At 67.4% G+C, this 115,343-nt stretch carries 98 protein-coding genes, 1 pseudogene and 2 riboswitches (2 of these 101 cut by a window edge); of the genes and pseudogenes, 44 read left to right on the plus strand and 55 right to left on the minus strand.

Annotation, left to right across the window (positions count from 1 at the left end; translation table 11 throughout):
- The 4 genes from BSE24067_RS05375 to BSE24067_RS05390 all read left to right on the plus strand — a co-directional run.
- On the plus strand, positions 1-447 hold the 3' portion of the coding sequence (locus BSE24067_RS05375) for a 2-keto-4-pentenoate hydratase (RefSeq protein ID WP_151067189.1). 315 nt of this gene lie to the left of the window's left edge; 447 of the gene's 762 nt are visible here — the last part of the coding sequence; its start codon lies beyond the left edge, outside the window; it ends in the stop codon at positions 445-447.
- 144 nt (positions 448-591) lie between these two features.
- A complete protein-coding gene (locus tag BSE24067_RS05380) occupies positions 592-2,007 on the plus strand; it encodes a 3-deoxy-D-arabino-heptulosonate 7-phosphate synthase (protein ID WP_151067190.1) in 1,416 nt (471 codons plus the stop codon).
- 353 nt (positions 2,008-2,360) lie between these two features.
- On the plus strand, positions 2,361-4,532 hold the full coding sequence (locus BSE24067_RS05385) for a PA5441 family protein (protein ID WP_151067191.1): 2,172 nt from the start codon (positions 2,361-2,363) through the stop codon (positions 4,530-4,532).
- Between the two features lie 7 nt (positions 4,533-4,539).
- The gene (locus BSE24067_RS05390; RefSeq protein ID WP_151067192.1) at positions 4,540-5,247 is read left to right on the plus strand and encodes a DUF3142 domain-containing protein; all 708 of its coding nucleotides are present in this window, start codon (positions 4,540-4,542) and stop codon (positions 5,245-5,247) included.
- Between the two features lie 100 nt (positions 5,248-5,347).
- Here the strand turns inward: BSE24067_RS05390 and BSE24067_RS05395 are convergent, their stop codons facing one another.
- Together BSE24067_RS05395 and BSE24067_RS05400 are read right to left on the minus strand one after the other, a co-directional pair.
- Positions 5,348-6,184, minus strand: coding sequence for an alpha/beta fold hydrolase (locus BSE24067_RS05395; protein WP_151067193.1), 837 nt, complete (start codon positions 6,182-6,184; stop codon positions 5,348-5,350).
- Positions 6,185-6,415: 231 nt separating this feature from the next.
- The gene (locus BSE24067_RS05400; protein WP_151067194.1) at positions 6,416-7,249 is read right to left on the minus strand and encodes an oxidoreductase; all 834 of its coding nucleotides are present in this window, start codon (positions 7,247-7,249) and stop codon (positions 6,416-6,418) included.
- Between the two features lie 94 nt (positions 7,250-7,343).
- Between BSE24067_RS05400 and BSE24067_RS05405 the strand changes: the two genes are divergently transcribed.
- Complete coding sequence (locus BSE24067_RS05405; protein WP_151067195.1) at positions 7,344-8,315, plus strand: AraC family transcriptional regulator; 972 nt, start codon at positions 7,344-7,346, stop codon at positions 8,313-8,315.
- A gap of 27 nt (positions 8,316-8,342) precedes the next feature.
- On the opposite strand, the gene BSE24067_RS05410 is transcribed toward BSE24067_RS05405, so the two are convergent.
- Positions 8,343-9,506 (minus strand): aldose epimerase family protein, encoded by a 1,164-nt coding sequence (locus BSE24067_RS05410; RefSeq protein ID WP_151067196.1) that lies wholly within the window; start codon positions 9,504-9,506, stop codon positions 8,343-8,345.
- Positions 9,507-9,680: 174 nt separating this feature from the next.
- Positions 9,681-10,973 carry an MFS transporter gene (locus BSE24067_RS05415; protein WP_151067197.1) on the minus strand — a complete coding sequence of 431 codons (1,293 nt, stop codon included), beginning with the start codon at positions 10,971-10,973 and terminating at the stop codon, positions 9,681-9,683.
- A 490-nt stretch (positions 10,974-11,463) separates the two neighbouring features.
- Here BSE24067_RS05415 and BSE24067_RS05420 point away from each other — a divergent pair, with 490 nt between their 5' ends.
- Positions 11,464-12,369 carry a ketopantoate reductase family protein gene (locus BSE24067_RS05420; protein ID WP_151067198.1) on the plus strand — a complete coding sequence of 302 codons (906 nt, stop codon included), beginning with the start codon at positions 11,464-11,466 and terminating at the stop codon, positions 12,367-12,369.
- A 40-nt stretch (positions 12,370-12,409) separates the two neighbouring features.
- Here BSE24067_RS05420 and BSE24067_RS05425 read toward each other — a convergent pair whose 3' ends face one another.
- The 5 genes from BSE24067_RS05425 to BSE24067_RS05445 form a co-directional block, all read right to left on the minus strand.
- Positions 12,410-12,634 carry a hypothetical protein gene (locus tag BSE24067_RS05425; RefSeq protein WP_151067199.1) on the minus strand — a complete coding sequence of 75 codons (225 nt, stop codon included), beginning with the start codon at positions 12,632-12,634 and terminating at the stop codon, positions 12,410-12,412.
- Positions 12,635-12,714: 80 nt separating this feature from the next.
- Positions 12,715-13,653 carry an anti-sigma factor family protein gene (locus BSE24067_RS05430; RefSeq protein ID WP_151067200.1) on the minus strand — a complete coding sequence of 313 codons (939 nt, stop codon included), beginning with the start codon at positions 13,651-13,653 and terminating at the stop codon, positions 12,715-12,717.
- On the minus strand, positions 13,650-14,198 hold the full coding sequence (locus BSE24067_RS05435) for an RNA polymerase sigma factor (RefSeq protein WP_151067201.1): 549 nt from the start codon (positions 14,196-14,198) through the stop codon (positions 13,650-13,652). Before BSE24067_RS05435 ends, BSE24067_RS05430 begins: the two co-directional genes overlap by 4 nt.
- A 179-nt stretch (positions 14,199-14,377) precedes the next feature.
- A complete protein-coding gene (locus tag BSE24067_RS05440) occupies positions 14,378-14,542 on the minus strand; it encodes a hypothetical protein (protein WP_174904706.1) in 165 nt (54 codons plus the stop codon).
- A gap of 30 nt (positions 14,543-14,572) precedes the next feature.
- A complete protein-coding gene (locus BSE24067_RS05445) occupies positions 14,573-14,989 on the minus strand; it encodes an organic hydroperoxide resistance protein (RefSeq protein ID WP_151068329.1) in 417 nt (138 codons plus the stop codon).
- A gap of 273 nt (positions 14,990-15,262) precedes the next feature.
- Between BSE24067_RS05445 and BSE24067_RS05450 the strand changes: the two genes are divergently transcribed.
- Entirely contained in the window at positions 15,263-15,745 is a 483-nt protein-coding gene (locus BSE24067_RS05450; protein ID WP_151068330.1) for a cupin domain-containing protein, read from the plus strand.
- A 126-nt stretch (positions 15,746-15,871) separates the two neighbouring features.
- Here the strand turns inward: BSE24067_RS05450 and BSE24067_RS05455 are convergent, their stop codons facing one another.
- From BSE24067_RS05455 to BSE24067_RS05475, 5 genes are all read right to left on the minus strand, one after another.
- Positions 15,872-17,065 carry an MFS transporter gene (locus BSE24067_RS05455; protein ID WP_151068331.1) on the minus strand — a complete coding sequence of 398 codons (1,194 nt, stop codon included), beginning with the start codon at positions 17,063-17,065 and terminating at the stop codon, positions 15,872-15,874.
- 105 nt (positions 17,066-17,170) lie between these two features.
- Positions 17,171-17,599 (minus strand): DUF3331 domain-containing protein, encoded by a 429-nt coding sequence (locus tag BSE24067_RS05460; protein ID WP_151068332.1) that lies wholly within the window; start codon positions 17,597-17,599, stop codon positions 17,171-17,173.
- Positions 17,600-17,937: 338 nt separating this feature from the next.
- A complete protein-coding gene (locus BSE24067_RS05465) occupies positions 17,938-19,017 on the minus strand; it encodes a sensor histidine kinase (protein ID WP_151068333.1) in 1,080 nt (359 codons plus the stop codon).
- 136 nt (positions 19,018-19,153) lie between these two features.
- The gene (locus BSE24067_RS05470; RefSeq protein ID WP_151068341.1) at positions 19,154-19,537 is read right to left on the minus strand and encodes a response regulator transcription factor; all 384 of its coding nucleotides are present in this window, start codon (positions 19,535-19,537) and stop codon (positions 19,154-19,156) included.
- Between the two features lie 130 nt (positions 19,538-19,667).
- Positions 19,668-20,321: a response regulator transcription factor gene (locus BSE24067_RS05475; protein WP_420883508.1), complete on the minus strand. Its 654-nt coding sequence runs from the start codon at positions 20,319-20,321 to the stop codon at positions 19,668-19,670.
- A gap of 167 nt (positions 20,322-20,488) precedes the next feature.
- On the opposite strand from BSE24067_RS05475, the gene BSE24067_RS32380 reads away from it, so the two are divergent.
- From BSE24067_RS32380 to BSE24067_RS05490, 3 genes are all read left to right on the plus strand, one after another.
- On the plus strand, positions 20,489-21,160 hold the full coding sequence (locus tag BSE24067_RS32380; protein WP_244130540.1) for a DUF4148 domain-containing protein: 672 nt from the start codon (positions 20,489-20,491) through the stop codon (positions 21,158-21,160).
- A 96-nt stretch (positions 21,161-21,256) separates the two neighbouring features.
- Entirely contained in the window at positions 21,257-21,805 is a 549-nt protein-coding gene (locus BSE24067_RS05485) for an RNA polymerase sigma factor (RefSeq protein WP_151068335.1), read from the plus strand.
- Positions 21,806-21,991: 186 nt separating this feature from the next.
- On the plus strand, positions 21,992-22,423 hold the full coding sequence (locus BSE24067_RS05490; RefSeq protein WP_151068343.1) for a universal stress protein: 432 nt from the start codon (positions 21,992-21,994) through the stop codon (positions 22,421-22,423).
- Positions 22,424-22,428: 5 nt separating this feature from the next.
- Here the strand turns inward: BSE24067_RS05490 and BSE24067_RS05495 are convergent, their stop codons facing one another.
- From BSE24067_RS05495 to BSE24067_RS32930, 4 genes and pseudogenes are all read right to left on the minus strand, one after another.
- Positions 22,429-22,848 carry a DUF3331 domain-containing protein gene (locus BSE24067_RS05495; RefSeq protein ID WP_341826508.1) on the minus strand — a complete coding sequence of 140 codons (420 nt, stop codon included), beginning with the start codon at positions 22,846-22,848 and terminating at the stop codon, positions 22,429-22,431.
- Between the two features lie 137 nt (positions 22,849-22,985).
- Positions 22,986-23,381, minus strand: a complete 396-nt coding sequence (locus BSE24067_RS05500) for a BON domain-containing protein (RefSeq protein ID WP_151068337.1) — start codon at positions 23,379-23,381, stop codon at positions 22,986-22,988.
- 336 nt (positions 23,382-23,717) lie between these two features.
- Positions 23,718-24,533, minus strand: a complete 816-nt coding sequence (locus BSE24067_RS32385) for a sensor histidine kinase (RefSeq protein WP_244122256.1) — start codon at positions 24,531-24,533, stop codon at positions 23,718-23,720.
- A 36-nt stretch (positions 24,534-24,569) separates the two neighbouring features.
- Positions 24,570-25,016 (minus strand): annotated as a pseudogene (locus BSE24067_RS32930) (GAF domain-containing protein); the annotation flags it as partial.
- A 416-nt stretch (positions 25,017-25,432) separates the two neighbouring features.
- Between BSE24067_RS32930 and BSE24067_RS05510 the strand changes: the two are divergent.
- From BSE24067_RS05510 to BSE24067_RS05525, 4 genes are read left to right on the plus strand one after another with little or no spacing between them, the layout of a single operon-like run.
- Positions 25,433-26,110: a TetR/AcrR family transcriptional regulator gene (locus BSE24067_RS05510; protein WP_151068339.1), complete on the plus strand. Its 678-nt coding sequence runs from the start codon at positions 25,433-25,435 to the stop codon at positions 26,108-26,110.
- A 55-nt stretch (positions 26,111-26,165) separates the two neighbouring features.
- A complete protein-coding gene (locus BSE24067_RS05515; protein WP_174904707.1) occupies positions 26,166-27,020 on the plus strand; it encodes an FAD binding domain-containing protein in 855 nt (284 codons plus the stop codon).
- Entirely contained in the window at positions 27,001-29,823 is a 2,823-nt protein-coding gene (locus BSE24067_RS05520) for a molybdopterin-dependent oxidoreductase (RefSeq protein WP_151068383.1), read from the plus strand. Before BSE24067_RS05515 ends, BSE24067_RS05520 begins: the two co-directional genes overlap by 20 nt.
- 28 nt (positions 29,824-29,851) lie before the next feature.
- Complete coding sequence (locus BSE24067_RS05525; RefSeq protein ID WP_151068382.1) at positions 29,852-31,129, plus strand: MFS transporter; 1,278 nt, start codon at positions 29,852-29,854, stop codon at positions 31,127-31,129.
- Between the two features lie 80 nt (positions 31,130-31,209).
- On the opposite strand, the gene BSE24067_RS05530 is transcribed toward BSE24067_RS05525, so the two are convergent.
- The 7 genes from BSE24067_RS05530 to BSE24067_RS05560 form a co-directional block, all read right to left on the minus strand.
- Positions 31,210-31,380 carry a hypothetical protein gene (locus BSE24067_RS05530; RefSeq protein WP_170297557.1) on the minus strand — a complete coding sequence of 57 codons (171 nt, stop codon included), beginning with the start codon at positions 31,378-31,380 and terminating at the stop codon, positions 31,210-31,212.
- 44 nt (positions 31,381-31,424) lie between these two features.
- Positions 31,425-34,289 (minus strand): tetratricopeptide repeat protein, encoded by a 2,865-nt coding sequence (locus tag BSE24067_RS05535; RefSeq protein ID WP_151068381.1) that lies wholly within the window; start codon positions 34,287-34,289, stop codon positions 31,425-31,427.
- Positions 34,286-35,641, minus strand: a complete 1,356-nt coding sequence (locus BSE24067_RS05540) for a hypothetical protein (RefSeq protein WP_151068380.1) — start codon at positions 35,639-35,641, stop codon at positions 34,286-34,288. Before BSE24067_RS05540 ends, BSE24067_RS05535 begins: the two co-directional genes overlap by 4 nt.
- Positions 35,642-35,945: 304 nt before the next feature.
- Positions 35,946-36,797: a 3-hydroxybutyryl-CoA dehydrogenase gene (locus BSE24067_RS05545; protein WP_151068379.1), complete on the minus strand. Its 852-nt coding sequence runs from the start codon at positions 36,795-36,797 to the stop codon at positions 35,946-35,948.
- A 38-nt stretch (positions 36,798-36,835) separates the two neighbouring features.
- Positions 36,836-38,029 (minus strand): beta-ketothiolase BktB, encoded by a 1,194-nt coding sequence (gene bktB / locus BSE24067_RS05550; protein ID WP_151068378.1) that lies wholly within the window; start codon positions 38,027-38,029, stop codon positions 36,836-36,838.
- Between the two features lie 48 nt (positions 38,030-38,077).
- Positions 38,078-39,706, minus strand: coding sequence for an electron transfer flavoprotein-ubiquinone oxidoreductase (locus tag BSE24067_RS05555; protein ID WP_420883509.1), 1,629 nt, complete (start codon positions 39,704-39,706; stop codon positions 38,078-38,080).
- Positions 39,707-39,785: 79 nt separating this feature from the next.
- Positions 39,786-41,576 carry an acyl-CoA dehydrogenase gene (locus BSE24067_RS05560; protein WP_151067514.1) on the minus strand — a complete coding sequence of 597 codons (1,791 nt, stop codon included), beginning with the start codon at positions 41,574-41,576 and terminating at the stop codon, positions 39,786-39,788.
- 480 nt (positions 41,577-42,056) lie between these two features.
- Here BSE24067_RS05560 and BSE24067_RS05565 point away from each other — a divergent pair, with 480 nt between their 5' ends.
- Positions 42,057-43,658: a Re/Si-specific NAD(P)(+) transhydrogenase subunit alpha gene (locus BSE24067_RS05565; protein ID WP_151067515.1), complete on the plus strand. Its 1,602-nt coding sequence runs from the start codon at positions 42,057-42,059 to the stop codon at positions 43,656-43,658.
- A gap of 13 nt (positions 43,659-43,671) precedes the next feature.
- Complete coding sequence (gene pntB / locus BSE24067_RS05570; protein WP_151067517.1) at positions 43,672-45,084, plus strand: Re/Si-specific NAD(P)(+) transhydrogenase subunit beta; 1,413 nt, start codon at positions 43,672-43,674, stop codon at positions 45,082-45,084.
- Between the two features lie 186 nt (positions 45,085-45,270).
- Here the strand turns inward: pntB and BSE24067_RS05575 are convergent, their stop codons facing one another.
- Together BSE24067_RS05575 and BSE24067_RS05580 are read right to left on the minus strand one after the other, a co-directional pair.
- The gene (locus BSE24067_RS05575) at positions 45,271-46,449 is read right to left on the minus strand and encodes an AraC family transcriptional regulator (protein ID WP_151067519.1); all 1,179 of its coding nucleotides are present in this window, start codon (positions 46,447-46,449) and stop codon (positions 45,271-45,273) included.
- A complete protein-coding gene (locus BSE24067_RS05580; RefSeq protein WP_151067521.1) occupies positions 46,449-48,083 on the minus strand; it encodes an AMP-binding protein in 1,635 nt (544 codons plus the stop codon). The genes BSE24067_RS05575 and BSE24067_RS05580 overlap by 1 nt, the downstream gene beginning before the upstream one ends.
- 320 nt (positions 48,084-48,403) lie before the next feature.
- Here BSE24067_RS05580 and BSE24067_RS05585 point away from each other — a divergent pair, with 320 nt between their 5' ends.
- On the plus strand, positions 48,404-49,504 hold the full coding sequence (locus BSE24067_RS05585) for an AraC family transcriptional regulator (protein WP_151067523.1): 1,101 nt from the start codon (positions 48,404-48,406) through the stop codon (positions 49,502-49,504).
- A gap of 18 nt (positions 49,505-49,522) precedes the next feature.
- Here BSE24067_RS05585 and BSE24067_RS05590 read toward each other — a convergent pair whose 3' ends face one another.
- From BSE24067_RS05590 to BSE24067_RS05645, 12 genes are all read right to left on the minus strand, one after another.
- A complete protein-coding gene (locus BSE24067_RS05590) occupies positions 49,523-51,016 on the minus strand; it encodes a sensor histidine kinase (RefSeq protein ID WP_151067525.1) in 1,494 nt (497 codons plus the stop codon).
- The gene (locus BSE24067_RS05595; protein WP_151067527.1) at positions 51,016-51,735 is read right to left on the minus strand and encodes a response regulator transcription factor; all 720 of its coding nucleotides are present in this window, start codon (positions 51,733-51,735) and stop codon (positions 51,016-51,018) included. The genes BSE24067_RS05590 and BSE24067_RS05595 overlap by 1 nt, the downstream gene beginning before the upstream one ends.
- 429 nt (positions 51,736-52,164) lie before the next feature.
- Entirely contained in the window at positions 52,165-53,817 is a 1,653-nt protein-coding gene (locus BSE24067_RS05600) for an ABC transporter ATP-binding protein (RefSeq protein WP_151067529.1), read from the minus strand.
- Positions 53,814-54,920 carry an ABC transporter permease gene (locus tag BSE24067_RS05605; RefSeq protein WP_151067531.1) on the minus strand — a complete coding sequence of 369 codons (1,107 nt, stop codon included), beginning with the start codon at positions 54,918-54,920 and terminating at the stop codon, positions 53,814-53,816. The genes BSE24067_RS05600 and BSE24067_RS05605 overlap by 4 nt, the downstream gene beginning before the upstream one ends.
- Complete coding sequence (locus BSE24067_RS05610) at positions 54,874-55,920, minus strand: microcin C ABC transporter permease YejB (RefSeq protein WP_151067532.1); 1,047 nt, start codon at positions 55,918-55,920, stop codon at positions 54,874-54,876. Before BSE24067_RS05610 ends, BSE24067_RS05605 begins: the two co-directional genes overlap by 47 nt.
- A 7-nt stretch (positions 55,921-55,927) precedes the next feature.
- On the minus strand, positions 55,928-57,784 hold the full coding sequence (locus BSE24067_RS05615; protein ID WP_244130539.1) for an extracellular solute-binding protein: 1,857 nt from the start codon (positions 57,782-57,784) through the stop codon (positions 55,928-55,930).
- A 98-nt stretch (positions 57,785-57,882) separates the two neighbouring features.
- Positions 57,883-59,016: a tetratricopeptide repeat protein gene (locus BSE24067_RS05620; protein ID WP_244130542.1), complete on the minus strand. Its 1,134-nt coding sequence runs from the start codon at positions 59,014-59,016 to the stop codon at positions 57,883-57,885.
- Positions 59,017-59,112: 96 nt separating this feature from the next.
- On the minus strand, positions 59,113-59,541 hold the full coding sequence (locus BSE24067_RS05625) for an ExbD/TolR family protein (RefSeq protein WP_151067538.1): 429 nt from the start codon (positions 59,539-59,541) through the stop codon (positions 59,113-59,115).
- A 9-nt stretch (positions 59,542-59,550) separates the two neighbouring features.
- Entirely contained in the window at positions 59,551-59,976 is a 426-nt protein-coding gene (locus BSE24067_RS05630; protein ID WP_151067540.1) for an ExbD/TolR family protein, read from the minus strand.
- Positions 59,977-59,989: 13 nt separating this feature from the next.
- Positions 59,990-60,889, minus strand: coding sequence for a MotA/TolQ/ExbB proton channel family protein (locus BSE24067_RS05635; protein WP_174904709.1), 900 nt, complete (start codon positions 60,887-60,889; stop codon positions 59,990-59,992).
- A gap of 60 nt (positions 60,890-60,949) precedes the next feature.
- Positions 60,950-61,663, minus strand: coding sequence for an energy transducer TonB (locus BSE24067_RS05640; protein ID WP_151062917.1), 714 nt, complete (start codon positions 61,661-61,663; stop codon positions 60,950-60,952).
- Between the two features lie 63 nt (positions 61,664-61,726).
- The gene (locus tag BSE24067_RS05645; protein WP_151062916.1) at positions 61,727-64,447 is read right to left on the minus strand and encodes a TonB-dependent receptor plug domain-containing protein; all 2,721 of its coding nucleotides are present in this window, start codon (positions 64,445-64,447) and stop codon (positions 61,727-61,729) included.
- A gap of 783 nt (positions 64,448-65,230) precedes the next feature.
- On the opposite strand from BSE24067_RS05645, the gene BSE24067_RS05650 reads away from it, so the two are divergent.
- The 4 genes from BSE24067_RS05650 to tcuC all read left to right on the plus strand — a co-directional run bounded on the left by BSE24067_RS05650 (position 65,231) and on the right by tcuC (position 70,225).
- Positions 65,231-66,154, plus strand: a complete 924-nt coding sequence (locus tag BSE24067_RS05650; protein WP_151062915.1) for a LysR family transcriptional regulator — start codon at positions 65,231-65,233, stop codon at positions 66,152-66,154.
- 92 nt (positions 66,155-66,246) lie between these two features.
- On the plus strand, positions 66,247-67,653 hold the full coding sequence (gene tcuA / locus BSE24067_RS05655) for an FAD-dependent tricarballylate dehydrogenase TcuA (protein WP_151062914.1): 1,407 nt from the start codon (positions 66,247-66,249) through the stop codon (positions 67,651-67,653).
- Positions 67,640-68,842, plus strand: coding sequence for a tricarballylate utilization 4Fe-4S protein TcuB (gene tcuB / locus BSE24067_RS05660; RefSeq protein ID WP_151062913.1), 1,203 nt, complete (start codon positions 67,640-67,642; stop codon positions 68,840-68,842). Before tcuA ends, tcuB begins: the two co-directional genes overlap by 14 nt.
- A gap of 66 nt (positions 68,843-68,908) precedes the next feature.
- Positions 68,909-70,225, plus strand: a complete 1,317-nt coding sequence (gene tcuC / locus BSE24067_RS05665; RefSeq protein WP_151062912.1) for an MFS transporter — start codon at positions 68,909-68,911, stop codon at positions 70,223-70,225.
- A gap of 137 nt (positions 70,226-70,362) precedes the next feature.
- Here the strand turns inward: tcuC and BSE24067_RS05670 are convergent, their stop codons facing one another.
- A complete protein-coding gene (locus tag BSE24067_RS05670) occupies positions 70,363-71,709 on the minus strand; it encodes an MFS transporter (protein WP_151062911.1) in 1,347 nt (448 codons plus the stop codon).
- Positions 71,710-72,009: 300 nt separating this feature from the next.
- On the opposite strand from BSE24067_RS05670, the gene BSE24067_RS05675 reads away from it, so the two are divergent.
- The 3 genes from BSE24067_RS05675 to BSE24067_RS05685 all read left to right on the plus strand — a co-directional run bounded on the left by BSE24067_RS05675 (position 72,010) and on the right by BSE24067_RS05685 (position 76,192).
- Positions 72,010-73,047: a LacI family DNA-binding transcriptional regulator gene (locus BSE24067_RS05675; RefSeq protein ID WP_151062910.1), complete on the plus strand. Its 1,038-nt coding sequence runs from the start codon at positions 72,010-72,012 to the stop codon at positions 73,045-73,047.
- A 148-nt stretch (positions 73,048-73,195) separates the two neighbouring features.
- Positions 73,196-74,977, plus strand: coding sequence for an IlvD/Edd family dehydratase (locus BSE24067_RS05680; protein WP_151062909.1), 1,782 nt, complete (start codon positions 73,196-73,198; stop codon positions 74,975-74,977).
- A gap of 33 nt (positions 74,978-75,010) precedes the next feature.
- A complete protein-coding gene (locus BSE24067_RS05685) occupies positions 75,011-76,192 on the plus strand; it encodes a fumarylacetoacetate hydrolase family protein (protein WP_151062908.1) in 1,182 nt (393 codons plus the stop codon).
- 9 nt (positions 76,193-76,201) lie between these two features.
- Here the strand turns inward: BSE24067_RS05685 and hutC are convergent, their stop codons facing one another.
- The 6 genes from hutC to BSE24067_RS05715 form a co-directional block, all read right to left on the minus strand.
- On the minus strand, positions 76,202-76,957 hold the full coding sequence (hutC, locus tag BSE24067_RS05690) for a histidine utilization repressor (RefSeq protein ID WP_151062907.1): 756 nt from the start codon (positions 76,955-76,957) through the stop codon (positions 76,202-76,204).
- 41 nt (positions 76,958-76,998) lie between these two features.
- Positions 76,999-78,492 (minus strand): HAL/PAL/TAL family ammonia-lyase, encoded by a 1,494-nt coding sequence (locus tag BSE24067_RS05695; RefSeq protein ID WP_151062906.1) that lies wholly within the window; start codon positions 78,490-78,492, stop codon positions 76,999-77,001.
- A gap of 7 nt (positions 78,493-78,499) precedes the next feature.
- Positions 78,500-79,291 (minus strand): ABC transporter ATP-binding protein, encoded by a 792-nt coding sequence (locus BSE24067_RS05700; protein WP_151062905.1) that lies wholly within the window; start codon positions 79,289-79,291, stop codon positions 78,500-78,502.
- Between the two features lie 28 nt (positions 79,292-79,319).
- Positions 79,320-80,066: an ABC transporter permease gene (locus BSE24067_RS05705; RefSeq protein ID WP_151062904.1), complete on the minus strand. Its 747-nt coding sequence runs from the start codon at positions 80,064-80,066 to the stop codon at positions 79,320-79,322.
- A 12-nt stretch (positions 80,067-80,078) separates the two neighbouring features.
- Positions 80,079-80,801: an ABC transporter permease gene (locus BSE24067_RS05710; protein WP_151062903.1), complete on the minus strand. Its 723-nt coding sequence runs from the start codon at positions 80,799-80,801 to the stop codon at positions 80,079-80,081.
- A 93-nt stretch (positions 80,802-80,894) separates the two neighbouring features.
- The gene (locus BSE24067_RS05715; protein ID WP_151062902.1) at positions 80,895-81,755 is read right to left on the minus strand and encodes a transporter substrate-binding domain-containing protein; all 861 of its coding nucleotides are present in this window, start codon (positions 81,753-81,755) and stop codon (positions 80,895-80,897) included.
- Between the two features lie 465 nt (positions 81,756-82,220).
- Between BSE24067_RS05715 and BSE24067_RS05720 the strand changes: the two genes are divergently transcribed.
- From BSE24067_RS05720 to BSE24067_RS05770, 11 genes are all read left to right on the plus strand, one after another.
- Positions 82,221-83,915, plus strand: a complete 1,695-nt coding sequence (locus tag BSE24067_RS05720; protein WP_208455060.1) for a 5-guanidino-2-oxopentanoate decarboxylase — start codon at positions 82,221-82,223, stop codon at positions 83,913-83,915.
- Positions 83,912-85,384, plus strand: coding sequence for an aldehyde dehydrogenase family protein (locus tag BSE24067_RS05725; RefSeq protein ID WP_151062901.1), 1,473 nt, complete (start codon positions 83,912-83,914; stop codon positions 85,382-85,384). Before BSE24067_RS05720 ends, BSE24067_RS05725 begins: the two co-directional genes overlap by 4 nt.
- 149 nt (positions 85,385-85,533) lie before the next feature.
- Entirely contained in the window at positions 85,534-86,631 is a 1,098-nt protein-coding gene (locus tag BSE24067_RS05730) for an ABC transporter substrate-binding protein (RefSeq protein ID WP_151062900.1), read from the plus strand.
- A 4-nt stretch (positions 86,632-86,635) separates the two neighbouring features.
- The gene (locus tag BSE24067_RS05735; RefSeq protein WP_151062899.1) at positions 86,636-87,559 is read left to right on the plus strand and encodes an ABC transporter permease; all 924 of its coding nucleotides are present in this window, start codon (positions 86,636-86,638) and stop codon (positions 87,557-87,559) included.
- On the plus strand, positions 87,556-88,398 hold the full coding sequence (locus BSE24067_RS05740; protein WP_151062898.1) for an ABC transporter permease: 843 nt from the start codon (positions 87,556-87,558) through the stop codon (positions 88,396-88,398). Before BSE24067_RS05735 ends, BSE24067_RS05740 begins: the two co-directional genes overlap by 4 nt.
- A 39-nt stretch (positions 88,399-88,437) precedes the next feature.
- Positions 88,438-89,508 carry an ABC transporter ATP-binding protein gene (locus BSE24067_RS05745; RefSeq protein ID WP_151062897.1) on the plus strand — a complete coding sequence of 357 codons (1,071 nt, stop codon included), beginning with the start codon at positions 88,438-88,440 and terminating at the stop codon, positions 89,506-89,508.
- A gap of 70 nt (positions 89,509-89,578) precedes the next feature.
- On the plus strand, positions 89,579-90,367 hold the full coding sequence (locus BSE24067_RS05750; protein ID WP_244130538.1) for a transporter substrate-binding domain-containing protein: 789 nt from the start codon (positions 89,579-89,581) through the stop codon (positions 90,365-90,367).
- Positions 90,368-90,410: 43 nt separating this feature from the next.
- Positions 90,411-91,175, plus strand: a complete 765-nt coding sequence (locus BSE24067_RS05755) for an amino acid ABC transporter permease (protein WP_151062895.1) — start codon at positions 90,411-90,413, stop codon at positions 91,173-91,175.
- On the plus strand, positions 91,172-91,828 hold the full coding sequence (locus tag BSE24067_RS05760; RefSeq protein ID WP_151062894.1) for an amino acid ABC transporter permease: 657 nt from the start codon (positions 91,172-91,174) through the stop codon (positions 91,826-91,828). The genes BSE24067_RS05755 and BSE24067_RS05760 overlap by 4 nt, the downstream gene beginning before the upstream one ends.
- A gap of 40 nt (positions 91,829-91,868) precedes the next feature.
- A complete protein-coding gene (locus BSE24067_RS05765; RefSeq protein WP_151062893.1) occupies positions 91,869-92,594 on the plus strand; it encodes an amino acid ABC transporter ATP-binding protein in 726 nt (241 codons plus the stop codon).
- A gap of 40 nt (positions 92,595-92,634) precedes the next feature.
- Entirely contained in the window at positions 92,635-93,561 is a 927-nt protein-coding gene (locus BSE24067_RS05770) for a LysR substrate-binding domain-containing protein (protein ID WP_151062892.1), read from the plus strand.
- Here BSE24067_RS05770 and BSE24067_RS05775 read toward each other — a convergent pair.
- Entirely contained in the window at positions 93,515-94,552 is a 1,038-nt protein-coding gene (locus tag BSE24067_RS05775) for a LysR family transcriptional regulator (protein ID WP_151062891.1), read from the minus strand. The genes BSE24067_RS05770 and BSE24067_RS05775 overlap by 47 nt on opposite strands.
- 106 nt (positions 94,553-94,658) lie before the next feature.
- Complete coding sequence (locus tag BSE24067_RS05780; protein WP_151062890.1) at positions 94,659-95,402, minus strand: SDR family oxidoreductase; 744 nt, start codon at positions 95,400-95,402, stop codon at positions 94,659-94,661.
- Positions 95,403-95,607: 205 nt separating this feature from the next.
- Between BSE24067_RS05780 and pdxR the strand changes: the two genes are divergently transcribed.
- The 3 genes from pdxR to BSE24067_RS05795 all read left to right on the plus strand — a co-directional run bounded on the left by pdxR (position 95,608) and on the right by BSE24067_RS05795 (position 98,194).
- Positions 95,608-97,107, plus strand: a complete 1,500-nt coding sequence (gene pdxR, locus BSE24067_RS05785; RefSeq protein ID WP_151062889.1) for a MocR-like pyridoxine biosynthesis transcription factor PdxR — start codon at positions 95,608-95,610, stop codon at positions 97,105-97,107.
- A gap of 198 nt (positions 97,108-97,305) precedes the next feature.
- Positions 97,306-97,785: a carboxymuconolactone decarboxylase family protein gene (locus tag BSE24067_RS05790; protein WP_151062888.1), complete on the plus strand. Its 480-nt coding sequence runs from the start codon at positions 97,306-97,308 to the stop codon at positions 97,783-97,785.
- Positions 97,786-97,789: 4 nt separating this feature from the next.
- Positions 97,790-98,194, plus strand: coding sequence for a cupin domain-containing protein (locus tag BSE24067_RS05795; RefSeq protein ID WP_151062887.1), 405 nt, complete (start codon positions 97,790-97,792; stop codon positions 98,192-98,194).
- A gap of 89 nt (positions 98,195-98,283) precedes the next feature.
- Here BSE24067_RS05795 and BSE24067_RS05800 read toward each other — a convergent pair whose 3' ends face one another.
- The 6 genes from BSE24067_RS05800 to BSE24067_RS05825 form a co-directional block, all read right to left on the minus strand.
- Positions 98,284-99,195: an ABC transporter ATP-binding protein gene (locus BSE24067_RS05800; RefSeq protein WP_151062886.1), complete on the minus strand. Its 912-nt coding sequence runs from the start codon at positions 99,193-99,195 to the stop codon at positions 98,284-98,286.
- Between the two features lie 44 nt (positions 99,196-99,239).
- Positions 99,240-100,214, minus strand: a complete 975-nt coding sequence (locus tag BSE24067_RS05805; protein ID WP_151062885.1) for an ABC transporter permease — start codon at positions 100,212-100,214, stop codon at positions 99,240-99,242.
- 64 nt (positions 100,215-100,278) lie between these two features.
- Entirely contained in the window at positions 100,279-102,150 is a 1,872-nt protein-coding gene (atzF, locus tag BSE24067_RS05810; protein ID WP_151062884.1) for an allophanate hydrolase, read from the minus strand.
- Positions 102,147-105,773, minus strand: a complete 3,627-nt coding sequence (gene uca, locus BSE24067_RS05815) for an urea carboxylase (protein WP_151062883.1) — start codon at positions 105,771-105,773, stop codon at positions 102,147-102,149. Before uca ends, atzF begins: the two co-directional genes overlap by 4 nt.
- A gap of 199 nt (positions 105,774-105,972) precedes the next feature.
- Positions 105,973-106,629 carry an urea amidolyase associated protein UAAP2 gene (locus BSE24067_RS05820; RefSeq protein WP_151062882.1) on the minus strand — a complete coding sequence of 219 codons (657 nt, stop codon included), beginning with the start codon at positions 106,627-106,629 and terminating at the stop codon, positions 105,973-105,975.
- An 11-nt stretch (positions 106,630-106,640) separates the two neighbouring features.
- On the minus strand, positions 106,641-107,396 hold the full coding sequence (locus tag BSE24067_RS05825) for an urea amidolyase associated protein UAAP1 (protein WP_151062881.1): 756 nt from the start codon (positions 107,394-107,396) through the stop codon (positions 106,641-106,643).
- A gap of 57 nt (positions 107,397-107,453) precedes the next feature.
- A riboswitch (guanidine-I (ykkC/yxkD leader) is annotated at positions 107,454-107,585 on the minus strand.
- 453 nt (positions 107,586-108,038) lie between these two features.
- A riboswitch (guanidine-I (ykkC/yxkD leader) is annotated at positions 108,039-108,160 on the plus strand.
- A gap of 140 nt (positions 108,161-108,300) precedes the next feature.
- Between BSE24067_RS05825 and BSE24067_RS05830 the strand changes: the two genes are divergently transcribed.
- Together BSE24067_RS05830 and BSE24067_RS05835 are read left to right on the plus strand one after the other, a co-directional pair.
- A complete protein-coding gene (locus tag BSE24067_RS05830; RefSeq protein WP_151062880.1) occupies positions 108,301-109,323 on the plus strand; it encodes an ABC transporter substrate-binding protein in 1,023 nt (340 codons plus the stop codon).
- Between the two features lie 288 nt (positions 109,324-109,611).
- Positions 109,612-110,238 carry a PqiC family protein gene (locus BSE24067_RS05835; RefSeq protein WP_244130537.1) on the plus strand — a complete coding sequence of 209 codons (627 nt, stop codon included), beginning with the start codon at positions 109,612-109,614 and terminating at the stop codon, positions 110,236-110,238.
- 63 nt (positions 110,239-110,301) lie between these two features.
- Here BSE24067_RS05835 and BSE24067_RS05840 read toward each other — a convergent pair whose 3' ends face one another.
- Complete coding sequence (locus BSE24067_RS05840) at positions 110,302-111,066, minus strand: TetR/AcrR family transcriptional regulator (protein ID WP_151062879.1); 765 nt, start codon at positions 111,064-111,066, stop codon at positions 110,302-110,304.
- Between the two features lie 137 nt (positions 111,067-111,203).
- On the opposite strand from BSE24067_RS05840, the gene BSE24067_RS05845 reads away from it, so the two are divergent.
- The 4 genes in view from BSE24067_RS05845 to BSE24067_RS05860 are tightly spaced (at most 33 nt apart) and all read left to right on the plus strand, a layout consistent with a single transcriptional unit that may run on beyond the window.
- Positions 111,204-112,889 (plus strand): bifunctional 3-(3-hydroxy-phenyl)propionate/3-hydroxycinnamic acid hydroxylase, encoded by a 1,686-nt coding sequence (locus tag BSE24067_RS05845; RefSeq protein WP_420883507.1) that lies wholly within the window; start codon positions 111,204-111,206, stop codon positions 112,887-112,889.
- Positions 112,890-112,901: 12 nt separating this feature from the next.
- Positions 112,902-113,972, plus strand: a complete 1,071-nt coding sequence (locus BSE24067_RS05850; RefSeq protein ID WP_151062878.1) for a VOC family protein — start codon at positions 112,902-112,904, stop codon at positions 113,970-113,972.
- 33 nt (positions 113,973-114,005) lie between these two features.
- Entirely contained in the window at positions 114,006-114,962 is a 957-nt protein-coding gene (locus BSE24067_RS05855; protein WP_151062877.1) for a fumarylacetoacetate hydrolase family protein, read from the plus strand.
- A protein-coding gene (locus tag BSE24067_RS05860; RefSeq protein ID WP_151062876.1) for an acyl-CoA synthetase crosses the window boundary here: on the plus strand, positions 114,959-115,343 show its 5' portion. 1,568 nt of this gene lie beyond the right edge of the window; the window shows 385 of its 1,953 coding nt (coding positions 1-385); its start codon is at positions 114,959-114,961; the stop codon falls past the right edge of the window. Before BSE24067_RS05855 ends, BSE24067_RS05860 begins: the two co-directional genes overlap by 4 nt.

Genomic DNA, 115,343 nt, shown 5'->3' on the forward strand with positions numbered 1-115,343 from the left:
GACCTGCCCGCCCGCGCGCAGCCGTACGGCGACGACGACGTGCGCGGCGCGATCCGCGAAGTGCGCATCGTGCTCGAGGTGCTCGGTTGCCGCTATGCGGAGCCGGCGCGCGCGTCGAAGTTCGAACTGCTCGCCGACGGGCAGTTCAACCAGGGGCTGTGCGTCGGCCCCGTCGTGCCCGACGGCTTGGACGTGCCGCTCGAAACGCTCGCGCTGTCGTTCGACGGTGCGCTGAATCGCACGATCGACGGCCGCCATCCGGACGGCGATCCGCTCAAGCCGCTCGTGTGGCTCGTGAATTTCCTCGCATCGCGCGACGACGGCGTGCGCGCCGGCCAGATCGTGACGACGGGCTCGTACGCGGGCGCGATCGAGGTGCCGCTCGGCGATGCGCTGACGGTGCGCTTCGGCGAACTCGGCAGTCTGTCGGTGACGCTGACGGCGTGACGTTCGGCTGCGGACGGCGCGTATCGCCGTCCGCGCGCAACGTTGCGTCGGCAGCGCAACCACCATCGCGCCCGGCAGGTTCCGCGTGATACCGTTGCACATAGCCCGTCACGCGCGCAACCCGCGTTCACTCCGTCATTCGCCATGCCGCCGACACCGTTGCCCGCCCTGCTGGACGAAGTCCTGCGCAGCGTCCACCGCCGCTTCCGGTTGCCGCCGCTCGTGCGTGCGACGTCGCTGACCGACGCCGCGAATCCGGCCACCGTCATCGCAATCGTGATCGAGGAAGCGCGCCGGATGAAGGCGGAAGGCCGCACGTCCGGCCCGGCGCTGCAACACCGTTTCGTCAACGCGCTCGCGCGGATGATCGGCGACGCCATGAACACGCAGTCCGGCGACCCGGCGTTTCAGGCCGCGGTGCTTCGGCATCGCGCGGCGACCGTGCGCGAATACGCGTCGCTCGCCGCGCATGCCGAGCAGGATCGCCGCACGCTGCGCTCGGCGATCAACACGATCGCGCATCCGGCGAGGCTCGAACGCCACGCGCAAGCCTGGCAACGCGAGCCGCTCGCGCGGCTGCATGCAGCGGCGGCGCGCGCCGCGTGGGACGACGTCGATGCGACACTGCGGCACCTGCTCGCGCAACCGGAGATGGCCACCGACACCGCATTCGAACAGGACATCGTCAAACTCAAGGACAGCGCCGCGCTCGCCCGGCTGCTGCGCACCGACGCGCTGTCGCCGGATCCGGACGTCCGGCAGTACCGCACGCTGTGGGGGCGCCAGGGTCCGCTCGTCGGCAGTGCGCTGGCCGTCGCGCAAGGCGTCACGTCGCAACAGCGCGGCGCGGCCGTCGAGGCGCTGGCCGCGCAGGCGCTCCACGCATTGGCCGCGCAACTCGATGCGCGCGATCCGCACCGCACGTATCGCGTGGTCACGTCGATGCGCGTGCCCGCAGCGATCCCCGGCAAGCACGACCGCGCGAAAACCGAATGGGACGCGGTGCTGCTCGACCGCGCGCGCGGCGACGATCCGTCGGCCGCGTGGCACGTCCGGTTTCTCGTCGAGGCAAAGGCGTCCGCCGATGCCGCGACGACCGATTTGCCGCGCCTGCTGCGCGGCTTGCATCTGCTCGCGCAAGCCGATCCACACACCGTCTATGCGTTCGACGCGCGCGAAGGCGCGGTGCGCCTGCACGGCGCGTCGCTGCATGCGCTGACGACCGACGACGCGGCACTGCAACGCGAAGTGCTGTATTGCTGCGATGCATCGGCCGATCCGGCGCCGCGCCTGCTGGGCGCCGCCAGTCGCATGCAACTGCTGTCCGCTCCGGCGAGCCTCGACTACGCAAGCGCGCTGGCCCGGCACCAGGATGCCGATCCGCACGGCCTCGACGTCGTCTGGCACGCGCTGCTCGAACTGCCGTCATGGCACGCGGTGCTGCATCAATACGAGTCGCTACGGCAGGTGCGGGCATTGATGGTCGGTGTCGACGATCTGATGGCCGCGATCGAAGGCGATGTTGACGACGCAGACGACAGCGCAGCCAACGACGCGTGATGCGCATAGGCCGACCGCATGAGCGGGCTGCCACGTCGATTCGCCACGCGCGGCCCGTTCGGTTGTCGAGCACGCCGAACGGCGGCGGCGGCGCCCAACCGGCCCATCGCCCGCCGTCTCCCCACTGCTCGTTCGCGTCCGCGCCGACCGGCCGCAGCACCGGCGCGGCCGCACATGCAAGCGTTCTCTTCGGCGCATGACCGACTGCGGCGTCGAACGGCGACGCTCGACGCGACGGGCCGTGCCGTGCCGTGGATACCGGCCACCCTCGCGGCGCGTGAGGTACGATACGCGCCAGGGCGAAATGCCCGCTGAGAGACCGGGCCGCCGCGGCCCACACCAACAGAACAAAAATGCCAAGAAACCCGACACTGCACCGAAACGTGCTCGCCGCGCTGGCGGCGAGCGTCCTTTGCGTCCCCGCCGCTCACGCCAGCTCGGACGACACCTGCAACGTGCCGCCGACGCTCCGGCAGAGTACGTACTCGTGCGGCAACGTGCCGATGCTGAGCCCCGCGAACGACACGCGCATCAACGCGATGCTGATGATGGTCGACAGCGGCAAGGTCGCTCAGGTATTTCCGGACCCGAAGACCATCCCGGCGAAAGAGCGGATCGACCGGATCATCGTGCCGTTCCCGATGGATTTTTCCGGGTGGATCGATATCGGCCAGAAAGCGCCCGACGTGACCGACGGTGCGCCGGGCACCGATGCCGCGTCGAACCGGTACGCCGACGGCGAAAGCAGCATCTGCCGCAGCATGGCGTCGGGCGCCGGCGCATTCAATGACGCACTGGCCGGTGCCGCGGGCCTTCCCGCCGACGAAGCCGCGCGCCTGCGCACGGCGCGCGCCGACATCGCGCAGAAGACCTGTGCCGCGGGCGGCGCGAGCGGTGCATGGACGCGGCCGCCCGTGAAGTCGCCGCTCGGCCAGCAGTTCGTCACGTACCTCGACGGCACGAATGCGTTCTACCGCGCCGACTTCTTCACCGCGACGCGGGCGTTCGCGAGCGCATCGCACAGCGCTAACCCGTGGCTGAAGGAAACCGGCCTCTACATGGCCGGGCGCGCGCAACTGAACGCCGCGCAGGCCAACGCGTTCGATCACGACAGTCCGACGCCGTCGCGCGCGCGCGTGACGAAGGTATCGCTCGATGCCGCGGACACCGTGTTTCGCACCTACCTGAAGGTGTATCCGCACGGGCGCTATGCGGTTTCCGCGGCGGGGCTGTTGCGGCGCGTCGCATGGCTCGGCGGAAACGTGTCGCAGCGGGCCGACCTTTACGGACACGCGCTCGCGCGCTGGTCCCCGGCGACGTCCAACGTGCCGCTGATCCAGCTGGCGAACGAACTCGACAGCAAGCTGCTGTTCGGGTCGGAACTCGATGCGCGCCAGATCCAGTCGCCCACCGTGCTCGCAACCGTCGACCTGCTGCGCATGCGTACGTCGGGCAGCGGCGATGCGAGCCGCGACAAGCCGCTCACGCTGGACGAACTGCAAGCGCAGAAATCCCGCTTCGCGAACGCGCCCGCGTTGTACGACTACCTGCTCGCGACCTGGTACGTCCAGATCGGGCACAAGCCCGATGCCGCGCTCGCGTTGCTGCCGCAAACGCCCGCGGCGCCGCTCGACTACTTCGGCCTGAGCCAGCAGGCGCTGCGCGCGTTCGCGCTCGAGGATAGCGGCCAGAGCGACGCCGCGCGCCGGCTGTGGCGCGACCTGATCCCGCTCGCGAAATTCCGCTTCCAGCGCGAAGCGCTGGAGCTCGCGCTCGCGATCAACCTCGAGCAGGCCGGGCTCGTCGACGACGTGTTCGCCGACGATTCTCCCGTGCAAAACCTCGCGATACGTGCCGTGCTGCTGCAGCGCACGGCCGGTGCCGACCTGCTGCGCACGCAGGCGCAGAATCCGGCGAACGGCGGCGCACTGCGCGACACCGCGCTGTACACGCTGCTGTACAAGGAGCTCACGCGCTCGCACTACGCCGACTTCATCGCCGATACCGCGCTCGTGTCCGGCGCGCCGGCGGCGCCGTTGAAACCGTTCATCGCAGCCGGCGCGCGGAACGAAGCCGGTTACGTGTGCCCGTCCGCACGCGACATCGCCGCGGCGCTGCAGCAGAATCCCGGCGATGCGAAAGGACTGAACTGCCTCGCCGATTTCGTGCGCCTGCATCCGCCCGCGGCCGACCTCGAAGGCGCCCCGGTACCGCCGTGGATGCGCAACGCATCGGCGGCGGCCGCCACGCGCGTGCCGCCGACGCTCGGTGGCGCACCGTCGCAGTTCGGCGGCAAGCCGTACGAGCGGATGTCGAGCTACATGACCGTGATGGCCGATGCGCAGGCGGACCCGAACGACCGCGCGTACGCGCTGTACCGCGCGATCAAATGTTATGAGCCGTCCGGCTATAGCGAATGCGGCGGCAAGGACGTGCCGAAGAACACGCGCAAGCGCTGGTTCGACACGCTGAAGACCGCCTATCCAGGCAGCCCGTGGGCGCAGAAGCTGCGCTACTACTGGTGAGCGCCGCGTGAAGCGCGTCGCGTGTATCGCGCTGCTGCTGGCGGGCCGCGTCGCGCTGGCCGGCACCGTCGATGCGGCGCGATACGACGCGTTCTGGCTGTGGGCAGGCGTGAAGCCGCAGCCGGTCGTCAGCGATGCGCGTACCGTCTACGTACTGCAGGGGCAGATCGAAGCATCGCCGCGCGACGAATCGCTGGTACGCGTGATCGCGCAGGGCGTCGCGCTGCCGCCTGCGCCGAACGCACGCGTGTGGCTCGTCTATCGTGCACATACGCTGCACTGGACGCCGCGCGTCACGCAGATCATGCTCGCGCAGCTCGAGCGCTGGCGCGCGTCGGGCCGCACCATCGCGGGCATCCAGATCGACTTCGACGCGCGCACGCGCCACCTGCAGGATTACGTGGCGTTTCTGCGGACGCTGCGTGAAACGCTGCCCGCCGATTGCCGGCTGAGCATCACGGGGCTGCTCGACTGGAGCAGCCGGATCGACGCCGACCAGGTCAACCAGGTCCGAGAAATCGTCGACGAAGTGGTCGTGCAGACCTACCAGGGGCGCCGCACGATTCCCGACTATGCGGCCTATCTGCCACGCGTCGCGCGGCTGCGACTGCCGTTTCGCATCGGCGTGATCCAGGGCGGCGAGTGGGACGCGCCGCCGTACCTGGCCGCAAATCCGTGGTTCCGCGGCTATGTCGTGTTCCTGCGCAACGGTTAGCGGCGGCGACGCGGCAATCTCGTGCCGCCCGCGCAATGGCGACGCAGCCGGCCGAAGCCCGCATGCGCCGCCACGTTACACCGTCACGCCATTTACGCGCTTACGCCTGCACGAACGCGAGCAGGTCCGCGTTCAGCACGTCCGCATTGACCGTCAGCATCCCGTGCGAAAAGCCCGGATACGTCTTCAGCGTGCCGTTCTTCAGCAGCTTGATCGACTTCAGCGCCGAATCCGCGATCGGCACGATCTGGTCGTCCTCGCCGTGCAGCACGAGCGTCGGCACCGAAATCGAGCGGAGGTCTTCGGTCTGGTCCGTTTCCGAGAACGCCTTGATGCCTTCGTAGTGCGCCTTCGCGCTGCCGATCATCCCTTGACGCCACCAGTTCTGGATCACGCCCTGATGCACGACCGCGCCGGGACGGTTGAAGCCGTAGAACGGGCCGGACGGCACGTCGAGGAAGAACTGCGCGCGATTGTCGGCGAGCGCCTTGCGGAATCCGTCGAACACGTCGAGCGGCAGGCCTTCCGGATTCGCGTCCGTCTTCAGCATCAGCGGCGGCACCGCGCTGACCAGCACGGCCTTCGCGACGCGGCCGGCCGGCTCGCCGTGCCGGGCCACGTAGCGCGCGACTTCGCCGCCGCCGGTCGAATGGCCGACATGGACCGCATTGCGCAGGTCGAGCGCCTCCGCCACCGCGAACGCATCGGCCGCGTAGTGATCCATGTCATGACCGTCGGACACCTGCGCCGACCGGCCGTGGCCGCGGCGATCGTGCGCGATCACGCGATAGCCTTTCTGGACGAAGAACAGCAGTTGGGCGTCCCAGTCGTCGGCAGACAGCGGCCAGCCGTGGTGGAACATGATCGGCTGCGCATCCTTCGGGCCCCAATCCTTGTAGAAGATGTCGACGTTGTCCTTCGTGGTGATGTACGGCATGGCGGTAGGCTCCTTCCGGGTAGGTGAACATCGCGTGCCGGCCGGCGGCGCGGGGGCGCCGGCGACGAACTGCGGCGCGGTGGCACACCGCGTGTAGACGCAGCACCCTTCGTTGTAGCGGAAATCCAGGTCCGTGTCATGAAGCCGATAACATCCCCGCCTCGATCCTGCCGTTGTCGGCGCCCGCAACGCAACTAACCGTGCGACTCATCACGCGCGGCGAATCGCGCGTCAGCCGTCCGTCGACACGGTCACGGCCTCCCACGCGCGGATCTCTTCTTCCAGCGCCGCCCATTTGTCGCGCACGAGCCGCAACGCATCGCTGCCGAGCAACAGATGCGCGGGCGGCTGTTCAGCGCCGATGACCGCCAGCATGGCGCGCGCCGCCTTGGCAGGGTCGCCCAATTGCCTGCCGCTTTTCTCCTCGCGCGCGCGGCGGATCGGATCGAAGAGCGCGTCGTAATCGGCAATCGAGCGCGGCGTGCGCGTCATCGAGCGGCCGGCCCAGTCGGTGCGGAACGAACCCGGCGCAACCGCCGTCACCGCGATGCCGAACGGCGCGAGTTCCTTGCCGAGCGTTTCGGAAATGCCTTCCAGCGCGAACTTGCTGCCGCAGTAATACGCGATGCCCGGCATCGTGATGTGGCCGCCCATCGACGTGATGTTCAGAATGCGGCCGCGCCGGCGTTCGCGCATGAACGGCACGACGGCCTTCATCATCGCGACGGCACCGAATACGTTCACGTCGAACTGCCGGCGCATTTCCGCGAGCGGCGACTCCTCCATGATCCCTTCGTGTCCGTAGCCGGCGTTGTTCACGAGCACGTCGACGGGCCCGACGTGCATCTCGATGTCGGCGACCACGCCGTCGATGCGGTCGAAGTCCGTCACGTCGAGTACGCGCGCGATCGCCGCGTGCGGCGACAGCGCTTCGAACGCCTGTCGTGCCGTTTCGCTTCTCACGGTGCCGACCACCGTGTGACCCGCGGCCAGCGCCGCTTCGGCGAGCGCGCGACCGAAGCCGCTGCTGACGCCGGTGATGAGCATGATGTTCGTGGATGCCATCTGAGCTTCTCCCGAATGTCGATCGAAGCGTGCATACTAGTCTGACGAGCGACGCAGAATAAGCCCGATTCCGCTGATTTTCTTGCACAAAACTATGAGTACCGAACCTTCTTCGCGCCGATCGCCGGCGCTGCCCGCGCGTGGCCGCAAACGCGTGATCGCGCTGCTGCATGCGCTGGCACCGGACGAAGGCTACAACCTGACCGCGCTGCCGAGCGTGCGCATCCTGCGTTCGAACCGCGCGCTGTCGCGCACGCCGGTGCTGTACGACCCAGGCATCGTGATCGTGTGCCAGGGACGCAAGCGCGGCTATTTCGGCGGCGAACGCTATCTGTACGACGAGGACCACTATCTGGCCGTGTCGGTGCCGGTCCCGTTCAGCATGGAAACCGATGCAACGGCAGAGCGCCCGCTGCTCGCGCTGTATCTGCACCTCGATTTCACGCTGGCCGCCGAACTGGCCGCGCAGATTGATCGCACCGGAATTGCGGAACCCGTGCAGGCGCCGAAGAGCATGATGTCGACGCGGATGGACGACGCGATGCAGGCAACGGTGCTGCGTTTCGTCGAAGCGATGCACCGGCCGCTCGAAGCGGCGGTGCTCGGCCCCGCGCTGCTGCGCGAACTGTATTTCCGCGTGCTCACCGGCGCGCAAGGCAGCGCGATGAGAAGCGCGCTCGCGATGCGCGGCCAGTTCGGCCGGATCGGCCGTTCGCTGCGGCTGATCCACGCCGATTACGCGCGCGCGCTCGACGTCGCGCAACTGGCCGCCGAAGCCGGCATGAGCGTGCCGAGCTTTCACAGCCACTTCAAGGCGATCACGCAGGTCTCGCCGATGCAGTACCTGAAGTCGACGCGGCTGCATCAGGCGCGTTTGCTGATGGTGCGTCAGGACCTGACCGCCGAGGCGGCCGGCCATGCGGTCGGCTACACGAGCCCATCGCAGTTCAGCCGGGAATTCAAGCGGCTGTTCGGGCGCACGCCCGCGCAAGAAGCGAAGCGCATGCGCGCGCAGTTCGCGATTCCGCCCGCGTTCGACGATGCGGTGTTCGTGTCGTCGCATTGACGCGGCGCTTGCCGCTTCCATGGCGAATCACCGCGCGCCGACCTTCCACACCGTCACCTCGTGCAGCGTCTCTCCCGGCTTGAGCACCGTCGTCGGGAACGACGGATGATTCGGCGAGTCGGGAAAGTGCTCGGCTTCCAGCGCGAACGCGTCCGTCTGCCGGTAAACCGTCCCGCCCTTGCCTGCCACGCTGCCGTTCAAACCATTCGACGTATAGAACTGCAGCCCCGGTTGCGTCGTATACACCACGAGGAACCGCCCCGACGCCGGGTCGTACGCGCGCGCGGCAAACGCGGGCGCGGACTGCCCGCCCTGATCGAGCACCCAGTTCTGGTCGTAGCCGTGCGCGAACACGAGCGGCGCATACGCGCTGCGCAGATGTGCGCCGATCGGCGTCAATTCGCGCAGGTCCATCGGCGTGCCCGTCACGCTCGCGAGCTGCCCGGTCGGAATCGACGTGGCGCCGGTCGGCGTGAAGCGCGACGCGGCGATCTCGATCAGTTGCCGCTCGACGCTGCCGCCGTCGTGGCCGGCCAGGTTGAAATAGCTGTGATTGGTGAGATTGACGACCGTGTCCTTGTCGGTCGTCGCGCGATAGTCGATGCGGATCAGGTTGTCGCGCGTCAGCGTGTAGGTCACATCCGTCGTCAACGTGCCGGGGAAACCCTTCTCGCCGTCGGGGCTCACGTAACGCAGCGTCACGCTCGAACCGTTCCCGTCGCTGTGCGTGCCGGTCACCGTCCACACCTTCGCGTCGAAGCTGTCGGGGCCGCCGTGCAGCGTATTCGGCGGATCGTTGACGGGCAGCGTCCATGTGTTGCCGTCGAGCGTGAAGCGGCCGTGCGCGATGCGGTTCGCATAGCGGCCGATCAGCGCGCCGAAATGGAGGTTGCCGTTATGCGCTTCGTAGTCGCGCAGCGAGTCGAAGCCGAGCACGATGTCGGCGACCTTGCCTGCGCGGTCGGGCACTTCGAGCGTGGTCACGATGCCGCCGTACGTGATGATCTTCAGCGTGACGCCGTGCGCATTGGCGAGCGTGTACTGGCTCACCGCCTGCCCGGCCGCGGTGGTGCCGTAATCCGTGCGGCTGAGCGAGACGTCGGGCGCCGCCGAGGCGGCGGTCGCACCAAGCGCGAACGTTGCGCATACACCTAGTGCAAGGATCGGGTGCTGCGGCCAGAGTCGATTCATGGGAAACCTCCGGAACGTGTTCCGGCGTGGCGGCGCGCAATTTGCATGCCTGCGGGATGCGCGACGATACGCGGACGCGATTGCCGCCGACGCGGCGTCGGCGCATGCGCTCGATCGCGCAGCCGCGTGATCGATACCGGCGGATCTCCGTCTGCATATTGCTCGGCACACCGCTTACCGTGCGGGGCGCAGCGCGAAGCCCGCCAGCGCACCCGCGATGCACAGCACGCCGACGTACAGTTCCGGCGCGTGCGGATGCGCTTTCAGCAGGACCGACACGAACACCGGCGTGAGACCGCCGAACGCGGCATATGCGACGTTGTACGAGAACGAGATGCCGGAAAAGCGCACGGCCGCCGGAAACGCGCGCACCATCGCGACCGGAATCGCCGCGACCGCGCCGACGCAGAAGCCGCACAGCGCGTAAAACGGCAACAGCAACGACGGATCGGCGGAGAGTTGCGACGCCATCAGCCAGTACGATGCGCCGAGCAGGAGACAACCGGCGAAGATGGTGCGGCCGGTACCGAACCGTCCGGCGATCGAGCCGGCGACGATGCATCCGATCGTCAGGCAGAACGTCGCGGCCGAATTGGCCTGCAGCGCAAGCGCGGGTGCGATATGAAAGCGCTTGGTGATGAGCGTCGGCGTCATCAGGATCACGACGACGATCGCGGCGGTCAGCGTCCACGTGAGGATCATCGACACCAGCACCGCGCGACCGTGATCGCGCAGCACGGCCTTCAACGGCACTTCGCGGGTCAGCGACCGGCTGCGCTTCATTTCTGCGAATACGGGGGTTTCATTGAGCCAGCGTCGCAGCAACGCGGACGCAATCCCGAACAGGCCGCCGACGACGAACGGCAGCCGCCACGCATACGCGCCGATGTCGGCCGGCGAATAATGATGATTGATCGCCGATGCGATCAGCGAGCCGAGCAGGATGCCGAGCGTCAGACCGCCGGTCAGCAGGCCGCACGCGTAGCCGACATGGCGCGGCGGCACGTGTTCGGACACGAACACCCACGCGCCGGGCACCTCGCCGCGTACCGCCGCGCCTTGCAACAGCCGGCACAGCAGCAGCAGCACGGGCGCCGCAATCCCGACCGACTCATAGGTCGGCAGCAGCCCCATCGTCAACGTCGGCAGGGCCATCATCATCACGCTCAACGTGAACATGCGCTTGCGGCCGACGAGATCGCCGAAATGCGCGAGCACCACGCCGCCGAGCGGGCGCGCGAGATAACCGGCCGCGAAAATGCCGAAGGTCTGCAACTGCCGCAGCCAGTCGGGAATCGATGGCGGAAAGAACAATTGACCGATGACCGCGGCGAAAAACACGTAAATCACGAAATCGTAAAACTCGAGTGCGCCGCCGAGCGCGGCAAGCGCGAGCGTGCGGTGGTCGCTGGCGGTCAGCGGGCGGTTCTGCGCTGCCTGGAGCGAAAGCAAGTGTGTGGAGTTCATCTGAAAGAGGTCCGGGAAAGGGAACAGCGGATAAAGCCGTTGAACAGCCGTTGACGTGCTACTGCCTGACAACACCCGAGCGACCCGATCAATTCCGTCGCGCGTCAATCTGGCGATGCAACCGATATGGCGTTCGCGCCCGATACCACGGTTTCGAACCATGACGGCAAATGTTCCCGCTTCACAAATTTTCAAACCCAGCCGGGTATCGGCAAAGCGATCGTGCCCGAACCTCCCGCTTTATTCCGGCGGACACCCCGACGCGATCGCCCTCGTCGATGTGTGGGACGCCTGTTCAATAGCGCCGCCGGCAATGCCGAACCGGCCGAAGCACGATCGGATAGGCAGTGCTCGCGCAGCGGATCCGTGATGACGGCGGGAATAAACGACGACGGTCGCGTGTTTCCATATTGATGGACGGCCGGCAGGGCCGTCGCACGCGTGCATACGATGTCCGCGTGACGCGTTTACGGTTTTCCACGGGGCAATCATGCGATTTGCGGTTCTCGGCGCCGGCGCGGTCGGCTGCTACTTCGGCGGCATGCTGGCGCTGCACGGCCACGATGTCGTGTTCATCGGTCGTCCATTGCACGTCGACGCAATCCGCGACCATGGTCTGCGCGTCCAGACACGCACGTTCGACCGGTGGGTGCCGGCCGACGCGTCGACCGATATCCACGTCGCGAGCTCGGCCGACGTGGTGCTCGTATGCGTGAAGTCCGGCGATACCGCGCAGGCAGCGCGCGCGCTGAGCCGCGTGCTGGCGCCGGAAGCGATCGTAGTCAGTCTGCAGAATGGCGTGGACAACGCAGCCCGGCTGCGCGCGGCGCTCGATCGCCCCGTCATTGGCGCGGCCGTCTATGTGGCAAGCGAAATGGCCGGGCCCGGGCACCTGCTGCACCACGGCCGCGGCGATCTCGCGATCGAAGCGTCGCCGTCCAGCGAACGGCTCGCGCAAGCGCTGCGCGCAGCCGACATTCCGACCCGCATAGCCGACGACCTGCGCACGGTACTCTGGCACAAGCTCATTCTGAATTGCGCATACAACGCGATTTCCGCGATCGTGCACCTGCCGTTGGGTGAAATGCCGCACCGCGACGCGTTGCGCACGACGATGTGCGCGATCGTCGCCGAGTGCATCGCCGTCGCTGCAGCCGAAGGCGTTCATTTCGCCGACGAGCCGGCCGCAATCGTCGAGCAGATCGAAGCGACGATTCCGCCGGGTCAGTATTCGTCGACAGCGCAGGATCTCGCGCGCGGCAAACCCGGCGAAATCGACCATCTGAACGGCGCGATCGTGCGGCGCGGGCTGGCCGCTGGCATCGACACCCCGGTCAATCGGACGTTGCATCTGCTCGTGAAGATGCTGGAAGCGAAGACTGCGGCGCGTTCGTGACGCGCCGCAGCCGCCCGAGGCAGGCGCGCGCGTCCATCGGTCACATCGCGGCGCCGACCCAGAGGATGGTGAACAACATCACGAACCGCAAGCACGAACGCGACCCGGACGAGGGCGCAACGAGTTTTGCGGCGCAGACGCTACGCGACATCGGCGCGCCACTCGAATAGGCAAGCAACGCCGCCGCGAGCCGGCGTGCGATCAGGAATGCGAACCACGTCATCGCGGAACGCCGGGAACAGGCGCGGCAAATGGGCGCCAGCATTCAGAAGTTGTTCGCGCCGACGCCCGACGGGCGCCGCGAACCGTGACGCACCGGCATGCCGGCCGCGGCGCCGCGAGCGCTCAGCTCGCGACCGCCGCGCCGTCCCGCGACAGCAGCCCGAGCACTTCTTCCGTACCCGAGTCGGTGATCCGCTTGCCGATCGCGCTCAGGTCGGTGTCTCCCGGCGTGGCGATCAGCGCGTAGGTGATCCTGGCACGGCGCCACGTGACGACGTCCATGCTGCCCACCTGCTGCCGGGTCGGCACGGTGTCGGGCCGTTCGTCCTTCATCACGCACAGCGCCACCGGCAAGCCTTTGTCCGGCAGATAGACGATCTGCACCAGCGGCTTGTGATTGAAGTTCAGTCGCTGTATCCGCTTGAATGTCAGCCCGACCGCGCGCAGGTCCGGAATATGGATTCGCAGCCCGTCGTCACGGCGAATGTTGTCGATCGTGTGTGCGGCGGCAGCGGGATTTGCCGGATCGAAAGCCACCGTGTCGCGTGTATAGAGCTGCTGATAGTTCACGGCCGCCATGATCCACGGGGATGTCGTCGTCTGCGCAATCGGCGCCGCGGCCTGCGACGCGGCACCGCGCGGTTCGACGCCGGACGCGAGATGCAGTATGGCGCCGCAGCTGAATGCTCCCGCGACGAACGCCGCGGCGAGACACGGAGCCATCTGGCGGGCACGCGCGCGTGCCCGCACGGGCGGCGGCCCGCCCGTATCGGCCGCGGACATCGGCGGCACCATGTGGCGAGCATCGCCGCGCGCGGAACGCTCCGGCGGCGCAGCGTACGCCTGTGCGATCTCGGCGACCGCGCGTACCAGGCCGGGCGGCACCGGCGGCAGTGTTTGCTGCTCGAACGCTCGCCGGTAGGGCAACACCGACGCTTCGAACAGCGCGACCCGCCTGGCGACGTCGGCCGACACGCCAATCGCCCTGTCGACTTCCTCGCGCTGGTGCGGTGCGAGTTCTCCATCCGCGTATGCCATGAGCAGGATGTCGTCCATAGTCATGCCCCCTGATCCTCGCTATCCGCCGTGCTTTTCACAGGTCGGTCGTTCCGATCGCCGAACAGCGCGCCGATCGTCTGGCGAGCGCGCGACAGGCGGCTCATGATGGTACCGACGGGTACGTCGAGCGCTTCGGCCGCTTCGCTATAGCTGAATCCTTCCACGCCAACCAGCAGCATGACGACGCGCTGCGTTTCGGGCAACTGCTGCACGGCCCTGACGATCTGCGCGTCCATGATCTGCTGTTCGAACGTCGGCGCAGCGGGATCGGAGACGGTTTCGAGAAGCTCGTCGTCCCAGTCCATACCGGAGCGCCGACGCACGCTGCGCGCGCGCAGTTCGTTGAGCCACGTGGATTGCACGATCGAAAACATCCAGCTGAGCGGCGCGGTTCCGGGGCGCAGCTGATGCGCACGTTCGAGCGCGCGCACGCACGCGGCCTGCACGAGATCCTCGGCATCGTGGCGGTCGCCGGAAATGCGCAGCGCGAACGTCCAGAGACGAGGAAGCATGGCTGGGAGCATCGCGGACAGTTCGGCTGCGGTCATCTACGTCGACCCTCGCGCGGGGCAGCCGAGCCAACGTTGAGCAACGGCAGTATCTGGCATGTATCCATGGATTTTGGCGAAATTGAGCGGGCATCCCCCGCCAGTCCAGTAAACAACTGGATGGCCCGGATATTCCATCCGCCGCGACGCGAACGTACGTGCTTCGCCGGCGCAGGTCCTCACGGCGCTTCGGACGCCGCCGCGGCCGGCTCGCGCCCGGCGACCGGCGCGGCCCGCAAGGCCGCCGGCGCGAATGCGAGCCCGCCGAGGCCTGCCGCGGCGGTGGCCGGCGCGAGACCGAGCCAGCCGCGCCGGTCGGTGCCGCGGCCGGCCTTCATGCCCATCCCGAAGCTGCTCAGCGCGAACGATGCGTGTCACACCACGCTGACGACCACGTCGATGTTGCCGCGCGTGGCCTTCGAATACGGGCACGTCTGATGTGCCGCGTCGACCAGCGCTCGCGCGACCTCGGCATCGAGCCCCGGCACGCCGACGTTCAGCCGCGCCTGCAGGAAGTACGCGCCATCCGCGACGACGAGATCGATCTCCGCATCGACGTGCGTGTCGCGCGGCAGCGCAATCTTCATCCGCTGCGCAGCGAGGCCCATCGCGCCGATGAAGCATGCCGACCAGCCGGCCGCGAACAGTTGCTCGGGATTGGTGCCGGGTGCGGCCGATCCCGGGCCGGACAGCTTCACGTCGAGGCGCCCGTCGGCGCTGCGGGCCGCGCCGTCTCGTCCGCCGGTGGTGTGGGTCTTGCCGGTGTACAGCACTTTGGGTTCCATGCTCATGATCGGTCTCGCGTTGAACGGTGGTGGATGAATGGTCGACGGATCCCGTCGTCACGAAGCATTAGAGCGAGACCACGTATCCGCAATGTGTCTCGGGTGGCGGTCATTGCAACGCCATGTGTCCAACCCGGCCCGCGACACATCGAGAAACAAACCGACCGGCGCTTTTTCGGTATTTGATGAACGAGCACGCGTTTTTTCCGACAGAATGACGCCGCAATGGCGCGCATCCTTTCGCGCCGTCACGAACGACAACACAAGGAGCGTTGAACGATGCACGAATACGCACTGGCCGCGCTGATATTCGCCGGCGTCACGATCTCGAGCGCCGCGTACGCGGAGACGATCAAGCCGATCAAGGCGTCGAAGTCCGATCTTGCCGGTGCGATATTCGCGCGCACCGGTGCGGTGACGACTGCCGACCACGGGGTGCACGGCACGGACGTCGTAACGTTCACGTCCACCGACAACGCCTACCAGACCGGCGTGTACCGGTCCGGGCCTGCGCACGAGGAAATCGCCGGTCCGCAGGGATTGCCGTACAACGAGTTCCTGTACTTTCTGTCGGGCAGCGTGACGCTGACGTCGTCGGACGGTTCCGTGATGGTGGTGAAGACGGGCGAAGCCGTCACGCTCCCGAAGGGATGGACCGGACGTTTCGATACGCCCGGCTATACCAAGCTCTACGCGACCTACGGCCCCGGCGATTCAAAAAATCAGACGGGCGCCGCGAGACGCCCGCAAGCGGCGGAATAGCGCGCCGTGTCGGGGTGTTCCGTTGATGCACGCCATTCCTCCGGAGTGAAACGGTGCAACACGCGCAGCAGGCGATCACGAATCCGCTGACGCCCGCGCACCGACGCGGCCCGGCGCGCGCAGTATTCAGACCGCCGCCAGCGTCGCCCGCTTGCGGTGCTCGACAACGGAGAGAAACAGCGCCGCGAGTCCGCAGGCGGCGATGAGCATCAGCAACATCGTCCTGCCCATGCTGACCAGCACGAGGCTGCCGAGCGCAGGGAAACCGAACACGCCGACGAAGTACGATGCGACGAACCACGTGAGCACCGCGCGCCGGTGTCGCGCGTCGGCGCCGTTGACGGCTTGCGCCTGGACGATCGGATAGATGAGGCCATATCCGGTGCCGAGCAGCACTGCACTGGCCGAATGAAGCAGCGCGTTGTGCGGCACCGCGAACGTCACCGCCACGCTGAGTATCATGAAACCGAGGAGGATCTGCGTGGTCGCATTGACCCGCATCCTGATCACGAGCGCGCTGAGCAGCCAGCGCGTCACGACCACCGTCGCCGAATAGGCACCGAAGAACGTCCCGGCCGTCACGCCGGTTTCCTGTGCCATCGACATCTGGAACGTCATCAGCCCCGAGAAAACGCTCGAGCCGAGCGCGATGATCGCGATCGGATAGATCGCGCGCGTGCGGACCACCGCACCGATTTCCCGGATCCACCGTTCGCGTACCGGCGGCGCCACAGGCAGCGACGCGGGCGACAGCCGGCCGAAACACTCCAGCATCACCGCGGCCATCGCGCACAAGCCGCCGACGGTGAAAAACACGGTGCCGGTCGTCCAGTGCCAGTTGCGTATCGCGAGCGCCGCGAACGCCGGGCCGCCGCCGACGCCCGCCATCTGAAACGACCCGAACCGCAGGAACCAGCGCTCGCGCTCCGCATCGGCCGTCCGTTCCGCGAGCATCATCGGCGCGGCGAGGTAGAAACCACCCCAGCCGACTCCGACGAGCAAGCCGGGTACGAAGCTCAGCGAGCCGGTGCGGCCGATCCATGCGAAGCCGACGACGCCCGTGCCAACCACGAGCGCAGCCAGTGCGGTCGTGCGTGCAGTCCCGATGCAATGCGCGAGCCACGCGACCAGCGGAACGCCGATCAGCGCACCCACCATCGCTTCGGCCAGCGCAACGCCGGTGTCGGCGTCGTCTCCGCCTGCCGAGCGGAAATGCATCGACAGCAGGAACGTCGCACCGTATCCGCACGCAGTCAGCAGCGCACCGAGCAGCACGAATGATGCAGTGCGCAGCGACATCGTACGTGGATCGGACATCATGTCTCCCCTGGTGTCGAGATTGCGATTGGAGCGGCGCGCCGCGCGTAACCGGCAGCGGCCCGTCGCGCGGCCAACAGGTACTGCAGATCGCGCGCGCCGCGCGATCTAAGGCCCGGGCCGCTGCGCTATCGCCGTCGCCAGAATCATCAGGTCCCGACCCGACGGCGCGCACGAGTCGCCGGCATGTGGATGGAACACCGGATCCCCACGGTTGATACGGCGCGCTGTCAACGCGCAAACCGCTGCGCCGCCGGCAACACCCCTGCACCAGATCTGTTCGGTGGAGCGCCCCAGACACGGGTCGCTCCACGAGATACTGATGGCGCTCGACGAAATCCGTCTCACGATCACGAGGTTGGCCGGCCGCGTCGCCGCCCGCCGCGAATCGGCGCCGGCGCGCGTCATCGCGATCGCCCGGCGCCTCGTGCGGCTCGTCCACGGCCGCTTCGCGCACGCCTCGAGTTGCTCGGCGGACGGATCAAGAACGTTCAACAGGACCCGAACCACGATATTGTCTTCGGATAGTGCGATCATCGAATCGATCTCCGGCAGCCTGAATGGGCGGGGCTCGCACCTCGCCGCACGCGTCGGTGCGACGTCGTGCCCCGCTTGCCGATTGGACCTTCGCCATGTATCTGGCGTATGTCGCGGGCGTATCGCGATGTATCCGGCGATCCGTCCGTGCTCCGCGGCACGGTAGTGACTTTCACGGTGCGCGGCGTGCGCGTGTCGGCGTCGACATGGGCGGTGTCCTGTGGCTCCCGAGCAAATTCCAGAAAGAGCCGGATACATGCGCGATACGTCCGGCACATTGTTGCAAAGGGCTCCTGTTGTACGATTCATTGACGACGCCGCCCGCAGCATCGATGACGTCATGCAGGCGCAAGCGGCAGTGTCACTCTCGCCTCGAGACCGCCGGTGCTGCGATTGTTCAGTTGCAGTTCCCCCTGCATCGCCTGCGTCAGCCGACGCGCGATCGCGAGTCCCAGCCCCGAACCCGGCGCACGCGCCGATGTCTGCGGTGCCCGATACCAGGGTTTGAACACCGCCTCCAGTTCCGCCGGCACGATGCCCGGCCCCGAATCCACCACCGTCAGCATCACGCGCCGCGCGTCGACCCGCACACACACGCGGACGTCCTCACCGTAGCGCAGCGCATTGTCGATCAGGTTGACGAGCACGCGGCGCAGCGCGTGCGGAAAGGTCACGAGCGGAAGACCCACGCGCCCGTCGAGAGCGATGCTCTGGCCAGCATCCCGATAGTTGCCGACCAGCGCACCAAGCAACGCGTCCGCGTCGACGCGGCGCGGCGGCTCCGGCACGCTGCACTGCAGCCGTGCACACGCGAGGCTCGCGTCGACGAGTTCGCCCATCTCCGCAAGATCGCGCTCGATCGCATCGCGCAAGCCGCCGTCGTCGAGCATCGCGCTGCGCAGCATCAGCCGCGTGAGCGGCGTACGAAGATCGTGCGCATAGGCGGCCAGCACATGGAGCAATTCCGTCATGCTGTCCGCATGATGCCGGTGCGCGCCGTTGATCGCGCGCGCGAGTTTGGCTATCGACGGCGCACCGTGCTGAAGCAACGCATCGGGCAGCGCTTCGATGCCGTTGTCCTCGATGGCCGCGGCGAGGCGGCCAATGGTCGCGTCCAGTCTCATCAGGCCCAGCAATCTCAGCCACAGCACGGCCGCGACCAATGCAACGACACTCGCCGATGCAACGGCGATCAGCAGCTGATGACTCGCTGCCGTATGCAACGCATGCGCGAGCATTCCGCGCATGTCGTACATCGCCGCCGCGATCGGCAGCACACCGGCCATGAGCATGAAGCGCACCGGCCACACGACGAGCTCGCGCGCATGCGCGGACAGCGCGCGGGCGATGCTGCGCAGCGCGCGCGTGAACCGGGACTCAAACAAGGCCCCTGACGATAACGTAGGAATGTTCGCCATCTTCGTTCTCCTGTCGCCGTCGCGGTAGACGGTACGAGACAGATGAAAACACGCACATGGGGCCCCGCACCATCAAACAAGCGGCCATCCACCCCCTACGAAGGTTTAGGTTGGCGTCGCACAGAATGGCCGGCGATCAGGCGTAACCGAGCGCACGGGCCAGCCACGCTTCGAGTTCCCGCGCGTCGACAGGTTTTTCAAGCAGACACAGCGCGGCGCTCGCGCGCACGCGCTCGCGTTCGCGCATGGTCGCGAACGCCGCGATGAACAGTGTGGGGATGCACAGGCCGAGCGTTTCGATCCGGGCCAGCAGGTCGATGCCATCCATCGCCGGCATCCGGACGTCGCAGATCAGGCAACCCGCGCGTGACAGCACGTCCGACGCGAGGAATGCCGCACCCGACGCGAACTCGCACGCACTTGCGCCCAGTGAACGCACGAGGCTTCTGACAGCGGCGCGTACGAACGGATCGTCGTCGACAATCGCTACGAGATCGGTGACTGAAAGTGAAAGAGGCATCCGTGCTGAGGGCAAGCGGAACGGACCGGCCCGTCCCACATACTGCGAACCAAATCGCCAGCATACCGCCGCTCCGCCACGGCGCCACCATATCTACGTATGGGTCGGCCTTCCGCCGACGGCGCCGCCGCTAGCGGACGGGCACCTCGATGCCGAGCGCACTCATCTTGCGCACCAGCTCGGCGACCGACCGGCATTTCATCTTTCGCATCGCCTGGCCGCGATGGATCTTCGCCGTGATCTCCGCAATGCCCATGTTCCCCGCCACCTGCTTGTTCATGAGCCCCGTCGCGACGTGCTGCAGCACCTCGCGTTCGCGCGGCGTCAGCGACTCCCAGCATTCGCGCAGGTCCAGCAGCGACTGAGTGGCCTCCAGCCGCTTCGCGTCGCGCTCGAGCGCCGCAACCACTGCATCGATCATTTCCTGATCGTGAAACGGCTTGGTCAGAAAATCCATCGCACCCGCCTTCATCGCCTTCACCGTCATCGCGATGTCGCCGTGCCCCGTCATGAAGATGATCGGCATCTGCGGACCGCCGTTCTCGACCAGCGACTTCTGGAACGCGATCCCGCTCTGCCCGCGCAACCGAACGTCGAGCACGAGGCACGATGGCCCATTGCCCTTGGGCGCCGCGAGAAACGCTTCGGTCGACGCAAATGCGTACACCTCCAGGCCGATCGAGCGCAGCAGGCCGATCAGCGCGGCACGCACGAATTCGTCGTCGTCGACCACGTAGACGACACGGCCACTCCGGTCTTCGGATGAAAGCGCCACGCTTGACATTCTGATCTCGGGCATTGCAAATCTTCGCTTGTGAATGTGCTGGACGGCCGCAGGCGGTTCGAACGCATCGCGACGCACGCCGTGCTGCTCCCGCTCGATGCGGCGATGCCGCCGTTGCGCCCGTTGCGCCCGTTCGGCCGGACACGCTGCCGCGATGCGCGCGAGCGATGACCCCCAAACGCTCGCGGACCCACTCTGCCTACACCCCTGAAAACACGCACCCTCTGTCGATTATTCCAGTCGCAATTCGCCGCTGCAACCGCGAGCCGCGCATCGGCGGTTCATGCGCGTCGTCGATTTCATCACACGCACGGCGGTTGACCATCCTCCGGCGCGGAAGCGGGCGCAAACATCGCGCGCAGAACCGTCTTCGCCCCGGCCCGGCGAGCCGCCACCGCACGCATGCGTATCCAAATGTATCGGGGTTTCGCATCGATACATGGCATTGCAAAACGGCGCGCACCGGACACATGCGAGATACCTTTCCGGCGCTCAATACACCCACGGCGAGACCTGATGCCAGCCACGGCGCGGCGCCCGCTGCGGGCGTCCGCCGCCATCCGGTACCCGCGAATACGTTCCGATCCATCCGTCACCAGGAGATACACATGAATGCCTCGAAATTCACCTTCGCGCTCGCCGCGCTTGCAACCACTGCGTCGGTCTACGCGGCGTCTCCCGCCGAGCCGATCACCGGAAATCAAGGCGCAGCGATCGTCACGCAATGGGCGCCGGCCGCATCGATGCCGAAGACCCGCTCGGAAGTCCGCCACGAACTCGCGCTGGCGCGGCAGAACGGCGAACTCGACGCGCTCAGGAAACTGTATTCCGGGCATTGAACGCCCGCCCTGCCATCCGGCCCGGCACCGGCGCGCACCGCCGGCGCCCGGGCCGTCACCGTGTTGCCCCACGACATCGGGCACGCCCGCCGGTCCATGAAGCAAACCGAACTTGCAACGATGCTTCCCGACATGCTGCCGCGGCTCCGGTCGTTCTCGATGCGGTTGACCGCGAATCGATACGACGCGGAAGAGCTCGTGCAGCGCGCATGCGTTCGCGCGCTGGAGCGCGCTCATCAGCTGCGTTGCGGAACATCGCCAGTGAGCTGGCTGTTCTCGATCATTCACTCGATCTGGCTCAATGAGCTGCGCCGACGCCATCATCGCGACCGCCTCCTGCTCGAATGGGGCGACGCATTGCCGGAGACGGTCGCCGATCCGCGCGCCGCATCCGAGACCCGCGTCGCCGTCGGCCAGATCCTCGCTGCCGTCGAACGGTTGCCGGAACCCCAGCGCGTCGCGTTGCTGCTCGTCAGCATCGACGGGCTCAGCTATCAGCAGGCGGCCGCCGCGCTGGACATACCGGTCGGCACCGTCATGAGCCGGATATCGCGGGCGCGCAAAGCGATTCGCGCTGCGCTCGGCGCATCCGGCGCATCGCGCGTGCCGCCAGGCGATCTCGTCGAATCGCCGACGCAGCGCTGATGCCTTCCGGTCAACGGAACGATCGCTTCAGGCCTGTGCGCGTCGCTCACATGCCGCGCCTGCGTGGCACGAACGAGCGCGGAATAAACGGCACATGTCGCGTGTTCAGAGTAGGCAAGCGCTTCTGCATCGACGGAGGCAACCGGCCCTTCACTACTCGAAACGTACATGTCAGCGCCTTCCAGGATGCTACTCGTCTATGACGGAACCGATGAAGCACAGGCCGCGCTCGCGCGATGTTCGGCGCTGTCGCGCGCATTGTCCGCTGCGGTCGACGTCGTGGCCGTGGTCGACCCGGCAACCGCGAACGCACAGTCGGCCGGACTGCTCAGCGATCTCGCCCACCACCGCCTCGAGGAGTTCGCCCGAGACGAACTGCAGCGAGCGCTCGGCAAGCTGGCAAACGACGGCATCGTCGCGCGCGGCTTCGTGCGCTTCGGACGCGCGGCCGATGCCATCGCCGCCCATGCGACGACGACCCGCCCCGACCTGATCGTCGTCGGGCACCGCGCGCGCAGCGGCTTCGCGCGCTGGTGGCGCGAGCGCCCCGTCCACTTCGACCTGGCCGAGCGTCTTCGCGGCGCGGCCCTGATCGTCGTGACGGTCGGGGCAGCCTAGGCCGCTCACTCGGCCGCCTCGGCCGCGTCGTGCGCCGGTGCACCGCTGCATTGCGGAATGGTCGCGGCAAGAATCATGCGCTGCCGATTGGCACTCAGGCACACATCGCTCGCCCGCGGACGAAACACGCGGTCGCCACGTTCGATCGCGCGCCCCGTCAACGCACATACCGCCGGCGCGCGCGCCCGGGTCCTGCTCCAGATCTGCTCGGTATACCGCCCCGACCGCGCGTCGCTCCACGAAACGCTGATCAGCGACGTCGACAGACGCTCGACCACCGCGATCGCCGAAAGCGGCTCGCCTCGCGCGAACGCGTCATCGTCGTCGTATTGGAGCACGCCGAGGCGGCGCGACTTGTATCGCGTGCGCTGCGCCTGCAGGCACACGTCGCGTTGTTCCAGCGAGGGATCGAGGACGTTGATCAACGTGCGAATCATGATGTCTGCTTCGGGCAGTGTCGCCATCACCATATCTCCCACCCAATCGGGTCTGTCGTATGAAAGCGGACGCGCGCATGCCGTCGCGATCAGGCCATCCGCGCGGCGGTGCGTCCGCCGTTCGCTCAAGCGCCGCCTACCTCGCGCAGCGTGAGCCGGCTGTTGACCGACGTGACGCCGCGCACCTTGCGCGCCGCCTCGACTGCCAGGCGGTCCTGGTCTTCGCTTTCGATCTGCCCCGACAGCGTCACGCGCCCGGTCGCCGCATTGCCGAACACCGCGATCGGCATGCCTTCCAGCCCCTGGGTTCGCGACAGCGCCTTTTGAATCGTTCGCGAGAACGTGCGGTTGGCCGCACGTACCGCCTTCTTCGACGTGCCGGCCGCCGGCGCCGGCGTCGACGTGACCGCAGCCTCCGTGCCGGCCGCATCGGGCCGTTCGTCCGCAAACGCACGCAGGTTGAGGCCGGCGATCAAAACGACGGCCAGGCCGCCGGTTACGACGATGTGTCGGAGTTTCATGATGGGTTCCTTGGATGTCTGGTATCGAGTCGACAAGCGCGCATGCTCCGGTTGCCCGCATCGTCACGATGTGGACGAATCGCGCGTGCGCGGCCCCGCGAGTGAGGCTCGGGGCCTGCTGCGGAGCCGTCGCCGTTGCGATTCGTGTACCGGTGAAGCGAGCATAAGTGGATGCATCGACGCGATCCATAGCATCTGCAGCTGTCCGGGTGATGCATCGGCATGAGTCGTCGCATACGTTCGTATAGGCTCTTGCTCCATTCATGCGCGCGCGCCCGTTCGACATGCGGCGATCGCTGCGCAACGCGTGCCGCTCGATGTCGAGCCGGCGCGCGCTCACATCGGAAACAGCGGAAGCGTCACCGTCGCCCGCGTTCCGCCCTCCGGGCGCGCCGTCAGCGCCAGTTGGCCGTGATGCGCATCGACGATGGATTTGCAGATCGACAACCCCATGCCCATCCCGTTCGGCTTGGTGGTGAAAAGCGGCTCGAAGATGCGCGCCGCCAGTTGCGGATCGAAACCGTCGCCGCGATCGTCGATGCGAATGCGCACCAGATTCCGGTCGGATTCGCATGTGATCACGATGACACGCTCGTCTTCAGGTGTGCCAAGCATGGACTCCGCGCCATTCATCAACAGGCTGATGATGGCCTGCTGCAGCTGCGTGCGTTCGCCGCGCATCGGCATCGGCGCCGCACATCCGTCGATGCGCAACCGCACCTTCATCGCGTCCAGCGTGCTTTCGAGTATGTCGGCCGCCTCGCCGAGCGCCTCCGTGAAATCGAACTCGGCGAACACCGGCGCCGCGTGCCGCGCCTTCGCGCGCAAGGCGCTGATGATCGTCCGCGCACGCACGGCGCATGCGCAGATGTGGGCGAGCATCGCGCGAGCCGCGTCGATGTTCGGCACATCGCGGTCGAGCCAGTTCAACCCCGCGCGCGCAGACGTGTCGATCGCCGTGACGGGCTGCGCGACCTCGTGCACGATCGACGCCGCAAGCTCCCCGTACGCGGTGAGTCGGCCGACGCGATCCATCTCGGACTGCGCGTCGCGCATCGTGGCTTCGATACTGGTCAGGCGGGCGTGCTGCGCGGCAAGCTCGTCGCGCAACCGCAGGTTCTCCAGTACGAACCCCGCGTGCAGCGCGATCATCTCGACGAGCGCGGCTTTCGCCGGCGTGAAGATGCCCGGCAAGTCGCCGTGCTCGAGATACAGCGCGCCGAGCAATGCGCCGTTGCATCGTATCGGCACGCAAATCACCGAGCGCGGCTTGCGACGGCGCACATAGTCGTCGGTGCGCCATTGGTCGGCCGCGCAGGCGTCGCGCAGCACGAGCCCATTGCGCAGGTGCACGGCGGCGGCAACGATCGGAACCGGCAGCCGGTCGGCCGGCGCTCGCTCCCGGCGCGGCGCCTTCGCCGCCGCCGCATCGGCGGCCCGCTCCCAGCCGCCATCGCGCATGACCGCGACCACACCCCACGTCGCGGCCGCGCCGTGTATCGCGACGTCGAGCAGCGCGCCGATGCGTGCCGCCGGCGGTACCTCGTCGGCCATCGCGCGGGAAACGTGACGCAACACGTGCATGTCCGGCGCCAGCAGCGATTGACCGATCAGTTCGTCGAAGACCGGCGTCATTTCAGGGCCGGTCGCGTCGGAGCGCGATTTCCACGCCGCCCGCGCAGCGAGAGTGCTGCAGGAATCGTCGAGTTCATTGTTCACTGGTCTATCTCCTGCGGTCCGGATTTCCGCCTCGGCCGGGCTGAAATTAACGTTTCATGTAGTGAGTACTCCACAAACGAATGGTAGCAGCACTTTCTCGAAATATAAATGTGAAGATATTGAAAACGATCGCTCGATGCCGTCTTTCGAGTCAGCATCATCCGATATAAGCCGTTGATTTTTCTATTAATTTATCTCTTGTTGCGAACCGGATGCCAGTTCGGTAGAATCTGGCAATTCATGTAGCGTTCCCTGTATGAAATCCAAGGAATGCCGCTATCTCAAGTTTTATCATGCGGCCCTGGCAGGTTGCCGGCCGGCATAGGAGCGGTATGGCTCAGGCAGCAAAAGGCAAGGCTGTGCGCGGAACCGGCGTCCGGGAGGCAGCGGCGCAGGAAAGCCGCGACAAGATCCTGCGGGCGGCGACCAAGGTGTTCGCGCGCTACGGCTACGAAGGCGGCAGCGTGGAGCGGATCTCCAGGCTGGCGAAGTCCTATGACCGAATGATCTACTACTACTACGGGAGCAAGGAGGGCCTGTTCGTCGCGGTGCTCGAAGGCATCTATCGGCGGATGGACGAGGCGGAGCTCAAAATGGCGCCCGATCCTTCGAATCCCGTGGAAGCGCTCAAGTCCGTGATCCGCTTCAAACTGGACTACTATTGGCGCAATCCCGATTTCATCACGCTGCTCAACACCGAAAATCTGCACCAGGGCAAGCATTTGTCGAAGCTCGAGCGGCGCGGCGAATATTCGTCGCATGCGGTGCAGATCGTCGCGCGGATCCTCGAAAGCGGCGCCGAACAGGGCTTGTTCCGCAACGACCTGAACGCGCGCGACGTGTTCCTGCTGATCATCTCGGCTGCCTATTTTTATACGTCGAACCGCCATACGCTGTCCGCGTTCCTCGGCGAGGAGCTGAATGCGCCGGAGGCCGTGCGCCGGTGGGAGACGTTCGTGATCGACAGCGTGCTGCGGGTCGTCCGCAAGGATGCGTCGACCGGCGATTGAACGTGTATCGTGCCGATGCGGCACGCGTGATCATGAAGATGCCTACACCGTTGCGATGAACTATCTCCGCCCCCATACCATCGACGAAGCGCTCGGCATGCTTGCGGCGCAGCCGCGGCCGCGCATCGTGTGCGGGGCAACCGATGCGTTCGCGGATCCCGCGCTCGTGCCCGCCCGATCGGCATGGGTGGACATCAGCCGCATCGACGCGCTGCATGGCATCGTGTCGCGCGACGGTGTCGTCCGCATCGGCGCGGCGAGCACCTGGGACGTCATCGCGCGCACGGCATGGCTGCCGATGGCGCTCACGGAAGCCGCCGCATCGGTCGGGCCCCGGCAGATCCGCGTGCAGGGTACGATCGGCGGAAACGTCTGTCACGCGTCGCCCGTGGCGGACGGCATCCCCGCGCTGCTGGCGCTCGACGCGCGCGTCGAGCTGGCGAGCGTGCGCGGCGTGCGCCGCTTGCCGCTGGCCGAATTCCTGCTCGACAACCGCCGGATCGCGCTCGATGCGGACGAATTGCTGGTTGCCGTGCTGTTCGCGCAACCGCACACGCACGATCGTACGTCGTTCATCAAGTGCACGAATCGCGACGGCCCAGCGATCGCCGTCGTTTCGGCCGCCGCGCGGCTGCGCATGGGGGCCGCCGGCACGATAGAGGCGGCGGCCGTCGCCGTGGGCGGCGCGTCGGGCGTCGCGCGCCGGATGCGGGCGCTCGAGGCGGCGCTGGCCGGCCGCCGGCGCGACGGACTTGCCGGCGCGATCGCTGCGGCGCCGCTCGCCGAGTTGTCGCCGGTCGACGACGGCCGGGCGACCGCGCTGCATCGCCTTCATCTCGCGCGGCTGGCGATCACGCGCGCCTTCACATGCTGCATCGAGGAGATCGAACGTGGCGCATTCCCAGCCTGACCCGCTTGCCGACGTTCGCGAAACCACCGCGGGCGACCGCGCGGCGATTTCGCCGGAACCGGACTGGTTCGACCTGAACGGCACGCGCCGGCGCCTGCCGGCAGACCGCTCGCAGCGCCTCGTCGACCATCTGCGCGCGGACCTGCGCCAGTTCGGCACCAAGGAAGGCTGCCGCCAGGGCGATTGCGGCAGCTGCACGGTGATCGTCGACGGCGACGCACGCTATGCGTGCCTGATCCCGGTCGGACAGATCGCGGGGTGCCGTGTCGTCACCGTCGAAGGCCTGGCCGGCGGCACGGGATGCGGCAGCCGCCTGCAGCAGGCGTTTCTCGCCCATCAGGCGGTGCAATGCGGCTTCTGCACGCCGGGCATGCTCGCCGCGGCGGCGGCGGCCATCGACGCCGGCGACGTAAGCGACCGCGCCAGCGCGCGCGCCGCGATCGACGGCGTGCTGTGCCGCTGCACCGGCTATCAGAAGATCGTCGACGCGGTGACCGAGGTCGGATGCGGCGGCGCCGCGCGGTGCCGCACGGCTGCGCCGTCCGACGGGCCGTCCGTCGGCGTGCCGCTGACGCGTCTCGACGGCCCCGAAAAAGTCGACGGCAGCCAGCGATTCGGCGCCGACGACTACCCGGCCGACAGCCTGTTCGTGCGCGCGGTGCGCTGCCCGCATCACCGCGCACGTTTCGCGTTCGGCGATCTCGCCGCATTCGTCGGCGCGCATCCGGGCGTGCATCGCGTCCTCACCCACGCCGATGTGCCGGGCATGAATCTGCACGGCGTCGCGACGCCGTACGCGGACCAGCCGGTCCTGCCCGATACCGAAACGCGCCACTATCTCGAGGCGGTCGCGCTGGTGGTCGGCGAGCACGCCGCGATCGCGGCGCTCGACCTCGACCGCTTTCCGGTGCGGTGGGAACCGCTGAAGCCCGTTCTCGCGATCGCCGATGCCGTGCAGGACGACAGTCCGCAACTGCACGCCGACCGCCCCGGCAACGTGCTGATCGAAGGGCTGGTGCGCCGCGGCGACCCGGAACGCGCGATCCGGGATGCTCGTCACGTCGTCGGCGCAACGTTCGAATCCAGTTTCGTCGAGCACGCGTACCTCGAGCCCGAGGCAGGCTGGGCGCGACGCGTGGGCGACGTGATCGAAATCCATTCGTCCACGCAGGCGCCGCATCCGCATCGCGCCGATCTGGCGCGCATACTCGGCGTTCCGCCCGAACAGGTGCGCGTCGTGGCGACCGCGGTCGGCGGCGGCTTCGGCGGCAAGCTCGACATGACGGTCCAGCCGCTGCTCGCGATCGCGGCCTGGCATCTCGACCGGCCCGTCGCGATGGTGTTCTCGCGCGAAGAATCGATGGCCACGTCGACCAAGCGCCATCCCGGCCGCATCACGTCCAGCATGGCCGCCGATGCGGACGGACGGCTCCGCGCAGTGACGTTCGACGGCGACTACAACACCGGCGCGTTCGCGTCGTGGGGCACGGCCGTCGCGAATCGCGTGCCGGTGCATGCGGGCGGCCCGTACGTGATTCCGCACTACACGGCGCGGGCGCGGGCGATTCATACGCACGTCACGCCGGCGGGCGCCTTCCGCGGCTTCGGCGTGCCGCAGACGATGATGTCGCAGGAACAGCTGATCGACGAGCTGGCGTTCGCGGCGGACATCGATCCGCTCGAGTTCCGCGCGCTGAACGCGCTGCGCCCCGGCGATACGCTGCCGACGGGGCAAGTGCTCGACGACAGCGTCGGCCTCGTCGCATGCCTCGATGCGCTGCGTCCGGCATGGCGCGACGCGCATGCGCGGATCGCGACGCTGAATGCGGCGTCGCCCGCCCACGTTCGCCATGGCGTCGGCGTCGCGGCGTTCTTCTATGGCTGCGGCAACACCGCGCTGCCGAATCCGTCGACCGTCCGCTTCGGGATCCGGCGCGACGGCACGATCGTGCTGCACCAGGGTGCGGTGGATGCCGGCCAGGGCGCGAACACGGTCATTCCGCAAATCGCGGCCGATGCGCTCGGCGTACCGGTCGACCGGCTGCAATTCATCGGCCCGGATACCGCGCTGTCGCCGGATTGCGGCCGCACGTCGGCGTCGCGGCAGACCTTCGTCACCGGTCGCGCGGCGTTTCTCGCCGGCACGGCGCTGCGCCGTCGGCTGCTGGCGTTCGCCGGCGCGGCGTCCGATGCGCGGATTTCGTCCCACGCGCACGGCATTGCCGTCGATGGCCGTCCGCTGGACCTGCGCACGCTGCCCGTCGATGCGCACGGCTACGTGATCGCGGCCGAGGAGAGCTTCGATCCGCCCACCACGTCGCTCGACGCGACGGGGCAAGGCACGCCTTATGCAACCTACGCGTTCGGCGCGCAGATGGCGGAGGTCGCGGTGGACTGCGAGAGCGGGCGCGTGCGGGTGCTCAAGGTCGTGGCCGCGCACGACGTCGGCAGGATGGTCAATCCGACGCTGCTCGAAGGGCAGGTCGAAGGTGCGGTCGCGCAAGGCATCGGCATGGCGCTGATGGAGAAGTATCACCCCGGCCGATACAACAATCTGCACGACTACGTCATTCCGACCGTGCACGACATGCCCGACGTGCAATCGATCTTCATCGAGGCGCCGACGGCCGTCGGACCGTACGGAGCGAAAGGCATCGGCGAGCCGGCGCTCGTCCCGACGGCCGCCGCCATCCTGAATGCGTTCCATCACGCGACCGGCGTACGCATCCGCGAAGCGCCGGCCACGCCGGACGTCGTGCGGCGCGCACTCGCGACGGGCAAACGGCCCTCCGCGCTTCGATAGCGCCCACCCTCCTTCGCGAACGACAACGATGACGACAACGAGAGATGCCGACGAAGCCGCACTGCGTATCGTGCCGCGCGCGTCGTGGTACGCCGAACTCGATCCCGCCGGCAAGCGCGCGTTCAAGGCGGCGTTCGCGGGCTGGGCGACCGATGCGTTCGATTTCATGGTGTTCAGCTTCGTGCTGGCTTCGCTGATCGACCTGTGGGGCCTCGATCGCGGCAAGGCCGGCATGTTGAGCACCGTGACGCTGATTTTCTCGTCCGTGGGCGGCTGGATTGCCGGCATCCTCGCGGATCGGTACGGACGGGTCAAGGTATTGCAGGGGGCGATCCTGTGGTTCTCCGTCTGCACGCTCGCAATCGGTTTCGCGCAGAACTTCGAGCAGATCTTCGTGCTGCGCGCGTTGCAAGGGCTCGGCTTCGGCGGCGAATGGGCCGTCGGTGCCGTGCTGATCGGCGAGATCGTCGCGCCCGCACATCGCGGCAAGGCGGTCGGCCTCGTGCAGAGCGGCTGGGCCATCGGCTGGGGCGGCGCGGCGATTCTCTACAGCATTGCGTTTTCGGTCCTTCCCGAGTCGCTGGCCTGGCGCAGCCTGTTCTGGGTGGGTATCGTGCCCGCCCTGCTCGTACTGTACGTACGCAAGCACGTACCCGAACCGGCGGTGTTCGTGCAGGCGGACACCGCGCGGAAACAAGGCGGAAGCCAGCCGTCGGTGTGGGCCATCTTCTCGCGCCCGCACGCACGGCGCACGGTGCTGGCAGCGCTGCTCTGCACCGGCATCCAGGGCGGCTTCTATGCGATGTCGACGTGGCTGCCGGCCTTTCTCAAGCTCGAGCGACACCTGTCCGTGCTCGACACCGGCGCCTATCTGTTCGTGATCATCGCCGGGTCCTTTTGCGGCTATGTCGTCGGCGCGTACCTTTCCGACTGGTGGGGACGCCGACGCAACTTCATGCTGTTCTCGGCGCTCTCCCTCATGTCGGTGTGCGTGTACCTGACCGTCCCGCTGTCGAATGCGCAGATGCTGTGGCTGGGATTCCCGCTGGGCTTTTCGTCGTGCGGCATCTTCAGCGGGGTCGGCGCGTACCTGACGGAACTGTATCCATCGAATTTCCGCGCAAACGCGCAAAGCTTCACCTACAACTTCGGACGCGGCATCGGCGCACTGTTCCCGAGCCTCGTCGGGATGCTGAGCCATTCGCTCGGCCTCGCGCTGGCCATCGCGATCTTTTCCGGCGCAGCCTATGGCGTGGTGCTGCTCGCCGTCATGATGCTGCCGGAGACGAAGGCCACGGCGCTTTGAACGCCGGATCGCGCAGCGCAATCCCGATGCGTTGATCCGCGGTGCATGCGCGGCCGCGTCACGCCGCTCGAACTGCGCCGTCAGACCGCCCCGCGCATCCGCACAACGGCCCGCAACGGCGCCGAATAGGCCGGACCCATGATCGGCACGCGCGGCAGGATGAACAGCAGGCCGAGCGGTACGCCGATCAGCCGCCACACTTTCCACAGGTGCTCCGTCCCGTTCCATGCGTTCTTGAACGTATTGTTCACGGGCGTGCGCGATCGAACTGGCTGCACCCGGCCGCAGGCCATACTCAATGTAGTGTCGTGTTCAGGTTCCCGGCGATAGCGGCAGCACGCGTCCTTTCCGCGTCGTCCAGCCGCCCGGCCACTCTTGCCTCGACGCGTGCCGCGGCGGCCCCGTATTGCCGAAAGCCGGCTACCGCATCGAAGCTCGCACGCGAACGCTCGATCCATGCCGCGCCGAGCGCGCGGTCTCTCGGCAGGCCGTTGCCGGTGAGGAACCGGATGCCGACCGCATATTGCATGAACGGATCGCCGCGCAATGCCTCGTTCAGGCTCGACAGGCCTTCCCATTGGCGATTGGCCGCCGCAATTGCGTTGGCAGGCGGATCGCTCCACAACGTGGCGAACCGGTCGGCCGGTACCAGCCAGCGCTGCTCGCCGGACGGCAGCGCCGCCTCCGTTCCCGCCGCGACACCGCGCAGCGCGAGTGCGATCTCGGAGACTGCCGAGCCTCGTCGCGCGGCGCGGCGATGAAGGTCGAGGGCGTAGGCTTCGTTCAGCGTCACGCCGTCGCCCGTTTCGTACATCAGAGCGAGATCGCTTTCCGCCCACGGCGAACCGGCTGCGGCCGCACCTTGGAGCCACGTCGACGCCGCCTTTGGATCGCGCGCGACGCCGCGTCCGTGCAGATACGCGACGCCCACCATCCGCTTCGCCTCCGCACTCGACGGCGCCGCACGGAGTGCCCATGCGAACGCCTCGTAGTCGTCGGTGCGTCCGCCGAGCCCGGTCGACAGGTGCCACGCGAGCGAGCCCTGTGCCGACACGTTGCCCTGCTCCGCCGCGCGGCGAAACCAGTACACCGCCGCATCGAAGTCGGCCGGTACGCCATCGCCGAGGTCGTACGCGTCGCCGAGTGCCGACTGATACGTCGCTTCGCCTCTATCCGCGAGTCTCCATTGCCAGTACGCCCGCTCGTTGGCAGCCACGAAGCCGCTGTCGACTGACGCGAGGACGCGCATCGCGCCGATATTGTTGCCGGCAGCCGCCACGCGGCACCAGCGCGCGGCATCGGCCGGATTGCGCGGCGTGCCGTTGCCGTCCAGATACATCGAGCACAGCATCGCTTGCGAACCGGCATCGCCGAGCATTGCGCCGCGGGTGAACCAGTCGAATGCGATCGCCGGCTGCGTGCGCCAATAGACCGTGCCGAGTACCGAATACGCAGCGGGAATCTTGCGGTTCGCAAGATCCTCCAGCCATTGAAGCCCCGTCCTGCCTGCGAACGACATATGGTGTTCGTTCAGGTAAAAGCCGACCGCCACGCCGGCGGCATGATCGCCGGCGTCGGCCGCCTGCGCCAGATAGCGCAAGCCCGTCTGTTCGTCGCGCGACACGCCGGCGGTACCTGACAGATATTGATAGCCGACCCAGCGCGCCGCCTCGACGTTGCCGCGATCGGCCGCGAACCGGAACCAATGCATCGCCTGCGTCCGGTCGACGTTCGTCCCTTCTCCGCGCCAGGCCATGCCGGCGGCCATCAGCGCGGCCGAGCCGTCGCCGCGATCCGCACCGCGCTTCGCCAGCCGAAACGCCTTGCGCATGTCCACCGGCTCATCGATGCCGCGCGCCGCGTAGCGTGACAGGTTGGCTGCCGCGGCGCCATTGCCCTGCGCGTCGGCCTTTTCGAACCACGGCTTGGCCGCGGCCGGATTCGGCTGCGTGCCGAGGCCGTTCTGCAGCATCGCGCCGAGATCGTTCTGCGCAACGGCCAGGCCTGCATCCGCCGCGCCCTGCATCCATCCACGTGCCGCTTCCTTGTCGACCGGGCCGCCGCGTCCGAACAGATAGAGGTTCGCCAACGCGTAACGTGCCTGCGCATCGCCGGCGAGCGCCGCCTTCCGGTACCAATCGCGGGCCGTCGCGGCATCGCGCGGCACGCCCGTTCCGCTGCCGTACAGATCACCGAGCCGGCGCTGCGCGTAGGGGGAGCCGGCGACGGCCGCGGTCGACATCAGGCTGAAGCCGCGACGCGCATCCTGCGGCATGCCGATGCCTGCCAGATAAAGATTCGCGAGCACCGCCTGCGCTTCGGTATGGTTCTGGTCCGCCGCGGCGCGCAGCCACTTCGCTCCCTCGCCGACATCGCGCGGCACGCCGTCGCCCCGGACGAGCATCAGGCCCAGCAGGAACTGTCCGTTCGGCTCGCCCGCCGCGGCCGCCCGCGACAGCCATGCCGCCGCGACGCCGGGATCGCGCGCGGCGCCGCGGCCGGCCAGCGCGAATTTCCCCGCGTTGGTCGCGCCCGCCGGCGATCCGCCGTCGGCGGCCATCACGAAGTAGCGGTAGGCCGCAACATCGTCGGCCGGTTGGCCGTCGCCGTCCGCGCTCATCCCGCCGAGCTGGTTCGCCGACGCCGCATCGCCGTCGCGTGCCGCCGACACGAACCAGGCGCGCGCCGCTTCCACGTCGCGCGGCCGCACGACACCGTCGTAGTACAGGTAGCCCAGCGCGCGCTTGGCCACCGTCGAACCGTCGCTGGCCGCCGATTCGAGGATCGTCATCCCGCGCCGCGGGTCCGGACGCGCCGCGTAGCCATGCAGCACCATCTGCCCGTAGAGCGCGCGGGCCGTGAGGTTGCCGGTTCCGGCGTCGTGCCTGCACAAGCTGCGCATCCGTGCGGGCTTGTCCTTCAGCGGAATGCTGCCGAACCGCGCGTTCAGTGCCAGCACGCATGGCGTCGTGTCGTCGAGGACCGGAACGGTCACGCCGCGCTGAATGGCCGGCATCGCGACCGGCGGCGACCCGGGTCGCGGCGCGGCTACGCTGCCGGATCCGACGGTCAGCGCTGCCATCAGCGCCGCGGCTCCGATCGACGATTTCAACGCGGGGCCGACGCAGCCGCGCTGCCGATGTTCACCGCTCAGCGTCATGACTTCGTGATCGTGATGTTCTTGATGACGACGTCGGTCCGGCCGTCTTCATCGTCGATCGACTTGCTCAATTCGATCCCGTAGTCGACGAGCCATACGGATCGAACGCGCACCGTTTTCCCGTCCTTGTGCACCTCGCTGCAATCGAGGTTGATCGCATTGCCCGTCAACGTGCCGAAGATCGACGATGCGGGCTCCGACTTGCCGATCTCGCAGCGACGCGACAGTTGACCGTCGCTCGACGGTTGCGGCAGCGCAATCTCGATCCGCTTGCCTGCCGTCATCGGTTCGTTCGCGATCGCGATCGCCGCCGCGTCCTTTTGCGTGCGCAGGATCGTGGCATGGCGGGGCGCTCTGACGCTCTGGCTCATCAGATCCGCCAGCCCGTACCCCATGTCGAAATAAGCCAGGTGCGGGTTCCCCGATGCGTCCTTCGTCGTCATCAACTCGATCACCACGCCGTTGTTGCGTCGATTGACGTAGGTGTCGACGTACGGCCCTGCGGCCTTCGGCGTCGTCTTGTTCACCCATTCGCCGTCCACGACCAGCCGCGCATACGGAAGCGGCCGGCTGCCGTCGGGCGGCAACTGGTTGCGAAGCGGTTCCGGCAGGCGGCGCTCGTCGAACACTTCGTCCAGATACGCGTACGGATCGGCCAGCACCGTCTCGGCCGCCGGCTTGCCGTCGGCGATCACCTTGAAAAGCTCGTAGGTGGCGCGCCGCTGGTCCGGCTCCGGCAACTTTTCGAGCGCGTCGATTGCAAACTGAATCTGCGCGCACAGGGTCGGCTTGGCCGGCTCCTGCAGCGATGGCGGCACGTCGATCGCATCAAGGCGCGCGTCGACGGCAAGCAATTCGGCAACGGTGTAATGCTCGTCGTCGCGGGCCGACGGGCCATTGCGCTCGCCGATCAGATCCATCAACGCGAAGATGCTGCGCAGCATCTTCGGTGACGATGTCTTCGCCAACGACACCAGATCGCGGCGGGTCAGCTTCGACATCTCGCAACCGTCGCGCGACTCGCCCGCGATGTCCTTCATCAGCCGAAGGAACTGCAGCCGGTCGGCCGGGGACAACATGATGAGCGTTCCCACGCTCGACTTGCCGCGCAAGCTGGTTATTCGTGCGAGATAGCCGGGATTCTGCGCGACCTCCACGAACCAGGCGACCATGATCTGTCCGTTTTCCGAATCGGGATCCACACCGGATTGCGCGACGAATGCGCGGGCCCGTTCGTTGATTTGCGCCGGCGACAGGTTGATCGCCGGGTTCGCCGCCGGCGCGTGGGCCGCCGGCTCGGCAGGGACGCTCTGCACGCCCAGCCCGTAGGCCGTTGCGGTCGCAACGGACAACACCACCCCCAAAAGGCCTTTCTTTATTTTCATTTTGTCGAAATTCGATCGTGTGGATCAGTCGGCTTGCGATGCTGCCGCGGACAATCGACCGGAACCCGACACGCGCACCGCCAAAAGCGGTGCAGATGCGACCGGTCGGCCGCAGCTTCGCGGTTCGCGATCGTGTTGTCAATATCGTTCGTGCTCGTTCGACCATTTAGAGCGGAACGAAAATGAAAAACGCGGATGACGAACCCGCACCGGACCCGGCATCCGGCGCGGCTCGTCATCCGCGTTGAAAGCTGGCGTAGCTTGCGACGCGTCAGCTGTACTCGTACACCCCGCGCCCCGTCTTCCTCCCCAGCCGTCCGGCCGACACCATCTCGCGCAACAGCGGGCACGCGCGATATTTCGGGTCGCCGAAGTCCTTCAGGAACACGTCCATCACCGCGAGGCACACGTCGAGCCCGACGAGGTCGGCCAGCGCGAGCGGCCCGATCGGATGGTTCGCGCCGAGCTTCATCCCCGCGTCGATCTCCTCGGCCGACGCGATGCCTTCGGCCAGCACGAAGAACGCCTCGTTGATCATCGGCACGAGAATCCGGTTCACGACGAAACCCGGCGCGTTACGCACGCCGATCGGCGACTTGTCGAAACGCTCGGTCAGCGCGCGCACCGCGGACGCGGTCGCGTCGCTCGTCTGCAGCCCGCGGATGATCTCGACGAGCGGCATCAGCGGCACCGGATTGAAGAAGTGCATGCCGACGAAGCGCGACGGATCGGCCAGCAGCGCCGCGAGCGCGGTGATCGAGATCGACGAGGTGTTGGTCGCGATGATCGCATCCGGCCGGGCGACCGACTCGATCTGCTTCAGGATGCGGCTCTTCAGCTCGACGTTTTCGGTCGCGGCTTCGATCACGATGTCGACCGCGGCAAGCTTCGCGTAATCAGTCGACGTCGTGATGCGCGCGAGCGCGGCGTCGCGCGCGTCGGCCGCGAGCTTGTCCTTCGACACGAGCCGCTCGAGGCTGCCCTTCAATGCGGCGACGCCCTTGTCGAGCGCCGCGTCGCTGACGTCGATCATCACGACGTTCAGTCCTGCAACGGCTGCGGTTTGCGCAATGCCGTTGCCCATGGTTCCGGCGCCCACGACGCCGACGGTTTCGATGGCCATGACGATTCCTGTGTGTTCGGGTGCTGAGCGTTCGATTATCAGATGTTCTCGAAGATCGCCGCAATGCCCTGGCCGCCGCCGATGCACATCGTCACGAGCGCGTAACGCCCGCCGATACGCTTCAGCTCGTACAGCGCCTTGACCGTGATCAACGCGCCCGTCGCGCCGATCGGGTGGCCGAGCGAAATGCCGGAGCCGTTCGGGTTGACCTTGGCCGGATCGAGGCCAAGCTCCTGCGTGACCGCGCATGCCTGTGCCGCGAACGCCTCGTTTGCCTCGATCACGTCGAGATCGGTAATCTTCAGGCCGGCGCGCTCGAGCGCTTTCTGCGTGGCCGGCACCGGGCCGATGCCCATGTACGCCGGATCGACGCCCGCATGGGCATACGCGACGAGACGCGCGAGCGGCTTCACGCCCTGCGCGCGTGCGGCATCCGCGCTCATCATCAGCACCGCGGCGGCCGCATCGTTGATGCCCGACGCGTTGCCGGCCGTCACCGTGCCGTCCTCCTTCACGAACACCGGCTTCAGCTTCGTGAAGTCGTCCGGGCTCGCATCGTGACGCACGTGCTCGTCGGTGTCGAACGCGACGTCGCCCTTCTTCGTGCGGATCGAAATCGGCAGGATCTGCTCCTTGAAGCGGCCTTCGGCAATCGCGCGCGCCGCTCGACGATGCGATTCGAGCGCGAGCGCATCCTGCGCGTCGCGCGAAATACCGTACTTCTTCGCGACGTTCTCGGCCGTCACGCCCATGTGGATCGTCTGGAACGGGTCGTGCAACGCGCCGAGCATCATGTCGACGAGTTTCGCGTCGCCCATGCGCTGCCCGAACCGCGCGGACGGCACGCTGTACGGCGCGCGGCTCATGTTCTCCGAACCGCCGCCGATCGCGACGTCGGCATCGCCGAGCATGATCGTCTGCGCGGCCGACACGATCGCCTGCAGGCCCGAGCCGCACAGGCGGTTCACGGTCAGCGCGGGCGTGTGCTGCGCGACGCCGCCGTTGATCGCTGCGACACGCGCGAGATACATGTCCTTCGGCTCGGTGTTGACGACGTGGCCGAACACGACATGGCCGACCGCATCGCCCGGCACGTTCGCGCGCGACAGCACTTCGCTCACGACCTTTGCACCGAGATCGGTCGGCGAGAAATCCTTCAGGCTCCCGCCGAAATCGCCGATTGCGGTACGGACACCGCTTACCACCACGACTTCCTTCGCTGCATTGCTCATCGTCTCACTCCGGTTCGTTCGCGCCCGCGGGCGCAGGATGCGTTTGCGTTACATGTTCGGATAATTCGGCCCGCCGCCGCCTTCGGGCGTGACCCACACGATGTTCTGCGTCGGGTCCTTGATGTCGCAGGTCTTGCAGTGCACGCAGTTCTGCGCATTGATCACCAGCCGATCGCTGCCGTCGTCGTTCTTCACGAACTCGTACACCGCCGCCGGACAGAACCGCGCCTCCGGCCCCGCGTACGTGCGCAGGTTCACGTTCACCGGCACGCTCGCGTCCTTCAGCGTCAGATGCGCGGGCTGGTTCTCCTCGTGGTTCGTGTTCGAGATGAACACCGACGACAGCCGGTCGAACGTCAGCTTGCCGTCCGGCTTCGGATACGCGATCGGCTCGCACTGCGACGCCGGCTTCAGCATCTCGTGATCCGCGTGCTTGTGGTGCAGCGTCCACGGCACGTTGCCGCCCATCACCTTCTGTTCGAGCCCGACCATCAGCGTGCCGAGATACAGACCCTTGGCCATCCACTGCTTGAAGTTGCGCGCGCGGTACAACTCCGTGTACAGCCACGATTGCTTGAACGCGTCGGGGTACGCATTGAGTTCGTCGCTCTGACGGCCTGCCTGCACCGCGTCGAACGCGGCATCGGCCGCAAGCATGCCGGTTTTGATCGCCGCGTGGCTGCCCTTGATCCGCGATGCGTTCAAAAAGCCCGCGTCGTCGCCGATCAGCGCGCCGCCCGGGAACACCGTCTTCGGCAGCGACATCAGGCCGCCGGCCGTGATCGCGCGCGCGCCGTACGACACGCGCTTGCCGCCTTCGAGGAACGCGCGGATCGACGGATGCGTCTTGTAGCGCTGGAACTCCTCGAACGGCGACAGGTACGGGTTCGTGTAGCCGAGGCCGACCACGAAGCCGACCACGACCTGATTGTTCTCCATGTGATACAGGAACGAGCCGCCGTACGTGTCGGACTTCAACGGCCAGCCGGCCGTGTGGATCACGAGGCCCGGCTTGTGCTTGGCCGGATCGATTTCCCACAGTTCCTTGATGCCGATCCCGTACGCCTGCGGATCGGCGTTCGCGTCGAGCTTGAACGTCGAGATCAGTTGGCGGCCGAGATGGCCGCGGCAGCCTTCGGCGAACAGCGTGTACTTCGCGTGCAGCTCCATGCCGAGCTGGAAGTTCTCGGTCGGCTCGCCGTCCTTGCCCACGCCCATGTTGCCGGTGGCGACGCCCTTCACCGAGCCGTCGTCGTTGTAGAGAATCTCCGCGGCGGGGAAGCCGGGGAAGATTTCGACGCCCAAGGCTTCGGCCTGCTGGCCCAGCCAGCGCGTGACGTTGCCCAGCGAGATCACGTAGTTGCCGTGATTCTTGAAGTTGTCCGGCAGCGCCCAGTTCGGCGTCTGCACCGCGCTCTTTTCGGACAGGAACAGGAAGCGGTCTTCCGTCACCTCGACGTTCAAAGGCGCGCCCTGTTCCTTCCAGTCGGGGAACAGTTCGGTGATCGCGCGCGGATCCATCACCGCGCCCGACAGGATGTGCGCGCCGATCTCGGAACCCTTCTCGAGCACGCACACGCCGATCTCGGTGCCTTTCTCGGCAGCCAGCTGCTTGAGCCGGATCGCGGCAGACAGCCCGGCGGGGCCGCCGCCGACGATCACGACGTCGTATTCCATCGATTCGCGCGGGCCGTATTGCGCGAGCAAGTCCTGTGTGGTCAAAATCCTGTCTCCTCCTGCGCCCCGACCGGTACGGTCAGAACTGGTCTTCCGTCAACGCGAGCACGCTCTCGTTGCCCTTCGCGCCGACGATCGACGCTTCGAGCGCGCCTGCCTGCACGAGCACGTGTTCGGCATAGCATTGCGCGATCGCGATCTTCGCGTCGAAGAACGCGGTGTCGCTCGCGCGGTTCGCGTGCGCGGCCAGTAGCGCGCGCGCCATCTGCCATCCGCACAGCACGACGCCCGCGAGCTTCAGGTACGGCACGCTGCCCGCAAACACCGCGTTCGGGTCCTGCTTCGCGTTCGCGAGCACGTAGTCGACCGCCGCCGACAATGCGCGCGCGCCCTTCTCCAGTTGCACCTTCATCGACGCGGCCGCCGCGCCGTCGATCTTGCCGAGCGCCGCGACCGTGTCGCCGATCTCGGCGATCAGCGCCTTCGCGACCGCGCCGCCGTCGCGCAGCGTCTTGCGGCCGACGAGATCGTTTGCCTGGATCGCGGTCGTGCCTTCGTAGATCGCGAGGATCCGCGCGTCGCGGTAGTACTGCGCGGCGCCGGTTTCCTCGATGAAGCCCATCCCGCCGTGCACCTGTACGCCGAGGCTCGCCACGTCGTTCACCATCTCCGTGCTCCAGCCCTTCACGACCGGCACCAGATATTCGTAGATCGCCTGATGACGTGCGCGCGTCGCGTCGTCCGAATGACGGTGGGCAATGTCGCTGTGCGCGGCGGCCACGTACGCGAGTGCGCGCGCGCCTTCGGTCAGCGCGCGCATCGTGCCGAGCATCCGGCGCACGTCCGGGTGATGGATGATGGTCACCGACTGCTTCGCCGATCCGTCGACCGGGCGGCTCTGCACGCGCTCCTTCGCGAACGCGGCGGCCTTCTGGTACGCGCGGTCGGCGACGCCGATCCCCTGCATCCCGACGCCGAAGCGCGCGGCGTTCATCATGATGAACATGTATTCGAGGCCGCGATTCTCTTCGCCGACCAGATAACCGGTCGCGCCGCCGTGATCGCCGTATTGCAGCACCGCGGTCGGGCTCGCCTTGATCCCGAGCTTGTGCTCGATCGACACGCAATGCACGTCGTTGCGTGCGCCGAGCGAGCCGTCTTCGTTGACGAGGAACTTCGGCACGATGAACAGCGAAATGCCCTTCACGCCTTCCGGCGCGTTCGGCGTGCGCGCGAGCACCAGGTGGACGATGTTGTCCGCCATGTCGTGCTCGCCCCACGTGATGAAGATCTTCGTGCCGAACACCTTGTACGTGCCGTCGCCCTGCGGCTCGGCGCGCGAGCGCACGAGCGCGAGATCCGAGCCGGCCTGCGGCTCGGTCAGGTTCATCGTGCCCGTCCATTCGCCCGAGATCAGCTTCGGCACGTAGCGCTGCTTCTGCTCGTCGGTGCCGGCCGTCAGCAGCGCCTCGATCGCGCCGTCGGTGAGCAGCGGACACAGCGCGAACGACAGGTTCGATGCATTCAGCATTTCGATGCAGGGCGTCGCGATCAGCTTCGGCAGTCCCTGGCCGTCGTATTCGGCCGGATGCTGCAGGCCTTGCCAGCCGCCTTCGACGAACTGGCGGAACGCGGCGCCGAAGCCGGGCGTCGCGGTCACGACGCCGTCCTTCCAGCTGCTCGGGTTGCGGTCGCCCTCGACGTTCAGCGGCGCCAGCACTTCGCCGCAGAATTTCGCGGATTCGTCGAGCACGGCCTGCGCGGTGTCGTAGCCGGCTTCCTCGAAGCCCGGCAGCTGCGCAACGGTGTCGATGCCCGCGAGTTCCTTCAGCACGAACAGCATGTCCTTGACAGGGGCGTTATAGCTCATGGTCGATGTTCCAAATCAGGCGGTGAATGAGGCGCGCGGCCCGGGCGGCTGCGGCAAAACCGGCCACCGCCTGGCGACGTCGTGGCCATCGTAATGCCGAACCGGCCGGTTTCCAGTGTCATATCCGGCCCAGATGGTGACAAAATCGGCCACGGGATAGGCGGACGATCCGCGCCCGGCCCGGCCGGCCGCGGGTCCGGCCGGCATCGGTTTCGGCGCAAGCGGCAAGCAACCCGCGTAGCGGCCGGCGTGCGTCGATAAAACACAACAGTGCAGCGAAGGACATGCTCGACGCGACCCCATGCTGCACTTCCCCGCCACAGGGGCCGATCGCCGGGAAAGCGTCATCCGCGCACTGCGAACGACCGTTCATTTTTTTGATGCAATCACGCAACCTGTCCACAAAACACCCGCGTGATTCTGGTACCTTGACGCACCGGCCCGAGCGCTTCGCGATGGCCATCACCCATCTTTCATACTATGACATTACAGATTGGGATTCCTCTGGAGACAGCCACCGGCGAACGGCGCGTCGCGACCGTGCCCGAAGTGGTCGAGAAGCTGATCAAGCTGGGGTTTTCGGTAGTCGTCCAAAGCGGCGCCGGTGCCGGCGCGAACTTTGACGACGACGCGTATCGCGCGGCCGGCGCGAGCATCGCCGCGACCCCGGCCGAGCTCTGGTCGGGCAGCGACATCGTGCTCAAGGTGCGCCCGCCGAGCCCCGACGAAGTCGCGCTGATGCGCGAAGGCGGCACGCTGATCGGCTTCGTATGGCCCGCGCAGAACCCCGAGCTGATGCAGCAGCTCGCCGCGAAGCGCGCGACCGTGCTCGCGATCGATTCGCTGCCGCGCACGCTGTCGCGCGCGCAGAAGATGGACGCGCTCACGTCGATGGCCGGCATCAGCGGCTATCGCGCGGTGATCGAGGCCGCGCATGCGTTCGGCCGCTTCCTGAACGGGCAGGTGACGGCTGCCGGCAAGATCCCGCCGGCCAAGGTGTTCATCGCCGGCGCCGGCGTGGCCGGCCTGGCCGCGATCGGCACGGCCGCGAGCCTCGGCGCGATCGTGCGGGCGAACGACACGCGAGCGGAGGTGGCCGATCAGGTCAAGTCGCTCGGCGGCGAGTTCGTCAAGGTGGACTACGAAGAGGAAGGCTCCGGCGGCGGCGGTTACGCGAAGGTGATGAGCGAAGGCTTCCAGCAGGCGCAGCGCGCGATGTACGCGCAGCAGGCGAAGGACGCCGACATCATCATCACGACCGCGCTGATCCCCGGCAAGCCGGCGCCGAAGCTGATCACCGCCGAGATGGTGCAGTCGATGAAGCCCGGCAGCGTGATCGTCGACATGGCCGCCGAACAGGGCGGCAACTGCGAATTGACCGTACCCGGCGAGGCCGTCGTGCGCCACGGCGTGACGATCGTCGGCTATACCGACCTCGCATCGCGCCTGTCGCGGCAGTCGTCGACGCTTTATGCGACGAACCTGCTGCGCGTGATCGAGGAGCTGTGCAAGGGCAAGGACGGCACGATCAACGTCGACTTCGACGACGACGCGATCCGCGGCCTCACCGTGATCAAGGAAGGCAACGTGACGTGGCCGCCGCCGCCGATCAAGCAGGCGGTCGTCGCGCCGAAGCCCGCGGCGGCCGCACCCGCGGCCGCCGCGCCGGCGAAGTCGAAAGGCCACGGCCACAGCGGCGAGCCGATGTCGGCGAAGGCGCTCGCGATCGTGTTCGCGATCGGCGCGGTCGCGTTCCTGCTCGTCGGCCAGTTCGCGCCGGCCAGCTTCCTGTCGCACTTCACGGTGTTCGTGCTCGCGTGCTTCGTCGGCTACATGGTGATCTGGAACGTCACGCCGTCGCTGCACACGCCGCTGATGAGCGTGACCAACGCGATCTCGTCGATCATCGCGATCGGCGCGCTCGTGCAGGTCGCGCCGCCGCTGGGCGAGCTCGCCAATGCCGGCGACCGTCCGTCCGGGCTGATCCTCGGCCTCGCGGTCGGCGCGCTCACGCTCACGGCCGTCAACATGTTCGGCGGCTTCGCGGTCACGCGCCGCATGCTGGCGATGTTCCGCAAATAAGGGGACAACAATAATGACTTCCAACCTGACCACCGTCTCCTATATCGGCGCCGCGATCCTGTTCATCCTGAGCCTCGGCGGCCTCGCGAACCCCGAAACTGCGCGCCGCGGCAACCTGCTCGGGATGATCGGCATGCTGATCGCCGTGCTGGCGACCGTCGCCGGCCCGCGCGTGTCGGCCGCGGGCATTCCGTACGTGATCGCCGCGCTCGTCGTCGGCGGCGCGATCGGCCTGTACGCCGCGAAGAAAGTGCAGATGACGCAGATGCCCGAACTGGTCGCGCTGATGCACAGCCTGGTCGGTCTCGCGGCGTGCCTCGTCGGCTTCGCGAGCTACGTCGACACGTCGCTGCAGTTCACCGGCGCGGAGAAGGCGATCCATGAAGTGGAAATTTACGTCGGGATCCTGATCGGCGCCGTGACGTTCGCGGGCTCGATCATCGCGTTCGGCAAGCTGTCGGGCAAGATCGGCGGCAAGCCGCTTCTGCTGCCCGCACGGCACTGGCTGAACCTGGCCGCGCTGCTGATCGTGATCTACTTCGGCCGCGCGTTCCTGCATGCGGAAACGATCCAGGACGGCATGCTGCCGCTCGTCGTGATGACCGTGATCTCGCTGCTGTTCGGCGTGCACATGGTGATGGCGATCGGCGGCGCCGACATGCCCGTCGTCGTGTCGATGCTGAACAGCTACTCGGGGTGGGCGGCCGCCGCGACCGGCTTCATGCTCGGCAACGACCTGCTGATCGTGATCGGCGCGCTGGTCGGCTCGTCGGGTGCGATCCTGTCGTACATCATGTGCCGCGCGATGAACCGCAACTTCATCAGCGTGATCGCCGGCGGCTTCGGCAGCGGCGCCGGCGCACCGGCGGCAGCGGGCGGCGGCGCGCAACCGGCCGGCGAAGCGGTCGCGGTGAGTGCCGCGGAAACGGCCGAGCTGCTGCGCGAGGCGAAGCGCGTGATCATCGTACCCGGCTATGGGATGGCCGTTGCGCAAGCCCAGCACACGGTGTTCGAGCTGACGAAGCTGCTGCGCGAGAAAGGCGTCGACGTGCGTTTCGCGATCCATCCGGTCGCAGGCCGCATGCCGGGCCACATGAACGTGCTGCTGGCCGAGGCGAAGGTCCCGTACGACATCGTGATGGAGATGGACGAGATCAACGGCGATTTCCCCGAAGCCGACGTGTCGATGGTGATCGGCGCGAACGACATCGTGAACCCGGCCGCGCAGGACGATCCGTCGAGCCCGATCGCCGGCATGCCGGTGCTCGAAGTGTGGAAGGCGAAGACGTCGATCGTGATGAAGCGCAGCATGGCGTCCGGCTATGCGGGCGTCGACAATCCGCTGTTCTACAAGGACAACAACCGCATGTTGTTCGGCGACGCGAAGTCGATGCTCGACGAGATCTTCGGTGCGTTGAAGGCCTGAAACCCGCCTGCGCGGCGCCTGAGCGGGCTACAAGACCGGCTCCCGCTCCGGCGCCGCGCAGGCGTCGAACCGTAGTCGCCGGGCCGGGGGGAGGACGCGCTGCCTCGATGACGCCGCCCCGATGGAAGCCGTCCATGGGATCGCGCGAAGGATGCCGGTTATGGGAGCAGATTCGACGCAGCCGCGTTACGCGCGCCGCCGGTAAGTCCCCGGCGTACTGCCCGTCCAATGCCGGAACGCGCGATGAAACGCGCTCGGATCGTCGAAGCCGATATCGGCGCCGATCGCCGCGATTGTGTCGAGCGTGTCGGTCAGCCGCTGGATCGCGATGTCGCGCCGCAGTTCGTCCTTCAACGCCTGGAACGTCGTGCCTTCCGCGGCCAGGTGCCGGCTCAGCGTGCGCACCGAGCAATGCAGATGCTCGGCGGCCTGATCGATCACCGGCAGCTCGGGCAGCGCCGCAGACAGATACTGCCGCACGCGATGACACACGAGTTGCTCGCTGAACGATTCGAAGATCCAGTCGCCCGGCGCGCGCGCGAGGAACTTGCGCAGGTTGCGCTTGCTCTGCCGGATCGGCGCGTTCAGGTAGTCGGCGCTGAAGCGCATCAGCGTGCGTTCGCAGTCGAACTGCACGGCGCCCGTGAAGAAGTACAGGTGCTCGACCGCGTGGCGCGGCCGCGGACACGCGAGCTCGATCTTCAGCAGCGGAATCTTCTGCCCGATCAGCCACGAACACACGCCGTGCACGAGCTTGAGCATCAGCTCCTGGCCGAGCGCGCCGATCGGACCGACGGCCGGGTTCGGCCGCAGCAGCACCTGCGCGACCAGACCGTCGCGCTTCGATTCGACGAAGAAGTCGTCGAGCAGGATATGGAAGAACTGGCCGAAACGATGCAGCGCCGTTTCGAGGTTGCGCGCATCGAGCAGGCTCAGGCACAGATACTTCAGCGTGCCGCCGCGCAGCGGGCGCGAAAAGATGCCGGGCATCTCGTCGTCGAGATCGATCGCGAGCGTGCGGTACAGCGTCGAGAACTGCTCTTCCGTCACGCGCGCATGCGGCTCGGCGAGCAGCTCGAGCGGGATGCCGGCGCCGCGCAGGTAGCGCTCGACCACGTCGCGCTGCACACCCGCGCTCGCCAGAAAACCGTTGACGAGCGAGATCGGCACCGTCGCGCTCGGCGAAGGCAGCGCTCGCCCGGGCCGGGCGGAAGGTGAGTCTGAACCGGTCATCGCGTCCCCGTCGATCGAACCGCTCGCATTGTACTTGAGCGGCCCATGCCGGGCTGTCGGCGCGCTCGCGGCGTTGCCGGCTGACGGCGCACCGGCCCGCGCGGCGCCGGACGGGCGACGCTGCGACGCCATCAGCCGGCGCGGCCGAGTTCCCGGCGCAGGATCTTGCCGACCGTCGATTTCGGCAGGCGCTCGACCACGCGGATCAGCTTCGGCACCTTGTAGGCCGCGAGATTCGCGCGGCAATGCGCGACGATCGCGTCCTCGGTCACGGCCGCGTCCGGCGCGAGCACCACGAACAGCTTGACGGCCTCGCCGGTGCGCTCGTCCGGCACGCCGATGCACGCGCACTCGGCGATGCCGGGCAACGCGGTCGCGACCGCTTCGACCTCGTTCGGGTACACGTTGAAGCCCGACACGATGATCATGTCCTTCTTGCGATCGACGATCTTCAGGAAGCCGGCCGCGTCGAACACGCCGATGTCGCCGGTGCGGAAGTAGCCGTCCGCGGTGAACGCGGCCGCGTTCGCTTCCGGCTTTTGCCAATAGCCGCCCATCACCTGCGGCCCCCGCACGCAAATCTCGCCCGCTTCGCCGATCGCCACCTCGCGATCCTGATCGTCGAGCAGCTTCACGTCGGTCGACGGCAGCGGCACGCCCGTCGTGCCCGTGAACGCGTCGATTGACTGCGGATTGAACGAGACCACCGGCGACGTCTCCGACAGCCCGTATCCCTCGCGGATGAAATTGCCCGTCACCGCCTTCCAGCGCGCGGAGATCACGTCGATCACCGCGGCACCGCCGCCGGCCGACAGCTTCAGCCGCGACCAGTCGACTTCCTTCAGCCGCGGATGGCCGACGAGCCCCGCATACAGCGTGTTCACGCCGACGAACACCGACGGCCGCGCGGCCTTCAGCACGTCGATGAAGCCGTCCATGTCGCGCGGATTCGCGACGAGCCAGTTCTCCGCGCCGATCGCGAAGTAGGACAGGAAGTTCACCGTCAGCGCGAAGATGTGATACAGCGGGATCGCCGTCACGACGACCTCCTCGCCCGGCTGCCGCGCGGCCGGCACGATCGCCGCGAACTGTTCGATGTTCGCGACCAGATTGCGGTGCGACAGCGCGGCGCCCTTCGACAGCCCCGTCGTGCCGCCGGTGTACTGCAGCAGCAACAGATCGGCGCCGCCGAGCGCGACGGGTTCGAATGCGAGCGATTCGCCGGCGGCGAGCGCATCCGCGAGCGCGATCGAGCCGGGCGGCAGTGCGTCGCACGCGCCGGCCGGCGCATCGACGACGCCGAGATCGCCGCGCCCCACGCCGAGCACGGTCCGCACGCGCGTGCTGCCGACCACGTCGGCGAACGTGCCCATCGAGCCGCCACACACCACCGCCACTTCGACGCCTGCATCGTCGAGCTGATGTTGGAGTTCGTGCGCGGTGTAGAACGGGTTCACGTTGACCTGGATCGCGCCGATCCGCGCAAGTGCGACGAACACGACCGGGAACGCGAGCACGTTGGGCAGCATCACCGCGACGCGGTCGCCCTTGCGCACGCCGACGACCTGCTGCAGGTACGCGGCGAGCGCGCGCGACCGACGGCCGACGTCGGCGTACGTGAGCGTGCGGCCGAGCGCGCGGAAGGCCGGACGCTCGGCGAAACGGTGCATCGCGTCGTCCAGCAGCGCGGTTACGGAAGGAAAGCGATCGGCGTCGATCTCGGCGGGGATCGAGCCGTACGAGCCGATCCAGTGTCTCTTCGTCATGTCGTGCTCCTCGGGGGACGGCGCCGGGCAGCGCCGTTCGCACGGCGGCCCGCGCACCCGGTGGAGCGCGAGCCGTCGCCTGACTGACGACTATCGCCCGCGCGACGCGCGTTGAAAATGATCCCCGCGGCCGAAAAGATGATCGAAACGGACAGGCAAACGCACGGCGCGAGTCTTTGGCCGCCGGCCCGCGCGCGTCGATGCGCGCGGGCCGGGCCGCTGAAGCCCGTTCGAATCAGGGTGAACCCTATGGCGCCGTCGCGCGTTCCGGCGCAGAATCGCGAACCCGCAACGGTATCGAATCGGACGCAGAACCAGCCATGCCGCGCAGTGCGCTCTTGAACCCGGCGGCCGCGGGCGCCGCCCCGCTGCCGGACGTCCCGCTCCGCCATGCGTTGCGCGAGAAACGCTTCTCGCCGGCGAAGCTCGCCGTGCTCGTCGGCGTCGCGCAGGAACTCGGCCTCGACGCGGCTGTCGTGCTCGACGGTACCGGCCTGTCGCCGGACGCCGTCGCCGATCCGTTCACGCTCACGTCGGCGCTGCAGTTCCTGACCGCCGCACGCAACGCGATCGGCCGCTACGACGGCTCCGACCTCGGCGTGCGCGTCGGCCGCCGGCTGCACGCGTCGAGCTACGGGATGTACGGCTACGCGATGCTGTGCTCGGAGTCGCTCGCGCACGCGTTCGATTCCGCCGTCAAATATCACCAGCTCGCGAACGGGATGCTCGCGATCCGCTGGGTCCAACACGGCGACACCGCGTCGTGGCTGTTCCCCGATCCGCATGAAGCGGCGCTGCCCGAGCCGGACCTGCCGCTGTACCGTTTCCTGATCGACATGCAGTTCGCGCTGCACGTGACCGTCATCAAGGACGTGATGGGCGCGTGGTGCGTGCCGGCCCGCGCGCAGTTCGCGCAGCCGCGGCCGGCGCACGCGGCGCAGCTCGCGGACGTGCTCGAATGCCCGATCGCGTTCGACCAGCCGCACCATGTGTTGAGCTATCCGGCCGCGTGGCTCATGCGCGCGCCGCAACTCGCCAACCCGATCACGGCCGCACAGGTGTCGTCGCACTGCGCGCGCCTGCTCGACGAATTGCGCAGCCAGGCCGGCATCACGCGGCGCGTGTATCAGGAACTCACGCGCACGCCGGGGCAGTTTCCGGACATCGACGCGATCGCCGATACGCTGTGCATGACGTCGCGCACGCTGCGCCGCAAGCTCGACGCCGAAGGCACGTCGTACAGCGAGCTGCTGACGAGCGTGCGCAAGGCGCTCGCGATCGACTATCTGAGCACCACGACCCTCGGCACCGAGGACATCGCACTGGCGCTCGGCTTCAGCGACGCCGTCGGGTTCCGCCATGCGTTCAAGCGCTGGACCGGCATGACGCCGAGCGACGTGCGGCGCAGGCGCGGCGCGTAGCGCGGCCGCCGCGCGGTTTCAGCGCCCTTCGCCGGCCGCCGGCTGCGCGACCGGCAGCGCGAACTCGAACACCGCGCCGCGCCCGTCCCGATCGACGAGCCGGATCGCGCTACCGTTCAGCGCCAGCATCCGGTGCACGATCAGCAGCCCGAGCCCGCCGCTCGTCGCCGTGCCGCCGCTCAGCGGCCGCTGCGGCCGCTGGAACAGCCCTGCGCGCCGCGCCGGCGGAATCCCTTCGCCGGTATCCGATACCGTCACGACCACGTGGTCGTCGCGCGGCGTCAGCGCGACTTCGACTTCACCGTGCTGCGGCGTGTGCCGCAATGCGTTGTCGAGCAGGTTCGTCAGCACGCGCTCGATCATCCCGAGATCGGCCGACACGACCGGCACGCGCGGCGGAATCCGCGCATGCAGCGCGATGCCGCGCGACTGCGCGGCCAGCTCGAACTTCTGGAACACGTCCTGCACGAGATCGACGAGCGAGAACGGCTCGCGCTCCGCCTGCACGCCGCCCGACTCGAGCCGTGCGAGCTCGAACAGCGCCTGCGCGAGCCGGCCGACCTTCGCGCTCTGCGCGAGCGCGATCGACAGATAGCGGCGGCGTTCGGGCTCGGCGAGCGTGTCGGACTTCAGCGACAGCGTTTCCAGATAGCCGTGCAGCGACGTCAGCGGCGTGCGCAGGTCGTGCGAGATGTTCGTGATCAGTTCGCGCCGCTGCTGGTCCTGGCGCGTCAGCGCACGCCACTGGTCGCCGATCCGGTCGGCCATCTGCGCGAACGCGGATTCGAGCACCGCGATGTCGTCGCCGCGCCGCCCCGGCGGCGAGCGCGGCACCGGCGGCTGCGTGTCGGGCGCGCCGTTCGCGTCGAAGCGGCGCATCGCGTCGGTCAGCCGGCGCAGCGGGCGCGTGATGAAGCTGAACGCGGTCAGGCCCGCGAGCAGGCCGAGCAGCGCGACGACCGCCATCGACCACAGCGTCGTGCGCAACACGTTGCCGGCATCGAAGCGCGCGGCCAGCCGGTCGTGCGCCTCGCCCAGCAGCACCACGTAGATGTAGCCGGACGGCGGCTGCCCCGCGCGCTGCAGCGGCGCGGCGCTGAACACCTTGCGCGCGTCGGGGCTGCGCGGATCGTCGCCGAGGATCGGCAACGGATCGCCCGCGATGAAGCGCTGCACCGGCGCGAGATCGACGCGCTCGCGCTTCACGTGGCCCGGCGGCGCGTCGTCGCCCTTGATGCGCCCGGCATTGTCGAGCAGATACACTTCGACGCTCGGGTTCACGCCCATCAGCTGGCCGAACAGCGTGCGCACGGCGTCCGGGCGCAGCCCGTTCGCATCCATCAGCGGCGTGCTGCTCGCGATGTGCGCGGCGAGATCGCGCGACAGGCTCTGCACGACTTCCTTCTCGCGCATGTCGTTCGCCCGGATCTGCAGCCACGCCGACGCACCCGAGCACGCGAGCAGCAGCACCGCGAACACGCACGACAGCCGCTGGGTGAGGGTCAGTTTCATCACGCGTCCCGCTGGCCCGGTGCGGCGAGCTTGTAGCCGCGGCCCCAGACGGTGAGGATCCGCGCGGGCTCGGCCGGATCGGCCTCGATCTTCGCGCGAAGCCGGTTGATGTGGGTGTTCACCGTGTGTTCGTAGCCTTCGTGCTGGTAGCCCCACACCGCGTTCAGCAGGTCCATCCGCGAGAACACCTTGCCCGGATGCCGCGCGAAGAAATACAGCAGGTCGAATTCGCGCGGCGTCAGGTCGATGCGCGTGCCGTCGACGCTCGCTTCCCGCGCGATCGGGTCGATCGACAGCCCGGCGACGTCGAGCGTGCCCGCGTCGATCCGCGAGTCGCGCGCGAGCGCGTCGACACGCCGCAGCAGCGCCTTCACCCGCGCGACGAGTTCGAGCACCGAGAACGGCTTCGCCAGGTAGTCGTCCGCGCCGAGTTCGAGACCGAGGATCCGGTGCACCTCGCTCGAGCGCGCGCTCGTGATGATGATCGGCGTGTAGCGCGCCATCGCGCGGGCGCGGCGGCAGATTTCCAGGCCGTCGACGCCGGGCAGCATCAGGTCGAGGATCAGCGCATCCCAGTTGCCCTGCTCGAGCAGGCGCAGGCCTTCGCTGCCGTCCGCGCTGTGCACGACTTCGTAGCGCTCGTCGCGCAGGTGCAGGCTCAGCACGTCGGCGATGTCGGCGTCGTCTTCGACGATCAGGATGCGTTTGGGGTGGTCCATGGCGGTCGGGGCGGTGCATCGGTACGGTCCGGCAAGCCGGACGGCGGTTCCGGGCGGCCCGGCGCCGGAAAACCGGCGGCCGGGGACGAATCGCGGCAGCCGCGCCGCGCTACCGCCATTGTGCGGAATTTTGCGGCGGGAAGGGGTCACGTTTCGTTTAAGTTTTGGATCGCGCTCGTGATGCGAGCCAATGTCCGCAACGCTTCGCGCTCCGGCCCCGCAAGCCCGATTCCCGGCGCGCTCGGCCATGACGAGCGCGAGCCGCGCGGCTGCGCCGCAAGAGCGGCAGCGCTTGCCCGTTTCGATCCGAAAGACCGTGACGAACGATTTCGTTCGCGACGTTGACGCGTCCGCCCGTATCGGCGGCTATAAAAAGCCCCGGCGCCGGCGGTCCGAACGTCGCGATGGCAGACAGACACGCGGCGCCGATCAAACCGGCACGATCGGCAGCGCTGGCGTGGCCGGGTACGGCGGTGCAGGCAACGAGGCAGACAGCAGCGAGCGTGTGTACGGGTGCGCCGGCGCATCGAATAACGCCAGCGTTTCCCGCGCCTCCACGATGCGTCCCGACTTCATCACGACAACGCGATGCGCCATCGCCCGAATGACGGCAAGATCATGCGTGATCAGCAGATAGCTGATGCCGTACTTCTTTTGCAGGCTCGCGAGGAGGCTCAGAACCTGCCGCTGAACCGAGACATCGAGCGCGCTCGTCGGCTCGTCGAGCACGAGGAGTTCGGGCTCGACGGCGAGCGCGCGGGCAATCGCGATGCGCTGACGCTGCCCGCCGGAGAACTCCTGCGGGTAGCGCAGCAACGCATCGTCGCCGAGCCCTACTTCGGCGAGCAACGCGCTCACCCGCGCACGGCGCGCCGTCTCGTCGAGTTGCGGGCGATGCACGCGCAGGCCTTCACCGACGATCTGCTCGATGGTCATGCGCGGGGAAAGCGAGCCGAACGGATCTTGAAAGACGACCTGCACGATGGCGCAAAGCCTGCGCCATTCGGCGGGCGAGGCCCGGTACCGGTCGAGCGAGCGTCCGCGCACCTTCACGTCGCCCTCGGCCGCGCGCTGCAAGCCGAGCACCGTGGCCGCCAGGCTCGATTTGCCCGAGCCCGATTCGCCCACGATGCCGAGCGTCTCCCCGCGACGCACGAACAAATCGGCGTTGTCGACGGCTCGAAAGCGCGCGGCCTTGAATAGCCCCCGTAGCCCTTTCGCACGCGTCCGATAATCGACGGCAAGCGCCTGTACGTCGAGCACGCGAGCAGCCGTGTCCGCGACAGGTGCGACATCGCGCATCGGCTCGCTGTTTAGCAGACGCTGCGTATAGGCGTGGCCCGGATGGGCGAACAGCGCCGCGGTCTCGTTCGTCTCGACGAGCGCCCCCTTCTCCATGACGGCCACACGCTGGGCGAAGCGCTGCACGAGGTGCAGATCGTGCGTGATCATCAGCACGGCCATGCCGCCCTCGTGTGCCGCCTCCTCCTGCAGCTCCACCAGCAGTTCGACGATCTGTTGACGCACCGTGACGTCGAGCGCCGTCGTCGGCTCGTCCGCGAGCAGCAGGCGCGGGCCGCACGCCAGCGCCATCGCGATCATCGCGCGCTGGCGCTGGCCGCCGGAAAGCTGATGAGCAAAATAATCGACGCGGCGCTGGGGCTCGGGAATGCCGGTGCGATGCAGCAGCTCGATCGCCCGCGCGCGTGCCGCATTGGGCGCCAGGCCCTCGTGCAGGCGCAGGCTTTCGACGATCTGCCGGCCGATCGTGAAAAGAGGATTGAGGGCCGTCATCGGCTCTTGAAAGACCATCGCGATGTCGCGCCCGCGTATGCCGCGCATCTGCCGCTCGCTCTTGCCGAGCAGGTCTTCCCCGTCGAACACGATGCGCCCGCCGACGGTCGCGTCGTCGAGGAGCCGCAGGATCGACAGTGCCGTCAGGCTCTTGCCGGAACCGGATTCGCCGACGAGTGCGACACGCTCGCCGCGTCCTATCGCGAGATCGAGGCCGTGCACGCAACGCTTGTCGCCGAAGCTGACCGTCAGCCCTTCGATCGACAGCAGTGGGGCCGGGACCGTCATTTTCCGCCTCCGAATGCCGAGCCGCCGCGGCGCGTATCGAGCGCGTTGCGCAGCGCATCGCCCATGAACGTCAGCAGCAGCAGCGTGACGACGAGCGCGGCAAACGCCGATGCCGAGATCCACCACGCGTCGAGATTGTTCTTGCCCTCCTGCAGCAGTTCGCCGAGGCTCGGCGTGGGCGGCGCGACGCCGAGGCCCAGGAAGTCGAGGCTCGTCAGTGCGAGAATCGCGGCGCTCATCCGAAACGGCAGGAACGTGATGACGGGCGTGAGACTGTTCGGCAACACGTGGCGCCAGATGATCTGCCAATTCGAAAGCCCCATCGTGCGCGCCGCCCGCACGTAATCGAGCGAGCGATTGCGCAGGAACTCCGCGCGCACGTAGTCGGATAGCGAAAGCCAGCCGAACATCGACAACAGCACGAACAACAGCCAGAACGTGGGCTCGAAGATCGACGCGAAGATGATGAGCAGATAGAGATCGGGCATCGAACTCCAGATTTCGATGAGGCGTTGCCCGACGAGATCGGTGCGCCCCCCGTAAAAGCCCTGCACGGCGCCCGTCAGCACGCCGAGCACGACGCCGGACGCCGTCAGCGCCAGCGCCATCAGCACCGATACGCGAAAACCGTAGAGCAGCCGTGCGAGCACGTCGCGGCCGAATTGATCGGTGCCGAGCCAGGACGACGAAGAAGGCGGCGCCGGGAACGGCCGCGACGCGAAGTAATCGATCGTGTCGTAGTAGTGGGCATCGAGCGGATAGACGGCGAAATTGCCGCCCGTACCAAGGCGCGAGCGGATGAACGGATCGAGATAGTTCGTTCGCGCCGGAAAATCTCCGCCGAATATCGTCTCGGGATAAGTCGTGAAGATCGGGAAGTAGTAATGCCCGTCATAGCGGACGACGAGCGGCTTGTCGTTGACGATCAACTCGCCCATCAGGCTCACGACGAACAGCGCGACGAACAGGACAAGGCTCCAATAGCCGAGCCGCTGACGCTTGAAGCGCAGCCACGTACGTCGCCACGGCGACGGCGAAGCGGCGCGCGCCGCGGGCTCAGCGATCGGCGCTGTCGAACTGGATACGGGGGTCGACGAGGACATAGCAGACGTCAGCAATCAGTTTGGTGAGAAGGCCGATCAGCGTGAACAGAAACAGCGAGCCGAGCACGACCGGATAGTCGCGGCGAATCGCGGCATCGTACGAAAGCTGGCCCATGCCGTTCAGGGAAAAAAGCGTCTCGATCAGCAGATTGCCGTTCAGGAACGCCCCGACGAAGGCGGCGGGCAAGCCTGTCAGCAGCGGAATCGCCGCGTTGCGCAGCACGTGCCGGCCAAGGACGTGGCGCCGCGGCACCCCCTTTGCGCGCGCGGTCAGCACATACTGGCGCCCGATCTCTTCGAGAAACGTGTTCTTGGTCAGAATCGTGACCACGGCGAAATTGCCGACGACCGACGCCGTGACCGGCAACGCCATGTGCCAGAGATAATCGAGCAGCTTGCCGACGGGCGTGAGCGAATCGAAATCGTCCGACGTGAGCCCGCGCATCGGGAATACGTCCCAGAACGTGCCGCCGCCGAACAGCATGAGCAGCAGTACGCCGAGCACGAAGCCCGGAATCGCGTAGCCGACGAGCACCAGCACGCTCGTGGCCGTATCGAAGCGCGAACCGTTGCGCACCGCCTTCGCGATGCCGAGCGGCACGGCGCACAGGTACGTAAGCACGATCGTCCAGCACCCGAGCGATAGCGATACGGGCAGCCGCGAGCGGATCACGTGCCAGACGCTGTCGTGCTGGAAATACGACTGGCCGAGATCGAACCGCGCGTAGCTCGCGAGCATCAGCCCGTAGCGCGTGAGCGGCGGCTTGTCGAAGCCGAACTGTTTCTTGATCTGTTCGATCTGCTGCGGATCGACGCCCTGGCTGCCGTGGTAGCCGCCGCTTGCGGCGCTTTCGCCGTGCACCGCGCCGCGCCGCAGCTGCATCACCATTTGCTCCACGGGCCCGCCGGGCACGAATTGCGTGACGACGAAGCTCAGCGTCACCACGCCGAGCAATGTCGGGACCATGAGCACGACGCGTCTCAACAGGTAGGCAAACATGGCGTCCTCATCGATCGCGGGCGACCGGCCCCGCGTGCGCCGCCGCCGGCGGAACGTTCGCGACCGCCGAAGGGCGGCGATACCAATAGTCGATCACCCAGTCCTCGTACTGATAGCTGTCGGGCACGACCGGCGGATGGCCGAGCGCGGACTTGTAGGCGATGCGCGCGTGCGGCATGTAGTACTGAGGCACGAGGTAATACTCGTTCACGAGCACGCGATCGAGGGCGCGCGTGGCGGCCGCGAGATCGTCGAGCGTCGTGGCGGAAACGGCCGCGCGCACGAGTGCGTCGACAGCCGCGGAACGGATGCCCGGATAGTTTTCGGAGCCGGGCTGCGACGCCGCCGCACTCCCGAAACGGCGCTCGAGCTCGATGCCGGGAATCGTCACGGGCGGATAGATATAGGTCGTCATGTCGAACTGGAAGTTGTCGAGTCGCTTCTCGTAGATCGCACTGTCGAGCTCGCGCATGTGCGCGTCGATGCCGAGGGTCTGCAGCGCCTGCGTGTAGGGCACGATGACCCGATCCATGCCCGGCTGGTCGTCGATGATCTCGATCGTCATCGGCGTGCCGGTCGCATCGCGCAGCGCGCCGTCCCAGAAATGCCAGCCGGCCTCGGCGAGCAGCTCGCGCGCGCGGCGCAGGTTGGCACGCAACGAGCCCGGCGGCAACGTGCCGGCCGGCTGCACCATCGGCCCGAATACCGCGGGCGGCAACGACGCGCGATAGGGCGCGAGCAGTGCGAGCTCCTTGGCATTCGGGATGCCGGTGGCGCCGAAGGGGCTGTCCTGCCAGAAACTGCCGAGCCGGCGATACTGGCCGTAGAACATCATCCGGTTCATCCAGTCGTAGTCGAACGCGAGCGCGAGCGCCTCACGCACGCGCCTATCCTTGAACTTCGGCTCGCGCGTATTGATGATGAAGCCCTGCATCTGCGGCGGTCCATCCGGAAACATCGCCTTTTTCAGCATGCCGTTGTCGAAATTCCGGCCCACGTACTTGCGCGCCCATTGTGTGGAGCTGTACTCGACGTTCACGTCGGAATCTCCGGCCTTCAGCGCTTCGAGCTGCGTGTAGTGGTCGAGGTACAGCTTGAACGTGATGCGGCGAAAGCGGTACATGCCGCGCCGCGACGGCAGCGCCGATGCCCAATATGCGGGGTTTCGGTAATACGTGATGGTCTTGTCGTTCGGGCGCGACTCGACGAGGTACGGGCCGCTCGCAATGGGCGGTTCCGTCGCGATCCGATCGAACGGCACGCGCGTGCCGTCCGGCCGCGCGCCCCACTTCGGCGAAAACACGGGCAGATCTCCCGCGATCAGCACCGACGCGCGCGATGCATCGACGAAATCGAATCGCACGGTAAGGCGGTCCACGACCTCGGCACGGCGGATCGCGGCGAATTGCGACGCGTACAACGGAGACGCCCCCGGGCTTTTCAGCATCTCGAGCGAATATTTCACGTCGGCAGCCGTGATCGCGTCGCCGTTCGAAAAGCGGGCGGCAGGGTTGATGTGGAACGTCGCCGAGCGGCCATCGGCGGCTACTTCGACGTCGTCGGCGATCAGCGCGTACTCGCTCGCGAGTTCGTCCCAGCTGCGCTGCATCAGCGTATCGAACATGAGATTGCGTACGTCGGGCGCCGGTTGACCGCGAACGACGAACGGGTTCATCGAGTCGTAGCTTTGCTGCTCGTTGTAGTTGGTGAACACCAGTTCGCCGTTCGCAGGCGCATCGGGCTGCGCGTAGTCGAAATGCGTGAAGCCGGACGCGTACTTCGGGGTGCCGAATTGCGCGATCGCCGTGGCCGCGCGGGCGGATACCGGCCATACGGCAGTTGCCGGCACCGCGATCGCGAGCATCGCGACGGCACGAGCGAACGCGGTGCCCGCAGCGCAGCGCCTCGTAGCACGGCGAAAGGGCTGCGCCGCGGCGGTATCGACGAACGTTGCGCGCGCAATCATTTCGACGCAACCAGCAGCCACAGCCGCGCCAGATCGGCTGCCCCGTCCGTGCCTTTGACCGCGTTGAACGCCTGCTGCGCACGCGCTTTCTGTCCGCCGAGGTAATAGGCGATGCCCAGATGCAGCCGGGCCTCGTCGGCGTGATCGAGTCCGCCCTTGGCGATCGCCGCCTGCATGGCCGCGATACCGTCTGCGGTCTGGCCCGCGAAGACCCGATTGAATGCCTGGTCGATGGCGGAAACCGGTTGCGCGCCGTCGTCAGGCGCCGCGGCGCGCCTGGCCGCGAGCGCCTGCAGCCGCTTTTCGCGCTCGGCCTGTGCGTCGCGACCGAGCACGCCGGCCGCAAAGCCCTTGTCGATCACCTGCTTCGCTTCGGCCGGCGTGCCGGCGACGAGCGCGAGCTGCGTCATTTCCATATAGTCTTCGGCGGTGGCAAGCGAACCGGTGGCGCGGCGCAGTCGGTACAGATCGAGGTCGAGCCGCGACGAGTAGCCCGGTTTCGCGCGGATAGCCGCGAAAAGATCGTTCCAGTAGACGGGCTTCGAATGATAGGCAACGAGCGCTTCGAGCGCACTGCGGTAGGCCGCATCGTCCTTCGCGCGCTGCGCGCTGGTGCCGAGCAACTGAAGCTGCCCTTCGTCAGGCGCCTGGCCCGCGCGCACCATGCCGTCGATCGCCGGCTTGAGCGTCCTCACGACGCCGCCGAAGTCGTTGGACTGATAGTAGGCCTGCGCAAGCAGCAGCCGCATCTGTGGATCGTTGCCGCCGGCCTTCAGATACCGCTGCCCGGTCGCGATCGCGTGTGCGTAATCGCGCTGCTGAAACTCGATGCCGGCGAGCACCGCGTCGATGCGCGCCTCGTCCTGGCCCGACAGGCGCCCGCCGCTCAGCAACGATTCGTACGCGCGAGCGGCCGTGGCGTTGTCGCCGGCCGCCATCGCTGCCGCGCCGCGCATCTGCTCGATCACGGAAACCTCGTAGGGCGTCTTGTTCGCTACGGCCGCGGCCGCGTCGAGCTTCGCGAGCGCATCCTTGTACTTGCGGGCACGGTAGAGTTCCTGGGCTGCATTGAGCGGCTTCGCGAGCTCGGGCCGCAGCGTATCGGCCGCGCGCGCCTGTGCCGGCCACATCGCGGCGAGCGCAACGGCGGCGAGCACCGCAGTCGCCGTCGCCGTCGCTGCGGCCGCCCGGCCGAGAGGTCGAGAGTTCGTTCGCATTCCCGTTCCCTATTGCATGTACTGCTCGTTGCCGACGAGGCCGATCTTCGTCGCGCCTTCGCGCTCGGCCGCTGCGAGCACTTCGGCAACGACCTTGTACGGTGCGAGCTTGTTCGGCAACAGATGAATCTCGGGCTGCACGGGTTGTGCAGCCGCCTGCGCGAGCTTCGTCTCGAGCGCACCGCGATCGGTGACGGGCGCCCCGTTCCACGTGATCGTGCCGTCGAAGTCGATATCGATCTGCACGACCTGCGGCGACGCGGCCGGCGGCGGGTTGCCTACGGGCAAGTTCATCTTTACCGCGTGCATCTGGATCGGAATCGTGATGATGAGCATGATCAGCAACACGAGCATCACGTCGATGAGCGGCGTCGTGTTGATGTCGGCCATCACTTCCGGCTCGCCGCCGCCCGAGCGCGAAGATACGTTCATTCCCATCGTCACCTCCTAGCCGCCGCGCGCCGGCGGCTGCGTGATAAATGAAGCCTTGCCGATGCCGGCCCGCTCGCATGCCGTGACCACGCGCCCGATGAATTCGTAGCGCGTGCCTTCGTCGCCGCGTATATGCACGTCGGGTTGCGGGGTCATCGCCGAGACGGCCTTCAGGCGTTCGAGCAGCGACGCCGCATCGACATGGGTTTCGTTCCAGAAGAACTCGCCATCGCGATTGATCGCGATTTCGACGCTCCTGGGCGTGGTCTGGAGCGGTTGCACCGTTTCCTTCGGCAACTGAATCGGTACCGTATGAGTCACGACGGGGATCGTGATCAGAAAGATGATGAGCAGCACCAGCATGACGTCGACGAGCGGCGTCGTGTTGATGTCCGCCATGACTTCGTCTTCGCCTTCCGCTTCGCCAACGCGCATTGCCATGGCGTCACCCCGCTCAGTTGACTGCGTTCGCAGCTTTCAAGCCGGCGCGCGCCGCACGTCTTCCGCCCGCGAGCAGCACGGTGTGCAGCTGTGCGCCGAAAGCCCGTACGCGCTCCATCACCGACTTGTTGCGGCGAACGAGGAAGTTGTAGCCGAGCACGGCCGGCACCGCGACGGCCAGGCCGATCGCCGTCATGATCAGCGCCTCGCCGACCGGCCCGGCGACCTTGTCGATCGACGCTTGCCCCGCGATGCCGATGGCGGTCAGTGCGTGATAAATCCCCCACACGGTGCCAAAGAGACCGACGAACGGCGACGTGGAGCCGACGGTCGCGAGGAACGCGAGCCCGTCTTGCAGGCGATTCGACACGCTCGTGGTCGCGCGCTCGATCGAGACGTCGATCCACGTGTTGCGATCGACGGCTTCGAGCAGCGCCTCGTCGTGATGCTCGCCCGCCTCGATCGCCGTTTGCGCGATGAAGCGAAACGGCGAAGCCTCGTCGAGTTGCTTGACGCCCTCGGCCAGCGACGGCGCGGCCCACAGATTGTCGTCGGCGTGCCGCGCGCGGCGGTTGGCGCGGTATTGCTCGACGAACTTCGTGACCATGATGTACCAGCTGCCCATCGACATCACCACGAGCAGCAGCAACACGAAGCGCGCAACGAAGTCGCCGTTCTTCCAGAGCGCACCGAGCCCGTAGGGGTTCGTGACCGTCTCGGCGGCCGCGGGCGGCGCCGCGTCGGGGGCCGGTTGCGCCGCCGCCGACTGCGGCGCGGGCGCGGCTTGCGCCGGCGTGCCGGCCGTGGCCGCGCTCGCCTGTGCGTAGGCGACGCGCGGGACGACGCTCGTGCCGACAGCGGCCACGCTGATGAGGATGCTCGTAACGAAAGCGGCAAGAATGCGTTTGCTCATGTTCTGCTCCAGTCCAATTCGATTCAAATTTAGTTCGGCGGTTGCGGGCGGCCCGAAGCGTCAGTTCAGGTTGAACGAGAACGGCACCTGAACGCGCACGGCCTGCCCCTGGGCAATGCAGTTGAAGCGCTTGACGGCCTTGAACGCCGCACTGTCGAGACTGTCGTGATCGGACGATTGCGCGACGCGCTCGTTGGCGACGTGCCCTTGCGGATCGACGGTGAATTCGATGACCACGTCACCCGTCTCCCCGTTCTCCTGTGCCTCCTTCGGATACGCGATCGAGCCGCGGATCTGATCGGAATTCGGGCATACGACCGAAATGGCCGTCTGCACCGGCGCGGGCTTGACCGGCTGCACCGGCGCCGGCGGCGCGGGCGGCGCAACCTGCGGAGTCGGTGCGGGCGCGGCCTGATGAACGATCGTCTGCTGCGGCGGCGCCTGCACCGGCACTTCGGGCGGCGGCACGAACGGCGGCGGCGGCGGCGCGAATTTCGGCGGAGGCAATTGCACGACCGGCAGCGGCGGAGGCGGCGGCGGCTTGACCGGCTCGATGATCCTGGTCTCGATCGGCCGCTGAATCACGTGCACCACCTTGTTCGCGAGCCCGTTGACGAGCGCCCATACGAGCACCACGTGCAGGGCGACGACGGCAGCAATGCCGCCGAAGCGCCGCGCGGAGCTCGCCTGTTTTCGCCCGAACTGCGCGATGCGCGGCGGCTTGGCCGGCGCCGAGGTAACAGCTGAGAGTTGTCCTTCCACTTTCATACCCATCCTTCGTCGTCCCGGCGCGGGCCGCGCGCCGGGACCGGTTGCCACCTGGCGGCTGCGTCGCCGTCAGAACCGGTACGTCGCCCCGATCTGGAAGAAGCGGCCGAGGTCCGTGTAGAGCGACTGGTCATAGCCGGTGATGTCGGGCACGGCTTGCCACTCGACGTCGAACGGCGGCTTCTTGTCGAAGAGGTTCGTGATGCCGCCGTAAATCGTCCAATGCTTGAAGCCGCGGTAGTTGAACATCAGGTTGAACTGGCTGTACGACGCCACCGAGCCCGTGCCGCCGTCGCCGAATTCCGCGGCCACGGCGTTCGTATAGGGCCCCGTGTATTGCCAGGTCAGCGTGGTGGTCAGTTGCCGGTAGTCCCAGCTCAGGCTCGTATTGCCCTTCCAGCGCGGGTTGCTCGCGCCAAACGGCTGCAGCAGCGCCAGGTTGTTGCCGGCGAAGTCCTGCGGCGCGGCGCCGGGGCTGTGCAGCTTGAAGTGCCAAACGTAAGCCCAGTCGCCCGCCAGCGTGAACGTGCCGTACTTGGTGCGCACCGCTTTGCGGAAGTTGAGATCGAAACCGTCGGTGTCGAGCGCACCGAGGTTCACGAACTTCTGAACGAGGTAACGCACCGAGCCGTCGGCGTTGCGCACGACGCGGGACGGATCGTTGGCGACGAGCACCGCGTTCGGATCGTCGGTGCCGATGACTCCGTCGATGCGCACCTTGTAGAACGCCGCGCCGATATCGGTCGTCGCGTCGGGCGAAAGCTGGAAGCCGATGTTGTAGTTCTTCGTGTGCTCGGGTTGAAGGTTCGGATTGCCCGCGACCTGCTCCGTCGTGAAGTGCTTCGTCGGCACACCGCTCGGATCGTTCGGATCGACGAGGTTCTGGTGAGAGAGATAGACGGCCTGCGAGTTTTCGACGAGGGTCGGCGCGCGGAAGCCGCGGCTGTACGACGCATAGGTCGTCAGCATCTGCACCGGCTGAAAACGCAGCGCAAAGCTCGGCGAATACGCGCCGCCGAAGTCGCTGTAGTGATCGTAGCGGCCCGCCTGCGTGAACGTCAGGTTGCGCAGGATCGGAATGTCGATCTGGTAGAACGCGGCGGCGACGTTGCGCGAGCCCTCCACCGTCTGCACGTTCGCGGGCGCCGATACGCCCTGCGACGCGAGCGTCTGCGGGTTGATCGTCGACGATTCGTGGCGGAACTCGGTGCCCACGCCGAGGCCGACCGCGCCGCCGGGCAGCGTGAAGAGATTCGACGTCGAGGCCTTGGCCGTCACGCTGTCGATCTTCGAGATGGCCTGCTGATCGTCGTCGGTGAAAACGCCGTTCAGGCCGTTCGGCGTGGAGGCCGGGTTCGAGAAGTTGTAGGTGCCGTTGGCGAGCATGTTCTCGAGGCCCGCGACGTTGAGCCGGTTGCGATACGTCGTATCGACGGTGCTCTGCGAGTGCCCGTAATCGGCCGACCAGTCCCATGCGCCGAACCTGCCCGCGTCGAACGAGCCTTTGACGCCGGTGTTCGCCATCCAGAACGTCGATACCGTGTCCGCCTGCACGACGTTGCCTGGGAAGGTCAGGTTGATCGCCGTCGGCACGCCGAACGGGTTATACGGATTGCTTACCGGTACGGTGCGCGGCACCGGCGAGACGGACCCGGTCGCAGGGTTGTAGACGTTCGTCGTGCTCGAGATCGACGCGGGGCCCTGCAACTGGACGGTTTCATCGCGGCTCACCCAGAAGCCCGCATAGGCCTGCGTGTTGTCGTCGATCTTGAACGTGGCGCGCACCTTCGCGTTCAGGCGCGTCGTGGACGGAACGAGCGACGTCGAGGCGGCCGGGTTGTACGTGCAATTGGTCGCGCTCGTGGTGCTGCCCGGCGGGCACGGCGAAAGCGGCACCTTCGAGCCGTCCGCCCGCGACCAGTACGATTGCTGGTTCGGCCCGAGCGGCGCGGCCAGCCCGCCCGGATATTGGGTGAAGTCTTGCGCCGACGTCATATCGCGATCGCCGAGCGTCGAGCCGGAATCGCGGTAATAGCTGGCGGCCGCGGTGATGTTGAAGCGATCCGAATTCAGATCGCCGAAGCCGGCCAGTACGCTGAAGTTGCCTTGCCCGTCGCCCGGATGCTGCGCCTTGCCGAGCTGGCCGTCGATCTGCAGGCCCTGGAAGTTCTTCTTCGTAATGATGTTGACGACGCCCGCGATCGCGTCCGAACCGTAGACGGATACCGCCCCGGTCTTGACGATCTCGACGCGCTCCACCATGTTCAGCGGGATCGCGTTGACATCGAAGAACGTGTCGGTGAAGTTCACCGACTGCGCATAGTTCGCGACGCGCTGACCGTCGACGAGCACGAGCGTGTATTTCTCGCTGAGCCCGCGCAACGCGATGCCGGCGCCGCCCGGGGCCGAGCTGTTCATCGTCGTCTGGCCCCAGCTGCTTGCGGAATTGGCCGAGGTCGAACGCAGGAAATCGGCGACCGTCGTGTATCCGCTTTGCTGGATTTCCTTCGCGGTGATGACCTGCACTTCGGTGTGGCCGACCTTGTCCGATGTGCGGATCAGCGAGCCCGTCACTTCGAACTTGTCGAGCTTTTTCACGGTCTGCCCGCCCGCGGCGGCGCCGGATGCCGGCGCGGGCGCGACCGCGGCCGTGCTGCCGGTTTGCTCGGCGGGGACACCCCCGTCGACAGGCGTTGTCTGCGCGTAAGCCGAGGTACCCAAAGCCGCCGTCAACGCGACTTCAGCCCACGCGATGCTGCGTATTGCCGATCCCAAAGCCGTTGGTTTCATAACACCCCTTTGTCGTCGCAAGGCCTGACCTTTTTGTATGCACGGAGATTCGCCGGCCTTTCGATAGCGTTGCCCCGCTTTCCCGATTCCTCATCCGACTCTCGGAACCATTCCATTCGCCTGCTTATTTCTTTCAACATTCTTTCTTGCATTTCCAATAAGAAAGAATCTGAAATTCGATAAATGGCATACCCATATAATTAAGATCCCTAACTACATGGAATAGACTTTCCCGGCATCGAACGGCTGCAGACGACCCGCACCCTGGCGCATTCGCACCATGGCGCTTCATCAATTAGAGCGTACGCACTACCGGGAAATGGCCGTCGCGCGTCGAAGAGCAGCTTTACGTTTTCGCTTTGAAAGTCTTAATGCACGGAGTTTTCGTTACCGTTCACTACCAAAGTTTTACGCTGGACGCGAACATAGCAGGACAGAATCGCAGCGTCAAAAAATATTTGATGCGACATAACTTTGTTTAGGTGCATTAAACGCACTCAGTTGGTGCCGAATGAAGCGATATGGATCGCCAACCGCTACCGTCGTCTTGTCTTCCTTATTCGGCGGCTTTTCCCGCTCGCTCGCGAATGCGCCGCAATGGAGCACACGGTCACACTCGGCATCCCGAATTTTTTGTTTCGCGGAGATGCGGCGCTCCCAAGCCGGAAGACACGCCGGATTTCACTACACCCGACGTCGAGCCCGCGCGCGACCGCGCCGCGATTCGACACCGGCTCGTCGCCGGCTGCGACAATGTGGCGATCGAATCTATGCGAGGTATCGATGGAACTCAGGCAACTGCGCTATTTCGTCAGCGTCGTCGAGCACGGCACCATGGGCAAGGCCGCGCTCGAGCTCGGCGTGGTCACGTCCGCACTGAGCCAGCAGATCAGCCGGCTCGAGAGCGAGCTGTCTACCCGCCTGCTGCAACGCACGTCCGCGGGCGTCGTTCCGACGGACGCCGGTCTCGCATTCTGGAGACAGGCGCAACTCGCACTGCGCCACGTCGACGATGCGGCGCTTGCGGCCCGTCACGCGCGCCTGTCGGGACATGTCAGCGTGGGGCTCGCACCGAGCACCACCGGCGTGCTCGGCCTCGCGTTCATGAAGGCGATGCGGCAGCGCTATCCGGATGTCCGGCTGCGCATGGTCGAAAGCCTGTCCGGCTACCTCGGTGCGATGCTGAGCGCACGCCAGATCGACCTGGCGATCCTGTTCCGCGAAGAACCCGCGCAGCGCTGGAGCGTCATGCCGTTGCTCGACGAGCACCTGTTCGTGATCGGCGCCGCCGGCCAGCCGCACATGCCTGTCGGGCCGCAAGTCTTTCTGGCCGATATCGGCGCGCTGCCGCTCATCCTGCCCAGCGGCCCGCACGGCCTGCGCGCGTTGCTCGATACCGCGTTCGCGCGTACCGGCTTCAGCCCGTACATCGCGGCCGAAGTCGACGGCCTCGCCATGTTGATGGATGCGGTGCGCGGCGGCCTCGGCGCAACCATTCAACCGGGCGCGGCGCTCGCGCGGCTCGAAAATGCCGCACTTGCGAGCGTGCCGGTTGCCGACGCGCATGCGACGCGCCCGAACCTGATCGCAAGCGTTTCCGACGATGAACTGTCGCCCGCCGGGCTCGCGGCGCGCGTCGTGCTCGCCGACGTCGCGCGCGAGATCGTCGCGGCCGGCGGCTGGCCCGGCGCTACGCTGCGCACGTAACCCTTCACGAAAACTGAAGACGTGTTGCCGTCTTGCTGATGGCGGCATGCCGCGTCGATCCGTAGAGTCGCGTCTCAAAGGAGACAACTCAGATGGTCGACGTTCTCGTAATCGGCGGAGGCAACGCCGCGCTCTGCGCCGCCTTGATGGCGCGCGAAGCCGGCGCCTCGGTCCTGCTTCTCGAAGCCGCCCCGCGCGAATGGCGCGGCGGAAATTCCCAGCACACCCGCAACCTGCGCTGCATGCACGATGCGCCGCAGGACGTATTGGTCGGCGCCTATCCCGAAGAGGAATACTGGCAAGACCTGCTGAAAGTGACCGGCGGCATCACGAACGAAGCGTTGGCGCGATTGGTGATTCGCGCGTCGTCGACGTGTCGTCCGTGGATGCGTTCGCACGGCGTGCGCTTTCAGCCGCCGCTGTCCGGCGCACTGCACGTCGCGCGAACCAACGCATTCTTCATGGGCGGCGGCAAGGCGCTCGTAAATGCCTATTACCGCAGCGCCGAAGCACTCGGCGTACAGATCCGCTACGACACGCCGGTCGACGCGATCGAGCTCGACGGCGAACGCTTCGTCGCCGCGCGCAGCGGCGCACGACGCTTCGACGCACGCAGCTGCGTGCTGGCGGCCGGCGGGTTCGAATCCAATCGCGAATGGTTGCGTGAGGCCTGGGGGCAAGACGAGCGCGGCGAGTGGCCCGCCGACAACTTCCTGATCCGCGGTACGCGGTTCAATCAAGGCGTGCTGCTCAAAACCATGATCGACGCCGGCGCGGACACGATCGGCGATCCGTCGCAGTCGCACTGCGTCGCCATCGACGCCCGTGCGCCGCTGTACGACGGCGGCATCTGCACGCGCATCGACTGCGTATCGCTCGGTGTCGTCGTCAACCGCGACGCACGGCGCTTCTATGACGAGGGCGAGGACTTCTGGCCGAAGCGCTACGCGATCTGGGGCCGGCTCGTCGCCGGGCAACCGGGCCAGACCGCTTACTCGATCATCGACGCAAAAGCCGTCGGACGCTTCATGCCGCCGGTCTTTCCCGGCGTCAGGGCCGATTCGTTGCCGGAACTCGCGCGCCGGCTGGACCTGCCCGAGCACGCGTTCGTCGACACGCTCCGCGCGTACAACGCCGCATGCCGGATCGGCACCTTCGACCATACGACGCTCGACGACTGTCGTACCGAAGGGCTCTCGCCCGCCAAAACTCACTGGGCGCGCCCGATCGACACACCGCCGTTCTTCGGCTATGCATTGCGCCCCGGCATCACGTTCACGTATCTGGGGCTCAAGGTGAACGAACGTGCGCAGGTTCATTTCGGCGGAAGGCCGAGCGACAACCTGTTCGTTGCCGGTGAAATGATGGCCGGCAACGTGCTCGGCAAGGGTTATACGGCTGGCGTCGGCATGTCGATCGGCACCGCATTCGGACGTATCGCCGGCACCCAGGCGGCGAAGGCCGCTCAATCGACTGGAGTCCAACGTGCAGAATCTTGAAGAACGCCTTCGCGACGCGCGGGCGCCCGCACCTGCGAGCCGGCCATCGGACGGCACGAGCCGTACCGCGGTCATTCGCGTGCTTCCCGTCACCGACAACGAAGCCGAAGTCGCGCGGCAGATGAGTATCTGCAACGCGTGCCGCTATTGCGAAGGATTCTGCGCCGTCTTTCCGGCCATGACGCGCAGGCTCGACTTCGCCAAGGCCGACGTCAACTACCTCGCTAACCTGTGCCACAACTGCGGTGCGTGCTACCACGCATGCCAGTACGCACCGCCGCATGAATTCGCCGTGAACGTGCCGAAGGCGATGGCGCAGGTCCGCTTCGATACCTATGTCGAGTATGCCTGGCCGGCGTCGATGGGCAAGCTGTACCAGCGCAACGGCCTCACGATCGCACTCGCCCTCGCGGCCGGGCTCGCGCTGTTTCTGCTGCTCGGCATCGGAACGCATGGCTCGCTGCTGAATGGTCCGAACGGCGGCAACTTTTATGCGGTCTTTCCGCACAACCTGCTCGCGGTGATGTTCGGCGGCGTCTTCGCGCTGGCGATGCTCGCGCTCGGCATCGGCGTGTCGCGATTCTGGCGCGACGTGTCCGCGGGAACGGCGAGCGCACCCGCGGTCGCGGAAGCGGCCAAGCACGCGCTCGCGCTGACCTATCTCGATGGCGGCCACGGTGATGGCTGCAACGAATCGGACGACGCGTTCACGCTCGCTCGACGGCGGTTCCATCACTTCACGTTCTACGGATTCATGCTGTGCTTCGCGGCGACCGTGGTCGCGACGTTCTATCACTACGTTCTGGACCTGCACGCGCCTTATGCATTCCTGAGCGTTCCCGTGCTGCTCGGCACGGCGGGCGGCATCGGCCTGCTGATCGGACCGGCCGGCCTGCTGTGGCTCAACGTGCGTCGCGACCCCGCGCGGAGCGATCCGAAGCAGCGCCCGATGGATCGCGGCTTCATCGCGCTGCTGATGCTGGTGAGCGCGTCGGGACTGGCGCTGCTTGCGTGGCGCGACACCGGCGCGATGGCGTGCCTGCTGGCGATCCATCTCGGTGCCGTGATGGCGCTGTTCGCTACGTTGCCGTACGGAAAATTCGCTCACGGCATCTTTCGCTGCGCCGCGCTGCTCAAATCGTCGATCGAAAAGCGCCAGGCCAATCGCCTGCAACCGAGCCCGGATTGAACCGGGCCGCGCGCAGCGGGCGGGCATCACGCCAGATTCACACACAACATTCACAGGAGACAACTCATGAATCGCTCACCGACAGCTGCGCAGGACTGCGCCGCCGCCCGCACGTCCAGGCTCGGCACGGTCCTGCGCGTAACCAGCGGCAATTTCCTGGAGCAATTCGACTTTTTTCTCTTCGGCTTCTATGCGACGGCGATCTCGCGCGTGTTCTTTCCGACGGCCAGCGAGTTCGCATCCCTGCTGCTCACGTTCGCGGTATTCGGAGCGGGATTCCTGATGCGTCCGCTGGGCGCGATCGTCCTGGGCGCGTATATCGACGAAGTGGGCCGGCGCAAAGGGCTGATCGTCACGCTCTCGATCATGGCGAGTGGGACGGTTCTCATCGCATGTGTGCCCGGCTATGCGGAGATCGGGCTCGCCGCGCCCGTGCTGGTGCTGATCGGCCGCCTGCTGCAGGGGTTTTCCGCGGGCGCGGAACTCGGCGGCGTGTCCGTCTATCTGGCGGAAATGGCGACGCCGGGAAACAAGGGCTTCTACACGAGCTGGCAGTCGGCCAGCCAGCAAGTCGCGATCGTGATCGCGGCGGCCGTCGGCTATGTGCTGAATCATCTGCTGACGAGCCACGAAATCGCGGCGTGGGGCTGGCGCATCCCGTTCTTCATCGGTTGCGCGATCGTGCCGGCGATTTTCCTGCTGCGCCGCACGCTGCAGGAAACCGACGAATTCAACGCGCGCAAACATCACCCTCGTGCGCGTGAAGTCTTCGCGACGATGCTGAAAAACTGGCGCACGGTATTTGCCGGCATGCTGCTCGTGGCGATGACGACGACGACCTTTTATCTCATCACGGTCTATACGCCGACCTTCGGCAAGGCCGTCCTGAAGCTCTCCACGGCGGACAGCCTGATCGTCACGTTGTGCGTGGGTGTGTCGAACTTCTTCTGGCTGCCGGTCGGCGGCGCGCTGTCGGACCGCATCGGGCGCAAGCCGATTCTCGTTGCCATCACGATCCTGGCCATTGCGACGTCGTATCCCGCGCTTGCTTGGCTGTCGTCCGCACCGAGCTTCGGGCGCATGCTCGCCGTGCTGCTGTGGCTTTCGTTCTTCTTCGGCATGTACAACGGCGCGATGGTCGCGGCGCTCACCGAAATCATGCCCGCCAACGTTCGCGTGGCCGGCTTCTCGCTCGCGTTCAGCCTCGCGACCGCAGTCTTCGGCGGCTTCACGCCGGCCGTGTCGACCTATCTGATCGAAGTGACTGGCGACAAGGCGGCGCCCGGATACTGGCTCAGCTTCGCCGCATGTTGCGGGCTATTTGCAACCGTTGCGCTCTACCGGCGAGGCGGCGCCGCGGAGCGCGCCGCTTCACTTGCGTGACGGGCGTCGGTGCGCCGTGCGTACGGGATGCGGACGCGCGGGCGCCCGTCGCGTCCCGCGGGCGGCGCAAACGGGCGGCGCAAACGAGTGGCACAAACGCGCGGCGCAACGATGCGCCGCGCCGATCGGCAATCGACCTACCGCTCGGCCGACGGCAGCAGGATGCTGCGCGGAATCGACAGGATCAGCACGCAACTGACCAGCAGGCACGCGCCGAGCGCATACGTGCCGTTGTTGATGTTGCCGGTCATTTCCTTCGCGATGCCGGTGATCATCGAACCCGTGAAGCCGGACAGGTTGCCCACCGAGTTGATCAGCGCAATACCGGCGGCGGCGGCCGTGCCCGACAGGATCTGGCCGGGGAACGTCCAGTAGATCGGCATCAGCGCGAGGATGCCGCACGTCGCAATGGTCAAGAATACGATCGACAGCGCTACGTTCTGCGCGCATGCCGCGCTCAGGATCAGTCCGACGCCGCCGATCAGCGCGGGAATCGCCGCATGCAGGCGCCGCTCGCCGGTCTTGCGCGAGTGCGACGCATTCCACACCATTGCAAAGATGGCCGTCAGGTACGGAATCGCGGTGAGCAGGCCGATATGCAGCGGGCTCTTCACGCCCGACGCGCGGATGATCGACGGCAGCCAGAACGCCAGCCCGTAGAAGCCGGTATTGAACGTGAGCAGGATGAAGGTGAGCAGCCACACGCGCGGGCTGCGCAGCGCGGCACCTGCGCTGTGCGACTTGTGCGTGGCTTCGCGTTCGAGGTTGCGCGACAGCACTGCCTTCTCGTCGGCGGACAGCCACTTCGCCGATTGCGGACCATCGCCGAGACAAGCCAGCACGATGAACGCGACGACCACCGACGGCAGCCCTTCGAGCAGCAGCATCCATTGCCAGCCGCTCATGCCCGACAGCCCGTGCGTCTGTTCCATCAACCATCCGGAAACCACGCTGCCCAGCGTGAGACTCAACGGGATCGCCACCAGGAAGCCCGACATGGCCACGCTCTGGCGACGCGCCGGAAACCAGTAGTTCATGTACAGGATCACGCCCGGGAAGAAGCCCGCTTCGCACAGGCCGAGCAAAAAGCGCAGCGTATAGAACATGGTGGACGTCTGCACGTGGAAAAACTGCGCGAGCGGCACGATGAACGCCATCGACGACGACACGATGCCCCACGTGATCATGATCCGCGCGATCCAGAAGCGCGCGCCATAGCGGTGCAGCAGCAGGTTGCTCGGCATCTCGAACAGAAAATAGCCCCAGAAGAAAATGCTCGCGCCCAGTGCGTAGACGCTGTCGCTCAGGCGCAGGTCGTCGAGCATCTGCAGCTTCGCGAAACCCACGTTGACGCGGTCCAGGTACGCGACGACGTAGCAGAGCAGCAGCAACGGCAGGATGCGCCGCATGACCTTCCGGTAAAGGGCGTCCTCGGACGAGTCGGCCGCGGCCGGCGCGGCGGCGGTCTGGGTAATGGATGGCATCGGTCTTGTCTCCTGATCGTGTAGGTGTTCTTCGTACCGGCGGGTCCGGCCATGCGCGGATGTTACCGATAACATTCCGGGGCGAAAAAAAACCGCCGACGGGACGACGGGAGCAACCGGCGCTCTGATACCGATAACATCAATCAAGTTAGCATGCCGTGACGTGTGCATTCAAGACCTGCTCCACGAGTGGTTTCCCTAGTGCGTGCGTCGCGACGGCGAGCGCGCAGCGGCCGGCCTGTACGGGATCCGGCACCGGTATGATGTAGCCTTCTCAGGCTCCTCCCGATCGCGATTCCGATGCCCAGTCCCACCGCCGTCCGGCCCGCCGGACCGCCCCGCATGTCCGACGTAGCGCGCCTCGCCGGCGTATCGAAGATGACAGTGTCACGCGTGCTTGCCGGCCACAGCGTGGCCGCCGACACGCGCGAACGCGTCTGCCGGGCGATCGAACAGCTGGGCTACGTGGCCGATGCCGCGGCAGGCGCACTGTCGTCGGGACGCTCGGAATTCGTCGCGGTGCTGGTGCCGTCGCTGTCGAGCTCCAACTTTTCCGACACGGTACGCGGCCTGACCGATGCGCTCGAGCCGCACGGCCTGCAACTGCTGCTCGGCGACACCGACTACGACCTCGAACGTGAAGAACGGCTGGTGCGCTCCATGCTGCGCCACCAGCCGCGCTGCATCGCGTTGACGGGTGCGCAGCATACCGATGCGACGCGCAAGCTGCTGGAGCGTTCGGCCATTCCGGTGGTCGAGATGTGGGATCTGCCCACGCGGCCGATCGATACCGCCGTCGGTTTTTCGAACGTGCGCGCCGCGCGGGCGATGGTGCGGCACCTCGCCGAGCGCGGGTACCGGCGCATCGGCTTTCTCGGCGGCGCCAGCGAACTGGACCGCCGCGGCCTGGACCGGCTCAAGGGATATCAGGCGGAAATCAAGGCACTTGGATTGTGCGCGCCGCGCGTCGTACGGCTCGGCGAGTCGCCGATCACGATGAGCCACGGCGGGCCGGCCATGGCGGCCATGCTCGAGCAATGGCCCGACACCGATGCGGTGATGTGCGTGAGCGACATGTCGGCGTTCGGCGCGATCATGGAGTGTCACCGGCGCGGCCTGTCCGTGCCCGCGGACGTGGCCGTGGCCGGCTTCGGCAACTTCGAGGTCGCGAGCTGCTGCCACCCGACCATCACGACGGTGTCGGTCGATGCGTATGGCATCGGCCTGCACACGGGCGAGGCGCTGCTTGGCGCGCTGCAACGCCGCGATGACGGCGAACCGGTCGAATCGCGCTGCATCCGTATCGACTACACGATCGTCGCGCGGGAAAGCGCCTGACCGGCCGAGTCGCGGCTGCGGACGCGGCGCGAACGCAAAATCGCCCTTCCTCTACACGAAATCTCCGTGCTAACATCGGCCCGTATGTTACCGGTAACTATCCGGCACGAAAAAAACCGGCCACGGCCCCAATCGGAGACAGCCCGCCATGTCACAACCCGCTCGCCGCCTGCGCAGCCAGGAATGGTTCGACGATCCCGCGCATGCCGACATGACCGCGCTCTATGTCGAGCGCTTCATGAACTACGGCCTGACGCGCGACGAGCTGCAGTCCGGGCGCCCCATCATCGGTATCGCGCAAACGGGCAGCGATCTCGCGCCGTGCAACCGCCACCACATCGAACTGGCCGAGCGCACGAAGGCCGGCGTCCGCGACGCGGGCGGCATTCCGATGGAGTTCCCCGTGCATCCGCTCGCCGAGCAGAGCCGCCGGCCCACGGCCGCGCTCGATCGCAATCTCGCATACCTCGGGCTGGTGGAAGTGCTGCATGGTTTCCCGCTGGACGGTGTGGTGCTCACGACCGGCTGCGACAAGACCACGCCCGCATGCCTGATGGCCGCGGCCACGGTCGACATGCCTGCGATCGTGCTGTCCGGCGGGCCGATGCTCGACGGCTGGCACGAGGGCAAGCGCGTCGGCTCGGGCACGGTGATCTGGCATGCGCGCAACCTGCTGGCGGCCGGTGATATCGACTACGAAGGATTCATGCAGCTGACCACGGCGTCGTCGCCGTCGATCGGCCACTGCAATACCATGGGCACGGCGCTGTCGATGAACAGCCTCGCCGAAGCGCTCGGCATGTCGCTGCCGGGCTGCGCGAGCATTCCGGCCGCGTACCGCGAGCGCGGCCAGATGGCATACGCGACGGGCAAGCGCGCGGTCGAGCTGGTTCGCGAAGACGTGCGCCCGTCCAGGATCATGACGCGCGCGGCGTTCGAGAACGCGATCGTCGTCGCGTCCGCGCTCGGCGCCTCGACGAACTGTCCGCCGCACCTGATCGCGATTGCGCGCCACATGGGCGTCGAACTGAGCCTCGACGACTGGCAGCGCTTCGGCGAAGCCGTGCCGCTGCTCGTCAACTGCATGCCGGCCGGCGAATACCTCGGAGAAAGCTTTCATCGCGCCGGCGGCGTGCCGGCGGTGCTGCGCCAGCTCGACGCGGCCGGCCTGCTGCGGCGCGACTGCCTGACGGTATCCGGCCGTGCGATCGGCGAGATCGCCGATGCCGCGCCGGACGCCGACCGCGACGTGATTCGCACGCCTGAAGAACCGCTGAAGCATGGCGCGGGCTTCATGGTGCTGTCGGGCAACTTTTTCGACAGCGCGATCATGAAGATGTCGGTGGTCGGCGAAGCCTTTCGCCGCACCTATCTCGCCGAGCCCGGTGCGGAGAATACGTTCGAGGCGCGCGCGATCGTGTTCGACGGCCCCGAGGACTACCACGCGCGCATCAACGATCCGGCACTGCAAATCGACGAACATTGCATCCTGGTGATTCGCGGCTGCGGCACGGTGGGCTACCCCGGCAGCTCGGAAGTCGTCAACATGGCGCCGCCCGCCGAGCTCGTGAAGCGCGGCGTGACGTCGCTGCCGTGCCTGGGCGACGGACGCCAGAGCGGCACGTCGGCCAGCCCGTCGATTCTTAACGTGTCGCCGGAAGCCGCGGTGGGCGGCGGCCTCGCGCTGCTGCGCACGAACGACCGCATTCGCGTCGACCTGAATCGCCGCAGCGTCGACGTGCTCGTCGATGAAGACGAACTCGCGCGCCGCCGCGAGACCGCGAGCTTCGCCGTGCCGCAGGCGCAAACGCCGTGGCAGGAGCTCTATCGCCGGTTCGTCGGCCAGCTGTCCACCGGCGGCTGTCTCGAACCGGCCACGCTGTATCTGAAGGTGATCGAGCAGCGCGGCAACCCGCGCCATTCGCACTGATCCAACCGCCCCACGACTCTTGCCGAGCTGACCATGCGCAATCTCTCCGCTTCCGACTGCCTGCCGCACGACCTCGCTAACGCACTGCTGATCGGCCGCGTCTGGCGGCACGACGGTGCCCACGCGGGCCCGAGCGTCGTCGCCGTGCGCGGCGGCGAATTGTTCGACATCACGCGCACCGTGCCGACCACCGCGGATCTGTTCGACCGCGCCGATGCAGTCGAGCACGCGCGTACCGCTCCCGGCGAATCGCTCGGCCGCGTCGAGCCGCTGCTGCAGGCGGCGCTCGACGGCACGTCCGGCGCCGCGCGTCTGCTCGCGCCGTGCGACGTGCAGGCGATCAAGGCGTGCGGCGTCACGTTCGCGGTCAGCCTGATCGAACGCGTGATCGAGGAGCAGGCCGGCGGCGATCCGGCCAAGGCGCGGGACGTGCGCGAAACGATTGCCGCGACCATCGGCACCGATCTGTCGAAGATCGTGCCCGGTTCGGAAGCCGCGATGCGCCTGAAGGCGGAACTCGAGCGCCGCGGCGCGTGGTCGCAATACATGGAAGTCGGCATCGGCCCCGATGCGGAGGTGTTCTCGAAATCGCAGCCGATGTCCGCCGTCGGCTTCGGCGCGGACGTCGGGCTGCTGCCGGCATCCGTCTGGAACAACCCGGAACCGGAGATCGTGCTGGCGGTGAGCAGCGCGGGCACGCCGGTAGGCGCGACGCTCGGCAACGACGTGAACCTGCGCGACATCGAAGGCCGCTCGGCGCTGCTGCTCGGCAAGTGCAAGGACAACAACGGCTCGTGCGCGATCGGCCCGTTCGTGCGGCTGTTCGACGACGGCTTCACACTGGACAGCGTGCGGCACGCGAGCGTGTCGCTGCGCGTCGAAGGCGCGGATGACGGCTTCGTCCTCGACGGCATCAGCCACATGCGCGAGATCAGCCGCGACCCGACCGAGCTGGTCGCGCAGACCTGCGGCACGCACCATCAGTACCCGGACGGCTTCATGCTGTTCCTCGGCACAATGTTTTCGCCGATCCAGGATCGCGACGCGCCGGGCGGCGGCTTCACGCATCACCTCGGCGACCGCGTGACCATCTCCACGCCCACGCTCGGCGCGCTGGTCAACACAGTGCGGCTGTGCACCGAGATCGCGCCGTGGACGTTCGGCGTGCGCGCGTTGTATGCGAATCTGGCGGCGCGGGGGCTGCTCGGTGCGTGACGCGGTACGCTACATCCTGCCCGCCAGATGAAACCGCGACGCCGGATGCCACAACCGGACCGACGTGGCGACGTGCTCACCGACCCACGTGCGGCGCTTCAGCACCAGGCACGGTTCGCCGATTTCCATCACGAGATGCCGGCGCACCTGCGCATTGGGTTTCTCCGCATAGATCCGGAACTCCGCGCGCTGGATCGGCGCGAGCCGCACCATGTAGTGGTTCGGCGTCTCGATCGAGAAATCCTGCTCCAGATACGCGGGAAACAACGCCGGATTGACGTAGCGATCCTCGAACTGGATCGGCTCGCCTTCCTCGAAATGCACGATGCGCGAATGAAACACGGGCCCGGAACGCAGTCCGAGCGCCTCGATCGCTTCCGCGTCGACGCTGCGCTCGATCAGCAACACGCGCGCACTGTGCCGATGACCGCGCTCTGCGATCTCGTCGGCGATGTTGCGGATCTCCAGCACCGTCGATTCGTAATGCCGGCGCTCGACGAACGTGCCGGCACCCTGGATGCGGGTCAGCACGCGTTCGGCCGTCAGTTCGCGCAGCGCGCGCGACACCGTCATCCGCGCGACGCCGAATTCCTTGACGAGCTCGGCCTCGGTCGGGATTGCGCCGCCGGGCTTCCAGTCGCCCTTCGCGATCCGCTCGACGACGTAGCGCTTGATCTGTTGATAGACCGGCAGCGCGCGCGCCGGCACGGCCTCGCCCGATGCCGCGGCCGGCCGTGCGGAATGTCGTCGTTCCGTTTCGTTCATGCGCCCTCGACCGAATGAATGATGGAATGAGCCACCCGCCGTCACTGCAACGGCGGCGCTTCGCCCGCGACGATGCCGGACGCGACCGCGATGTCGTCGGCCAGCGGCCGGTCGTCGCGATACACCGGCACGCGTTCGCGGACATGCCGCCACAGCGCGTCGGTCGATGCGGCCTTGCGTGCTTCGTTCGTTTGCAGATCGTAGGCCTGCGCGGCGACGAGCAGCTCGATCGCGAGCACCCGCGTCGCATTCTCGATGATGTCGAGCGCCTTCAGCGCGGCCGGCGTCGCGTGACACAGGTGATCCTCCTGCAGCCCCGACGTGATGCCGCCGTCGAGGCTCGCGGGCGCCGCGAGCCGCTGGTTCTGCGCGACCAGCGCGACCGCCGTGTATTGCGCGATCATGAACCCCGAACACGTGCCGCCCGGCGCCGCGAGAAACGCGGGCAGCCCGCTCACGAGCGGATTGACGAGACGATCGAGCCGCCGCTCGGCGATGGCCGCGACCTGCGCCATCGCGGCCGCGAGGCTGTCCATCGCCAGCGCGATGCCCGCGCCGACCGCATGCGCCTGCGAATGAACGGCCGGCGCGTCGCGCGTGCCGGCCACGATCGGGTTGTCGGTGACGGACGCGAGCTCGCGATCGACGACTTCCGCCGTGACCGCGAACACGTCGCGGGCCGCGCCATGCACGTGCGGAATCGTGCGCAGGCTGAGCGGATCCTGCGTATGGCGGCCGTTCGCCGCAGCGAGCATCGGGCTGTCGGCGAGCATCGTCCGCAAGCGCGCACCGACGTGCGCGATTCCGGGCGAAATCCGCAGCGCGAGCGACGCCGGGTCGAACGCGGCGAGCTGCCCGCCGAGATTCTCGAAGCTGGCTGCCGCGATCCAGTCGGCCCAATCGAGCAGCCGTTCCGCGCGAGCGAGTGCGAGCGCGGCAAGCCCCGTCACGCACGGCGTGCCGTTGACCAGGCTCAACCCCTCCTTCGCGCCGAGCGCGAGCGGCTCGCGGCCGATGCGCCGCAGCGCCTCGTCGCCGCGAACGCGTTCGCCGCGATGGCGCGCGTGGCCATGCCCGATGCAGACGAGCGCGACGTGCGCCATGTGGGTCAGATAACCGACCGAGCCGTGCGCCGGCACCTCCGGCAGACAATCGTGGTCGAGCAACGCGACGAGCTGGTCGACGATGTCGGCTCGGACACCCGAATGCCCGTGCGCGTAATTGTTGATCGCCGCCGCGATGATCGCGCGCGTTTCGGCCGCGCCGAGCGGCATGCCGACGCCGACCGCATGGCTCATCAGTATGTTGCGCGACAACGCGCTCTGCTGCGCCGGCGACACGATCACGTCGCACAACGCGCCGACGCCGGTATTGACGCCATACGCGCGAATCCCGCGCGCGACGATCTCGTCGACGAGCTCGCGAGCGGCCGCGACACGTGTGCGGGCGTCGTCCGCCAGCGCCAACGGCTCGCCGGCCGCCACCGCCGCCACCTGTCGCCAATCGAGCGGCCGAGCCGCACGGAATACGGTCATCGCGGCCTCAGTTCGTGGTGCGGTCGTGGTGGCTCGACACGAATTGCCGGAAGCGCTCGGAGGTCTGGCCGCCGAACACGTCGTCGGGTGTCCCGTCGGTATCGACTTCGCCCTGATGCAGGAACATCACGCGATTCGACACATGCCGCGCAAAGCCCATCTCGTGCGTGACGACCAGCATCGTGCGCCCTTCTTCCGCGAGCGAGCGCATCACGCGCAGGACCTCGCCGACCAGCTCCGGGTCGAGCGCGGACGTCGGTTCGTCGAACAGCATCACCTTCGGATGCATCGCGAGCGCACGGGCGATCGCGACGCGCTGCTGCTGGCCGCCCGACAGATGGGCCGGATAGTAACCGCGCTTGTCGGCAAGGCCGACGCGGGCGAGCAGCGCCTCGGCCTCCTCGACCGCTTCCGCGCGGCTGCGCTTTTGCACGCGCAGCGGCCCCTCGACGAGATTGTCGAGCACCGTCATGTGCGACCACAGATTGAAGTTCTGGAACACCATCCCGAGCTGCGAGCGGATCCGGTCGACCTGGCGCCGGTCGCTCGGATGCAGCTTGCCGTCGCGCGCGCGCTTCATCGCGAGTTCTTCTCCGGCGAGCGCGACGGAGCCGTCGTCGGGCGTTTCGAGCAGGTTAAGGCAGCGCAGGAACGTGCTCTTGCCCGATCCGCTCGCGCCGAGGATCGAGATGACGTCACCCTCGTGCGCGTCGAGCGAAATGCCCTTCAGCACGTGGTGGTCGCCGAACGACTTGTGAATGTTCTTGACCGACAGCGCAACGGGAGCAGCGGTGTTCATCGGGTTCTCCAGGAAAGGACGGGGACGCTCAGGGCGCGACGCGTTGAGCATTGCGCGCCGCCGCGGCAGGCGCACCGGACGGCTTCGGCGCACGCAGGTGTCCGGAAAGCCGCCATTCGAGCGAGCCGAGCACGCGCACGACGATGAAGTTCAGGCCGAGATAGATGACGGCCGCGCAGACGAACACCTCGGTCGTCCGATACGTTTGCTGGATGATCTGCTGCGCGACGCCCGTCACTTCCCAGACGGTGACGAGGCTGGCCAGCGCGGTCGACTTGACGAGCAGCACCGCTTCGGTCGAGTACGCGGGCAGGCACTGGCGCAACGCGATCGGGCCGATCACGCGACGCAGCAGCGCGAAACCCGACAGACCGATCGAATAACCGGCCTCGATCTGCCCGACCGGAACGGCCATCAGCCCGCCGCGCAGAATCTCGGCCGTGTAGCCGGCCGTGCACAACGCGAGCGAGAGCACCGCACACACATACGGCTCGCGCAGCAGCGGCCACATGAAACTCTCGCGGATCACGCCGAACTGGCCGAGTCCGTAATACACGAGGAACATCTGGATCAGCAGCGGCGAGCCGCGAAACACGAGGATGTACGCGCGCGCGAAGCGGTTCGGCAGCCAGTGCGGCGACACGCGCATCGCGACGATCACGAGCGACAGCAGGCCGCCGAGCACGAGCGATGCGAAGAACAGGCCGAGCGTGGTCGGCACGGCCGCGAGGAGCTGGCGCAGCGTGTCGGCGAGAAAAGCGAAATCGATGGACATGCGGGTTCTCCGTCAGTTGCGCGCGAAATTGCGGCGGAACGACCGGCCGACGATCGCTTCGGCGCGATTGAACACGCGGTTCGACAGGCCCGTCATCAGCAGATACAACGCGCCGCCCGCGACGAAGAACAGGAAGTACTGGTGAGTCGAATTCGCGGCGATCTGACTCGTGCGCAGCAGCTCGGCGAGGCCTGTGACGGAGATCAGTGCGGAATCCTTCAGGCTCAGTTGCCACACGTTGCCGATACCGGGCAGCGCGAAGCGCAGCACCTGCGGAACCAGGATGCGGCGCAGCACCATGCTGCGCGGCATGCCGATCGAGCGCGCCGCCTCGAGCTCGCCCTTCGACACCGCGAGCACCGCCGCGCGATATACCTCCGCCTGGTACGCGCCGGAGATCATGCCGACCGCGAGCGCGCCGATCACGAACGGCGGCACGCCGATGAAGCCTTCCGCGCCGAACCATTGACCGACGGCCGTGACGAGCGTCGAGCCGCCGAAGTAGAACAGGTAGATGACGAGCAATTCGGGCACGCCGCGAAACACGGTCGTGTACAGGTCGCCGAGCACGCGCGCGCTGCGGTAGCGCGACAGCTTCGCGGCCGCGATCGCGGCGCCGATCACGGCGCCGACGGCCAGCGCGGCGAGCGTCAGCGCGACCGTCATCAGTGCGGCGAGCAGCAGCACACCGCCCCAGCCTTCGGCGCCGAAGCCGAGCATTTCAAGAATCGCCATGCATGCCTCCCGGCAAGCGTTGAATGAATCGTCAGGACGCCTGCCGCCGCGGCGTCGTGCGAGCCGCTCGCGCGGCGGCGGCAGAATACGTGCTTACGGCGTGACGTCGGTCTTGAACCACTTGTCGGCCAGTTTCTTCACCGTGCCGTCGGCGAGTGCCGCACCGATCGCCGTATCGAACTTCGTCTTCAGGTCGGCATCCTGCTTGCGGAATGCGAGCCCTTCGCCCGGCCCCCAGATCGGCCCGCCGAGCTTCGGCCCCGCGAGCACGATCGACGCGGTGTCCTTCTTCGTGTTGTTCGCCGCGTAGTACGTGACGTCGTCGAACGACGCATCGATACGCCCCGCGACGAGGTCGAGATCGCGCTCGGGGGAGGTCTTGTACACGCGAATCGACGCGATGTCCTTGAAGCTGTCGTTGATGAATTTCGTATAGACGGTGCCGGACTGAATGCCGATCGTCTTGCCCTTCAGCTGCTTGCGCAGTGCGTCGACGGTCGGCTTGTCGGCGTTCGCGTCGCCCGTCAGCTTGACGATCGGCGCGCCGGGCGCGGCCTTCGGCAGGATCTTCGTATCGGTGACGGCGAACGTTGCCGGCGTCGCCGCATACGGACGCGAGAACAGCAGGATCTTCTCGCGCTCCGGCGTGATCGAAATCGCATCCATCAGGACGTCGAACTTGCCGGCCTGCAGACCGGGAATCATCCCGTCCCAGTCCTGCGCGACCATGTTGCACTGCACCTTGATCCGCTCGCACACGTTCGCGAGCAGCTCCGGCTCGAAACCGCCCAGCTTGCCGCCCGGCAGCGTGAGGTTCCACGGCGCGTAGCCGCCTTCGAGCGCGACCGTGACCGTCTTCCACTCCTTCGCCTGTACCGGTGCGGCCAGCGTTGCCGCTGCTGCCGCGATGACGCCGATCGTGCTGATTGCCCACTTGATGCGCTTGCCGTTCACGAGAGTTCTCCTTGCGTTGAAGTTCGCCATCCCTTCGGTGCAGCAAGCCGCCTCAGGAATTTGTCTATACAAGCATGCAAGAAGAAAAACGGCGCGACAAGCGGCGATCAAAAAAAACCGGCAAAACGCGGGAAATCCCCTAATTTCAGGGCTTTGACGTGCGTCGTAACGGTGAATTCAGGCACGCACTTGGTGCAAATGGAGCGATCCAATCCAAAGGATGACTAGACAAATTCAGGATTCGATCATGGTCGTGCTCCCCGGCTGGCGAAGAACGAAACGTCGGACCATTGTCATGACGACCGGCAGCCGTCACTGCGCGAATCGGCATCGCCATGCACGTCGGACATGCGCCGCATGAGAACTAATCGATTGTTGGCAGCGCGGATCGGCACCGACAATCCGCTCATGCCCCGTCGTTTGAGGTACGGGCCACTCACTCTCCGAACCGGCACGTCACGACCCATGAGCCATCCCGCCCTCGTCTCCTGCATCGCCGAAGCCCGCGCGGCCACGGCAGCATCCTTTCATGCCCGCCCACGCACTTGCGGCGAAGCCCTCGTCGACCTGCTCGAACGCCAGGGTGTCGAATGCGTGTTCGGGATTCCCGGTGTGCATACCGTCGAGCTCTATCGCGGTCTTGCGGCGTCGTCGATCCGTCATGTGACGCCGCGCCACGAGCAAGGAGCCGGCTTCATGGCCGACGGCTATGCGCGCGTCACCGGGCGGCCGGGCGTCTGTTTCATCATCACGGGGCCGGGCATGACCAACATCGCGACCGCGATGGCCCAGGCTTACGCGGACTCGATTCCGATGCTGGTGATTTCGAGCGTCAACGCGCGGCGCGAACTCGGCAGCGGCGACGGCCACCTGCACGAGTTGCCGTCGCAGCGCGACGTGTTCGCGGGACTGACCGCGTTCTCGCACACGCTGCTCGATGCGGCCGACCTGCCGCAGGTCCTCGCGCGCGCATTCGCGGTTTTCGAAAGCGCGCGGCCGCGGCCCGTGCATATCGAGATTCCGCTCGACGTGATCGTGATGCCGGCGCCCGCACTGCCCGCCGCGCCGCTCGCACTGCCCGCGCGCCCCGCGCCGGATGCGAACGCGATCGCGGCCGCGGCCGAGCTGCTCGCGCAGGCGCGCCGGCCGCTGATCCTGGCCGGTGGCGGCGCGATCGATGCGGCGGCCGAATTGCGTGAACTCGCCGAGCGCCTGCACGCGCCCGTCGCGCTGACGACCAACGCGAAGGGCCTGCTGCCGGCCGGCCATCCGCTGCTGATCGGCTCCACGCAGTCGCTGCCGGCCACCCGTGCGGCGGTCGGCGAAGCCGACGTGGTGCTCGCGGTCGGCACCGAGCTCGGCGAAACCGATTACGACGTCACGTTCGACGGGGGCTTCTCGATCGACGGCCGCCTGATCCGCATCGACATCGACGCGCAACAACTGATGCGCAATGCCCGCGCGGAGATCGCCGTCGCCGCCGATGCGCGGCTGGCGCTCGGCGCGCTGTCGACCCGCCTGCACGAAAGGCCGGCGCCGACACCCGAGCCCGGTTGGGGCGCGTCGCGGGTGGCCGCCGTGCGCGACGCGATCGAGTCCGGTCGCGACGACGCCGCACGCGCGCAGGCGCGGCTGATCGACACCGTCGTTTCGGCGCTGCCCGGCGCGATCATCGCCGGCGATTCGACGAGCCCCGTCTATGTCGGCAATTTCACTCACGACGCGCCGGCCCCGCGCAGCTGGTTCAACTCGTCGACCGGCTACGGCACGCTCGGCTACGGGTTGCCCGCGGCGATCGGCGCGAAGCTCGCCGCGCCTGCGCGGCCGGTCGTGTGCCTGATCGGCGACGGCGGCCTGCAGTTCACGCTGCCGGAGCTCGCAAGCGCGGTCGAGGCGCGCGTGCCGGTGATCGTGATCGTGTGGAACAACCGCGGCTACGGCGAGATCCGCAAATACATGGTCGAGCGCGACATCACGCCGGTCGGCGTCGATCCGTACACGCCCGACTTCCAGGTACTTGCGCGCGGCTTCGGCTGCGCGGCACAGGCGGCCGCGACAGCCGACGCACTCGCCGAAGCGCTGCGCGACGCCGCGGCACGCACGATTCCGACCGTGATCGAAATCGACGAAACGACCTGGTTCCAGCAGGTGCAGCGATGAGCACGACACAGGAACGCGCGTTCGATCCGCCGCCGCACACGCGCCACTTCATCGACGGCATGTGGCGCGCGAGCGTCAGCGGCGCGACGCTGCCCGTCGTCGATCCGTCGACCGAAGCGGTCATCGCCGCCGTCAGCGCGGGCGGCGACGCGGACGTCGAGCGTGCCGTGCAAGCGGCATCGCGCGCGTTTCCTGGCTGGAAACGCACGACGGGTGCCACGCGGGCGGCCCTGCTCCGTGCGATCGCGCGCGGCGTCGACGCGCGCCGCGTGCGGCTCGCGACCCTGCAGTCGATCAACAATGGCAAGCCGTTCGCGGAAGCCGAGATCGACGTCGCGGACGTGATCGCCACCTTCGACTACTACGCGGGCCTCGCGGATGCGCTCGATACCGACGGCGAGACCGAGGTTGCGCTGCCCGACGCCGACCATCGCGCATGGATCCAGCGCGAGCCGGCCGGCGTGGCCGCGCTGATCGTGCCGTGGAACTTCCCGATGGTCACGACCGCATGGAAGCTCGCGCCCGCGCTCGCGGCCGGTTGCACCGTCGTGCTGAAGCCGTCCGAAATCACGCCGCTGCCCGAACTCGAACTCGCCGCGATCGCCGCCGAAGCCGGGCTGCCGCCCGGCGTGCTCAATGTCGTGACGGGCACTGGGCACGATGTCGGCGCCGCGCTGTGCGCCCATCCGCTCGTCGCGAAGGTGTCGTTTACCGGCAGCACGGCGGTCGGCGCGCAAGTCATGAAGACGGCCGCGGACACGATCAAGGGCGTCGGCCTCGAACTCGGCGGCAAATCGTCGATCGTCGTGTTCGACGATGCCGATCCCGATCGCGCGGTCGAACTGATCCTGGGCGGCGGCCTGTTCAACGCGGGGCAAATGTGTTCGGCAACCTCGCGCGTGCTCGTCGCCGCTCCGCTCGCCGACGATCTGGTCGCGCGCCTCGCGCGGCGGATCGACGCGATCGTCGTCGGGCCGCCGTTCGCGCCGGGCGTACAGATGGGCCCGCTGACGAGCCGCGCGCAATACGAACGTGTGAAGCGCCATATCGCACAGGGCCAGGCCGACGGCGCGCGGCTCGTGGCGGGCGGCGGCGCCGTCGCCGGGCCCGGCTACTTCGTCCGGCCCGCGCTGTTCGCCGACGTGCCGGCCGACTGCTCGCTATGGCGCGACGAGATCTTCGGGCCGGTGCTGTGCGTGCGCACATTCGACACCGAGGACGACGCGATCACGGCCGCGAACGATACCGAATACGGGCTCGTCGCAACCGTCGTCACGCAGGATGCGGCCCGCGCCAAGCGGGTCGCCGATGCACTCGAGGCGGGCGTCGTCTGGATCAACACGCCGCAACTGATCTATCCGCAGACCTCATGGGGCGGCTACAAGCGCAGCAGCCTCGGGCGCGAGCTCGGCCCGTTCGGGCTGGCCGCATTCCAGGAAATCAAGCAGGTCATGCTGCCGGCTCGCTGACGGCGCCGGCCCATGCGTTTATGTCATGCCGCGCATGCGGATATTTCGTTTGTTGCGGAAATTTGACCTCCCTACAGTTCATCCACACCCCGCGCCGCGGTTCGGCGCCCGGTAGTGAACCACACGGCATCGTTCATCAGGAGACGGCCATGCAACACTTCAAGGCGGGAAGAAGGCAGGTGATCAAAACCCTCGGCTCGGCGCTCGCTGCATCCGCCCTCCCGATGCCGTTCATCAGTACTGCGAAAGCACAGTCCGGCAATTTTTCCGGCAAGACGCTGCGCCTGCTCACGTGGTCGGACGATACCGGCGCGGCCGCACTGCGCAACATCGCGGAAACCTTCAGCAAGCAGACGGGCGCGCGCGTGATCGCCGACCGCGCGGACGGCACGTCGGGGATGGTCGCGAAAGTGAAGGCCGCGGGCGAGCGGCCGACCTACGACGTGATCACGCTGGCCGGCGTCGGCGCGGCGGGGCTGGCCGATGCGGGCCTGCTCGCGAAACCCGATCTGAACCGCCTGCCGAACCTGAAGGACGTCGCGCCGCAATACCGCACGGGCGCGAACGGCTTCGGCATCGGCTACCTGCTGTGGTCGGACGGGCTGATCTACAACACCGCCACCGTGAAGAGCGCGCCGTCGAGCTACGAGGCACTGTGGGATCCGAAGTATGCGGGCCGACTGTTCCTGCCGCCGCCGGAGTGGGCCGAAGCGGTCGACCTCGCGATCATCGCCGCGAAGCTGGCCGGCGGTTCGCAGCAGAACATCGATCCCGGCTTCCGGAAGCTCGCGCAGCTCAAGGATCGCGTGATGACGCTCGGGGAGAACCCGAACCAGGTCGCCGACCTGTTCCGCACCGGCTCGCTCGACATCGGCGGCATCTATTCGCCCGCGTTCTTTCCGGACCAGATCCGCAAGCCCGACTACAAGATGGGCGTGACGTACGGGATGAAGGAAGGCTTCGCGACGCAACTGATGTTCACGGTGATCCCGAAGGCGCACCCGGGCGACCTCGACCTGATCCACGCATTCATCAACCATTCGCTCGACGCGGGCGTACAGGGCCGGATGGCGGCCGACGTGCTGAACGGCCCCGTAAACACGAAGGCCGTGATTCCCGCGGAAAGTCGCGCGTTCGTGCCGTCGCCGCAGCAGATCGCGGAGAAGGCCGTGCTGCACGACGACAAGGCGCTCGCCGCCGTCCAGCCCGCGTGGATCAAGCGTTATACGGGCCTGTTCTCGGCATAACGACATGGCCTCCCTGTCCTCCTCCCGCGACGCGGTGCCGGCCGCCGCATCGGCCGGTGCCGCCGGCGGCACCGAAGCCGCGCGGCCCGGCGTGCCGCCGTGGCTGCTGCTTGCGCCGATCCTCGCGTTCCTCGCGGTGCTCGCCGCCGCGACGCTCACGGTGCTGCGGATGAGCGTCGGCGTATCCGGCGACGAATGGCGGACCTTCACGCTGCAGAACTACGTCGACCTCGCGGACCCGTACTTCACGAAGTCGCTGTGGCTCACGCTGCGCCTCGCGTTCCAGAGCATGGTGTGCGCGGTGCTGCTCGCCATTCCCGTTGCGCTCGCGATGGCGCGCACCGAATCGCGGCTCGCGCGCCGGCTGATGCTCGCCGGCGTGCTGCTGCCGCTGCTCGTGAATCTGCTGCTGCAAGGCTATGGCTGGCTCGTGATGCTCGGCCCGGCCGGGCTGCTCAACCGCGCGCTGCTGGGCACCGGCGCGATCGAGCGGCCGCTGCAGTTGCTGTATCGCGAACACGGCGTGCTGCTGGGGCTGATCCAGACTGCGTTCCCGCTCGCGGTGCTGCCGCTGTCGAGCGCACTGCGCGCGGTGTCCCGCGCGTACGACGAAGCCGCGGCGACGCTCGGCGCGAGCCGCTGGCAAACGCTGCGGCATGTGACGCTGCCGCTTGCGATGCCCGGCCTCGTCTCCGGCGCGCTGCTCGTGTTCGCGTACAACGCCAGCGCATTCGCGGTGCCGCTGCTGCTCGGCGGCCGCCGCGTGCCGATGCTCGCGGTGCTCGTGCACGACCAGGTCGCACCGTTGCTCAACTGGCCCGCGGCATCGGCGTCGGGCATCGTGCTGATGGCAGCGACGCTCGTCGTGATGGCGGTTTCCCAGCGCCTCGTGCGCACCCTGCAACGTGCCGGCGAGGTGAGCCGATGAATGCCCTGCTCCTGCGTGCTCCGCTGCCCGGCCGCCTCGGGCGCGCGACCGGTGTGCTCGCGGCGCTCGTGCTGTTCGGCGCCGCGCTTCCCATCCTCACGATGATCACGATGTCGTTCGGCGCGTCGGGCACGCTCGAATTCCCGCCGCGCGATTTCAGCCTGCACTGGTATCGCGCCGCATGGCAGACATTCGTGTCGTCCGATGCGGGCAGCCCGCAGTCGATGGGCGCCGCGTTGACGACGAGCCTCGTCGTCGCAGTCGCGACGATGCTGATCGCGACCGCCGTGTCGGTACCGGCGGCCTACGCGCTGTCGCGCTGCCGCTTCCGCGGCAAGGCGCTCGTCGAGCAGCTCGTCGCGTTGCCGATCGTCTATCCGCTCGTGATGCTCGGCCTCGCGCTGCTGATCGTGTTCAACGCGCTGCCGGTCGAACTCGGCATCGTGCGGCTCGTCGTCGCGCACGTGATCCTCACGCTGCCGTTCACCGTGAAGAACTGCGCGGCCTCGGTCGCATCGATCGGCCCGGACTTCGAGGAGGCCGCGTGCCTGATGGGCGCGAGCCCGCGCCGCGCGCTGGTCGACGTCGTGCTGCCGCTGATGCGGCCCGGCATTCTCGCCGGGATGCTGTTCGCGTTCATCGTGTCGTTCAACGAATTCACGGTGACGTTCTTCCTGTACAGCATCGACACGATGACGCTGCCGGTCTGGCTCTACAGCCGCACCGTGTCGTCACTCGATCCGACCGTGTTCTGCTTCGCCGTGTTCACGGTCGCGATCGACTTCGCGCTGATCTGGATGCTCGAAAAACTCGTCGGCGACAACGGCGTCGCCCTCTGACGCGCGCACAGCCTCTCGTCGCCCGTGCAAGGAACCCTCATGACCCAGCTCATCCTCCAGGACGTGACCAAACGCTTCCATCACGCGTATGCGGTCGATCATGTCGACCTGTCGGTGCCGGACGGCAAGCTCGTCTGCTTTCTCGGTCCGTCCGGCTGCGGCAAGACCACGCTGATGCGGATCATCGCCGGCCTCGAAACGCCGACTTCCGGCACGGTGACGTTCGCCGGCCGCGACCTCACGCACGTGCCCGCCAATCGGCGCGACTTTGGCATGGTGTTCCAGTCGCTCGCGCTGTTTCCGCACATGACCGTCGCGCAGAACGTCGCGTACCCGCTGCGGCTGCGCAAGACGGCCAGGGCCGCGCAAGCGAAGCGCGTCGCCGAGCTGCTGGAGCTGATCCAGCTTCCGCACATGGCCGACCGGCTCGTCACGCAGTTGTCGGGCGGGCAACGCCAGCGCGTCGCGATTGCGCGCGCGATCGCGTCATCGCCCCGCCTGCTGCTGCTCGACGAACCGCTGTCGGCGCTGGACGCGAAGTTGCGCGAAGCGATGCAGATCGAGATCCGGCTGCTCCAGCAGCGGCTCGGCATCACGACGATCATGGTCACGCACGACCAGCGCGAAGCGATGACGATGGCCGACGAGATCGTCGTGATGGAGCAGGGCCGGATCCAGCAGGTCGGCCGGCCGCTCGACATCTATCGCGATCCCGTCAACGAATTCGTCGCCGACTTCATCGGCCTCGGCAACATCCTGCCGGTCGTGCGCGACGGCGACGACGCGATCGTCCTGCCGGGCGGGCAGCGGCTCGCGATCCGGCGCGCAGCGGACGCGACACGCGCGCCCGACGCCGTGCGCCTGCTGATTCGTCCCGAGGATGTGTGCGTGCGTCCGGGCCCGCCGGCGGCCGCGCCGAACACGCTGCCCGGCACCATCACGTTCGTGCGCGACGTCGGCGCATCGATCGAGGCGACGATCGACTGCCGGGGCTTCACGCTGACGGCCGCGACGACGCCGCGCGAGACGCCGGACCTCCACGTCGGCATGCGGGTGCTCGCGGAATTGCCCGCCCATGCTTGCAAGCTCATCGCCGCCCGCGGCGCCTGATCTCCGTTCCCTTTCTCCAGCGCAACAACGAGGACTCACCATGAACGCAACGATTCACGCAACCCGCCGCATGCAACACCTTCTCGCCCGTACCGTCCTGCTCTGCGCCGGCGCGGCCGGCGTTGCCGGCTTCGCGCCGCTCGCGCACGCCGACGCGCTGGACACGATCGCGAAATCGGGCGTCGTGCGCGTCGGCGTATTCGAGGACTATCCGCCGTTCGGCTCGATCGGGCCCGACATGAAGCCGCAAGGCTACGACATCGACATGGCGAACCTGATCGGCCGGGCGCTCAATGCGAAGGTCGAACTCGTGCAGGTCACCGGCGACAACCGGATGGCGTATCTCGCCGACCACAAGACCGACATGCTGCTGTCGGTCGGGCAGACGCCGGAGCGCGCGAAGGTGATCGACTTCTCGAACGCGTATGCGCCCTACTACCTCGCGGTGTTCGGCCCGAAATCGCTGCCCGTGAAGGGCAATGCCGATCTCGCCGGCAAATCCGTCGCGGTCGCGCGCGGCACGCTCGAGGACCTCAGCGTCAGCAAGATCGCGCCGCCGAGCGCGACGATCAAGCGCTTCGACGATCCGAACGGCGCGATCGCGGCGTTCCTGTCGGGACAGGCGCAACTGCTGGTGGTCGGCAACGACGTCGGCGCGACGATCATCGCGCGGCACCCGTCGATCGATCCCGAGCAGAAGTTCTCGTTGTTCAGCTCGCCCGATCACGTCGGCCTGAACAAGAACGAACCGCGGCTGATGCAGAAGGTCAACGACGCGATCGCCGCCGCGAAGAAGAACGGCACGCTGAACACGTTGTCGCAGAAGTGGCTGCACGCGGCACTGCCGGCCGACCTGTGATGCGCAGCGCCGCCGCCCCGCACTCACGACGAAAGGCATCGCGATGACCTACGTGTTCGACTTCAGCGATTTCGGCCTGTACGCCGGCATGCTCGCGCGCGGAATCGGCGTGACGCTCGGCCTCACCGCCGCGGCGACCGCGCTGGGCGGCCTGATCGGCACCGCCGGCGCATGGACCGCCCTCGCGGGCCCGCGGTGGGCGCGCACGCTCGTCGCGTCCTACGTCGAGCTGATCCGCAATACACCGTTCCTGGTCCAGCTGTTCTTCATCTTCTTCGGGCTGCCCGGTGTCGGCGTACACATCGACGAGGCGCAAGCGGCCGTGCTGGCGATGACGGTCAACCTGGGCGCGTATGCGGTCGAGATCCTGCGCGCCGGCATCGAATCGGTGCCGCACGGGCAAGTGCAGGCCGCGCGGGCGCTCGGGCTGCACGGCCGGCAGGTGTTCGGTCACGTCGTGCTGCCGCAAGCGCTCGCGAACGTGTATCCCGCGCTGCTGGGGCAGGTACTGATCGTGATGCTCGGTTCGGCGGTCGTGTCACAGATCTCGGTGCCCGACTTGACCTACGCGGCGAACTTCATCCAGTCGCGCAATTTCCGGGCGTTCGAGATCTACATCGTCGTGACCGCGATCTACCTGTTGCTGTCGATCGCGCTGCGCATGCTGCTCAATCGCGTCGGCCGGCGGTTGTTCCGGGGCCGCGCGCCGCACGGCGCGGCTGCCGCGCCGCGACGCACCCGGGCCGCCCGCCTCGCATGGCGCGCCCGCTCGCCCGAAACCCGCCTGCCGACGGAGCATGCACGATGATCGAATTCACCTTCCAGGACATCGCATGGAACCTGCTGCTGGCCGCACGCTGGACGGTGCTGCTGTCGCTGATCACGTTCGCCGGCGGCGGCGTCGCCGGTTTCGTGCTGCTCGCGCTGCGCATCTCGCCCGTACCGGCGCTGCGCCGCTTCGTGATCCTGTACGTCGAAGTGTTTCAGGGCACACCGTTGCTGATGCAACTGTTCCTCGGCTTCTTCGGATTGCCGCTCGTCGGGATCGACGTGACGCCGTGGGTGGCGGCGTCGGTCGTGCTGACACTGAACGCCAGCGCGTATCTGGCCGACATCTGGCGCGGCTGCGTCGACGCGGTGCCGCGCGGCCAGTGGCACGCGGCGGCCAGTCTCGGCATGACGTGGACGCGACGGCTGCGCTACGTGGTGTGGCCGCAGGCGTGGAAGATCGCGCTGCCGCCGACCGTCGGGTTCCTCGTGCAGGCGGTGAAGAGCACCGCGCTCACGTCGATCATCGGGCTGACCGAACTGACGAAGACCGGCAACATCATCACCGATGCGGTATTCAAGCCGTTTCCGATCTACGCGATGGTCGCGCTGCTCTACTTCGCAATGTGCTTCCCGCTGACGTGGTACGCCCGTGCGCTCGAACGTCGCTACCGCGTCGCGAAGGCGCGCTGAACCGGCGCCGCGCGCGCCTCATTCCGATGCAGGTACTTTCATGATTTCCATCAGCAACCTTTCGAAGTGGTACGGCCAGTTTCAGGTCCTCACCGATTGCACGACCGAGGTCAAGAAGGGTGAAGTGGTCGTCGTGTGCGGTCCGTCGGGCTCGGGCAAGTCGACGCTGATCAAGACCGTGAACGGCCTCGAGCCGTTCCAGCAGGGCGAGATCCTCGTGAACGGCCAGTCGGTCGGCGACAAGAAGACGAACCTGTCGAAGCTGCGCTCGAAGGTCGGGATGGTGTTCCAGCATTTCGAGCTGTTCCCGCACCTGTCGATCACCGAGAACCTGACGCTCGCGCAGATCAAGGTGCTCCGCCGCGGCAAGGACGAAGCGGCCGACAAGGGGCTGAAGCTGCTCGATCGCGTCGGCCTGAAGGCGCATGCGCACAAGTTTCCGGGCCAGCTGTCGGGCGGCCAGCAGCAGCGCGTCGCGATCGCGCGCGCGCTGTCGATGGACCCGATCGCGATGCTGTTCGACGAACCGACGTCGGCGCTCGATCCGGAGATGATCAACGAGGTGCTCGACGTGATGGTCGAGCTCGCGCAGGAAGGGATGACGATGATGGTCGTCACGCACGAAATGGGCTTCGCGAAGAAGGTCGCCCATCGCGTGATCTTCATGGACAAGGGCGCGATCGTCGAGGACGACCGCAAGGACGATTTCTTCTCGAATCCGAAATCGGATCGCGCGAAGGACTTCCTCGCGAAAATCCTGCATTGAGCGATGTTGCATCGCCGCCCGTGGCTCGCCGGCTCTCAAGATGAAACGACTTCCTTCCCTCAATGCGCTGCAGGTATTCGACGTCGTCGCACGCCACGGCAGCTTCACGCGCGCGGCCGCGCACCTGTGCCTGACGCAGGGCGCGGTGAGCCGGCAAATCCTCGCGCTCGAAAGCTTCTATCAGTTTCCGCTGTTCAAGCGTACGCCCAAAGGGCTGTTGCTGACGGCCGAAGGCGAGCTGCTGTTGCCGACGGTGCGCGAAAGCTTCGCGCGCATCGAGGAGGTATCGATGCGCCTGTCGCGCAGGCGCACCGAGCTTGCGCTGAAGGTGCCGACCTGCATGATGCAGTGGATGCTGCCGCGGATCATGCGTTTCCAGGTCGAACATCCCGAGCTGCAGGTGCAGATCACGACCACGTGGGACCATCACGTCGATTTCCGCGTCGAACCGTTCGATGCCGCGGTGATCTATGCCGACGGGGCGGGCGCCGACATGCACGCGATTGCGTTGTTCGAAGAGCGGCTCACCCCGGTCTGCGCGCCGAGCCTGCTCGAGCGCCAGCCGCTCGCGAGCATCGACGAGCTGGCAGGCCATACGTTGCTGCATCCGACTCGCGATCATCGGGACTGGAAGCGCTGGCTCGACCAGGCGGGCGCGACGCGCGTCGATTCGACTCGCGGCCTGAGCTTCGAAACGCTCGACCTCGCGACCCGCGCGGCGATCGACGGATACGGCATCGCGATCGGCGACAGGACGCTGGTGGACGAAAGCGTGGCCGCGCAGCGGCTCGTGATGCCGTTCGATCTGTCGTTGCCGACGGGAATGGGCTATTACTTCGTGTATCCAGGCGGCATTGAACAGCCGCACAAGATCCAGCTGTTCGGCGACTGGATCGCGGACCAACGCAGGTGGGATTGCGTCACGCCGCCAGCCATGCCGGCGCGGGTGCCGGAACATCCGGATTGAACCGCGTCATGCAGTCCAGGTCGAGCGCACGGATCTGCTCGGTCATGAAGTCGATGAAGAGCCGGATTCGCGCAGGCAGGTGTTGCCGGCTCAGATAGCAGATGTAGTGGCCTCGATCCTCCGGCGCATGCCGTGCGAGCCCGACGACGAGCGCGTTCGACGCGAGGTGGTCGCGGATCTGGTAGCCCGCCATCTGTGCGATGCCCGCTCCATTCAACACCGCGTGCAACACCAGGTCGGGGTCGTTGAACGTGAACCGCGACGTCGGCAGATACTTCTGCACGCGGCCGTCGACGTTGAACTCCCATTCGAATATCCGGCCGCTCGCGAAGCGGAAATTGATGCACGCGTGCCGGTCGAGATCGGCCAGGCTTTGCGGAAGGCCATGCGCCGCGACATACGACGGCGCGGCGCACAGCGCCATCTGCATCGGAATCAGCCGCCGGGCGATGATGCTCGAGTCGTCGATCCGTCCGTTTCGAAACGACACGTCGATCCGCTCCGACACGAGGTCGACCGGCCGATCGTCGAGCAGCAGATCGATGTCGATGTCCGGGTATGCATCGGCAAATTTCTCGAGCAGCGGCGCGACGATTTTCCTGCCGAATCCCGCGGCCGAGCTGATGCGGATGAGGCCGCGCGGCGGCCCCTGCCGCAGCTCCAGCATGTCGTTCATCGCTTCGACGATCCGCGCGACGCCCTGGTTGCAGTTCTCGAAGAAGCGCCGGCCCTCGCACGTCAGTTCCGTCGTGCGCGTGGTTCGCTGGAACAGCCGCGTGCTCAGCTGCGCCTCCAGCTTCTGAACGTTGCGGCTCACTGCAGGCCGCCCGACGCCGAGCCGTTCAGCGGCCTTGGTGAAACTCCCCTCGGTCGCGACCGCCACGAAAGCGAGGATGCCTGCGTAGCTCGCACCGAAGCTCGCCGACAACGCATCGGCGCGGCCGGCCAGGTCGCGACGGACGCCGTACTCCGATGGTTCCGAATGATCCATTTCCGCTGCCCCCAACGCATTTCGACCGTGACGAATCACGCTTGCCCGAGCCCGGCCCGGTCGGCCCGCACGCGCGAACCGCGCCGCGTGCGCGTGCGGGCCCGCTTCAGCTTCGCGCGAGCCACTCGTCGAGACCGATGCGGCCGAGCCGCGCCGCCCCGAGCGGCACCAGCGACGTTTCCTCGACGCGGCCGCCGTAGTAGCGTGCATCGCGATCGGTAACGACCGCACGCGTATCGCCGACCGACTTCAGATAGCGCGCGACGATCTCCGCGAACGGCGCGCGATCCGGGCCGGCGATCTCGACCGTGCCGTTGTGCGGCCCGGCGAGCGCAATCTGCGCGACGAGCGCCGACACGTCTTCCGCCGCAATCGGCTGAAACAGGCCGTCGCCGATGCGCACGGTGCCGTCGGCCGTGCCGGCATCCGCGATGCCGCCGATGAACTCCATGAACTGCGTCGCGCGCACGATCGTGTACGGCACGCCCGCCGCTTCGATCGCCTGCTCCTGCGCGACCTTCGCGAGGAAATAGCCGTTTTCCGGCATCCGGTCGCAGCCGACGATCGACAGTGCAACATGATGGCGCACGCCCGCGGCAACCTCGGCCTTGCCGAGATTGCGGGCCGACGTGCGGAAGAAGTCGAGGACCGCCTGCGGCTCCCATGACGGCGCATTCGCGACGTCGACGACGACGTCCGCGTCCGTCAATGCGTCGGTCAGCCCTTCGCCCGTGATGGTATTGACGCCGGTGCGCGGTGACGCGGCGAGCGCCTGATGGCCGGCTTCGCCGAGCAGCGTGACGACACGCGAGCCGATGAGGCCCGAACCGCCGATGACAACGATCTTCATCGCAAAATCTCCTGACGAATGAACTGCATTGGAATGCGCGGGTACGTGGCGGATGCCGGATCCGATGAAGGTGTTCACGAACGTCGCATCACGTGACGCAATTGTGGAAGAATCATGTCCTATCCATAAGTGCCAAGAATCGTCGATCGGACTGGTCCATGTCGCATCGGAATCCGTCCCTGTTCGCGTTATCCGGGAGACCGTGATGTCCGCGCCAACGCCGCCGCTGACCATCGAAATCGACCGCCAGCATCAGTTGCCGGTCTACCTGCAGATCTGCGAGCGGTTCAGAGCCGCGATCGCCGCCGGCCACCTGCGTCCGGGCGATCGGGTGCCCGCGCTGCGCGGCCTCGCGACGCAACTGAACACCGCGCGCGGCACCGTCGAACAGGCCTATACGATCCTCGTCGACGAGGGCTATCTGCAGATGCGCGGTGCGGCTGGCACGTTCGTATCGCCATCGCTGCCGCTGTCGATGACACGGCCGTCGCCCGCCCGCGCCGAACACGGCGACTTGCACCCCGCGCCGGGCCTGCCGGACGCCCTCGCCGCGCCGCCGCGCCCGCAGCCGATCGCCGTCGCGATGAGCGGCGAGCCGCGGCCGTTGCAGCCCGGCCTCCCCGCGCTCGACGCATTTCCGCGCAAGGTCTGGCATCGGCTCGTGTCGTCGCGTGCGCGCAGCAGCGAACGCGCGTTGCTGGGCTATCCGAATCCGGCCGGCTATCGGCCGCTGCGCGAACATATCGCGACGTACCTGACGCTGTCGCGCGGCGTCACCTGCGTGCCCGAACAGGTGTTCGTCACCGGCGGCTATCGAGCGACGCTCGAACTGGTGCTGCGCAGCCTCGCGCGGGCGAACGACCGTGTCTGGTTCGAGGATCCCGGTTATCTGCTCGCGCGCGGCTTCCTGTCCGAGACCGGCGTGCAGCTCGTGCCGGTGCCGGTGGACGCCGAAGGGATCGACGTCGCGCGCGGGATGCAGCTGGACGCTCGAGCACGCTTCGCGTTGGTCACGCCGTCGCATCAGAGCCCGCTCGGGCATACGTTGTCGCTGGCGCGTCGCATCGCGTTGCTCGACTGGGCAGAAAAGACGTCGGGCTGGATCGTCGAGGACGACTACGACAGCGAATTCCGCTATCTCGGCCGCCCGCTGCCCGCGCTGAAAAGTCTCGACCGGCGCGATCGCGTGATCTATTGCAGCACCTTCAGCAAGGCGATGTATCCGGGTTTGCGGCTCGCGTACGCGGTCGTGCCGGAGCGTGCGGTGGAACGCGTCGAGCGCGTCGCGTGCAGCATGAACGCCGGTTCGCCCACGCTGCTGCAGGCTGCGCTCGCCGATTTCATCGAACAGGGCCACTTCGCCCGCCATCTGAAGCGCATGCGCGCGCTGTACGGCGAGCGTCGCACGCTGATCGTCGACGCATTGCGGCACGCGTTCGGCGAGCGGCTGATCGTCGAATCGCCGGTGGGCGGCATCCAGTTCGCGGTGCGATTCACCGACGGGCCCGACGGACCGGTCGACGACGTCGCCGTCGCCGCGCGCGCGGCCGACGCGGGGCTTGCCGTTCTGCCGCTGTCGATCTGGTATACGAACAGCCACACGCCGCAAACGCCGCGCGGCCTCGTCATCGGGTTCGCGAACATCGCCGACGCGCAGGACGCGCAACGTCACGCACGCACGCTGCGCGCGTGCGTCGATCGCTGACGCGCAGCCCGCGGCCGGCGTGCGATCACGCCGATTCACGTCGTGCGTGATTGGTGCCGAAGCGGCAACAGAGTGCGCACCTTGCCGGCTCTACTAGATCGAAAGACCCGCGATTACGATGGTTGCCACGCAAGCCGCGCGATGAATCGCCATCCGCGAGCCCATCGGCCCCGCTTCCACCGATCAGGAGAACCGATCATGACGCAACGTATCAACTACTTCCAGCAATCGCCCGAACTGACCAAGAAGCTCGTCGAGCTCGACGGTCTGCTTCAAAAGACGACGATCGACACACCGGTCTGCGAGCTCGTCGAAATTCGCGCGTCGCAGCTCAACGGCTGCGCGTTCTGCGTCGACATGCATGTGAAGACGGCGAGAATCCACGGCGAGCGCGAGCTGCGCATGCACCACGTCGCGATCTGGCGCGAGTCGACGCTGTTCTCCGCTCGCGAGCGGGCGGCACTCGAATGGACCGAAGCGCTCACGCAGCTTTCGTCGCATGGCATGCCGGACGATCTCTACGAGCGCGTACGCGGCCACTATTCGGAGAAGGAGCTGTCGGATCTGACCTTCCTCGTCGGTGCGATCAACAGCTGGAACCGGCTGAACGTCGCGTTCCGTATCGTGCCCGGGTCGTTCGACAAGATGTTCGGGCTCGACAAGGCCAACCTGGAGTAACGACATGAAACGCCTCGTCCTCGCGCTCGCGCCGCTTGCGCTGTCGTTGCTGTTGCCCAGTCAACCGGCCGCCGCCGCGCCGCAGGCCAGCGTGAAGCAACTGACCACGGAACCGTTGCCCGAGTATCCGGGCAAGGAAGCCGAGATGATCGTCGTCGACTATCCGCCCGGCAGCGTCGATCCCGTGCATCGTCACGACGCGCACGCCTTCGTGTACGTACTCGAAGGCAGTATCGTGATGGGCCTGAACGGCGGCAAGGAAGTCACGCTCCACGCCGGCGACACGTTCCACGAAGGCCCCGACGACGTGCATACGGTCGGACGGAATGCCAGCAGCACGAAGCCGGCGAAATTCATCGTGCTCCTGATCAAGAACAAGGGCGCGCCGGTGCTCACGCCGGTGAAATAGCGCGATCGTCGCCGCGGCCGACTACCGCCGGCCGCGCTCGACGGGTTCACATGCGTGCGTGCCGGCGCGGCACGCTGCACGTCGTGCCGCTATTCGACGTTGTCCGCCACGTCCGTCATCCGGATCATGTGCGGCTTGATGCCGTCGTCTTCCGCCGGCGCGGCCTCCTTCGGATGAATCAGCGCTTCGAGCCGCGCCTTCGTCGCGATGAACTCCGGCGTATTGACCTGCGAATAATCGCGCGGCCGCGGCACCGGCACCTCGATCAGTTCCTGCACGCCGCCCGGATTCGCCTTCAGCACCAGGATCCGGTCGGCCAGAAAGATCGCCTCGTCGAGATCGTGCGTGATGAACAGGATCGTCACGTCGATGTTGCGCCAGATGTCGAGCAGGTGCGTCTGCATCCTCGCGCGCGTCTGCGCGTCGAGCGCGCCGAACGGTTCGTCCATCAGCAGGATGCGCGGGCGGTTCGCGAGCGCGCGGGCAATCGCGACGCGCTGCTTCATGCCGCCCGACAACTGGTGCGGATACACGTCGGCGAAACGCGTCAGCCCGACGAGATCGAGCCACTGCAGCGCCTCGCGCTCCGCCACGCTGCTGCTGCTGCCGTTCATGCGCAGCCCGAACATCACGTTCTTCTTCACCGTGAGCCACGGAAACAGCGTATAGCCCTGGAACACCATCCCGCGATCGGCGCCCGGCCCGTCCGCCGGCTTGCCGTCCAGCAGCACTTCGCCGCTCGTCTGCGCGTCGAGCCCGGCGAGGATCCGGATCAGCGTCGACTTGCCGCAGCCGGACGGGCCGATCACGCACACGAACTCGCGCCGGTGCGTGCGGAAACTGATGTCGTCGAGCGCGACGCACTCGCCCTGCGGCGTCGCGAAACGCTTGCCGACGTGCCGCACGTCGAGTATCACGTCGCGGGCCTTCAGTCGCGCGAAGCGCTCGCGCACCGCGTCGGATTGAATCAGGTAATCGGGAACGGCTTGCGGGTTCTGCATGATGGCCTCTGCTGAAATCGGTCGATGGGTATGTGCGGCGCACGTCACGCCTTCAGCGTGCGGTCCCACGGAAAGAGCCGGCGCCCGAGCAGCGCGAGCACGATGTCGGTGCCGAGACCGATGATTCCGATCATCAGGATTGCCGCATACACGTTGTCGAAATGCTGGTAACGCGCCTGCTGGCTGATGTACCACGTGATGCCCGAGCTCGTGCCGACCAGTTCGGCGACGATCAGGTAGGTCCACGCCCAGCCGAGCAGGATCCGCTGATCGCGATACAGGTCCGGCAGCACGCCCGGAATCACGACGTGCGTGAGCAGCTTCAGCTTCTTCGTGCCGAGCGTCATCGCGGCCTCGAACAGCCCGTATTCGAGCTTGCGCGTGGTGTTCGCGATGATCAGCACCTGCTGGAACAGCGTACCGATCACGATGATCGCGATCTTCGGCGCGTCGTAGATGCCGAGAATCGCGACCATCAGCGCGCCGAACGCGGGCGCCGGCAGGTAGCGGAAGAACTCCAGGAACGGCTCCTGCAGCCGCGCGAGCGCACTGAAGGTGCCGCACACGATGCCGAGCGGCACGCCGATCGCCGACGAAATCACGAAGCCCCAGAAAATGATGCGGATGCTGTGCCACAGGCTTTCGTGCAGCCACATGCCGTCGCGCGACGCGGGCGGCGTCGTGAACGCCGTGTAGAACGCGCGCAACACCTGGTGCGGCGCCGGCAGGTAGACCGGGTTCGCGCGCTCCCCTTCGGGCACCGCCGCATGCTCGGCCCGCGCATGCGCGAGCTCGTCGTCGAACACGTCGCGGTCGATCTGCATGCCGGTCTGGAAATAGTCGACGCTGCCCGGATTCGTGATGCGCATCTGCGGATGCCAGACGAACGGTACGTAGCTGATCAAGCACCACACGGCGCACGGCAGCAGGAACGACGCCAGCCCGAGCGTCCATTTGCCGCGTGTCGTCAGCTCGCGCCGCACGGCGAGCCATCCGGTCGTGTTGCGGGTCGTTGTCATCGGAATCTCCCTCTCGTTTCGGGTGCAGGTCGCGCGGATGCAGCGCCATCGCGCGACCGTGCGTTCATTGCAATGCGCCGCTGGCCGCCTGCGCACGGTAAGCCCGCCAGCCGCCGAACCGTGTGATGTCCTGTGCATCGTCGAGCGCCGCGCTTTCGCACAGGAAGCCCTGCACCAGCGAGCCGTCGGCGAGTGTCAGCGTGCCGATGCCGAGCGGCGCCGCGATCCCGGCGACGAAGCTGCCGTAGGCCTCGACCGGCATCTCCCAGACCTCGACCGCGATCGGCGCGCCACCGTCCGGCACGCGCACGAGGCCCGGTTTGGCGACGCCGCCGCTTGCGGCGGCGGACAGCGCATAGAGGCGATAGGCCGGCGCGGTCGTGGTCGCAGCGACGAAGCGCGCGCCGCGTTGCGTGAGCTGCCCGTTCAGCGGCTCTCCGCGAAGATGCGCGCCGACGACGGCCACCCGCACGACACCTGCAGCTGCGGCATGCGCCGGCGCCGCGGCCGCATGCGGCCGAACGTCGCCGACGCCGGCCGCGCCGTCGCCCCACGCGTGCGCGAGATCGAGCAGCCGCGCATCGTCGTGCGCGCGACCGACGAACGTGATCCCGAACGGCAAGCCCGCATGCGGTCCGGTCGCGCACGTGCCCGCGGGCACCGCGATCGCCGACAGGTCGAGCAGGTTCACGAAGTTCGTGTAGTAGCCGAAGCGTGAATTGATCGCGATCGGATCGGCTTCGAGCGCATCGACGGTCGCGGTCGTCGCCGACGTCGGCATCACGATCGCGTCGATGCCATCCCACGCGTGGGCCGCGTCGACGCGCAGCGCCGCAAGCCGGTCGAACGCGGCGAACGCATCGGCGGCGCTGAAGCGCGCCGCGCCGCCGACGATTTCGCGAATCACCGGATGCAGCGCGCCGGGCTCGCGCGCGGCGAACGCGCCGATCGCGGCAAGCCGCTCCGCGACCCACGGGCCTTCGTACAGCAGCCGCGCGGCGGCGAGGAACGGGCCGAAGTCGATCTCGACGACTCGCGCGCCGGTCGCGCGCAACCGCTCCAGCGCCGCGCCCCACGCCGCGCGGTACGAATCGTCGCCGAAGAATTCGAGCTGATCGGCACGCGGCGTGCCGAAACGCAATTGCGCAAGCGGGCGTGCCGGCTGCGCGCGCAACCCGTCCGCACCCAACAACGGCTGCCATGCGCGCCCGTACGGATCGCCTTCCGTCACGCCGTGCGCGGCGGCGAACACGATGCGTGCGTCGTCCGCCGAACGCGCGAACACCGACACGCAATCGAGCGACCGGCAGGCAGGCACCACGCCGAGCGTGCTCAGCACGCCCCGTGTCGGCTTCAGCCCGACGAGCCCGTGGAATGCGGCCGGCACGCGGCCGGAGCCCGCCGTGTCGGTGCCGAGCGAGAACGTCGCGACACCGAGCGCGACCGCCACGGCCGACCCCGAACTCGAGCCGCCCGACGCATAGCGCGGGTCAAGGGCGTTGCGGCAGGCACCGTAAGGCGAGCGCTGCCCCGACAGCCCGGTCGCGAACTGGTCGAGATTGGTCTTGCCGACGGGAATCGCACCGGCCGCGATCAGCCGCTCGACGACGGGCGCGCTGCGTGCCGGCGTGTACGCGTAGGCGGGGCAGCCCGCCGTCGTCGGGATGCCGGCCACGTCGATGTTGTCCTTGATCGCGAACGGCACGCCGTACAGCGGCAACGATGCGACGTCGCGTCCGGCCAGCGCGTCGGCATGCGCCATCATCTCGTCGCGCGTGAGCGGCCGGATCCACGCGTGGTGCGGGTCGCCCGCGTCGAAGTGCGCGGCGATCGCGTCGACGAGCGCATGCGGCGTCAGGGCCCCGGCCGCGTAGCGTGCGCGCAGCGCGGCAATCGAATGCAGCCCGGGCAGGATCGAACGTTCCGTCGTGCTCATGCGACCTCCTCGGCGGCGCCCGCCTTCATCACCATCAGCCGCTGGCCGGCCACCACCGCCGTGCCGGGTGCGCAATCGATGCTCTCGATCATGCCGTCTTCCATTGCCGTCACCGCCACCTCCATCTTCATCGACTCGACGATCGCGACGACCTGCCCTTCGGTCACGCGCTCGCCGGCTTCCACCAGCACCTTCCACACGCTGCCCGATACGTCTGCGGCGATCGCTCGCTGCGTATCGTCGAGCGTGCCCGCTACCTGGTCTGCCTGCGCGTCGCCCTGCTCCGCATCGCCGACGTATTCCGCATGGCCGGCCGCGCGCCAGCGCTCGCGCTCCGCGTCGAATGCGGCCTGCTGCGTCGCCTTGAACGCGGCGATCGAATCCGCTTCATCGCTCAGGAAGCGGTTGTATTCGCGCAGATCGAACACGGATTCCTCGATCTTCAGCGCCGCGCGGCCCGCGATGAAATCCTCACGCAGCGCACTCAGCTCGGCCTCGCCGACTTCGTAGAAGCGAATCTCGTCGAAGAAGCGCAGCAGCCACGGCTTGCCGGCTTCGAATTCCCGCGTGGTGCGGTGGCGATTCCACATCTGCACGGTGCGGCCGACGAACTGATAGCCGCCGGGCCCTTCCATCCCGTACACGCACAGATACGCGCCGCCGATACCCACCGCGTTCTCCGGCGTCCACGTGCGCGCGGGGTTGTACTTCGTCGTCACGAGCCGATGCCGCGGATCGATCGGCGTCGCGACGGGCGCGCCGAGGTAGACGTCGCCGAGGCCCATCACCAGATAGCGCGCGTCGAACACGATGCGCTTCACGTCGTCGATGCTCGCCAGGCCGTTGATGCGCCGGATGAACTCGATATTGCTCGGGCACCACGGCGCATCGGGCCGCACCGACTGCATGTAGCGCTCGATCGCGACGCGCGTCGACGGGTCGTCCCACGACAGCGGCAGATGCACGATGCGGTTCGGCACGCGCATGTCGGTCGCGTCGGGCAGTTCGCGCTCGGCGGCCTGCAGATGCGCGAGCAGCGCGTCAAGCGGCAGCGTCCGCGCGTCGAACTGCACCTGGAGCGAGCGGATGCCCGGCGTCAGATCGAGCATGCCGGGCAGCCGGTGCGCGTCGAGCCAGCACATCAGGGCATGCACGCGAAAGCGCAGGTTCAGGTCGAGCACGAGCGGCCCGTATTCGACGAGCACGTTGCGATCTCCGGAGCGCCGGTACACGACGCCGATGCCGCCGCCGGCCGACGGTTCGCGATGCAGCACGCAATCGTCGGATGAGGCGGATGAGCCGGATGCCCCGGATGCAGCCGCGGCAACGTCACGCGTCGACTGCACGACCGCGCGAGCCGGCATCCCCGACGCCGCGCCCGCGCGCACGAACTGCACGGTATCGCCCGGCCGCAACTGCCCGAGCTTCCACAGCTCGTCGCGCACGACCGTCACCGGGCATACGAAGCCGCCGAGGCTCGGCCCGTCCGGGCCGAGAATCACCGGCATGTCGCCGGTGAAATCGACGGCACCGATTGCATACGCGTTGTCGTGAATGTTCGACGGATGCAGCCCCGCCTCGCCGCCGTCCGCACGCGCCCATTGCGGCTTCGGGCCGATCAGCCGTACGCCGGTGCGGCTGGAGTTGTAATGGACGGTCCACTGCGTGCCGTAAAGCATCGCGATGTCGTCCCGCGTGAAGAAATCCGGCGCACCATGCGGGCCGTCGAGCACGCCGAGCGTCCACGCATGCGTCAGCGCGGGAACGTCGGCGGCAGCCAGCGTCGCGCCCGCGTCGCCGCGCCCGGCGTCCGCATGCAGATGCAGCACGTCGCCCTTGCGCAGCGCGCGGCCCGCGTGCCCGCCGAACTGGCCGAGCGTGAAGGTCGCCTTGCTGCCGAGATAGTCGGGCACCTGCAGCCCGCCCTTGACCGCGAGACACGCACGCACGCCCGCGCCCGTCACGCCGCCCAGCTTGAGAATCGCGCCCGCTCGTGCGCGCACGACCTGCCAGAACGGCACGGGTTCGCCGTCGAGCGTGGCCGCGAGCGGCGCACCGCCGAGCACGAACAGCGTCGCCGTGTTGAAGCGCAGCGTCGCGCCGACCATCGTGAATTCCAGCCCGGCCGCGTCGCGCGCGTTGCCGAGCAGCGCGTTCGCGAGATCGAACGCGCGATCGTCCATCGGGCCTGACGGCGGCACGCCGACGCTCCAGTAGCCGACACGCCCGGGCGCTTGCTGCACGGTAGTCTGCACGCCGCCGTCGAGCACGTCGATCGTGTGCGGAGCGAACGCGAAGCGCGACAGGAAGGCCGTCGTCGGCGCGCCGCGCGCGAACGTGTCGGAGCCGACGACGGCGCGCAGATAGTCGAGGTTGGTCTCGATCCCGTACAGGCCGGTATGGTCGAGCGCGGCACGCAGCGCGGCCAGCGCGTCGCGCCGCGTGTCGCCGCGCACGATCAGCTTTGCGAGCAGCGGATCGTAATGCGCGCTGATCTCCGTGCCCGCGTCGATCCAGCCGTCTACCCGCACGTTCGCGGGAAACGACACGTGCGTGAGCAGCCCGGCGCTCGGCTGGAACTGCTTGTTGGGATCCTCCGCATAGAGCCGCACCTGGATGCTCGCGCCGCGCGGCGCGACCGCAAGCGTGTCGAGCGGCGGCAAGTCGCCTTCGGCCTGCAAAATCATCCATTCGACGAGATCGACGCCCGTCACTTCCTCGGTCACGCAATGTTCCACCTGCAGCCGCGTGTTCACCTCGAGGAAATAGAACCGCCGTTCGGTCGCGTCGAACACGAATTCGACCGTTCCGGCCGACGCGTAGCCCACCGCGCGCGCGAGCCGCACCGCGCTCGCGTGCAGTGCATCGCGCTCGGCGTCGGTCAGGTCGGGCGCCGGCGTTTCCTCGATCACCTTCTGGTTGCGGCGCTGCACCGAGCAATCGCGTTCGCCGAGCGCGATCGCGCCGCCGCGGCCGTCGCCGAAGATCTGCACTTCGATGTGCCGCGCGTGTTCGACGAACTTCTCGAGATAGACGCCCGCATGCGCGAAGTTCGCGGCGCCGAGCCGCACGACGGATTCGAACGCCGCGCCGAGCTGCGCGGCATCGCGGCACAGCGACATGCCGATGCCGCCGCCGCCCGCTGTGCTCTTCAGCATCACCGGATAGCCGATCGCGTCGGCTTCGGCGAGCGCCGTCGCGACATCGTCGAGCAGGCCGGTGCCGGGCAACAGCGCGACACCATGCGCGGCTGCGAGTTCGCGCGCGGTGTGCTTGAGGCCGAACGCGCGCATGTGATCGCCACTCGGCCCGATGAAGCGCAGGCCCGCCGCTTCGCACGCGTCGGCAAAACCCGCGTGCTCGGACAGGAAGCCGTAACCGGGGTGCACGGCCTGCGCGCCGGTCTCGCGCGCGGCGGCGAGGATCGCCGCGACGTTCAGATAGCTGTCGGCCGCCGGTGCGGGGCCGACGCGCACGGCTTCGTCGGCGAGCGCGACGTGGCGCGCGTCGCGGTCGGCATCCGAATAGATCGCGACCGACGCGATGCCGAGACGCTTGAGCGTGCGGATCACGCGGCACGCGATTTCGCCGCGGTTCGCGACGAGCACTTTGACGAATCTCATGTTGCCTCCCGCCGGGCCGCCCCAAGGGGCGTAGCGGGGAATTCGCGGAGCATCGCTCCGCGCCCGCGCAGCCGGCCGGCTCTGCAAAGCCGGCCGTGGACGGTAACCGCCCCCTCGGGGGGCAGCGAACGTGTCGGCCCGGAGTAGCGCTTCAGCACGTACTCCGGCCCCATGCAAAGCAAGTGAGCGTGGGCGCAGTTCATTCGGCCTCCCACACAGTGAGGCGCACGGGCGTCGGGTTGTAGCCGTTGCACGGATTGTTGAGTTGCGGGCAGTTCGAGATCAGCACCGTAACGTCCATTTCCGCGCGCATCTCGACGTACTTGCCGGGCGCGGAAATCCCGTCCTCGAACGTGAGGCCGCCGAGCGGCGTAACGGGCACGTTCATGAAGAAGTTGACGTTGCCGACCAGGTCGCGCTTGGTGAGCCGCGCGCCGGCGCCGCACGTGCAGTGCGCGATCGCGTTGAGGAAGCTGTCGCGGCAGTTGTGCATGTAACGCTTGTCGAGCGCATAGCGCACCGTGTTGCTCTCGGCCGCGCATGCACCGCCGAGCGTGTCGTGGCGGCCGCACGTATCCGCGACGATCGTCGCCATCGGGTTGCCGCGGCTCGACATCAGCACGCTGCCCGCGCTCAGATACAGGTTGCGCTGCGCGCGGATCGTGTCCTGCGCGCTGTAGCGCTCCTCGGGGTCGTCGGTGCTGTAGAACAGCGTATCGACGGCCTGGTTGCCTTCGAGGTCGAGAATGCGGAAGGTCTGCCCGCGCTTCAGGCCGTGCAGCCACGGGTCGCCCGCGTTGAGCGTGATGTCGTAGATCGCGTCGCGCGGGTCGAGACGGCTTTCGATGATCGGCATGGTCTCGCTCCTCATGCGAACAGACGGTCGGTGTTGGCGAAGCCGCGCGTGTTCTCCGCGCATGCGCGCCGGCACGGGTCGTCTTCGGGCGCCGCGCCATCGGCCGGATACGCGCGATACGCGATCAGCTTCACGGCTTTCGGCGCATAGTCGGGGCGCGGGTCCAGCGGATGCGGCGCGGTCGAGAACGCCGCGAGCGTATTCATCTCGAAGCGCAGGTCGAACGCGCTGCCGGCCGGCGAATGTCCGGCGACGAAATCGAGCGCGCCGTCGTCGCGCGTGGCCAGCTTGCTGAAGAAGTTGACGTTCGCGGCAAGATCGCGCGCCGACAGCCCGTATTTCGCGAGCTCGAGCACGAGGCTGTCGCGGCCGTTGCGGATCATCGCGTTGCGATCGGCCTGATACGACGACGTGCCGTACTTGTGCGCGAACAGCCGCGCATCGCCGACGCCGCCGAGCGGATCGTGCCAGCCGAGCGTGTCGGCCGTGATCGACGCGATCACGCGCCCCATGTCCGTATACAGCGCATGGCCGCGCGTGAGATGCGCGGTGTGCTGCGCCTTCAGCGTGTCGGCCATGTTGTAGCGTTCGAGCAGGTCTTCCTGGCGATGGAAGACGGCGGACAGGTTCGCGCCGCCGTCGACATCGACGATGCGCAGCGCGAGACCGCGGCGCAGGATGCCGGACCAGTGGGTTCCGGCGGGAATCAGCGTTTCCCACGCGACGTGTGGCGGCGGGGCAAGGACGGCTTGGGGGCTCGGCGACATGGCGGCTCCGGGGTTGGTTGGACAAAAGGCGTGAGAGGGCGACCGAACGACATCGCGACCTCCCGGGCTTTTATCCCTCCGTGGAGCCTCGCCGTTTCCTCGTATCGAGGCGAAGGCAAGACCGGATTGCTCTCGGACCAGGCATCGCGCGGCGCACGCCGCACGACCGGAACCCTAGCGATCCTGAAGATGATGCAAATTGCTTCGCACCTCTCGGGCATCGAATAAGCGAGTTGCGTGCCAGCCGCCGCTCAATGACCGCTCGGACCGCACGACGCGGCCCGGCCGCCCGACGCCGCGCGGCATCCGAAGCCCGCGCGCAGCCGCTTGCCCACGCAGCGGGCGCGCGGCGCACCATGCTCACGCCAGCGCGCACCGGCGCAGTGCGCATTGCGTGCTCGGCACGGCCCGATTCACGATGGCATGGGCATTGCTGAAAGCGGCGTACCACCACCCGATACCCGATCGTTCATGAACAAGCTCGACCTGCTGCGGCGCGCACTGAGCGCGCTGTTCGCCGCCCGCTTCATCGAACTTCAGCGCACCATGCGCCGCCGTTGAGTCGTGATCCCACGCGAAGCGACAAACGCCGTTGGCACGCTTCTCGCTCGGCATCACGCCGAGAGGTGCGGCGGCGTCGCATCTTAGGGGTGCTAGGGTTCCGGTTCATCGAACGTCTGGTCCGAGAGCAGCCCGGCGCGGGTTCGTCCGATCGCAAGAGCGGATGCACGCGTGCTACACGGCGGGACAAAAGCCCGGGAGATTGGCGATGGCAACGGCCGTCGCGCCTCTCCGTGGCCGCTTCGTTCGTTCCGCATCCGCAGGAACCGGTCACGCAGCCGGAACGTGTGCTCGCGCACGGTCCGTATCGACGATCCCGATCCCGGTCTCCTGGAGAACAACGATGACCCGTCCCGCCCCGGCGTTCCGCCGCCTGTCGTCCTTCCGTTTCATCCGTCATGCAGTCGGCGCCGCCGTCGCGGCTGCCGCGCTATGGGCGGCGCCTGCCGCGCAGGCTGCCGCGCCGCTGAAGATCGGCTACAGCGACTGGCCGGGCTGGGTCGCGTTCCAGGTCGCGCTCGACAAGGGCTGGTTCAAGGAGGCCGGCGTCGACGTCGATTTCGAATGGTTCGATTATTCGGCGTCGCTCGACGCGTTTTCCGCGGGCAAGCTGGATGCGGTCGCGGCGACCAACGGCGATGCGCTCGTGACGGGCGCATCCGGCGCGAAGAACGTGATGATCCTGCTGACCGACTATTCGGCCGGCAACGACATGATCGTCGCGAAGCCGCCGCTGCGCACCGTCGAGGCGCTGAAGGGCAAGAAGGTCGGCGTCGAGCTCGGCCTCGTCGATCACCTGCTGCTCGAAACCGCGCTGCAGAAGCACGGGCTCAAGGACGGCGACGTCACGCTCGTCAACGCGAAAACCAACGAGTTGCCGCAGGTGCTCGGTTCGTCGGCCGACATCGCTGCGGTGGCCGCATGGCAGCCGAACGCGGGCGAGGCGTTGAAGCGCGCGCCGGGCTCACGCGCGATCTTCACGTCGGCGGATGCGCCGGGGCTGATCTACGACGCGATCACCGTCGCGCCGGCGAGCCTCGCCGCGCGCCGCGCCGACTGGGCGAAGGTCGTCAAGGTCTGGTATCGCTGCGTCGCGTACATCAACGATCCGAAGACGCAGGCCGACGCGGTCAAGATCATGTCGGCGCGCGTCGGGCTCGCGCCCGCGCAATACCTGCCGCTGCTGAAGGGCACGCACCTGCTCGACGAGGCGGCCGCGAAGCGTGCGTTCCGCAAGGGCGACGGGCTCGATTCGATCTACGGCTCGACGCGCAACGCGAATGCGTTCAACGTGCGCAACGCCGTGTACAAGCAGTCGCAGGACGTCGACGCGTATATCGATCCGCGGTTCGTCGACGCGCATTGACGGCAGCATGCCCGTTGGCGACGCGACGCGCGCGCCAGCGGGCGGGCAACACCGGGCCGGTCGCACGCTCGCCACGGCGTCCAATTGATCGCCGCGCAGGTTGCGCGGCCGGTGCGCCACGAACCGGCCGCGACGCAACCGCCGATCAACCAGCCGGTGCGGCGACGAAATCGCCCAGCGGAAGCGGCCGGTTCGCCACGTCGCATGCCTCGGCGCACGTCAGGCCAAGCGTCTGCAACGCATGACGGTGCGCGTCGCGACGTGCGTCGCGCTGTCCGTGCTGAGCGCGTGCGCGTCGCCGCCCGTGCACTTCCATACGCTCGCGGCGCCGCCGCCGCGCATCCCGGCTGGCTGATCGACATCCAGACCGTGCACGTCGCGGCGCCGGCGGACGGCAACCGGTTCGTCTTGTTGCGCGGCCCCGAGCGGGCCGACATCCTCGAACAGGAACGCTGGGCCGCGCCGCTCGGCGACGAAATGCGCGGCGGGCTGTCCACGCGCGTCGCATCCGAGCTGGACGCGATCGACGTTCACCGCATCGCTTACGCGGACCGCGCGCTCGTCTACCGGATCGCGGTGGACGTCCAGCGAATCGAATCGTGGCCGGCGTCGCACGTGCTGCTCGACGCGGCCTGGAGCGTCAGCGCCGGCGCCGGGACCGGACAACGGGCACTGACGTGCCGCAGCATCGTCCGGGCTGATGCATCGACGGGCTATGACGCGCTCGTCGATGCGCATCGCCGCGCGCTCGACGCGCTCTCGCAGGGTATCGCGGCCGGCATTCGCGCTACGGCTACACGCGCCGCGCCGCCCGCCGGATGTCGCGCGGGCGGACTCGACCAAGCGGTCGCAGGTTGCGCCGCGGGGCGCGGTACGACGGACGCGCCGGACGGTCCAGACGCGCCGGACGATTGAACGGGTGCAGCGGCAGCGCCGCGGGCCGGCTTGGGCGGCCGGTATCGCGGCCGCCTCGCCGCCTTACCGCGGCGCGTCGGCCGGTTCGACGACGGGCAGCGGCCGGCTCGCGATCTTCTCGGCTTCCGCGCGCTTGAGCCCGAGCGTCTGCAGCAGCGTGGCCGCGGTGCGTTCCGGAAAGTGCTCGCCGCTGAAGCCGAGCCGCGCGAGCACGTCGGCGGCCGGCGCGCCGGGCGCGACGAAATTGAGTTCCGCGGCGATCGCGGTGAGCACCGTGCCGCCGACGGACAGGAAACCGATGAACGGATCGGCAACCACGAAGCGCTGCGCGGCGATGCCGCGCTCGATGTCGCGCAACAGCCGCTGGCCGAGGCCGAGCGTCAGCACGCGCGCGGAAAACCCCTCGCGGATCAGGAAACGGCCCCACACCGGCTCGCGCCGTGCCCGATTCAGCGTATGCCGCACCGACACCGCGACGATCTCCGCCGGATCGGACAAGCCGCTCGCCAGGCGATCCAGCGAATCGGCGAATTCCTCGAATACGGTGTCCACGAGCGTCTCGTAGATCGCTTCCTTCGATTCGAAGTGGTTGTAGAACGACCCGAAGCCGACGTCCGCGGCCTCGGTGATTTCGTTGATGGCCACGCCTTCCATGCCTTTTTCGGCCATCAGCCTCAGCGCCGCCTCGAGCAGGCGGCCACGGGTCTCGCGCTTGCGCCGCGCACCGCGCGGCTCGCGCTCTTCGGCAACCGGCGCGGCGACGTCGGCGGTAACGGAAGGTTCGGCCGCCGCACGTTTCGGTGCGCGCCGTTTCAGAGGGTTCGACATGACAGATCCGGTTCTGATGTGCGTCGAAGTATAGATTCAAATGTCTACGTTGACAAAATCATCATCTATGACTTTAATGTCACCAATCACATCCCGTCGCGTGCCGCGGCCGCGATCGACAGACGAATGGAGACAAGGTGGAGACATTTGAAACGACGGGCGCGCACGCCGCAGGCGACGCGCCGCCATCCGATGCGAGCGGGCTGCCGGCGGCAACCGACATCCTGATCGTCGGCTTCGGGCCGGTCGGCGCCGCGCTCGCGAACCTGCTGGCATGCCACGGCGTGCAGGTCGTCGCGATCGACAAAGCGCCCGACATCTTCATGGCGCCGCGGGCCATCGCACTCGACAACGACGCGCTCCGCATCCTGCAGATGGCCGGCATCGACGAGCACGACTTCGACACGGTCGCGATTCCGTACGTCCGGATGCGCTCGCCGTTGCTCGGCGAATTCGGGCGGATCGACACGCTGGGCACCCTGGACGGTCATCCGAAACTCGTGACGTTTTACCAACCGGATCTGGAACGCTGCCTGCGCGAGCGACTGCGCGGCCGCGACAACGTGCACGTCGCGCTCGGCACGGCGCTCGAGGGCTTCGTCGAGGAGCCGGACGGCGTGATCGCCACGCTGAGCGACGCGCACGGGCAAACGCATACGGTACGCACGCGTTACCTCGTCGGCGCGGACGGCGCGAGCTCGCTCGTACGCCAGTTGATCGGCCAACAGTTCAACGGCAAGACTTACGCCGAAGACTGGCTCATCGTCGATGCGCGTCATGTGCCGCGGCCGATCGACCATGTCGAGTTCATTTGCGACCATCGCCGTCCGACGCCGCACATGGTCGCGCCGGGCGCGCGCGAACGCTGGGAGTTCATGCTCCGCCCCGGCGAGCATCGCGAGGAGATGGAGTCCGACGCGCGCATTCGTGAACTGCTCGCGCCGTGGGGCAACGTCGACGACATCGCCATCGAACGCAAGGCGGTCTACCGCTTCCATGCGCGCACGGTCGACGCATTCGGCAAGGGCCGCGTGTTTCTCGCGGGAGACGCCGCGCACATCACGCCGCCGTTCGTCGGCCAGGGGCTCGTCGCGGGGTTGCGCGACGCGGCCAATCTCGGCTGGAAACTCGCGTGGGTCGTCCTCGGCCGCGCCGATCCGCGCATCCTCGATACGTACGACGAGGAGCGCCGGCCGCATGCGCAGGCCATGATCCGGCTCGCGAAGTTCATGGGGCGCCTGGTGATGCCCCGCAACGCGGTGGTAGCGCTCGCGACGCACGGGCTGATGCGCGCGCTGCGGTGCGTGCCGGTGCTGCGCGCGCAATTCGACGAACTGCGCATCAAGCCGAAGAACGCGTTTCGCTCGGGACTGTTCGTGCGCGGCCGCTCCGGCGCAACCCTCGTACGCGGCGCCGCGCTTGCGCAGGGATGGCTCCGAGGCACCGACGGCGCGACACGGCTCAGCGACGACGTGCTCGGCAGCGGCTACACGCTGATCGGGTTCGGCTGCGACCCGCGCGCCGCGCTCACGCCCGATGCGGCGGCCGCGCTCGCGCATGCGGGCGGCACCATCGTGCAGATCGCGCATCGCGGTCAACGACTGCGTCCCGGCGGACGCGATTGCTGGGAAGACATCGACGGCACCTTCCTTCCCGGCATGGCGCCCGTCAGCTGGGTCGCCGTCGTGCGCCCCGACAAGACCGTCGTTCACGACGGACCGGCGGCAGACGTCAGCCGCATCGTGCACGACAGCCTGTGGCTGCTCGGTATGGCGCCGCGTGAGGCGCCGTCCGCCGCCGTATCCGCCATCCGACCCACCTGAACGCACTTCGCCATGAAACTGACCACAGCCCAGCCCGCGCGTCACCCGCATCCGACGACGAAAGCCGCCGCGCTCGCCTACCTGATGTTCGAACGTCCCGACCTCGACGAGGCCGAGCATTTTCTCAACGACTTCGGACTGCGAACCGCATTGCGCGAGCCCGACCTGCTGCTGTTGCGCGCCACGGACACGTCGGCCTTTTGCTACGTGGTTCGCCGCGCGCGCAAGCCGGCATTCATCGGCTTCGGGCTTGAGGTCGCCAGCCGCGCGGACCTCCACGCGCTGACCGGCGTGCCCGGCGCGTCCGTGATCGAACCGTCGGAATGGCCGGGCGGCGGCGAGCGGGTGCGGCTCGTCGATCCCGCGGGCTTTCGCGTCGATGCGGTGGCGGGCCTGACGCGCGTGCCGCCACTGCCGCACCGCGCCCCGCTCGCGTTCAATTCCGTGGAGGCGAAACCCCGCGTCAACGAGACCCAGCGGCCGCCCGCCGCGCCGCCGGAGATCGCGAGACTCGGTCATGTCGTACTCGAGATCGCCGACTTCCAGGCCACCTGCGCGTGGTACACGCGGCATTTCGGTTTCATCCCGAGCGATGTCCAGGTGCTGCCGGACGGCTCGCCGGCCGTCGCGTTCATGCGGCTCGACCGTGGCGACAAGCCGGCCGACCATCACACGCTCGCGCTCGCGCAGGGCTTCGTGTCGACCTACAGCCACAGTGCGTTCGAAGTGATCGATACCGATGCGCTCGGCATGGGGCAGCGGATGCTGCGCGACAGCGGCTGGACCCATGCGTGGGGCATCGGCCGGCACATTCTCGGCAGCCAGATCTTCGATTACTGGCAGGACCCGTGGGGCGCCAAGCACGAGCACTACTGCGATGGCGACCTGTTTACCGCGGACGTGCCGACGGGCATCCATCCGGTCAGCCGCGAAGCGATGGCGCAATGGGGCCCCGTCATGCCGCGCAGCTTCACGAAGCCGCGCTTCACGCCGGCCAGCGTGGCCGCGCTGTTGCGCAACCTGCGCCGCAGCCCCGATCTGACGGTGCGCAAGCTCGTCACGCTCGCGAAGCTGTTCGCCTGATTTCACCGTTCACCGATTCACGAGAGAGAATCCATGCCACTGCACGTCCTGCACTTCCGGCACCGCGATCGCGCCCAATGGGGCATCGTCGCCAACGGCGCCGTCACGCCGATTCCCGGCGAATTCGCCACCACGGCGAGCTTCCTCGCCGCCAACCCGGTCGAGCGGCTCGCGATGATCGACGGCCCGGCCATTCCCGAAGCGGACGTGCAGTGGCTGCCGCCCGTGACCGCCAACCAGCAATTCGTCTGCCAGGGCGCGAACTACCGGCAACACATGATCGAGTCGGGCATGGACCCGGACGCGAAGCGATTCAACATGATCTTCACGAAAGCGCCGAGCTGCATCGTCGCGGCCGACTCGCGCGTCGTGAAGCCGCGCCACGTGCGCTTTCTCGACTACGAGATCGAGCTCGGACTCGTGCTCAAGCGCGACATCACCCGTCATCAACCGGTGACGGACGCCAATCTGCACGAATACGTCGCGGGCATCGCGATCGTCAACGACTACTCCGCGCGCGACGTGCAGATCCCGCAGATGCAGTTTTACAAAGGCAAGAGCTACCGCACGTTCGGGCCGGTCGGTCCGTACCTGTGCCTGCTCGAGCGAAGCGATTTCCCGAAGCTGAAGACCCTCGAGCTGACGTTGTCCGTCAACGGCACGGTCCGTCAGCAGGATTCGACGGCGAATCTCGTGTACGGCCCGGCCGAAACGCTCACGGAACTGTCGGCCGTGCACGATCTCGGCGCCGGCGACCTGCTCGCCACCGGCACCCCGGCCGGTTGCGCGCTCAGCATCCCGTCGCCGGCCAAGCAGCGTGTCGTCGCGCTGTTTCCCGAGTCGCTCAAATGGAGAATGTTCATGAAGGTGCAGGCACAACGCACGCAATACCTGAAAGCCGGCGACATCGTCGAAGCGCGGATCGCGAGCCGCGACGGAACGCTCGACCTGGGCGTCCAGCGCAACGAGATCGTGGACGAAGCGGCATGAACGGCATCGCGACCCGCCACGACGTGGCCGCCATCGACGCGTGCGGCATGCCGCCCGACCTGCCGGCCAGCACCTACGAGATGATCCGCGCCGGCGCCGACATCGATCCGTCCGCACCGGCGTTGTCGTTCTTCGCCGACGCGCGCACGCACCGCGACGTGCGGCGCTGGACCTATCGCGAACTGCTGCGCGACATCACCCGCACCGCGAATCTGTTCGTGCGGCTCGGCGTGCGCCCCGACTCGGTGATCGCGTACGTGCTGCCCAATCTTCCCGAAACGCATTTCGTGATCTGGGGTGGCCAGGCCGCGGGCATCGTTTGCGCGATCAACCCGCTGCTCGACGCGCGCGCGATCGCCGACTTGCTGAACGCGTCGCGCG

The organism is Burkholderia latens, from assembly GCF_902499045.1.
Classification (GTDB): domain Bacteria; phylum Pseudomonadota; class Gammaproteobacteria; order Burkholderiales; family Burkholderiaceae; genus Burkholderia; species Burkholderia latens.

What these genes read in the sequence shown, in the direction of transcription:
- BSE24067_RS05380 (WP_151067190.1), top strand. Translation starts at nt 592, where the DNA reads ATGCCGCCGACACCGTTGCCCGCCCTGCTGGACGAAGTCCTGCGCAGC.
- BSE24067_RS05385 (WP_151067191.1), top strand. Translation starts at nt 2,361, where the DNA reads ATGCCAAGAAACCCGACACTGCACCGAAACGTGCTCGCCGCGCTGGCG.
- BSE24067_RS05395 (WP_151067193.1), bottom strand. Translation starts at nt 6,184, where the DNA reads ATGCCGTACATCACCACGAAGGACAACGTCGACATCTTCTACAAGGAT.
- BSE24067_RS05400 (WP_151067194.1), bottom strand. Translation starts at nt 7,249, where the DNA reads ATGGCATCCACGAACATCATGCTCATCACCGGCGTCAGCAGCGGCTTC.
- BSE24067_RS05405 (WP_151067195.1), top strand. Translation starts at nt 7,344, where the DNA reads ATGAGTACCGAACCTTCTTCGCGCCGATCGCCGGCGCTGCCCGCGCGT.
- BSE24067_RS05410 (WP_151067196.1), bottom strand. Translation starts at nt 9,506, where the DNA reads ATGAATCGACTCTGGCCGCAGCACCCGATCCTTGCACTAGGTGTATGC.
- BSE24067_RS05415 (WP_151067197.1), bottom strand. Translation starts at nt 10,973, where the DNA reads ATGAACTCCACACACTTGCTTTCGCTCCAGGCAGCGCAGAACCGCCCG.
- BSE24067_RS05420 (WP_151067198.1), top strand. Translation starts at nt 11,464, where the DNA reads ATGCGATTTGCGGTTCTCGGCGCCGGCGCGGTCGGCTGCTACTTCGGC.
- BSE24067_RS05425 (WP_151067199.1), bottom strand. Translation starts at nt 12,634, where the DNA reads ATGCTGGCGCCCATTTGCCGCGCCTGTTCCCGGCGTTCCGCGATGACG.
- BSE24067_RS05430 (WP_151067200.1), bottom strand. Translation starts at nt 13,653, where the DNA reads ATGACTATGGACGACATCCTGCTCATGGCATACGCGGATGGAGAACTC.
- BSE24067_RS05435 (WP_151067201.1), bottom strand. Translation starts at nt 14,198, where the DNA reads ATGACCGCAGCCGAACTGTCCGCGATGCTCCCAGCCATGCTTCCTCGT.
- BSE24067_RS05440 (WP_174904706.1), bottom strand. Translation starts at nt 14,542, where the DNA reads ATGGGCATGAAGGCCGGCCGCGGCACCGACCGGCGCGGCTGGCTCGGT.
- BSE24067_RS05445 (WP_151068329.1), bottom strand. Translation starts at nt 14,989, where the DNA reads ATGAGCATGGAACCCAAAGTGCTGTACACCGGCAAGACCCACACCACC.
- BSE24067_RS05450 (WP_151068330.1), top strand. Translation starts at nt 15,263, where the DNA reads ATGCACGAATACGCACTGGCCGCGCTGATATTCGCCGGCGTCACGATC.
- BSE24067_RS05455 (WP_151068331.1), bottom strand. Translation starts at nt 17,065, where the DNA reads ATGATGTCCGATCCACGTACGATGTCGCTGCGCACTGCATCATTCGTG.
- BSE24067_RS05460 (WP_151068332.1), bottom strand. Translation starts at nt 17,599, where the DNA reads ATGATCGCACTATCCGAAGACAATATCGTGGTTCGGGTCCTGTTGAAC.
- BSE24067_RS05465 (WP_151068333.1), bottom strand. Translation starts at nt 19,017, where the DNA reads ATGGCGAACATTCCTACGTTATCGTCAGGGGCCTTGTTTGAGTCCCGG.
- BSE24067_RS05470 (WP_151068341.1), bottom strand. Translation starts at nt 19,537, where the DNA reads ATGCCTCTTTCACTTTCAGTCACCGATCTCGTAGCGATTGTCGACGAC.
- BSE24067_RS05475 (WP_420883508.1), bottom strand. Translation starts at nt 20,321, where the DNA reads ATGTCAAGCGTGGCGCTTTCATCCGAAGACCGGAGTGGCCGTGTCGTC.
- BSE24067_RS32380 (WP_244130540.1), top strand. Translation starts at nt 20,489, where the DNA reads ATGACCCCCAAACGCTCGCGGACCCACTCTGCCTACACCCCTGAAAAC.
- BSE24067_RS05485 (WP_151068335.1), top strand. Translation starts at nt 21,257, where the DNA reads ATGAAGCAAACCGAACTTGCAACGATGCTTCCCGACATGCTGCCGCGG.
- BSE24067_RS05490 (WP_151068343.1), top strand. Translation starts at nt 21,992, where the DNA reads ATGCTACTCGTCTATGACGGAACCGATGAAGCACAGGCCGCGCTCGCG.
- BSE24067_RS05500 (WP_151068337.1), bottom strand. Translation starts at nt 23,381, where the DNA reads ATGAAACTCCGACACATCGTCGTAACCGGCGGCCTGGCCGTCGTTTTG.
- BSE24067_RS32385 (WP_244122256.1), bottom strand. Translation starts at nt 24,533, where the DNA reads ATGATCGCGCTGCACGCGGGGTTCGTACTGGAGAACCTGCGGTTGCGC.
- BSE24067_RS05510 (WP_151068339.1), top strand. Translation starts at nt 25,433, where the DNA reads ATGGCTCAGGCAGCAAAAGGCAAGGCTGTGCGCGGAACCGGCGTCCGG.
- BSE24067_RS05515 (WP_174904707.1), top strand. Translation starts at nt 26,166, where the DNA reads ATGAACTATCTCCGCCCCCATACCATCGACGAAGCGCTCGGCATGCTT.
- BSE24067_RS05525 (WP_151068382.1), top strand. Translation starts at nt 29,852, where the DNA reads ATGACGACAACGAGAGATGCCGACGAAGCCGCACTGCGTATCGTGCCG.
- BSE24067_RS05535 (WP_151068381.1), bottom strand. Translation starts at nt 34,289, where the DNA reads ATGACGCTGAGCGGTGAACATCGGCAGCGCGGCTGCGTCGGCCCCGCG.
- BSE24067_RS05545 (WP_151068379.1), bottom strand. Translation starts at nt 36,797, where the DNA reads ATGGCCATCGAAACCGTCGGCGTCGTGGGCGCCGGAACCATGGGCAAC.
- bktB (WP_151068378.1), bottom strand. Translation starts at nt 38,029, where the DNA reads ATGAGCAATGCAGCGAAGGAAGTCGTGGTGGTAAGCGGTGTCCGTACC.
- BSE24067_RS05555 (WP_420883509.1), bottom strand. Translation starts at nt 39,706, where the DNA reads ATGGAATACGACGTCGTGATCGTCGGCGGCGGCCCCGCCGGGCTGTCT.
- BSE24067_RS05560 (WP_151067514.1), bottom strand. Translation starts at nt 41,576, where the DNA reads ATGAGCTATAACGCCCCTGTCAAGGACATGCTGTTCGTGCTGAAGGAA.
- BSE24067_RS05565 (WP_151067515.1), top strand. Translation starts at nt 42,057, where the DNA reads ATGACATTACAGATTGGGATTCCTCTGGAGACAGCCACCGGCGAACGG.
- pntB (WP_151067517.1), top strand. Translation starts at nt 43,672, where the DNA reads ATGACTTCCAACCTGACCACCGTCTCCTATATCGGCGCCGCGATCCTG.
- BSE24067_RS05575 (WP_151067519.1), bottom strand. Translation starts at nt 46,449, where the DNA reads ATGGCGTCGCAGCGTCGCCCGTCCGGCGCCGCGCGGGCCGGTGCGCCG.
- BSE24067_RS05580 (WP_151067521.1), bottom strand. Translation starts at nt 48,083, where the DNA reads ATGACGAAGAGACACTGGATCGGCTCGTACGGCTCGATCCCCGCCGAG.
- BSE24067_RS05585 (WP_151067523.1), top strand. Translation starts at nt 48,404, where the DNA reads ATGCCGCGCAGTGCGCTCTTGAACCCGGCGGCCGCGGGCGCCGCCCCG.
- BSE24067_RS05590 (WP_151067525.1), bottom strand. Translation starts at nt 51,016, where the DNA reads ATGAAACTGACCCTCACCCAGCGGCTGTCGTGCGTGTTCGCGGTGCTG.
- BSE24067_RS05595 (WP_151067527.1), bottom strand. Translation starts at nt 51,735, where the DNA reads ATGGACCACCCCAAACGCATCCTGATCGTCGAAGACGACGCCGACATC.
- BSE24067_RS05600 (WP_151067529.1), bottom strand. Translation starts at nt 53,817, where the DNA reads ATGACGGTCCCGGCCCCACTGCTGTCGATCGAAGGGCTGACGGTCAGC.
- BSE24067_RS05605 (WP_151067531.1), bottom strand. Translation starts at nt 54,920, where the DNA reads ATGTCCTCGTCGACCCCCGTATCCAGTTCGACAGCGCCGATCGCTGAG.
- BSE24067_RS05610 (WP_151067532.1), bottom strand. Translation starts at nt 55,920, where the DNA reads ATGTTTGCCTACCTGTTGAGACGCGTCGTGCTCATGGTCCCGACATTG.
- BSE24067_RS05615 (WP_244130539.1), bottom strand. Translation starts at nt 57,784, where the DNA reads ATGCTCGCGATCGCGGTGCCGGCAACTGCCGTATGGCCGGTATCCGCC.
- BSE24067_RS05620 (WP_244130542.1), bottom strand. Translation starts at nt 59,016, where the DNA reads ATGTGGCCGGCACAGGCGCGCGCGGCCGATACGCTGCGGCCCGAGCTC.
- BSE24067_RS05625 (WP_151067538.1), bottom strand. Translation starts at nt 59,541, where the DNA reads ATGGGAATGAACGTATCTTCGCGCTCGGGCGGCGGCGAGCCGGAAGTG.
- BSE24067_RS05630 (WP_151067540.1), bottom strand. Translation starts at nt 59,976, where the DNA reads ATGGCAATGCGCGTTGGCGAAGCGGAAGGCGAAGACGAAGTCATGGCG.
- BSE24067_RS05635 (WP_174904709.1), bottom strand. Translation starts at nt 60,889, where the DNA reads ATGAGCAAACGCATTCTTGCCGCTTTCGTTACGAGCATCCTCATCAGC.
- BSE24067_RS05640 (WP_151062917.1), bottom strand. Translation starts at nt 61,663, where the DNA reads ATGGGTATGAAAGTGGAAGGACAACTCTCAGCTGTTACCTCGGCGCCG.
- BSE24067_RS05645 (WP_151062916.1), bottom strand. Translation starts at nt 64,447, where the DNA reads ATGAAACCAACGGCTTTGGGATCGGCAATACGCAGCATCGCGTGGGCT.
- BSE24067_RS05650 (WP_151062915.1), top strand. Translation starts at nt 65,231, where the DNA reads ATGGAACTCAGGCAACTGCGCTATTTCGTCAGCGTCGTCGAGCACGGC.
- tcuA (WP_151062914.1), top strand. Translation starts at nt 66,247, where the DNA reads ATGGTCGACGTTCTCGTAATCGGCGGAGGCAACGCCGCGCTCTGCGCC.
- tcuC (WP_151062912.1), top strand. Translation starts at nt 68,909, where the DNA reads ATGAATCGCTCACCGACAGCTGCGCAGGACTGCGCCGCCGCCCGCACG.
- BSE24067_RS05670 (WP_151062911.1), bottom strand. Translation starts at nt 71,709, where the DNA reads ATGCCATCCATTACCCAGACCGCCGCCGCGCCGGCCGCGGCCGACTCG.
- BSE24067_RS05675 (WP_151062910.1), top strand. Translation starts at nt 72,010, where the DNA reads ATGCCCAGTCCCACCGCCGTCCGGCCCGCCGGACCGCCCCGCATGTCC.
- BSE24067_RS05680 (WP_151062909.1), top strand. Translation starts at nt 73,196, where the DNA reads ATGTCACAACCCGCTCGCCGCCTGCGCAGCCAGGAATGGTTCGACGAT.
- BSE24067_RS05685 (WP_151062908.1), top strand. Translation starts at nt 75,011, where the DNA reads ATGCGCAATCTCTCCGCTTCCGACTGCCTGCCGCACGACCTCGCTAAC.
- hutC (WP_151062907.1), bottom strand. Translation starts at nt 76,957, where the DNA reads ATGAACGAAACGGAACGACGACATTCCGCACGGCCGGCCGCGGCATCG.
- BSE24067_RS05695 (WP_151062906.1), bottom strand. Translation starts at nt 78,492, where the DNA reads ATGACCGTATTCCGTGCGGCTCGGCCGCTCGATTGGCGACAGGTGGCG.
- BSE24067_RS05700 (WP_151062905.1), bottom strand. Translation starts at nt 79,291, where the DNA reads ATGAACACCGCTGCTCCCGTTGCGCTGTCGGTCAAGAACATTCACAAG.
- BSE24067_RS05705 (WP_151062904.1), bottom strand. Translation starts at nt 80,066, where the DNA reads ATGTCCATCGATTTCGCTTTTCTCGCCGACACGCTGCGCCAGCTCCTC.
- BSE24067_RS05710 (WP_151062903.1), bottom strand. Translation starts at nt 80,801, where the DNA reads ATGGCGATTCTTGAAATGCTCGGCTTCGGCGCCGAAGGCTGGGGCGGT.
- BSE24067_RS05720 (WP_208455060.1), top strand. Translation starts at nt 82,221, where the DNA reads ATGAGCCATCCCGCCCTCGTCTCCTGCATCGCCGAAGCCCGCGCGGCC.
- BSE24067_RS05725 (WP_151062901.1), top strand. Translation starts at nt 83,912, where the DNA reads ATGAGCACGACACAGGAACGCGCGTTCGATCCGCCGCCGCACACGCGC.
- BSE24067_RS05730 (WP_151062900.1), top strand. Translation starts at nt 85,534, where the DNA reads ATGCAACACTTCAAGGCGGGAAGAAGGCAGGTGATCAAAACCCTCGGC.
- BSE24067_RS05735 (WP_151062899.1), top strand. Translation starts at nt 86,636, where the DNA reads ATGGCCTCCCTGTCCTCCTCCCGCGACGCGGTGCCGGCCGCCGCATCG.
- BSE24067_RS05740 (WP_151062898.1), top strand. Translation starts at nt 87,556, where the DNA reads ATGAATGCCCTGCTCCTGCGTGCTCCGCTGCCCGGCCGCCTCGGGCGC.
- BSE24067_RS05745 (WP_151062897.1), top strand. Translation starts at nt 88,438, where the DNA reads ATGACCCAGCTCATCCTCCAGGACGTGACCAAACGCTTCCATCACGCG.
- BSE24067_RS05750 (WP_244130538.1), top strand. Translation starts at nt 89,579, where the DNA reads ATGCAACACCTTCTCGCCCGTACCGTCCTGCTCTGCGCCGGCGCGGCC.
- BSE24067_RS05755 (WP_151062895.1), top strand. Translation starts at nt 90,411, where the DNA reads ATGACCTACGTGTTCGACTTCAGCGATTTCGGCCTGTACGCCGGCATG.
- BSE24067_RS05760 (WP_151062894.1), top strand. Translation starts at nt 91,172, where the DNA reads ATGATCGAATTCACCTTCCAGGACATCGCATGGAACCTGCTGCTGGCC.
- BSE24067_RS05765 (WP_151062893.1), top strand. Translation starts at nt 91,869, where the DNA reads ATGATTTCCATCAGCAACCTTTCGAAGTGGTACGGCCAGTTTCAGGTC.
- BSE24067_RS05770 (WP_151062892.1), top strand. Translation starts at nt 92,635, where the DNA reads ATGAAACGACTTCCTTCCCTCAATGCGCTGCAGGTATTCGACGTCGTC.
- BSE24067_RS05775 (WP_151062891.1), bottom strand. Translation starts at nt 94,552, where the DNA reads ATGGATCATTCGGAACCATCGGAGTACGGCGTCCGTCGCGACCTGGCC.
- BSE24067_RS05780 (WP_151062890.1), bottom strand. Translation starts at nt 95,402, where the DNA reads ATGAAGATCGTTGTCATCGGCGGTTCGGGCCTCATCGGCTCGCGTGTC.
- pdxR (WP_151062889.1), top strand. Translation starts at nt 95,608, where the DNA reads ATGTCCGCGCCAACGCCGCCGCTGACCATCGAAATCGACCGCCAGCAT.
- BSE24067_RS05790 (WP_151062888.1), top strand. Translation starts at nt 97,306, where the DNA reads ATGACGCAACGTATCAACTACTTCCAGCAATCGCCCGAACTGACCAAG.
- BSE24067_RS05795 (WP_151062887.1), top strand. Translation starts at nt 97,790, where the DNA reads ATGAAACGCCTCGTCCTCGCGCTCGCGCCGCTTGCGCTGTCGTTGCTG.
- BSE24067_RS05800 (WP_151062886.1), bottom strand. Translation starts at nt 99,195, where the DNA reads ATGCAGAACCCGCAAGCCGTTCCCGATTACCTGATTCAATCCGACGCG.
- BSE24067_RS05805 (WP_151062885.1), bottom strand. Translation starts at nt 100,214, where the DNA reads ATGACAACGACCCGCAACACGACCGGATGGCTCGCCGTGCGGCGCGAG.
- atzF (WP_151062884.1), bottom strand. Translation starts at nt 102,150, where the DNA reads ATGAGCACGACGGAACGTTCGATCCTGCCCGGGCTGCATTCGATTGCC.
- uca (WP_151062883.1), bottom strand. Translation starts at nt 105,773, where the DNA reads ATGAGATTCGTCAAAGTGCTCGTCGCGAACCGCGGCGAAATCGCGTGC.
- BSE24067_RS05820 (WP_151062882.1), bottom strand. Translation starts at nt 106,629, where the DNA reads ATGCCGATCATCGAAAGCCGTCTCGACCCGCGCGACGCGATCTACGAC.
- BSE24067_RS05825 (WP_151062881.1), bottom strand. Translation starts at nt 107,396, where the DNA reads ATGTCGCCGAGCCCCCAAGCCGTCCTTGCCCCGCCGCCACACGTCGCG.
- BSE24067_RS05830 (WP_151062880.1), top strand. Translation starts at nt 108,301, where the DNA reads ATGACCCGTCCCGCCCCGGCGTTCCGCCGCCTGTCGTCCTTCCGTTTC.
- BSE24067_RS05840 (WP_151062879.1), bottom strand. Translation starts at nt 111,066, where the DNA reads ATGTCGAACCCTCTGAAACGGCGCGCACCGAAACGTGCGGCGGCCGAA.
- BSE24067_RS05850 (WP_151062878.1), top strand. Translation starts at nt 112,902, where the DNA reads ATGAAACTGACCACAGCCCAGCCCGCGCGTCACCCGCATCCGACGACG.
- BSE24067_RS05855 (WP_151062877.1), top strand. Translation starts at nt 114,006, where the DNA reads ATGCCACTGCACGTCCTGCACTTCCGGCACCGCGATCGCGCCCAATGG.